We start from the raw sequence: 83,120 nt of genomic DNA, 5'->3' as shown, positions 1-83,120 counted from the left end.
ATCTGAGCCATGATCAAACTCTTCAGTTCAATACTGCTTGGGTTTTTAAGAAACCCTAAACTTGGCTCAGCAATCTCAAATGACTATGTGATTTCTCGCATGGTCACTTGTGATGCTGATAATCTTTGTGACTATCAGTCCGTACTCACAAGCACCCACACGAATTGCTTGATTCAATTTGTTAAAGAGCGTTTGGTTAAGAGCCTTTCGTCTCAACCGAGGCGCGCATTCTACGCTTTCCTCATTTGCTGTCAAGCGTTTATTTTGAAGTTTTTCGCGAGAAACTCGTTTAGCTTCAAACACTTGACTCGCTGCGATCTCTCGTAGCGGGAGGCGAATCATACAGCGTTTAGAAGCGCTGTCAACCACCATTTCAACCGCTGACGATCTTTCGATCGAAGCCCTTACAACACTACCTGAATCGATTAACTCGTTGATACTCAAGGAGTTTCTCGTTCCAATCACGCTGGAAGTGGGGCGCATTATAAGGGGATTCGAAACCCCGTCAACCTTTAATTCCAAGAAACCTTAATAAAGCTGAAAAACAAAGCGGGGAGGCCTGTCGGCCTCCCCGCTTCTATATAGCTACACCTACTAACGATCACTCAGCCTTTAGGGTGACCCGGGCAAACGCCTTCTTACCGGCCTGGCAAACGTGAGTGGCGCCCAGTGCAAAAACGAAGTCACGATCGACCACCGCACCATCTACCTTAACGGCACCGCCATTCAGCAGATCCCGCGCCATCGCCGAGTTCTTCACCAGCCCCGCCCGGTTCAGCACGGCAGCGATCGGCAGGTCTTCAGCCGCAGCAACTTCGATTTCTGGCAAGTCTTCTGGCAGCTCGCCTTCTTTCATTCGGTTGCCCGCCGCACGGTGAGCATTGGCAGCAGCCTCTTCACCATGGAAGCGCGCCACGATCTCTTCCGCCAGCTTGATCTTGATGTCGCGCGGGTTCGCGCCACTGGCAACATCAGCACGGAACTGCTCGATCTCTTCCATCGAGCGGAAGCTCAGCAGCTCGAAGTAACGCCACATCAGCGTGTCCGGGATCGACACCAGCTTGCTGTACATCACCCCTGGCGCTTCCTGGATGCCCACATAGTTGCCCAGCGACTTGGACATCTTCTTCACGCCGTCCAGCCCTTCGAGCAGCGGCATGGTCACGATGTTCTGCGCTTCCTGGCCATAGGCACGCTGCAGCTCACGCCCCATCAGCAGGTTGAACTTCTGGTCGGTACCGCCCAGTTCCACGTCAGCTTTCAGTGCCACGGAGTCATAGCCCTGCACCAGCGGGTAGAGGAACTCATGGATGGCGATCGGCTGATTGGTGGTGTAACGCTTGTCGAAGTCATCCCGCTCAAGCATGCGCGCAACGGTGTACTGCGATGCCAGGCGAATGAAGTCAGCTGGCGTCAGCGTGTCCATCCAGGTGGAGTTGAACGCAACCTCGGTCTTGGCCGGGTCGAGAATCTTGAACACCTGCTGTTTATAGGTCTCGGCGTTATCCAGTACCTGCTCGCGGGTCAGCGGCGGGCGCGTGGCGCTCTTGCCGCTCGGATCACCGATCATCCCGGTGAAATCACCAATCAGGAAGATGACCTGATGCCCCAGCTCCTGGAACTGGCGCAGCTTGTTGATCAGCACCGTGTGCCCAAGGTGCAGGTCAGGCGCAGTAGGGTCGAAGCCTGCCTTGATGCGCAGAGGTTGGCCGCGCTTGAGCTTCTCCACCAGTTCCGACTCGACCAATACTTCTTCCGCACCGCGCTTGATAAGCGCCAGCTGCTCTTCAACCGACTTCATAGACAGACCCGCAAGGCTCAGATTCAAGGGGAGCCAACCATACAAGATCGGCCATCAAATACAAGTTTCGCAACGGAATGTGACCTGACCGCAGGCTTGCGGCGTCTACGCGCCCTTGCGTGAAAATGGATTTGGTTATATTTTATACAGTTATTTCATCTTCATCATGTCATTCATCTTTTCCATATTCACTTTTCTTCAAAAAGTCACCTTACCTATGACCAACGAACCGCCTAAAGCGCCCCCGCTTTATCCGAAAAGCCATCTGTTGGCCGCCAGCGGCATCGCCGCCCTGCTCAGCCTGGCACTGCTGGTATTTCCCTCCAGCGAAGTCGAAGCCAAGAAAACCACCCTCAACCTCGAACTGGAAAGCCCGGTCGAGCAACTGAAAGAAGAATCCAAGGCCGCGCCGCTGGTGCAGGCTGACGCTGAGCAAAGCTCGCCGTTCGCCCAGATCGAAGAGGCCGATTCGGCCACCGAGAAAGCTGAACAGGAAAAGCCTGCAGCAGCACCGGTAGCCGAGGCTGCCAAGCAGCCCGGCCACCGCGAAGTCACCGTAGCGCGTGGCGACACTCTCTCCACCCTGTTCGCCAAGGTCGGCTTGCCGGCCAGCGCGGTCCATGAGGTGCTGGCCAGCAACAAGCAGGCGAAGCAGTTCAGCCAGCTCAAGCACGGCCAGGTGCTGCAGTTCGAGCTCGACAAGGACGGCCAGCTGACCAACCTGCACAGCAAGGTCAGCAACCTTGAAACCATTCGCCTGACCAAAAACGCCAAGGGCTACACCTTCAACCGCGAAATCAGCAAGCCCGTGGTCCGCACGGCCTATGCCCATGGCGTGATCAAGAGCTCATTGTCGGCCTCCGCCCAACGCGCCGGCCTTTCCCACAGCATGACCATGGACATGGCTCGCGTCCTTGGCTACGACATCGACTTCGCCCAGGACATCCGCCCAGGTGACGAATTCGACGTGGTGTACGAGCAGAAAGTCATGGATGGCAAGGTGGTGGGCACTGGCAACATCCTCTCTGCGCGCTTCACCAACCGCGGCAAAACCTACACTGCGGTGCGTTACACCAACAAACAAGGCAATACCAGCTACTACACCGCCGATGGTAACAGCCTGCGCAAAGCGTTCATCCGTACCCCGGTGGACTTCGCCCGCATCAGCTCACGCTTCTCCGCTGGCCGCAAACACCCGATTCTGAACAAGATCCGCGCCCACAAAGGCGTCGACTATGCCGCCCCCCGCGGCACACCGATCAAGGCAGCGGGTGATGGTCGTATCGAACTGGCCGGGCGCCGTGGCGGCTACGGCAATACCGTGATCATCCAGCACGGCAACCGCTACAAGACCCTTTACGGCCACATGCAAGGCTTCGCCAAAGGCATCAAGACCGGCGGCTCGGTCAAGCAAGGCCAGATCATCGGCTACATCGGCACCACCGGCCTCTCCACAGGCCCGCACCTGCATTACGAGTTCCAGGTCAACGGCGTTCACGTCGACCCGCTGAGCCAGAAAGTGCCGATGTCCGACCCAATCGCCAAGGCCGAACGCCAACGCTTCCTGCAGCAGAGCCAGCCACTGATCGCCCGCATGGATCAGGAAAAGGCCACCATGCTCGCAGCGAACAAGCGCTAAGCCATGGCGCTTTATCTGGGGGTCATGTCCGGTACCAGCTTAGATGGCCTGGACATCGCCCTGATCGAACAGCGCGAGCAGCCTCAACTGCTCGCCACTCACTATATTCCCATGCCTACCGACCTTCGCCAGGACTTGCTGAGCCTTTGCGCCAGCGGCCCTGACGAGATTGCCCGCGCTGCATTGGCCGAGAACCGCTGGGCCAGCCTGGCAGCCGAAGGCATCGGCCACCTGCTCGCGAGCCAGGGCTTGCAAGCCAACGCTGTCCGCGCCATCGGCAGCCATGGCCAGACAATCCGCCATGAACCCGCCCGCGGCTTCACGGTGCAAATCGGCAACCCGGCACTGCTTGCCGAGCTTACCCAGATCAGCGTGATCGGCGATTTCCGACGCCGGGATGTAGCCGCTGGCGGGCAAGGGGCTCCGCTGGTCCCGGCCTTTCACGAAACGCTGTTCGGCCACCTGGGCAAACGGCTCGCCGTGCTTAATGTCGGCGGCTTCAGCAACCTCAGCCTGATTGCCAACGACACGCCGGTGCATGGTTTCGACTGTGGGCCGGGCAACGTGCTGCTGGACGCCTGGATCGAGCACTCGCGCGGCCTGCATTACGATGCTGACGGCGCCTGGGCGGCGAGTGGCGTGGTGATCGAGGACTTGCTTGCGGCGCTGTTGCGCGACCCGTTCTTTGCAGGCGCCGGCCCCAAGAGCACAGGCCGCGAAGTGTTCAACCTGGCGTGGCTGCACAGCCATCTGAGCCAGCTGCCGCCCTATCGTGCCGAGGATGTGCAGGCGACCCTGCTGGAGCTGACCGCGCGCAGCATCATCGAATCACTGTGCACTGCGCAGCAAGGCACTGAGGCACTGCTGGTGTGCGGTGGCGGGGCCCGCAACGGCACACTGATGCGCCGGCTTGCCCAACTGTTGCCAGGTGCCCAGGTGGACAGCACCGCAGCGCATGGCGTCGACCCGGACTGGGTAGAGGCCATGGCCTTTGCCTGGCTTGCCCATTGCTGCCTGGAAGGCATTCCAGCCAACCGCCCCAGCGTGACAGCAGCCCGTGGGCTGCGCGTGCTTGGCGCCATCTACCCCGCTTAACACCCCGCCAGAATGCAAAACGCCGCGCAAATGCGCGGCGTTTTCGTACAGCCCGTGATCAGATCGAGAACGAAGAACCACAGCCGCAGGTGGTGGCGGCGTTCGGGTTCTTGATGATGAAGCGCGAGCCTTCCAGGCCTTCCTGATAGTCCACTTCGGCACCTGCCAGGTACTGGAAGCTCATCGGGTCGACCACCAGCGACACGCCTTCACGCTCGACGATGGTGTCATCTTCGGCCACATCTTCATCGAAGGTGAAACCATACTGGAAGCCCGAGCAGCCACCGCCGGTCACGAACACACGCAACTTCAGACGCTCATTGCCTTCCTCGTTGACCAGGGTCTTCACCTTTTGGGCTGCCCCTTGGGTGAATTCCAGACCGGTAGGGGTGAAGGTTTCGACGCTCATGCTGATTCTCCCGGCGCAGTTGCCGCCATAAAACTCGATGACGCGCATTATCCGCTTCTCCGAGAAAAATGGTCAAGAATTGTGCGGCTTTAGTCGCGCCCACAAAAAGGCCCGCACACGGCGGGCCTCTGTGCCAGCTTACCCTGTTAGGGGAGCAGGCCCGCGTGGGACAGGCCCATACGCTCATCCAGGCCGAACAGGATATTGAGGTTCTGCACCGCCTGGCCCGACGCGCCCTTGACCAGGTTGTCGATCACCGACAGCACCACCACCAGATCACCGCCCTGCGGACGATGGACAGCGATACGGCAGACGTTCGCACCGCGCACGCTGCGGGTTTCCGGGTGGCTGCCAGCTGGCATCACATCGACGAACGGTTCATCCGCATAACGCTTCTCGAACAGCGCCTGCAGATCGACCGACGTATCTGCCACGGTGGCGTACAGGGTGGCGTGGATACCCCGGATCATGGGCGTGAGGTGCGGCACGAAGGTCAGGCCAATGTCCTTGCCCGCCGCCAGGCGCAAGCCCTGGCTGATTTCTGGCAGGTGGCGATGGCCCTTGACCGCATAAGCCTTCATGCTCTCGCCAGCCTCACAGAACAGCGAGCCCACTGCAGCGCCACGCCCAGCACCACTGACACCCGACTTGCAGTCGGCAATCAGGCGCGACGGGTCGGCCAGGCCGGCCTCCAGCAGTGGCAAGAAGCCCAGCTGGGTGGCCGTCGGGTAGCAGCCCGGGACCGCAATCAGGCGTGCCTGGCGGATTTTTTCGCGGTTGACTTCAGGCAGGCCATAGACGGCGTCCTTGAGCAGCTCAGGCGCGCCATGAGGCTGGCCGTACCACTTGCCCCACTCGGTAGCATCCTGCAGACGGAAGTCGGCAGACAGGTCGATCACTTTGGTGCCAGCCGCCAGCAGTTCGCCTGCCAGGGCGTGGGCGACACCATGGGGCGTTGCGAAAAACACCACGTCGCACGCCGCCAGGGCCTTGCTGTCCGGCACGCTGAACGCCAGGCCATCATAGTGGCCGCGCAGGTTCGGGTACATGTCAGCTACCGCCACGCCCGCCTCGGAGCGCGAAGTGATGACCGCCACTTCGGCCTGTGGATGCTGCGCCAGCAGACGCAACAGTTCGACGCCGGTGTAACCCGTGCCGCCGACGATACCGACCTTGATCATAACGCTTGCCCCTTATCAACGAGCCCACTGGAAAGCGCACGATAATAGGGGCGCAAGCCGCCTGTAACAACTCTTCGGGTGACCCTTCGGGCGCTTGACCACTACTATCTGACGACCGTGAAAACCTGAAGGAACTCCCTCAATGCTTTACCTATGGATCAAAGCGCTGCATATCGTCAGCGTGGTCTGCTGGTTCGCCGGCCTGTTCTACCTGCCCCGGCTGTTCGTCTACCACGCCCAGAGCCAGGACAGCATCAGCCAGGACCGCTTCGTGACCATGGAGCGCAAGCTGTACCGCGGCATCATGAACCCGGCCATGATCGCCACCTATGTGTTCGGCGCCTGGATGCTCTACCTGACCCCGGGCTGGCTGAGCCAAGGCTGGCTGCACGCCAAGCTCACCCTGGTCATCCTGCTGACCGGCTACCATCACATGTGCGGCGCGCAGCGCAAACGCTTCGCCAGCGGCGCCAATACCCGCAGCCACGTCTACTACCGCTGGTTCAACGAAGTCCCGGTGCTGTTCCTGCTGGGTATCGTAATTCTCGTGGTGGTCAAACCGTTCTGACGGTAACCCCCTACAGGAGCCTTGCCATGTCATTGCCCGCCTCGCTCGAACAACGCCTGCGCCTGCCCGTGGTGGCAGCACCGATGTTCCTGATTTCCAACCCGAGCCTGGTTCTGGCCTGCTGCGCCAGTGGCGTGGTGGGCAGCTTCCCGGCGCTGAACCAGCGCGACAGTGCCGGGTTCAAGGCTTGGCTAGAAGAGATCGAGGCAGGCCTGGCACAGTTGCAAGCACCGGCCCCCTATGCGGTGAACCTGATCGTGCACCCGACCAACCCGCGCTTGCAGGCCGACCTGGCCCTGTGTGTAGCGCACAAGGTGCCGATCGTCATCACCAGCCTGGGCGCAGTGAAGGAAGTGGTCGATGCCGTGCACAGCTACGGCGGCCTGGTGTTCCACGATGTCACCACCCGCCGCCATGCCGAGAAAGCCGCCGAGGCCGGCGTCGATGGCTTGATCGCCGTCGCGGCGGGTGCCGGCGGTCATGCCGGTACCTGGAGCCCTTTCGCCCTGGTGGCCGAAATCCGGCAGTTCTTCGACAAGACCCTGCTGTTGGCGGGCTGCATCAACCATGGCCATGAAATTCTCGCGGCACAACTGCTCGGTGCGGACCTGGCATACATGGGCACCCGCTTCATTGCCACCGTGCAAAGCCAGGCCCAGGATGCCTACAAGCAGATGCTGCTCGATGCCCATGCCGTCGATATCGTCCACACCCCGGCGGTGTCCGGTGTGCCAGCGAGCTTCCTGCGCCCCAGCCTGGAGCAGGCGGGCTATGACATGAACGCACTCAAGAGTGGCCACGAACTGGGCAAGCTCAAGCCGATCGACGACGAAGCCAAGGCCTGGAAAACCGTATGGTCGGCAGGCCAGGGGGTGGGCGATATCCATGACCTGCCGGACGCCCGCGTGCTGATCGAACGCCTGCAAAGTGAGTACCGGGAAGCCCTGGATCGCTGCCAGGGTATTCGCGCTCAGGCCTTGTAGCAAAAGGCAACACCTTGCCCAGCCAAGCTGTACACTAGGCGCCCTCTTCAGCCCCCAGGAGCCTTTGCATGACCCGTTACGCCATGATCACTGGTGCTTCCAGCGGCCTGGGCCTGGCCCTGGCGGAAGCGCTGGCACGGCGCGGGCGCAATCTGATCCTGGTGGCACGTCAGCGCGAAACGGTGGAGCCGGTGGCCATCGAGCTGACCCAACGCTTCGGTGTCGAAGTGTTGTTCCGCGCCTGTGACCTCAGCCAGCCGCTTCGCCTTTCGGGCTTTGTGCTAGAGCTGGAAGAAGGTGAGCGGCGTATCGACCTGCTGGTCAACTGCGCGGGGCTGCGCACCTACGGGCCGTTCCTGGCCCACGAGTGGGCCGACGAGCAGGACCTGCTGGAGGTCAATATCCTGGCCATGAGCCGCCTCTGCCATGCCATCGGCAACCTGATGGCTGTACAGGGTGGCGGGCAGATCCTCAATGTCGCAGGCCTGGCCGGCGTCGCACCGGGCCCCTGGATGGCGGCCTACGCGGCCAGCAAAGCTTACGTGTTGAGTTTCTCCCAAGCATTGCGCGAGGAGCTCAAGCGCACCGGCATCAAGGTCTCGGTACTCTGCCCTGGCCCGGTACGCTCTTCGCGCCGGCGCATTCCGCGGCTCGAGGGCAGCACGCGCTGCCTCAGCCCCGAGGAAGTGGCGCTGTACACCGTGCGTGCCCTGGACAAAAACCGCACGCTGATCATCCCCGGTCGACGCAATCGCTGGCTGGCGTTCGCGCCACGCCTGCTACCGCGCTGGCTAGTGCGCAAGCTCGCCGGGGTAATCCATCGCCGTTACTGCCCGGTCGGAATGGAATAGCCACTGGGCGAGCGGCGCCCGGCTGAGTACACTCGGCCCGGACCCTCACCATGGAGCAAGTGCTGTGGACGATTTATTCACCAGGATCATCAACCGGGAAATCCCGGCGAAGATCATTTACGAGGACGACCAGGTTCTGGCGTTCCACGATATCGCCCCCCAGGCGCCCGTGCATTTTCTGGTCATCCCGAAAAAGCACATCCGCACCCTCAACGATTTGACCGAAGAGGATAAAGGCCTGGCCGGCCACATCCTGTTCACTGCTCAGCGCCTGGCCAAGGAACTGGGTTGCGATGACGGCTTCCGCGTGGTCATGAACTGCAACGAGCAAGGTGGGCAGACCGTCTACCACATCCATATGCACGTGCTTGGCCAACGCCAGATGCACTGGCCACCGGGCTGATCCAGGGCAAGCGACCCTGGCGCTATTGCGGTAAACTGTCGGGCACACTCTTGCGGAGGTGCCCGATGGCTACCGAACGTCACTACTCGCCGCTCGACCGCTTGTTGCTGCAGGCCGATACCGCCATGCGCACCTTGCTGCCCTTCAGCGGCCAACCGTCCCGCCCATCCCCGGCCATCGTCCAGCCGGATGCCGACCTGGACGACGCCCAGAGCCGCCACATTGCCGGCCTCATGCGCATCAACCATACCGGCGAAGTCTGCGCCCAGGCGCTGTACCAAGGCCAAGCCCTGACCGCCAAGCTGCCCCAGGTACGCAAAGCCATGGAGCACGCCGCCGAGGAAGAAATCGACCACTTGGCCTGGTGTGAACAGCGCATTCGTCAGCTGAACAGCCACCCGAGCGTGCTCAACCCGTTGTTCTACGGCATGTCGTTCGGTATTGGCGCCCTCGCCGGCCTGGTCAGCGACAAGGTCAGTCTGGGCTTCGTCGCAGCCACCGAGCATCAGGTGTGCAAACACTTGGACGAACACCTGGAGCAAATCCCGCACGAGGACGAAAAGTCCCGCGCGATCCTCGAGCAGATGCGCATCGATGAAGAGCAGCACGCCGAATCTGCCCTCGAAGCGGGCGGCTATCGCTTCCCTGCCCCTGTGCGTTTCGGCATGAGCCTGCTGGCCAAGGTCATGACCAAAAGCACTTACCGCATCTGAAGGCACCCCCATGACGGAACGTTTCAGCGCCAAGGACCTGGCGCGTGCCGTGCAAGCCGGCATCCTTCAGCCGGGCCAAGACCAGGCCCTGCTGCAGTTTCTGCGCCAGCAACCGGCAACACGTGGCAGCTTTCAGCTGGCGCACGTCGCCTTCTATTTCGGCGCCTTGCTCATCATGGGCGCCATGGGCTGGCTGCTGACCGAAGCCTGGATGTCGATCGGCGACTGGGCACTGCTGGCCATTGCCACCTTGTACATCGCCCTGCTAACCCTGTTTGCCCTTAATTTGCAACGGCGCGCTCAGCCGATTGCCGCCGGTGTACTGGCGGCGGTCGCGGTCAGCATCGTGCCGCTGGTGGTATTCGCCATCGAGCGCCTGGTGGGCTGGTGGCCGATGGATGACAGGCAAACCGCCTATCACCAGTACTACACCTATGTGCAGGGTGGCTGGCTGATGATGGAAGCGGCAACTGTGATTGCCGGGTTGCTCATGCTAAGGCTGATCCCCTTCCCGTTCATCATGATGCCGATTGCCGTGGCGCTGTGGTTCATGTCGATGGACCTCAGCGAATGGTTCTATGGCTCGCCGTTCAGCTGGAAACAACGACGCGAAGTGTCGCTGTGGTTCGGTTTGGGCATGCTGCTGGTGTTTCTGGTGGTGGACGGCCGCACGCGTGAGGACTATGCCCACTGGGGGTATCTGGCTGGGCTTGCGGCGTTCTGGGGCGGGTTGACCCTGGTGGACAGCGGTAGCGAACTGGGCAAGGCCCTCTACTGCCTGATCAATATCGGCCTGATGGGCATCGCCGTGCTGTTACGCAGGCCGGTGTTCATGGTGTTCGGGGCATTGGGCGTGGCGGCTTACCTGGGGTACCTGTCTTACGAGGTATTCGCCGAATCGCTGCTGTTCCCAGTGGTGGTGACGGTGATTGGGCTGGGGGTTATCTGGCTGGGTCTGGTTTACCAGAAGCGGCGGGAGCGGTTGAGCCAGGCCTTCAGAAACGGTTTACCGCAGTGGTTGCGGGTGGCCCTTCCGGCATTACGTGACTGAAGATAGCAGGGGCCGCTTCGCGGCCCATCGCAGGCAAGCCAGCTTCTACAGGTTAAACGCAAGCCTCCAAAACGGCGCGGGCCTGTAGGAGCTGGCTTGCCTGCGATGGGCTGCGAAGCAGCCCCAACAATCCAGCACTTAACCCAGCTCTACAATCTCGTAACCGTGGGTAATCTCGACACCTGCACGCTCCAGCATGATCGAAGCCGAGCAGTACTTCTCAGCCGACAGCTCCACGGCGCGTTTGACCTGGGCCTCTTTCAAGCCACGGCCCTTGACCACGAAGTTCATGTGGATCTTGGTAAACACCTTCGGGTCTTCACTGGCGCGCTCAGCCTCCAGAAACGCCTCGCAGCTTTCCACGGCCTGGCGCGACTTCTTCAAGATGCTCACCACATCGAAACTGCTGCAGCCACCCAGGCCCAGCAACAGCATTTCCATCGGGCGCACGCCCAGGTTTCGGCCACCGGCCTCGGGTGGGCCGTCCATCACGACGACATGCCCGCTCCCCGACTCGCCGAGGAACATCGCGTCACCGGCCCACTGGATACGTGCCTTCATCTACCCGGACTCCTAATATTCGGAAAAGGGTGTCAGCTTAGACCTTGTGTGGCTGTCGGAAAAGCTCGAGACGTGTCGGTTTAGTACCGAAACATCCTGTAGTGTCTGATAAGCTGGCGCCAAATGACTGGCGCGTTCTGCCAGACACTCTCTATAAGAAACCTATGCGTCGTATCGAACAGGATTTCGTGATGGTTGCCTCCGCCCTACCCGCCAAGATCAAGAACATCGACAAACTGCTGGTGCACTGCCAACGCCGCCGCTACACCGCTAAAAGCAACATCATCTGCGCCGGCGACAAGGCCGAAACACTGTCGTTCATCATCAAGGGTTCGGTGACCATCCTGATCGAGGACGACGATGGTCACGAAATGATCATTGCCTACCTCAACAATGGAGACTTCTTTGGCGAGCTGGGCCTTTTCGAGCCCGTAGAGGGCGAGCAGCAACGCAGCGCCTGGGTCCGCGCCAAGACTGAATGCGAAGTAGCAGAGATCAGTTACGACAAGTTTCGCGAACTTTCCCGCCAGGACCCCGACATCCTCTACGCCCTGGGCGGCCAGATGGCCCAGCGCCTGCGTAATACCACGCGCAAGGTTGGCGACCTGGCCTTCTTCGATGTCACCGGGCGTGTTGCCCGCTGCCTGCTCGAACTGTGCAAGCAACCCGATGCGATGACCCACCCGGACGGTATGCAGATCAAGATCACTCGGCAGGAGATTGGGCGTATCGTTGGTTGTTCGCGGGAGATGGTCGGCCGCGTCCTCAAAGACCTCGAGGAACGCAGCCTGGTGCAGGTCAAGGGCAAGACCATGGTGGTCTACGGTACCCGTTAGTCCTTGGGCAAATCGGCCAGCACCTTGGCATAAGCCTGTGACAGGCGCTCGAACCAGGGCGCTTGGGGCGCCACTTCGTGCAAGGCAATATGCGCATCGGCGCGGCAGCGCTGCTCCAGTTCGCAGCACTCGTTGAAGCGGTTGACTGCCGCGACCATCGATTCACGCTCGTTATCCAGCAGCAACGCGCCATGCACCAACACCACCGGGCGTTTGCCACCCAGCCCCTGGCGCCAGCGTTGGGCCGTGCCGACCAGTTTGCGGCCATTGAGGTTGACGTTATAGCGGCCGTCGCAAAACGCCCCGTCGATCTCGCCCACCGAAGCCACCCCGCCCCACTCGCGTAGCACCTCGCACAGCGGCAGGCACAGCCGCTCGTAGGCATTTTCGATGCGCCCATGGTCACCTTCAACGCGCGGCGCCACATAGACCAGCGCCACATTGACCGTGGCATGCGACTGCGGCACCGGTTCACCGCCGGTCTCGCGCAACAGCACCGGCCAGCCAGCGATCGCCAGCTCGGCACAGGCGGCTTCGAAGTTGTCCAGGCGGCTCATGCGCCGCGGCATGACCAGGGCATGGTCGGTCGGGCGCCAAAACAGCACACCGCTGTCGCGTTCGCCGCGGCAGACAGCGGCCAGCAGGTCCTGTTCGGCATGCAGGCCTTGTTCAACGGTCAGTGCCAGGGGTTGATCGGTCATTGATCCACCTTTGATGTTGTTATCGATCCCCGCAGGTTCAACACAGCCCCAAGGGTGCCGAAGTACCTGTGGGTGCGGGTTTACCCGCGAAAGGGCCATTACAGGCATACAAAAAAGCCGGCAGTCACGCCGGCTTCGTTTCGATCAGTCCAGTGGCTGACCAGTCTTCTTCACCTGCTCCGGGAAGAACAACCGCTGCAATTCCAGCCCAGGTTGATCAGCGCGCATGAACGCCTCACCCACCAGGAACGAGTAAACCTCGTTGATTGCCATCAGCTCTACATCGGCCCGGTTGAGGATACCGCTCTCGGTAATCGCCAGGCGATCACGCGGAATACGCGGCAGCAGGTCAAGGGTGGTTTCCAGGCTGACCTCGAAGGTGTGCAGGTTACGGTTGTTCACCCCCACCAGCGGCGTGTCGAGGGTTTTCAACGCGCGCTCCAGCTCATCGCCGTCATGCACTTCGACCAACACATCAAGGCCGACATCCTTGGCTGTGGCAGCCAGTTCGGCCATCTTCACGTCATCCAGCGCCGAGACGATCAGCAGCACGCAGTCAGCGCCCAGTGCACGGGCCTCGACGATCTGGTAGGGGTCGATCATGAAATCCTTGCGGATCACCGGCAGCGACACTGCCGCGCGCGCCTGCTGCAGGTACACATCCGCGCCTTGGAAGTAATCCACATCGGTCAACACCGACAGGCAGGTCGCCCCGCCCTTCTCGTAGCTGACGGCGATTTCCGCTGGCACGAAGTGCTCGCGGATCACGCCCTTGCTCGGCGACGCCTTCTTGATCTCGGCAATGACCGCCGGCTGCTTGCGCTTGGCCTGCTCGATCAGCGCATTGGCAAAGCCACGTGGCGCGTCGGCGGCCTTGGCCAGGCGCTCCAGCTCAGCCAGGCTGACCCGGGCACTGCGCTCGGCCACTTCCTCAACTTTGCGAGCGATGATCTTTTCCAGCACGGTCGGTACGCTCATGCTTCGTTCTCCAGCTTGAATACGGCGGTGAAGGCACCCAGCTCCTGCAGTTTTTCCCAGGCAAGGCCGGTGTGCAGCACGTCATGGGCAAGTTCAACGCCCTGTGCCAGGGTCATGGCATGATCCGCGGCGTACAGCGCGGCGCCCGCATTGAGCACGATCATTTCCGCGGCTTTCTGGCCGTTCTCGGTCTTGCGTCGGCCCAAGGCATCACGAATCAACTCGAAGGAGGCCTGTGGGCCTTCAACCGCCAGGCCATGCAGGCTCTGGCTCTTCATGCCGAGGTCTTCAGGCTCTACCCAATACTCGGTGATCCGGCCATTTTTCAGCTCGGCGACAAACGTCGGCGCCGCCAGGCTGAACTCGTCCAGGCCGTCCTTGGAATGCACCACCAGCACGTGCTTGCTGCCCAACCGCTGCAGCACTTCGGCCAGCGGGCGGCACAGGGCCTGGGTGAACACGCCGACCACCTGGTGCTTCACACCGGCCGGATTCGTAAGCGGGCCCAGCATGTTGAACAGGGTGCGCAGGCCCAACTCACGGCGCGGGCCAGCGGCGTACTTCATTGCCTTGTGATGGCTCTGGGCAAACATGAAGCCGATGCCCAGGCTGTCGATACAGCGGGCGACCTGCACCGGGGTCAGGTTCAGGTAGATGCCAGCGGCTTCCAGCAGGTCGGCGCTACCGCTCTTGCCCGAGACCGCACGGTTACCGTGCTTGGCCACCGGGCAACCGGCCGCGGCGAGCACAAACGAGGAGGCGGTGGAGACGTTGAAGATGTTGGCGCCATCGCCACCAGTGCCGACGATATCGACCACCCCATCGAGGCTCTTCAGCTCGACCTTGTCGGCCAGCTCACGCATCACCGACACCGCGCCGACGATCTCGTCGATGCTCTCGCTTTTCATGCGCATGCCCATCAGGAAGGCGCCGATCTGCGCCTCACTGCATTGACCGGTCATGATCTGACGCATGACGTCGCTCATTTCTTCGGTGGACAAGTCCAGATGACCGACGATGCGGCTCAGCGCGCTCTTGATATCCATGTTCGATCCTTAGCGGCGGCCGCCGGTCTGCTTGAGGAAGTTGGCGAACAGCTCGTGGCCCTGCTCGGTGAGGATGGACTCGGGGTGGAACTGCACCCCTTCGATATTCAGGGTCTTGTGGCGCAGGCCCATGATCTCGTCGACCGTACCGTCTGCATGGGCAGTCCAGGCAGTGACCTCCAGGCAATCGGGCAGGGTTTCACGCTTGACCACCAGGGAGTGGTAGCGAGTCACGGTCAGCGGGTTGTTGAGGCCGGCGAACACGCCCAGGTCGCGGTGCAGCACGGGGCTGGTCTTGCCGTGCATCACCTGGCGGGCACGCACGACGTCGCCGCCAAATGCCTGGCCGATGGACTGGTGGCCCAGGCAGACGCCCAGAATCGGCAGTTTGCCAGCAAAGTGCAGGATCGCCTCGATCGACACACCCGCCTCGCTCGGCGTGCAGGGGCCAGGGGAGACAACGATGCGCTCCGGGTTGAGGGCTTCGATTTCAGCGATGGTCATTTCGTCATTGCGAATGACCTTGACCTCGGCACCTAGCTCGCCGAGGTATTGGACGACGTTGTAAGTGAATGAGTCGTAGTTGTCGATCATCAGTAACATCGGGCTAAACCTCTTGAATCTACTGACTTCAGAATACGAACCTTCCTACACCGCCCGCAGCATGGCATTGCCACTAAGGGCATTCGGAAACGGATAAGAAGGCAAACAGAAACGGGCCGGGCTGGCCGGCAGGAGATAAAGTCAGGCGCGCCAACGCCAACGGGCGTGGGCCTTGATAACGCGCATCAAGAGTTTGCTGACGATCAACACAGGATAGGTCTCGCTCATACGTCCCGGCACAGTAGCCTACCGGGGCGATGGGCGCAATATGCCTGTAAACACGGGGAAACGAATGGACTTGGGAGACAAGCCCCGCGATTTGCTATGGTCGATCGGGTAGTCCTCATAAAAACAAAGAAAAGGATGTTCTCTGATGCGAAAAGCTCCCTTGTTGCGCTTTACCCTCGCCTCTTTGGCCCTGGCCTGCAGCCAGGCATTCGCTGCCCCTTCCCCTTATTCGACCTTGATCGTATTTGGCGACAGCCTGAGTGATGCCGGCCAATTTCCTGACCTGACCGGCGGTACGGCAGGCCAGCGTTTCACCAACCGCGATGCCGACGGTAACTTCGCGCCGGTTTCGCCGATGATTCTTGGCGGTCGGCTGGGCATCGGGCAAGACCAACTCAACCCCTCCACGTCGGTCGGCATCCGGCCTGATGGCAACAACTGGGCAGTGGGCGGCTACACGACACAGCAGATTCTCGATTCGATCACCGAGTCATCGAAAGTGATCGTCCCCCCCAATGGACCGGCGCCAGGCTTTGTCTTCCGTGAACGCCCCGGCTACCTGGCCAATGGCCTGCGCGCCGACCCCAACGCGCTCTATTACCTCACCGGTGGCGGTAACGACTTCCTCCAGGGCCTGGTGAACAGCCCCGCCGATGCCGCCGCTGCTGGAGGACGGCTGGCTGCCAGCGCCCAAGCCCTGCAACAAGGCGGCGCCCGCTACATCATGGTCTGGTTGCTGCCCGACCTGGGCCAAACGCCGAACTTCAGCGGCACCCCGCAGCAGAACCCGCTGTCGCTGCTGTCGGGCGTGTTCAACCAGTCACTGCTCAATCAACTCGGGCAGATCGACGCCGAGATCATCCCACTGAACATTCCGGTATTACTGGGTGAGGCCTTGGCCAGCCCGACCCAATTCGGCTTGGCCAGCGGCCAGAACCTGGTCGGCACCTGCTACAGCGGTCAAGGCTGCGTCGAGAACCCGGTCTACGGCATCAACGGCGCCACTCCGGACCCAACCAAACTGCTGTTCAACGACTCGGTACACCCGACCATTGCCGGCCAGCAGTTGATAGCCGACTACGCCTACTCGATCATCTCCGCCCCCTGGGAACTGACCCTGTTGCCGGAAATGGCCCACGCCACCCTGCGCGCCCACCAGGACGAGCTGCGCAACCAGTGGCAAACGCCCTGGCAAGCCGTGGGGCAATGGCAGGCCTTCGTCGCCACCGGCGCGCAGGACCTGGACTTTGACGGCCAGCGCAGCGCGGCCAGCGGCGACGGCCGCGGCTACAACCTGACCCTGGGTGGTAGCTACCGTTTGAACGATGCCTGGCGCCTGGGCCTGGCGGGTGGCGTATACCGGCAGAAACTGGAGGCGGGTGAACAGGACTCGGACTACAAGCTCGACAGCTACCTGGCCACGGCGTTCGCCCAATACCGCCAGGACCACTGGTGGGCCGATGCTGCACTGACGGCTGGGCACTTGGACTACAGCGACCTCAAACGCACCTTCGCCCTGGGCGTAAATGACCGCAGCGAAAAAGGCGATACCGATGGCGAAGCGTGGGCGGTGACGGGCCGGCTGGGTTACAACCTGGCCGCCGAGAGCAGCCCGTGGCAACTGGCGCCGTTCATCAGCGCCGACTATGCCCGGGTCAAGGTCGATGGTTATGACGAGAAGAGCGGGCGCTCGACAGCGCTGGGCTTCGATGACCAGGAACGGACCTCGCGGCGGCTGGGCATCGGGCTGTTAGGCAGTGTGCAGGTGGCAACGGGGACGCGGCTGTTTGCCGAGGTTGCCCAGGAGCACGAGTTCGAGGATGACCAACAGGACGTGACGATGCACCTGACGACGTTGGCGGCGCACGACTTCACCCTGACCGGGTATACGCCGCACAGTGACCTCACCCGGGCCAGCTTGGGCTTGAGCCATGAGCTGATGGCAGGGGTGCATGTGCGAGGGAATTACAACTGGCGCAAGAGTGATGAGTTGACGCAGCAGGGGGTGAGCCTGGCGGTCAGCTTGGACTTCTGAGTGATTTGGGCCCTGAGGAAATGGGTTCACCCGCTCCCTCATGCCGGCGAGGGGCTGCACAGCAGCCCCCAATTCCCAGCATTACTTGGCGGACGTCTGCTCAGCCAAGGCCACCGCGCGGAACATCGCGCGGCGCTTGTTGATGGTTTCTTCCCACTCCAGCGCCGGCACGGAGTCGGCCACGATGCCGCCACCCGCCTGCACATGCAGCTCGCCGTCCTTGATCACCGCGGTACGGATGGCAATCGCGGTGTCCATGTTGCCGTTCCAGGCAAAGTAGCCCACTGCACCGCCGTAAACGCCACGCTTGACCGGCTCCAGCTCGTCGATGATCTCCATGGCGCGGATTTTCGGTGCACCCGACAAGGTGCCGGCTGGCAGAATCGCCCGCAATGCATCCATGGCGGTAAGGCCTTCACGCAGTTGCCCGGTGACGTTGGACACGATGTGCATCACGTTGGAGTAACGCTCGATCACCATCTTCTCGGTCAGACGCACGCTGCCGGTCGAGGACACACGGCCCACGTCGTTGCGGCCCAGGTCGATCAGCATCAGGTGCTCGGCAATCTCTTTCTCGTCCGACAGCAAGTCGTCTTCCAGCGCACGGTCGGCTTCTTCCGTCGCACCCCGTGGGCGCGTACCGGCGATCGGGCGCACGGTGACCAGGTTGTCCTCGACACGCACCAGCACTTCAGGCGAACTGCCGACCACATGGAAGTCGCCGAAATTGAAGAAGTACATGTACGGCGTCGGGTTGAAGCAGCGCAACGCACGGTACAGGTCGATGGGCGCAGACTTGAAGTCGATCGACATGCGCTGGGACGGCACCACCTGCATGCAGTCACCGGCCAGGATGTACTCCTTGATGCGGCCAACCGCGTTCTCGTAATCCTCGCGGGTATAGCTGGAGCGGAATTCCGGCTCGGCGGCGAGCGGGCCGCTCAGGTCCAGGCCACGGCGCGGGGTAATCGGCTGGCGCAGGGTCTCCAGCAACCCGGCCAGGCGAGCCTTGCCCTGTTCGAAGGCTTGCTCTTCGGCCGGGTCGACCAGCACGATTGCATGCATCTTGCCCGCCAGGTTGTCGAACACCACCACGGCGTCAGACACCATCAGCAGGATATCCGGCACGCCCAGCGGGTCCGGGTTCGGGCTCGCGCCCAGACGCTTCTCCACATAGCGCACGCAGTCATAGCCGAAGTAGCCGACCAGCCCACCGTTGAAACGCGGCAGCCCGGGAATATCCGCGACCTTGTAGCGGTCCTTGAACGACTCGACGAAGGCCAGCGGGTCGTCGACGTCGTGGCGCTCTACCTCGACCCCATCCTGCAAGATACTGACGTGGTAGCCATGCACACGCATCACCGTGCGCGATGGCAGGCCGATCATCGAGTAACGCCCCCACTTCTCGCCGCCCTGTACGGACTCGAGCAAATAGGAGTTGGGCTGGTCGGCCAGTTTCAGGTAGATCGACAGCGGCGTGTCGAAGTCGGCCAGGGTTTCACAGGCCAGGGGGATGCGGTTGTAGCCGGCAGCGGCCAGGCGCAGGAATTCTTCGCGGGTCATGAGTAGCCTCGTGGCAAGCAGCAGTAAGGTCAGGCAAACGGACGGGCCGGCAGGGGCCGGCGAGCAGAAGTCAGGCGCGCCAACGCCAACGGGCCAGGGCCTTGATGACTTTCATCCAGAATTTGCCAGTAACCGCCACGGTGGACTCTCTGTCTTGTGAGGCTTGAAGGTCCGCCAACGTTATCCCAGTGGCCGGGTCTGCGCAACCGGGCAGCAGTGCACGCAGGTCGTCGATCACCAGGCTCGGCGATTCGTCGTTGATCGGCCGGCCGTGGTTGTAGCCGTAGGTCAGGCCCACGCACTGCACACCGGCGGCCTTGGCGGCCAGCACATCGCTGCGCGAATCGCCGACGAACAGCGACTGTTGCGGCGTGACACCGGCCATCTGCATGACGAACAGCAGTGCCGCGGGGTCGGGTTTCTTTTGTGGCAGGGTGTCTCCGCCGATGATCCAGCGGAAGTAGCGACCGATTTTCATCTGGTCCAGCAGCGGGGCGACGAAGCGCTCGGGCTTGTTGGTGATCAGCGCCATCTCCACGCCTTGCTTGCGCAGCCAGCGCAGGGTGTCGCGTACGCCGGGGTAGACCACGGTCAGTTCATGGCTTTCGGCATAAGCCTCCATGAACAGCGCCAGCGCCTGTTCGGCCAGCGCATTGTCCACCGAGGCATGCTCGATGCCCCCGGCCAGCGCCCGGCGCACCAGCACCTGGGCACCGTTGCCAACCCAGTGGCGTACGGCGTCCAAGCCCGCTGGCGGGCGCCCAAGTTCGAGCAGCATGCGGTCCACGGCGGCGGCCAGGTCTGGCACGGAGTCGATCAGGGTACCGTCCAGATCGAACATCACCAGCCTTGGCAGCGTCCCTGGGAACAGCTGCTCGAAGCCGCTCATGGGCGGGCCTGGGCCAGTTCGGCGCGCATTTTGGCGATGACTTCCTGATAGTCCGGGGCATTGAAGATGGCCGAACCGGCGACGAAGGTGTCAGCGCCAGCAGCGGCGATTTCGCGGATATTGTTGACGTTGACGCCACCGTCGATTTCCAGACGGATATCACGGCCACTGGCGTCGATCAGCGCGCGCGCCTCACGCAGCTTGTCGAGGGTGCCCGGGATGAACTTCTGCCCGCCAAAGCCTGGGTTGACGCTCATCAGCAGGACCATGTCGACTTTGTCCATCACATACTTGAGCACATCCAGGCTGGTCGCCGGGTTGAACACCAGGCCGGCCTTGCAACCACCGTCGCGGATCAGCTGCAGCGAGCGGTCGATGTGCTGGCTGGCTTCCGGGTGGAAGGTGATGTAAGTGGCGCCGGCATCGATGAAGTCGCCGATGATACGGTCGACCGGGCTGACCATCAGATGCACATCGATCGGGGCGGTCACGCCGTACTTGCGCAGGGCGGTGCACACCATCGGGCCGATGGTCAGGTTGGGGACGTAGTGGTTGTCCATCACATCGAAGTGAACGATGTCGGCACCCGCGGCCAGCACCTTGTCGACGTCCTCGCCCAAGCGGGCGAAATCGGCGGAGAGAATGGAGGGGGCAATAGCGTAGGGCTGCATGGCGCACCTGTAGGTCAGAATCACGGTGGCGCGCATTGTAACTCAGGCGAACGGGTAGAGGCTGATTGGTATCAATCCGTGTCGACCGGCTGTTTCAACCTGTGCCGGCCTCTTCGCGATCCGACTTGCCCCGCGAAGAGGCCGGCACTGGCAACCTCAATCAAGCAGGCTGCTGAGTTCTCAGCTTCTCGCTACGCCCACGCAACCACTCCAGGGTCAGCAGCAGCACCACCGAAAACGCGATCAGCAACGTGGCCGCCGCCGCAATGGTCGGGCTCAGGTTCTCGCGGATTCCGCTGAACATCTGCCGTGGCAAGGTCGCCTGCTCAGGCCCGGCGAGGAACAACGTCACCACCACCTCGTCGAACGACGTCGCAAAGGCAAACAGCGCACCCGAGATCACCCCCGGGGCGATCAACGGCAGCGTTACCCGGCGGAACGCCACCAGCGGCGAAGCGCCCAGGCTAGCCGCCGCGCGCACCAGGTTGTAGTTGAAGCCCTGCAACGTCGCCGACACGGTGATGATGACGAACGGCACACCCAACACCGCATGCACCAGGATCAACGAGGTAAAGCTGTTGCCCATCCCCAGTGGCGCGAAGAACAGGTAACTGGCCACACCGATGATCACCACCGGCACCACCATCGGCGAAATCACCAGCGCCATCACCAGCGACTTGCCCGGGAAGTCGCCGCGGGTCAGGCCAATCGCCGCCAACGTACCGAACACCATCGCCAGCACCGTGGCCGCCGGGGCGACGATGATGCTGTTCTTCAGCGCCCGCATCCACTCGGCAGAGCCGAAGAAGTCCTGGTACCACTGCAGTGAAAAGCCCTGCAACGGGTACACCAGAAAGCTGCCACTGTTGAACGACAGCGGCACGATCACCAGCACCGGCAAGATCAGAAACAGCAGGATCAAGCCGCAAAGAATGCGCAGGCTGTAGTACCAGACCCGCTCCACGGGTGACATGTAAGGGCTCAGCATGACAAGGCTCCTCAGCTCAGGCGCAGGCGGCTGGCGCCGACCAGCCAGCTATAGATCAGGTACAACAGCACGGTCGCCAGCAGCAGCAGGCCGCCCAGCGCGGTCGCCATGCCCCAGTTGATGCTGGTGTTGGTGTAGAAGGCCACGAAGTAGCTGACCATCTGGTCGTTCGGGCTGCCCAGCAATGCCGGGGTGATGTAGTAGCCGATCGCCAGGATGAACACCAGCAGGCAGCCCGCGCCAACACCGGCGTAGGTCTGCGGGAAGTACACCCGCCAGAAGCTGGCGAACGGGTGGCAACCCAGCGAGATGGCCGCACGCATGTAGCTGGGCGAAATGCCCTTCATCACGCTGTACAGCGGCAGGATCATGAACGGCAGCAGGATATGGACCATCGAGATGTACACACCGGTGCGGTTGAACACCAGCTCCAGCGGTTCATCGATGATGCCCATGGCCATCAGCGCACTGTTGATCAACCCGCCCGACTGCAGCAGCACGATCCACGCCGCCACCCGCACCAGGATCGAGGTCCAGAACGGCAGTAGCACCAGAATCATCAGCAGGTTGCTCTGCCGGGCCGGCAGATTGGCCAGCAAGTACGCCAGCGGGTAGGCCAGCACCAGGCAGATGGCGGTGATCACCACCCCCATCCACAGGGTGCGGGCAAAGATATCCAGGTAAATGGCTTGGTCAGGCGTGGCCTTGGCCAGCTCGCCAAGGTCATCGATACGGTGGTCGAGCGACGCCAGCAGGTAGAACGAGGTGACCGAGCTGGTATTGCGGCGGATCGCCTGCCAGTAGGCGGGGTCGCCCCAACGCTCATCGAGGGTTTGCAGTGCTTCTTTATAAGAGGCAGGTTCAGCCTTGAACGGCAACGCTCGTGCGGTCTTGGTCAACAGGCTGCGGTAGCCCGCCAGTTCCATGTTCAGGCGCTTGGAGAGGTCGCCCAGGGTCTGGTTCTTGCGCGACTCGGCCAGGTCCTGGCTCAGTGCCTTGTATACCGCCTCACCGGGCAAGCTCTTGCCATCCCACTGCGACACCGCTTCGACGGTACGCGGCAGGCCGGCGACCACCTCCGGGTTGCCGACGCTCTTGTACAACAGCGCGGCGATCGGCACCAGAAACACCAGCAGAAGGAACAGCGCCAGCGGCGCGATCAACGCCTGCGCCTTCCAGCGGTTGACCCGCTCGGCGTGCTTGAGGCGCTGCTTGAGACTTGGACCTGCGCCTTCGTTGAGGGGCACTGCAATGGCCATGGCGAACTCCGTAAAAACCGGCTGAAATCAGGGCTGCTGCGCAGCCATCGCCGGCAAGCCGGCTCCCACAGATACAGCGCTGGGCTCAGGCGCTACGCCTGGCCTGTGGGAGCCAGCTTGCCGGCGATGAGCCGCGTAGCGGCTCCTTGTCGTTTACTTCTTCGCCGCCCAGGCGTTGAAGCGTTGCTCCAGCTGCTCGCTGTTGTCAGCCCAGAAGCCCACGTCGATCTGCACCTGGTTGGCAATGTTTTCAGGCGTGGTCGGCATGTCTTTCTTCACCTCGTCCGACAGCAGGCTCACGGCCCTGGAGTTGGCCGGGCCGTAGGCGATGTTCTCGGAGTAGGTTTTCTGCTGCTCGGGCTGAACGCTGTAGGCGATGAACTTCTTCGCCTCTTCGACGTTCTTGGCGCCTTTTGGAATTGCCCAGGCATCGAAGTCGTAGATGCCGCCGTTCCACACCACCTTGAGGTTGCTCTCTTTCTGCACGGCGGCGATCCGGCCGTTATAGGCCGAGCTCATGACCACGTCGCCCGAGGCCAGGAACTGCGGCGGTTGGGCGCCGGCTTCCCACCACTGAATGCTGGGTTTGAGTTCATCGAGCTTCTTGAAGGCGCGGTCTTGGCCTTCCTTGGTTGCCAGCACCTTGTACACATCCTTGGGCGCAACGCCGTCGGCCATCAAGGCGAATTCCATCGTGTACTTGGCACCTTTGCGCAGGCCACGTTTGCCCGGGAACTGCTTGGTGTCCCAGAAATCGGCCCAGCTGGTAGGCGCAGTCTTGAGCTTGTCGGCGTTGTAGGCCAATACCGTCGACCAGACGAAGAAGCCCACGCCGCATTGCTGGATGGCACCCGGCACATAGTCGGCTGCATCGCCGAACAGCGCAGGGTCGAGTTCTTCGAACATGCCCTCGTCGCACCCGCGAGACAGCTCTGGCGACTCGACTTCCACCAGGTTCCAGGACACGCTCTTGGTGTCGACCATGGCCTTGACCTTGGCCATTTCACCGTTGTACTCACCGGCGACGATCTTACCGTTACCCGCCTTTTCCCAAGGCTCGTAGAACGCCTTGACCTGGGCGGCCTTGTTGGCGCCACCGAAAGAGATCACCGTCAGGTCGGCCGCCATGGCCTGGCCAGCGGCGAACAGCCCCAGGGCCAGGGCGGTCAGTTTCAACTGCTTGCGCATTATTATTCTCTCCACAGTACAGGGTTGGTGAAGCAATCCATCAATGGGCTTCGGCAATCGGATCGAGCGCGCGGGCGTGCTCCACCTCCCAGCCCAGCGGTACCACATCGCCCACGGCCAGCGCCGGGTCGAGCTCGGCGATCGGCTGCTTCACGAAGAAGTCGGCCTTGCCACAGACTTCCAGGCGTACCCGTACGTGGTCGCCCAGGTAAATGAACTCGGCCACACGGCCAGAGAAGCGGTTGACGCAATTTTCGCTGTGGCCATTGAGGCGCACCCGTTCCGGGCGGATCGACAAGGTCACCGGCTCGCCGGCCTGGCCGACATTCACCGCCAGCGCCTCGACCCGCTCGCCCCGCGCCAGCTGCACCTGGCAGCGATGGCCATCACTGGCCAGCAGGGTGCCGTTGATGCGGTTGTTCTCACCGATGAAGTTGGCGACGAAGGTGTTGCACGGCTTTTCATAGAGGGTGCGTGGGTCGGCGATCTGCTGGATTTCGCCCTGGTGGAACACCGCCACCCGGTCAGACATGGTCAGCGCCTCGCCCTGGTCGTGGGTCACATACACCACAGTCACCCCCAGGCGCTGGTGGATATGCTTGATCTCCATCTGCATGTGTTCACGCAGCTGCTTGTCGAGTGCGCCCAGGGGTTCGTCCATCAGCACCAGCTGTGGCTCGAACACCAGGGCCCGCGCCAGGGCCACCCGCTGCTGCTGGCCACCGGACAGCTGGCCGGGGTAGCGCTTGGCGAAGGCATTGAGCTGCACCATGTTGAGCACACGCTTGACCCGCTCGCTGATGTCGGTCTTGCTCAGGTTGCGCACGGTCAGCGGGAAGGCCAGGTTCTCGGCCACGGTCATGTGCGGGAACAGCGCGTAGTTCTGGAACACCATGCCGATGTCGCGCTTGTGCGGCGGCACGTTGTTGATCGAGCGCCCGGCCAGCTGGATCTCGCCGGCGGTGGGGGTTTCGAAACCGGCCAGCATCATCAGGCTGGTGGTCTTGCCCGAGCCGGACGGGCCGAGCAAGGTGAGGAACTCGCCCTTGCGGATGTCCAGGTTGAGGTCTTTGACGATCAGCGACTCGCCGTCGTAGCTCTTCTGCACACCACGGAAGCTGACCAGCGTTTCGCTGGTTGCAGCGTTCGAATTCGCCTCGCTCATGCCTGCACCTTCTTGTTGGATGACTGCGTAGGCAAAGACTAGACAAGACGCAAACGCCCGAAAATCGGGGGTACTGAGAGAATGCCATCATCCAGATGGAAGATTCTGTGTAGGGATTGCCCTACAAGAATGACGGGATTGGAATAGACCTCAGGCACACCACTTCACCTTGTGGGAGCGGGCTTGCCCCGCGAATGCGCCACCCCAGGCAATGAGGTTGAGCTTGCCGGCCCTTTCGCGGGGCAAGCCCGCTCCCACAGTACTCGCTCATTGCCAACCGTCAGGCCATGTCGCAACCAGAACACTCAGACCAGCTTGTGCTCCATGGCGTACTTCACCAGTTCCGCCAGCGAGTTCACCTTGAGCTTCTGCATCAACCGCGCCTTATGGGTACTGATAGTCTTGCTCGACAGCGCCAGTTGCTGGGCAATGTCGTTGACGTTGGCGCCCTGGGCCAGGCGCTCGAACACCGAAAATTCCCGCTCCGAGAGCAGGGTGTGCAACGGCCGGGACTCGGTCAGGCCCACCTCGAAGACCATGCGGTCGGCCAGCGCTGGGTCGATGTAGCGCCCGCCCCCGGCAACCCGCCGAATAGCGGTCAGCAACAAGGCAGGGTCACTGTCCTTGGTGGCATAACCTGCGGCACCGGCCTTGAGCGCCCGCGCCGCCATCTGCGCCTCGTCATGCATCGACAGCATCAGGATCGCCGGAGGGTCGTTCAGGGCGCGGATTCTGGGGATGGCCTCAAGGCCGCTGACGCCGGGCATCGAGATATCCAGCAACACCACTTCACACGGCATATGGCGCAAGGCTTCGAGCAACTGCTCGCCATTGCCGGCCTCGCCCACCACTTGCATGTCCTTGGCCAGGCCAATCAATTGCTTGATGCCTTCACGGACAATGGTGTGGTCTTCCGCCACCAGCACTCGAATCACGATCGGTCTCCTACTCCAACGGAATGGCCACGCTCAGGCTGGTGCCCTCGCCCGGTTCACTGTCCAGCGTCATGCTGCCACCCAGCATCAGCACGCGCTCGCGCACGCCCACCAGGCCGAACGAGGTGGGCCGGGTCTGATCGCGGCAAAAACCCGTGCCGTCGTCGCTGACGGTCATGCGCAATTGCCCCGCTTCACGCACCAGCTCGATCTCTACGCTGTGCGCCTGGGCATGGCGCATGACGTTGGTCAGCGCCTCCTGAAGGATACGAAACAGCCCGGTCGCCTTGGCATCACTCAATGCTGGCAGATTATCCGGTACCTGCACCAGGCAGGGAATCTGTGTACGCGCCTCGAAACGCCGTGCTTGCCACTCGATGGCCGAGGCGATACCGGCGTCGAGAATGGGCGGGCGCAATGCCGTGGCCACATCGCGCACCAGCTGGAACAGCTGCGCGATCAGGCGCTTCATGCTCGACAAACGCTCGTTAAGGCCCGGGTCCAGCTCGGCAAAGGCCAGCTCACACATCGAGACTTCGAGCTTGAGCACGGTCAGCATCTGCCCCAGCTCATCGTGCACTTCGCGGGCGATGCGGGCCTTTTCTTCTTCGCGCACGCTCTCCAGGTGCGCCGACAGTTCGCGCAGTTGCTCTTGGGAGCGCGCCAACGCCAGTTCTGCCCGCTTGCCCTGGGTGATGTCCCAGACAATACCGTCCCACACCACCCGGCCATCGGCCAGGCGCCGGGTACTGGCCTTGATGTCGGCCCAACGCTGTTCCCCCTGGCGCGTGAGGATGCGCCCTTGCCAGGACCAGTCCTGGTTGCTGGCCAGGGCCAGGTCCTGCACCCGGTGATAGTCGCTGCGGTCTTCGGGGTGCACCAGGTTGCGCAGGCCCATGTGGGGGTGCTGGATTTCGGCAGGTGCGTAGCCGACCAAGGCCTCGCTGCCTTCGCTAATGTAGGGGAACTCCAGGTCGCCTTCGGCCGGGTCACGTTCCAGCCGGAACACCAGCCCCGGCACGTTGCCGGCGATGCCTTTGAGGCGCGCTTCACTTTCGCGCAGCGCTGCCAGTGCGCGGTGGCGCTCGGTGACATCAGCGATGTACACCACCAGGTACTCGGCATCACGAAAACGCAGGAAGCTTAACGAAAGCTCCACCGGCAACACGCTGAGGTCGGCGCGCTGGCAGTGGGTCTCGAATTGCCCCACACCCCCTTCCCCCGCCCGCGCGCCGCGCCAAAGCTCCAACCAGCGGTCCATGTTCAGGTTTGGCTCGAAGTCGCTCAGCGGGCGCTCCAGCAACGCGCCCTCACCATAGCCCAGCATGCGCTCTGCGGCATGGTTGGCATAACGGACATGGCTGTCCCAATTGACCCACAAAATGCCCACGGTGCTCTGGTCGATGGCGAACTGGCTCAGCCGCAGCGCCTCTTCACGCACTTGGCGCTCAGCCAGGTTCTCACGGGTGGCCAGCAGGCTACGTTCCAGTTGGCGCTGCTGGCGGCGCTGCCAGATCAACGTGGCCAGCGCACACAGCAACAACATGCCAAACAGCATGGCGAGGTTTTGCCAGAAGCCTGCCGACTCGCTCAAGCGTGGGTACTTGGGTTGCAACCAGCGTTGGTGAAGTTGCTCCAAGGCCTTGGCCGGCATGGCCTGCAGGCCCCGTTCGAGCACGTCGGCCAGCAACGGCCAGTCGCGCCGCGAACCCACCCGCAGCAGCTGCGGCAGGCCAATATCGCCAACCACCGCCAGCTCGCCGAACTCGCTTTCACGCGACAGGCGGCTGAGCTGGGCTTCATCGAGCACCGCGTAGCTGGCCTGGCCACCGACGATCAACTGCAAGGCCTCGCGCTCGTTGGGCACGCCCTGCAAGTTGAGCGTGCCGTAGTTGCTGCGCAGGTAGTCCGCCAACGGGCTGGGCATGCGCACCGCGACGCGCTGATCGGGTTCGAGTTTTTCCAGCTCGACGGCCATGGCGCCTGTGCGTGGGCCGACCACCAACTGTGGCACGCGCATGTACGGGTCGCTGAACAGCCACAGGCGCAGGCTTGCCGGGGTTTGTGTCAGGCCGGGGGCGAAATCGATTTCACCGGCCTGCAACGCGTGCTCGAGGCTGGCCTGGTCGGCAAAGTTGCGCCAGGTGAGGTCCAGCCTCAGTGCCTGCGCCAACGCGTTCACCAACTCGACGTTGGCCCCGTACAGTTGCTGCAAGCGCCGGTCGAACTGCGCATAAGGCGCTTGCAGCACCAGGCCGACGCGCAGGCTGCGGTGGGTGTCCAACCACTGCTGTTGCGCGGGCTCAAGGGCAACGCTCGGCACGGTTTCAGGCCTTGCCAAGGCGATCAAGGGTAGCCACAAGCAGCCGATAACCAACAGGCGACGCATTCGCTTCATCTACACGCTCGTCTTGGCAAGGGCGGCCCTAACATGGCCGTCACGGGCAAATACTATTAGGCTGCCGGTATCATTCTGGCCTTGGGTTGACGCATGTCCACACTTTATCGCACGACGCTGGCAATGTGCTGCCTAGCCTCGATCCTTCCGCTCGGCGCCATGGCCGCCGACGCTGAAAAACCACCGACCACCGCCGAGGCCCCACCGGCCGAAGCCACCCGCCCGCCCCTGCTGGAACGCAGCCAGGAAGACGCCCTGGCCCTGGAACGCCTGGTACCCAAGGCCGAGCAGCAAACCCTGCAGGCAGGTGCCGAAAGCTTCCTGGCACTGTGGAAGCCGGCCAACAGCAACGACCCCAAAGGTGCGGTGATCCTCGTGCCCGGTGCCGGTGAAACGGCCGACTGGCCGAACGCCGTCGGCCCGTTGCGGCGCAAGTTCCCCGATGTGGGCTGGCACAGCCTCAGCGTCAGCCTGCCCGACCTGCTTACCGACAGCCCGCAGGCGCGTGTCGAAGCCAAGCCCGCAACGGCCCCTGCCAAGGACGAGGGCGAAACAGCCCCCGCCAAAGACACACCGACCGATGCCAATGCCAACGTCGCCCAGGCGACTGCCGCCGACCCCGACACGGCAGAAAGCACCGATGCCGCACAGGCCAGCGAGCAGAATGACCCGGCCGACGCCGAACGTATCTTCGCCCGCCTCGACGCGGCGGTGGCTTACGCGCAACAGCATGACTCACGCAGCATCGTGCTGATCGGCCATGGCAGTGGCGCGTACTGGGCAGCCCGCTACCTGAGCGAGAAACAACCCGCGCAGGTGCAAAAGCTGGTGATGATCGCCGCGCAGACGCCGGCCCGGGTGGAACATGACCTGGAAAGCCTCGCGCCGACCCTCAAGGTGCCGACCGCCGACGTGTATTACGCCACCCGCACGGGCGATCGCCGTGCAGCGGAACTGCGCTTGCAGGCCAGCAAACGGCAGAAGGACAGCCAGTACCGCCAGTTGTCGCTGATTGCCATGCCCGGTAACAAGGCCGCTGAACAGGAACAATTGTTCCGCCGGGTGCGCGGGTGGATGAACCCGCAAGAGTGAGCTGAAATCGATGGGGGTGCTTTGCACCCCTTTCGCGACACAAGGCCGCTCCCACAAGTTCGCGCAAAGCCCGAGGGATGCACAGCACTTGTGGGAGCGGCCTTGCGCCGCGAAAAGGGGCGCAAAGCGCCCCCGCTTTTCTACAAACCCCGCCGCTTGCGAATCAGCGCATACGCCTGATGCAACTCCCGGGTCCGCTCGGTCGCTGCACGCACCTGGGCATCCGTGGCACCGCTGCCCGCCAGCTTGTCCGGGTGATGGCGGCTAACCAGCCGGCGATAAGCCTGCTTGACCTTGTCGCCCTCGGTATCTGCCTCCACGGCCAGCAGGCGCATGGCTGCCGCGTAGGTCATGGTGCCGCCGTCCAGCCCGGACTTGCGCGGCTCGTACTCAAGCGACATGGCTTGCACCTGCCGCCGGCTCAAGCCCAGCGTCTGCCCCCAGTCCAACAGCAAGTCGCGCTCTTTGGCGCCGACCTTGCCGTCGGCCCAGACCATGCGCCAACAGGCGCGCAAGGTCCCTTCGGCGGCGTGCGGCTGCTCGCGGATACGACGCAGATGGCCGGCCAGTCGGTCCTTGCCGGCCTTGCCGCGGTTGAACGCGGCAATCGCCCGCAGCCGGGCCGCGTCGGCCAGGTCCAGGCGCACCATCTCTTGGCGTGCCTGCTGAATATGCTGCTCGGCAACCCGGCCATCGCACTTGGCCAGCCTGCCCAGCAGCACGAACAGCAATTCTTCGTCACGCAAGGCCGGGCGCCCGCCCAAGCGCTCGCGCAGGTCCTCCCAGCCGCGCACCTGCAGGCGCCGGTCCATGGCCTGCCCTACCAGGGCACCGAGCAGGGCGCCCGGGATGCTGGCGACGGCAAAACCGGCACCGGCACCTATTACCGTGCTTGGCCACCACATGTCAGGCGCGCTCGCCGATCAGGCGTTCAGCCTGCGCCAGGCGCTCGAGCGTACCGACGTCGACCCAATGGCCACGGTAGTGCTCACCACTGACCTTGCCCTGCGCCATGGCCTGACGCAGCAGGGGTGCCAGCTTGAAAGCACCCGGCTGGCAACCGGCGAACAACGCCGGGTCCAGCACCGACAGGCCACTGAAGGTCAGGGTACCCGGTGCGTCGTCGCCATCCACGACCTGCTGGGCTACCAGGCGGAAGTCGCCACGGCCGTGATGGCCAGGGTTGTCGACCAGCACCAGATGCGCCAGGCCCGCAAGCGGCGCTTTCAGGCGAGCGAAATCGTAGTCGGTCCAGACGTCACCATTGATCAGCAGAAACGGCGCCTCGCCCAGCAACGGCAGGGCCTTGAAGATCCCGCCACCGGTTTCCAGCGGCTCGCCCTCGGGTGAATAGCGGATGCTCAGGCCGAAGCGGCTGCCATCGCCCAGGTGGTCTTCGATCTGCTGGCCGAGCCAGGCATGGTTGATCACCACCTCGGTAACCCCCGCAGCCGCCAAGGCACGCAGGTGGTATTCGATCAGCGGCTGACCGGCGACGGGCAACAGGGGTTTGGGGGTATGCAAGGTCAAAGGGCGCATGCGCTCGCCCTTGCCTGCCGCCAGGATCATCGCCTTCATGCACGCGCTCCGGCCTGGAGTTCCGCGATCAGTTCACCCAGCTCCGCCAACTCGGGGCGGCGCTGGATCACTTCATCTATATAGGCGAAGAAGCGCGGGACGTCTGTCAGGTAGCGTGGCTTGCCGTCGCGGTGGCAGATGCGGGCGAAAATACCGATGACCTTGAGGTGGCGCTGCACGCCCATCAGGTCGCTGGCGCGGTGGAACGCCTCGAAGTCGGCCTGTACCGGAATGCCGGCCGCCTGCGCCTTTTGCCAGTAATCCCGCAGCCAGGCTTCGACACGGGCCTGTGGCCAGCTGAGGAAGGCATCCTTGAACAGGCAGGTGATGTCATAGGTGACCGGGCCGTAAACGGCGTCCTGGAAGTCCAGCACACCTGGGTTTGGCGTGCTCTGCATCAGGTTGCGCGGCATGTAGTCGCGGTGCACCAGCACCTTGGGCTGGGCCAGGGCACTGTCGATCAGCGCCTGGCTCACACGCTGCCAGGTGGCTTGCTGGGCTTCGGTGAGGGTCAGGCCAAGCGCCCGCCCGACGTACCACTCCGGGAACAGTTCGACTTCACGGCGCAGCAGGGCGTCGTCATAGCTCGGCAATGGCGCGTTCATCGGCAGGCGCTGGAACGCCAGCAGCGCATCAATGGCGTCACTGAACAGAGCATCGGCGTTGTCGGCATCAATGATGTCCAGGTATGTCTGATGGCCCAGGTCGTCCAGCAGCAGGAAGCCGCGCTCCAGGTCTTCGGCATGGATCACTGGCACATGCACACCGGCACTGGCCAGCAGGTGATCGATGGCGACGAACGGTCGGCAGTTCTCCTGCGGCGGCGGGGCGTCCATGATCACGAAACTGCGCCCAGCGCCCTGCCAGCGGAAGTAGCGACGGAAGCTCGCATCGCTACTGGCGGCCGTCAGGCTACCTGCTGGCACTTCGCCCCAGGCGTTTTTCAGAAAAAGATTGTTGAGCTGCTCATCGAGCCAGACAGTCAGTTGTTGCAAGCGTACATCGTGATCAGGCATTACAAGGGTCTCCGACGGCCCTAGCCGTCAAGCGGGTCATGCTTTATTATCCAGCATCTTTTTCAGACCATCGAGAGGCGTGCGGCCCCACACGCGGGCAGATGGCACGCAGGAAGCCCGGACTAATAAGATGGCATTGAAATCCCCCGCGTTTCGTAGAAAGTTTCCGTTGCTGGTCACCGGCGGTTTGCTGGCACTGCAACCTCTGGCCACGTCGTACGTCGTGGCAGCCGAACAGTTCGACTGCCAAGTGTCCGCCTCCGGCGGTTGGGACTGCAAGCCCAAGACTCCAGTCAACAACCTGCCGCCGCGTCCGGTGCACGAGGGTGCTGCCCTCAGTTCCGGCACCGAGGCCCAGGCGGCCGAGGCCGAAACCGCGGACAAACCGATGCTGGTCACCGAGGCCAAGGGCCGTGGCCTGAAGTCGCGCAGCGAAGACTACAGCCACCTGGACTGGGTCCCCCGTGACAAGCTCACCGCAGCCCAGCTGGCCGAAACCGGCCCGTACTGCGGTGGCGCGTACATCGAGCCGACCCGCCCAGGCATGGCCGACACCACGCCCAAGGACGAATCGCCGACCTACATCAATGCCAAGGTTTCCAAGTACCAGCAGGAGCAGCAGATCGCTACCCTCGCCGGTAACGTGGTCATGCGCCAAGGCAGCATGCAGGCCGAGGCCGACGAGGCCAACCTCTACCAGACCGAGAACCGTGGCGAGCTCAAGGGCAACGTCAAGATCCGTGACAACGGCTCGCTGGTAGTGGGTGACGAGGCGCAGATCCAGCTCGACACGGGTGAAGCCCAGGTCGACAACGCCGAATACGTGATGCACAAGTCGCACATTCGCGGCAACGCCCTGTACGCCAAGCGTGGCGAAAACGCCATCATCCGTCTAAAAGACGGTACGTACACCACCTGCGAACCGGGCAGCAACGCCTGGCAGCTGAAGGGCAACAACATCACCCTGAACCCGGCGACCGGCTTCGGTACCGCGACCAACGTTACCTTGCGGGTCAAGGATTTCCCGGTGTTCTACACACCGTACATCTACTTCCCGATCGACGACCGTCGCCAGTCCGGCTTCCTGCCGCCGTCGTTCAGCAGCAGCAGCGACACCGGCTTCATGCTGGTCACGCCGTACTACTTCAACCTGGCGCCCAACTATGACGCCACGTTGTACCCGCGCTACATGACCAAGCGCGGCCTGCTGATGGAAGGTGAGTTCCGTTACCTGACCCCATCCAGCGAAGGCCAGTTCGGCGGCGCGTACCTGAACGACAAGGACGACGACCGTAAAGACCAGACTGACTACAAAGATCAGCGCTGGATGGTCAACTGGCAGCACAAGGGCGGGCTGGACGAGCGCCTGATGACCGAGGTGGACTACACCGACATCAGCGACCCGTTCTACTTCCAGGACCTGGAGTCCGACCAGATCGGCGTCGAAAGCCGTGACCTGCTCAACCAGCAGGGTGCACTGACCTACCGTGGCGACAGCTATACCGCACGGTTGAACGTGCATGCCTACGAGATGGCGACCATCTCGCAAATCACGCCGTATGACCGTCTGCCGCAGATCACCCTCAATGGCGCACTGCCGTTCCAGCCGGGTGGTTTGAATTTTGGGTATGAGACTGAAGCGGTTCGCTTTGATCGTGACCTGAAAAACGACTTCGTACTCGACAAAGATGGCAACCCTGACGCAAGTGCCGGCGTTCCTGGCCGTCGACTGGACGAGAACATCTTCGGTGTTGCCCGCGCCAACGGCACGCGACTGAACGTTGCCCCGTCCATGAGCTTGCCTATGCAAGCCAGCTACGGCTACATCACGCCGAAGCTTAAGTACATGTACACCCACTATGACCTCGATCTGGATGGCAAGGGCAAGAGCGACATCGCCAACAACCCAGCCTCGGTCGCGCTCAACGGCGACTTCAACAGCAGCCTGAACCGCGATGTTCCGATTTTCAGCGTCGACAGCGGCCTGTACTTCGATCGCAACACGTCGATGTTCGGTACCAACTACCGCCAGACCCTCGAACCGCGCATGTTCTACCTCTACGTCCCTTACGAGGACCAGAAGGACATCCCGCTGTTCGACTCGGGCGAAACCCTGTTCAGCTACGACTCGCTGTTCCGCGACAACCGCTTCAGCGGTACCGACCGCATCGGCGACGAGAACAAGCTGTCGCTGGGCGTGACCACGCGCTGGATCGAAGACAACGGCTTCGAGCGTCAGAGCTTCAGCATCGGTCAGGCGCTGTACTTCAAGGACCGCAAGGTCCAACTGCCAGGCATCGACTACCGCACCCGCAAGGACTCGCAGTCTGACGTGTCGCCGTACGCACTGCTGTACAGCTACAACTTCAACCGCGACTGGCGCTTCAATTCGGACTTCAACTGGGACCCGGACAGCCGCAGCACCCGCTCGGGCAGCGCGATGTTCCACTACCAGCCTGAAGACAATCCGAACAAGATCGTCAACCTCGGCTACCGCTACCGCAACGACACCATTGCCTACGACTCGACCACGGGTACCTGGAAAGTGGGTGGCGGCGACTACGGCACGCCCGGTGATCCGAACTACATCAAGGATTACTACAAGATCCAACAGCATGACTTCTCGGTCATCTGGCCGATCGTTCCACAGTGGAGCGTGATCGCTCGCTGGCAGCATGACTACAACCGCAACCGCACCCTGGAAGCCATGGGCGGTTTCGAATACGACAACTGCTGCTGGAAGCTGCGCCTGGTCAACCGTTACTGGATCGACTACGACGACTTCAGCCAGGCACTCCCGCAGAACGAAAAAGGCGACCACGGTATCTTCCTGCAGATCGTGCTGAAAGGCCTCGGTGGTGTAGTAGGCAACAAGGTCGAATCTTTCCTCGACGAAGGCATTCAAGGTTACCGTACACGTGAAGACCAAGCTTATTGATCGTCTGCGCCCAGTGTTGCTGGGCGCTGCATTGCTGAGTGGCGCGGTGCATGCCGCGGTACAACCCCTGGACAAAGTGGTGGCCATCGTCGACAACGACGTGGTCATGCAGAGCCAACTGGACCAGCGCGTCCACGAAGTTCAGCAAACCATCGCCAAGCGTGGCGCCGGCGTGCCACCGACCAGCGCTCTGGAACAGCAGGTGCTCGAGCGCCTGATCGTCGAGAACCTGCAGCTGCAGATCGGCGAGCGCTCCGGTATCCGCATCACCGATGAGGAGCTGAACCAGGCCATTGGCACCATTGCCCAGCGCAACGGCATGTCGCTGGACCAGTTCCGCGCAGCCCTCGCCCATGATGGTCTGTCGTTCGACGACGCGCGCGAGCAGGTGAAGCGCGAAATGATCATCAGCCGCGTGCGTCAGCGCCGTGTGGCCGAGCGCATTCAGGTTTCCGAGCAGGAAGTGAAAAACTACCTGAACTCGGACCTGGGCAAGATGCAGCTCTCGGAAGAGTACCGCCTGGCCAACATCCTCATCCCGACCCCGGAAGCCGCCAATTCGGACGACATCCAGAAAGCGGCGCGCAAGGTCGGTGAGCTCTACCAGCAACTGCGCCAGGGCGCGGACTTCGGCCAGGTGGCGATTGCCAACTCGGCCAGCGAAAACGCCCTTGAGGGTGGTGAAATGGGCTGGCGTAAAGCCGGCCAGCTGCCACCTGACTTCGCCAAGATGCTCAGCAACATGTCGGTCGGCGACATCACCCAGCCAATCCGCATCCCCAACGGCTTCATCCTGCTCAAGCTCGAGGAGAAGCGTGGTGGCGGCGAGAACGTGCTGCGTGACGAAGTGCATGTCCGCCACATCCTGATCAAGCCGAGCGAAATCCGCAGCGAAGCGGCCACCAAGCAGCTGGCCGAGCGCCTGTACGACCGTATTCAGAACGGCGAAGACTTCGGCGAGCTGGCGAAGAGCTTCTCGGAAGACCCGGGCTCCGCACTCAACGGCGGCGACCTCAACTGGGTCGACCCGAACAGCCTGGTACCGGAGTTCCGCGAGCAGATGGCCACCGCCCAGCAAGGTGTGGTGACCAAGCCGTTCAAAACCCAGTACGGCTGGCATGTTCTGGAAGTGCTGGGCCGCCGCGCCACCGACAGCACCGAGCAGGCACGCGAGCAGCAGGCCATGAATGTGCTGCGCAACCGCAAGTACGACGAAGAGCTGCAGACCTGGCTGCGCCAGATCCGCGACGAAGCCTACGTTGAAATCAAGCTGCCTGGCGCCGACCAGGCCGCCCAGTGAAGCCCCTGCGCTTCGCCGTCACCCCCGGCGAGCCAGCTGGCATAGGTCCTGACCTGTGCTTGCTGCTCGCCGCAGACGCCCAGCCCCACCCCCTGATCGCCATCACCAGCCGTGACCTGCTCGCCGAGCGGGCCACGCAGCTGGGGCTGGCCGTCAACCTGCTGCCGGTAGCGCCGGGGCACTGGCCCGACCAGCCCGCGCCTGCGGGCAGCCTGTACGTGTGGGATACGCCCTTGGCCACCGCCGTGACGGCAGGGCAACTGGACAAGGCCAATGCTGGCTTCGTATTGGAAACCCTGACCCGCGCCGGCAACGGCTGCCTCGACGGGCATTTCGCCGGGATGATCACCGCCCCGGTGCACAAGGGTGTGATCAACGAAAGCGGCATTGCCTTCTCCGGGCATACCGAGTTTCTGGCCGAGCTGACCCACACCGCACAGGTGGTGATGATGCTGGCGACCCGTGGCCTGCGCGTGGCCCTGGTGACCACGCACTTGCCACTGCGCGACATTGCCGACGCCATCACGGCCGAACGCGTCGAGCGTGTCACCCGCATCCTGCATGCCGACATGCGCGACAAGTTCGGCATTGCCAACCCTCGCATCCTGGTGTGCGGCCTCAACCCGCACGCCGGAGAAGGCGGCCATCTGGGCCGCGAAGAAATCGACATCATCGAACCGACACTGGCCCGCCTGCGTGCCGAAGGCATGGACCTGCGCGGACCGCTGCCGGCCGATACCCTGTTTACCCCCAAATATCTGGAGCACTGCGACGCAGTGCTGGCGATGTACCACGACCAAGGCCTGCCTGTACTCAAGTACAAAGGTTTCGGCGCCGCAGTCAATGTGACCTTGGGCCTGCCGATCATCCGCACGTCGGTCGACCACGGCACCGCCCTGGACCTGGCCGGCACCGGCAAGGTCGACACCGGCAGCCTGCGGGTCGCGCTGGAAACCGCCTACCAGATGGCCGAGAACCGACCATGAACGAGCAATACCAACACCGGGCGCGCAAGCGCTTCGGCCAGAACTTCCTGCACGACGCCGGCATCATCGACCGCATCCTGCGCGCCATCAACGCCAAGGCAGGTGAACACCTGCTGGAAATCGGCCCGGGCCAGGGCGCCCTCACCGAGGGCCTGCTGGGCAGCGGCGCGCAATTGGACGTAGTGGAGCTGGACAAGGACCTGGTGCCGATCCTGCAGCACAAGTTTGCCGGGCGCGACAACTTCCGCCTGCACCAGGGCGACGCCCTGAAGTTCGACTTCAACCAGCTGGGTGTGCCACCGCGCAGCCTCAAGGTGGTCGGCAACCTGCCCTACAACATCTCCACCCCGCTGATCTTCCACCTGCTCAGCCATGCCGGCCTGATCCGCGACATGCACTTCATGCTGCAGAAGGAAGTGGTCGAGCGCATGGCCGCAGGCCCAGGTGGCGGTGATTGGGGCCGCCTGTCGATCATGGTGCAGTACCACTGCCGGGTCGAACACCTGTTCAACGTTGGCCCTGGCGCGTTCAACCCGCCGCCGAAGGTGGACTCGGCCATCGTGCGCCTGGTGCCACATGAAGTGCTGCCGTTCCCGGCCAAGGACCACCTGCTGCTGGAGCGTGTCGTTCGCGAAGCCTTCAACCAGCGCCGCAAGACACTGCGCAACACCCTTAAAGGCCTGCTCGACAGCCAGGCGATCGAAGCCGCTGGCGTAGATGGCAGCCTGCGGCCTGAACAGCTGGACCTGGCCGCCTTCGTGCGCCTGGCTGACCAGTTGGCCGATCAGCAAGCCTGATTAGCGCCTTTTACGGCCTCTTCGCGGTCCGACTTGCCCGCGAAGAGGCCGGCACTGCCACCCCACCCCGCCTGCACATACCTGCCCGCGACCACACCGCTGGCCCTCCCCCCCGCCAATGGCCTAGACTGCATTATTGCGTCAGTTCGCCCAAGGCCTTTGCATGTCCGATCCCCGTTACCAGATCGACGTCAGCGTCGTGACCCGTTACCTCAAAGAACAATCCGACCCCGAAAACAGTCGTTTCGCTTTCGCCTACACCATCACCGTGCAAAACAACGGTTCTGTCACAGCCAAGTTGCTGTCCCGGCACTGGCTGATCACCAACGGCGACGGTGAAGTCGAAGAAGTGCGCGGCGCCGGCGTGGTCGGCCAGCAACCTAACATCGACCCGGGCCAGAGCCACACCTACAGCAGCGGCGCGGTCATCAGCACCCGCGTGGGCACCATGCAGGGCAGCTACCAGATGTTCGCCGAAGACGGTAAACGCTTCGACGCCGAGATCGCGCCCTTCCGCCTGGCGGTACCTGGAGCCCTGCACTGATGGCAACGTACGCCGTCGGTGACCTGCAAGGCTGCCTGCAACCGCTCAAGTGCCTGCTCGAACGTGTTCGCTTCAACCCCGCCGTCGACCGCCTGTGGCTGGTCGGCGACCTGGTCAATCGTGGCCCCGAATCGCTGGAGACCCTGCGTTTCCTCTACTCGATCCGCCAGTCGCTGGTCTGCGTACTGGGCAACCATGACCTGCACCTGCTGGCCGCCTGGCACAACGTCGAACGCCTGAAAAAAAGCGACACCCTGCGCGAAATCATCGAAGCGCCGGATGCTGACCTGCTGTTCGACTGGCTGCGCCGGCAAAAACTGCTGCACTACGACGAGCCCCGCGGCATTGCCATGGTGCATGCCGGCATACCGCCACAATGGACCCTGGGCAGAGCCCTGGAGCTCGCCGCCGAAGTCGAGGAAGCACTGCGCGACGACGGCCGGCTCAAGCATTACCTCGACGGCATGTACGGCAACGAGCCCAACAAGTGGAGCAAGAACCTCACCGGCATCGAGCGCCTGCGGGTGATCACCAACTACCTCACGCGCATGCGCTTCTGCACGCCCGAGGGCAAGCTCGACCTCAAGAGCAAGGAAGGCCTGGGCACCGCCCCCAAAGGCTACAAGCCCTGGTATGCGCACAAGGACCGCCGTTCACGCCACGTGAAGATTATCTTCGGCCATTGGGCCGCCCTTGAAGGGCGCGTCGACGAACCCGGCATCATCGCCCTGGACACCGGTTGCGTGTGGGGCGGTGCCATGACCCTCTACAACGTCGACAGCGGTGAATACCATCGCTGTGACTGTTCCGACGACGGCACCGTACGCCCGCCGGCACAACCCACTAGAATCAACGATCAGCCCTGAAGGAAACCGTAGCCATGAGCGAATTCAAACGCATCCCTCCCGAGCAGGCTCTGGCCCTGCGCGCGCAAGGTGCGGTAGTGGTCGACATTCGCGACCCACAAGCCTTTGCCGCCGGCCACATCAGCGGCGCCACCCACCTGGACAACCATTCGGTCGCCGATTTCATCCGCAACGCCGACCTCGATGCACCGACCCTGGTGGTCTGCTACCACGGCAATTCCAGCCAGAGCGCTGCCGCCTACCTGGCGGGCCAGGGCTTTTCAGAGGTGTACAGCGTCGATGGCGGCTTTGAGCTGTGGCGCGCCACCTACCCGGCCGAGACCGCCCAAGGCGCTGCCGAATAATTTTTTCATTTTTACTGCAGCCCGCGCCCCATGCGGGCTCGCGGCTCACCTGACGAACGGTCGCGAGCAACTTCTCGGCCTCACGCCCTTGACCTTGCGTATTACCAACTATCCTTAAGCCCAGGCCATCCAAAAAAGGGGAGAGCCGGTACACCGGCGTGCGGGTCATCGGTAGCGTTTCAAGGGTGTTCTGGGGGGTATACAGCAATCGGCGAACCCGGTTGCATGCCAGCATCAGCTGACTGATCCGGCGTCGTCTCCACGTATCGAGCGAGGTGACGTCATGAGCATTTTTAGCCACTTCCAACAACGTTTCGAGTCCACCCGCCAGGAAGAACTTTCGCTGCAGGAGTACCTCGAGCTGTGCAAGCAGGATCGCAGCGCCTACGCATCGGCGGCAGAACGGCTGTTGCTGGCCATCGGCGAACCGGAGCTTGTCGACACCTCTAACAATTCCAGGCTATCGCGGATCTTCTCCAACAAGGTGATCAGGCGCTATCCGGCCTTTGAAGACTTCCATGGCATGGAAGAATGCATCGACCAGATCGTGTCGTACTTCCGCCATGCGGCGCAGGGCCTGGAAGAGAAGAAACAGATCCTTTACCTGCTGGGCCCGGTAGGTGGCGGCAAGTCGTCGCTGGCCGAAAAGCTCAAGCAACTGATGGAAAAGGTGCCCTTCTACGCCATCAAGGGCTCACCTGTATTCGAATCGCCACTGGGCTTGTTCAACGCCACCGAAGATGGGGCCATTCTCGAGGAAGAGTTTGGGATCCCACGGCGCTACCTGAACACCATCATGTCGCCCTGGGCCACCAAGCGCCTGCAGGAGTTCGGCGGCGACATCTCCAAGTTCAAAGTGGTCAAACTCTATCCGTCGATCCTCAACCAGATCGCTATTGCCAAGACCGAACCTGGCGATGAGAACAACCAGGACATCTCGGCCCTCGTCGGCAAGGTGGACATCCGCAAGCTCGAGGAATACCCACAGAACGACGCCGACGCCTACAGCTATTCGGGTGCGCTGTGCCGGGCCAACCAGGGCCTGATGGAATTCGTCGAGATGTTCAAGGCGCCGATCAAGGTCCTGCACCCACTGCTTACGGCGACCCAGGAAGGTAACTACAACAGTACCGAAGGGCTGGGGGCGATTCCCTACACCGGTATCCTGCTGGCCCACTCCAACGAATCGGAGTGGCACACGTTCCGTAACAACAAGAACAACGAAGCCTTCATCGACCGGATCTACATCGTCAAGGTGCCCTACTGCCTGCGTGTCAGTGACGAGATCAAGATTTACGACAAACTGCTGGTCAACAGCTCGCTGGCCAAGGCCCACTGTGCGCCCGACACCCTCAAGATGCTGGCCCAGTTCACCGTGCTCTCACGCCTCAAAGAGCCAGAGAACTCCAACATCTATTCGAAGATGCGCGTCTACGATGGCGAAAACCTCAAGGACACCGATCCGAAGGCCAAGTCGATCCAGGAATACCGCGACTCGGCAGGTGTCGACGAAGGCATGAACGGCCTGTCGACCCGCTTCGCGTTCAAGATCCTCTCCAAAGTCTTCAACTTCGACCCACACGAAATCGCAGCCAACCCGGTTCACCTGTTGTACGTGCTCGAACAGCAAATCGAACAGGAACAGTTCCCGGCCGAAGTGCGCGAACGCTACCTGCGCTACCTGAAGGAATACCTGGCGCCGCGCTACATCGAGTTCATCGGCAAAGAAATCCAGACCGCTTACCTGGAGTCCTACAGCGAATACGGCCAGAACATCTTCGACCGCTATGTGCTGTACGCCGACTTCTGGATCCAGGACCAGGAATACCGCGACCCGGAAACCGGCGAGATCCTCAACCGCATTGCCCTCAACGAAGAGCTGGAAAAGATCGAGAAGCCGGCCGGTATCAGCAACCCGAAAGACTTCCGCAACGAGATCGTCAACTTCGTACTGCGCGCACGCGCCAACAACAACGGCAAGAACCCGAGCTGGCTCAGCTATGAAAAGCTGCGGGTGGTGATCGAGAAGAAAATGTTCTCCAACACCGAAGACTTGCTGCCGGTCATCAGCTTCAATGCCAAGGCCAGCAAGGAAGACCAGAAGAAACACAACGACTTCGTCACCCGGATGGTGGAGCGTGGCTACACCGACAAGCAGGTTCGTCTGCTGTCGGAATGGTACCTGCGGGTCAGGAAATCGCAATAAAGCGGCAAGCTACACACCGCACGCCCAAGGCTGCAGTGCCAGCCTCGGGCGGCGGCAGCTGCTTTTACGTGCAGCTCGTAGCTTGAAGCGTGCAGCTGTTCCCAGCTACCGGAGGGACCATGAGCTACGTAATCGACCGACGCCTGAACGGCAAGAACAAGAGCACGGTCAACCGCCAGCGTTTTCTGCGGCGCTACCGTGACCACATCAAGAAGGCCGTCGAAGAGGCCGTGAGCCGCCGCTCCATCATGGACATGGAGCATGGCGAGCAAATCAGCATTCCGGGACGGGACATCGATGAACCGGTGTTGCACCACGGTCGTGGCGGCAAGCAGACCATCGTGCACCCTGGCAACAAGGAATTCACTGCCGGCGAACACATCCCCAGGCCTCAGGGGGGCGGTGGTGGCGGTGGCCGCGGCAAAGCCGGCAACTCCGGCGAGGGCATGGACGAATTCGTCTTCCAGATCACTCAGGAAGAGTTTCTCGAGTTCATGTTCGAAGACCTCGAACTGCCCAACCTGGTCAAACGTCACCTGACCGGTGCCGACACCTTCAAGACCGTACGCGCCGGTATCGCCAACGAAGGCAACCCCTCGCGCATCAACATCGTGCGCACCCTGCGTTCGGCCCATGCCCGGCGTATCGCCCTGACCGGCAGCAGCCGCGCCCTGTTGCGTGAAGCGCAGAAAGAACTCGACCGCCTGAAGGTCGAGGAACCCGACAATTTCACGGATATCCAGGAAGTCGAGCAAGAGATCGAACGCCTCAAGGCGCGCATCAACCGCCTGCCCTTCCTCGATACCTTCGACTTGAAGTACAACCTGCTGGTCAAGCAGCCCAACCCCAGTTCGAAAGCGGTGATGTTCTGCCTGATGGACGTGTCCGGCTCCATGACCCAGGCCACCAAAGACATCGCCAAGCGCTTTTTCATCCTGTTGTACCTGTTCCTCAAGCGCAATTACGACCGTATCGAAGTGGTCTTCATCCGCCACCACACCAGTGCGCGTGAAGTGGACGAAGAGGAGTTCTTCTACTCGCGGGAAACCGGCGGCACCATCGTCTCCAGCGCACTCAAGCTGATGCAGGAAATCATGGCCGAGCGCTACCCGGCCAGCGATTGGAACATTTACGCCGCGCAAGCCTCTGACGGTGACAACTGGAACGACGACTCGCCGATCTGCCGCGAGATCCTCTCCAAGCAGATCATGCCGCACGTGCAGTACTACACTTACGTTGAGATCACCCCCCGTGAGCATCAGGCGCTGTGGTACGAGTACGAGCGAATCGGCGAGGGCTTCCCCGACACGTTCGCCCAGCAGCAGTTGGTATCGGCCGGCGACATCTACCCGGTCTTCCGTGAACTCTTCCAGCGCAGGTTAGCCACATGACCGCCAGAGCTCAGAAACGCCAACCCATTTCCACCGGGTCCGAGTGGACGTTCGACCTGATCCAGACTTACGACCGGGAAATCAGTCGTCTGGCCGAGCGTTACGCCCTGGACACCTACCCCAATCAGATCGAAGTGATCACCGCCGAGCAGATGATGGATGCCTACGCCTCGGTCGGCATGCCGCTGGGTTACCACCACTGGTCCTATGGCAAACAGTTCCTCAGCACTGAAAAATCCTACAGTCGGGGCCAGATGGGCTTGGCCTACGAGATCGTGATCAACTCCGATCCGTGCATCGCCTACCTGATGGAAGAAAACACCATGTGCATGCAGGCGCTGGTGATTGCTCACGCCTGCTACGGCCATAACAGCTTCTTCAAAGGCAATTACCTGTTCCGCACCTGGACCGATGCCAGTTCGATCATCGACTACCTGGTGTTCGCCAAGCAGTACATCGCCCAATGTGAAGAGCGCCACGGCATCGATGCGGTCGAAGACCTCATCGACTCCTGCCACGCCCTGATGAACTACGGCGTCGACCGTTACAAGCGTCCCTACCCCATTTCCGCCGAAGAGGAACGGCGCCGGCAAAAAGAGCGCGAAGAGCACCTGCAGCGGCAGATCAACGACCTGTGGCGCACCATTCCCAAGGGCGCAGAAAAAGGCGGCGACCGCGATGATGCGCGTTTCCCCGCCGAACCTCAGGAAAACATCCTCTATTTCATCGAAAAACACGCCCCGCTGCTCGAGCCCTGGCAACGTGAAGTGGTGCGCATCGTGCGCAAGATCGCCCAGTATTTCTACCCGCAGCGCCAGACCCAGGTCATGAACGAAGGGTGGGCTACCTTCTGGCACTACACCCTGATGAACGACCTGTACGACGAAGGCCTGGTCACCGACGGTTTCATCATGGAGTTCCTGCAATCGCACACCAGCGTGGTGTTCCAGCCAGGCTTTGACAGCCCTTACTACAACGGCATCAACCCCTATGCGCTGGGCTTCGCGATGTACACCGACATCCGCCGGATCTGCGAAAACCCTACCGAGGAGGACCGACACTGGTTCCCCGACATTGCCGGCAGTGACTGGCTATCGACCATCAAGTTCGCGATGAGCAGCTTCAAGGACGAGAGCTTCATCCTGCAGTACCTGTCGCCCAAGGTGATCCGCGACCTCAAGCTGTTCAGCATTCTGGACGACGACCAGCGCGATGACCTGCTGGTGCCCGCCATCCATGATGAGACCGGTTATCGGGTCATCCGCGAGCAGCTGGCGGCGCAATACAACCTGGGCAACCGCGAACCGAACGTGCAGATCTGGAGCATCGACCGGCGCGGCGACCGCTCACTGACCCTGCGCCACCAACAGCACAACCGCAAACCCCTGGGCGACTCGACCGAGGAAGTGCTCAAGCACCTGCATCGCCTGTGGGGCTTCGACATCCACCTGGAGACCGTTCAGGGCGACCAGGTCATGAAGACCCACCACATGCCACCCCGCGGCGAGCACAGCGAAAGCGCCGACTACGGCCGCATGGACCTGGCCGTCATCCACCACCTCTAGCACCGCGCCCCTGCATGACTGCCAACAGGTTATCCTGTGGGCAGTTATGGAGGCTGTACATGCACATCTACAAAGTCGGCGGCGCCGTGCGCGACCGCTTGCTCGGGCGCCCCGTCAGCGATATCGACTGGCTGGTGGTTGGCGCGACCGTCGAACAGATGCAAGCCCTGGGCTATCGCCCGGTGGGGGCTGATTTTCCGGTTTTCATCCACCCCAAAAGCGGTGAGGAATATGCCCTGGCGCGCACCGAGCGCAAGAGCGGGCGGGGGTATGGGGGGTTTACCTTCCATGCAAGCCCCGACGTCACCCTCGAAGAAGACCTGATCCGCCGCGACCTGACCATCAATGCGATGGCGGAGGATGATGCGGGCACGCTGTACGACCCCTACCACGGCAAAGAAGATCTCGACAGGCGCCTGTTACGCCACGTTTCCCCGGCATTCGCCGAAGACCCGCTGCGGGTGCTGCGGGTTGCCCGCTTTGCCGCACGCTACGCCCCCCTCGGCTTCAAGGTCGCTGACGAGACGCTGGCGCTGATGCGCCAGATCAGCGCCTCCGGCGAGCTGCAAGCGCTCACCGCTGAGCGCAGCTGGAAAGAGATCGAGCGCGCGCTGATGGAGCCGCAACCCCAGGTGTTCTTCGAGGTCTTGCACGCGTGCGACGCCTTGCAGGAGTTGCTGCCTGAGCTCATCGACAGCCCCCACGCCCTGGCAGGCCTGGAGCAGGCTGCGCTGCACGGTCAACCGCTGCACGTGCGCTGGGCTTGCCTGCTGCGCGAGTTGCAGCCGGCTGTAATCAAGGCGGTCAGCCAGCGCTTCAAGGCACCGCGCGAGTGCCAGGAGCTGGCCATGCTGGTGGGTGATTGCCTGACACACTGCAATCAGGCATTTGCGCTGGATCCTGAGGCATTGCTGGGGCTGCTGCAGAAGTTCGATGTGTACCGCCGGCCACAGCGTTTTGACGACTTCCTCAGCGCCTGCGAGATGGATGCGCGTGCGCGTCAGGGCGAGCTGGCTTATCCACAGGCTGATTACCTGCGAGGCGCAGCGGTGGCGGCGAGGGCTGTGGATGTGAAGCCGCTGGTGCAGGCTGGGCTGACCGGGCAGGCGCTTGGGGAGGCGCTGAAAGGTGAGCGGCTGAAGGCGCTTGTTGCTTACAAAAGTGGTGCAGAAGGCTGATTTATCGATTGCCTGAGCCGGCCCTTTCGCGGGTAAACCCGCTCCCACAGGAATATCACTGGTCTCTAGACCTGTGCGGTCCCTGTGGGAGCGGGTTTACCCGCGAAGAGGCCCGCTCAGGCAACAAAAGAGTTCGGATCAGGCAGGTGTCAGTTGCAACCCGCGCCACTCAAAGGCAACCGGCGCCAACACCTGATCGATCCGCGCCTCCTGCCACACCTGCGCCATCGGCTTTCCCACCCCCGGGTGCACCAGCTCTGGCGCCAGCAGCGACAATGGCCACAGCACAAACGCGTTTTTCAAAATCTCGGCCCGCGGCAGCACCAACCCATCGAACGTGCCATGCAGGTCGTCATACAGCAGCACATCGATATCCAGCGGCAGCCCTTTACGCTCTGGCGCGTAACGGCCGTTGTCGGCTTCGATGAACTTGAGGCGGCGGTCCAGCTCCATCAACGGCAAATCGGTCTTACCGGTCACCACGAAGTTGATGAACGGCCCACTCTTGATCCCGACCGCCTGGCTTTCGAACGCTGGCGAACAGCGCATGTCGGTAAGAATGCCCGCCAAGGCATCGAGCCCGGCACACAAGTGCGCATGCCGGTCGATGTTACTGCCCAAGCCCAGGTAAACCGTGTTCAGAGACATCCGCGCTCAATCTCCACGCCAACACCGCCACGGGCAGCCGGAACCGCGCCTGGCTTGGTCAGCTTCAACCGCACCCACGGAATCTGGAATTCTTCCATCAGCACCGCGACCAGGCGCTCGGCGAAGGTTTCTACCAACTCGAAGCGTGCCTGCTCGGAAAATGCCTGGATACGCGCCGAAACACTGGCGTAGTCCAGCGCCAGGCTGAGATCGTCGCCGGCCGCTGCCGGGCGGTTGTCCCAGGCAAAACTCAGGTCCAGGCGCAAGCACTGGCGAATATCCCGCTCCCAGTCATAGGCACCGATGACGGTATCGACTTCCAGGCCTTCGATGAACACTCTGTCCAAGCACTTCTCTCCACAGCACGACAAGGGCGACTGGCGCCGTTAGAATCAGGGCGTCCTCGCCCGGAATAGTTAGCATGTTTTGGTTATTGGCGCTGCTCGCCTACCTGCTCGGCTCGCTGTCCTTCGCCATTGTCCTGAGCCGCCTTTTCGGCAGCCCGGACCCCCGTGCCAGCGGTTCAGGCAATGCCGGGGCCACCAACATGCTTCGCCTGGCAGGCCGCAAGCTGGCGATCCTGACCCTGCTTGGCGACCTGTGCAAGGGCTTGTTGCCCGTATTGCTTGCCCGCGCTGCCGGCCTCGACCTGCAGGAGCAGGCCTGGGTTGGCGTGTGCGCGGTGCTGGGCCACCTGTTCCCGCTGTACTTTCGCTTCCAGGGCGGCAAGGGCGTGGCAACCGCGGCCGGCATGCTCATGGGCCTGTACTTCCCGGCGGCATTGCTGGCCATCGCGGCCTGGTTGCTGACCTTCTACCTCACACGTACCAGCTCACTGGCGGCGCTTATTGCCACGCCGCTGACCTTGCCCCTGCTCGCCTGGCGCGAACCCGAGGCATTGCTGCCGATCAGCGTGCTCACGCTGATGATCGTCTGGGGCCACCGCAACAACCTACGCGACCTGTTCGCCGGGCGTGAACGCCACTTCTGACAACTTTCAGACCGGCGGCAACTGCTCCATCGGCCAGCGCGCCTGCACGCTGATCGCCAGGTCCTGCTGCTGCCCGGCCAACAGGCGCTGGCAGCCGGCATAGGCGATCATCGCGCCGTTGTCGGTGCAGAACTGCGGGCGGGCGTAGTACACGTTGCCCTTCATGCCAGCCAGCATTTCCTCGAGCGAGGCACGCAAGGCCTTGTTGGCGCTGACACCACCGGCGATCACCAGCCGCTTCAGGCCCGTCTGCTTCAGGGCCCGCTTGCACTTGATGGTCAAAGTCTCCACCACCGCCTGCTGGAATGCCAGCGACACGTCGCAACGGGTTTGCTCACCGTCGTCGCCAGCATCACGGCACTGCTGCCAGGTATTCAGGGCGAAGGTCTTGAGGCCACTGAAGCTGAATTCCAGCCCCGGGCGATCGGTCATCGGCCGTGGGAAAACAAAACGCCCTGGCACGCCCTGCTCGGCCAGCCGGGCGATTTCCGGGCCGCCGGGGTAGTTCAGGCCGATCAGCTTGGCGGTCTTGTCGAACGCCTCACCGGCTGCGTCGTCCAGGCTTTCGCCCAACAGCTCGTACTGGCCGATGCCATCGACCCTGACCAACTGGGTATGGCCACCCGACACCAACAAAGCGACGAACGGAAACTCGGGCGGGTTTTCTTCCAGCATGGGCGCCAGAAGATGGCCTTCCATGTGGTGCACGCCAATGGCCGGGATGTCCCAGGCAAACGCCAGGGCCTGGGCGCAGGACGCGCCGACCAGCAGTGCGCCGACCAGCCCAGGACCCGCGGTGTAGGCGATGGCATCGATCTCGGTGGCCACGCAGCCAGCCTCGTCCAATACCTGGCGAATCAACGGCAGCATGCGCTTGACGTGATCGCGCGAGGCAAGCTCCGGTACCACACCGCCGAACACGCGGTGCAGGTCGATCTGGCTGAACAGCGCGTCGGCCAACAAACCGCGTTCGCTGTCATATAATGCGACGCCAGTTTCGTCGCAGGATGTTTCCAATCCCAGTACTAGCATGGGCTCGTCCCTTGTGGGGGCTGAATTCGAAGCCGCGCATGATAGTCGCCGTGTCGGGTGCCGACCAGCGGTTTTCGATCAGAGGCTTTGCATTCCGGCCAGCTAAGGGTTAACATCCGCAACCCTTGAAAACCGACGTTCTCCAGCACACCTTTGTTTTGCCAGGAGCACGTCTACCCCGGTAATGAATTAAGGTAGCCCTGGATGCCAGCCGTCAAAGTTAAAGAGAACGAACCCTTCGACGTAGCTCTGCGTCGTTTCAAGCGCTCCTGCGAAAAAGCCGGTGTACTGGCTGAAGTTCGTAGCCGCGAGTTTTACGAGAAGCCGACCGCCGAGCGTAAGCGTAAAGCAGCTGCTGCTGTTAAGCGCCACGCCAAGAAAGTTCAGCGCGAACAGCGCCGCGCCGTTCGTCTGTACTAATACAGACGTTCTACGCAAAGCTTCTGCCCTGCCCGGCTCACCGCCGGGCCGATGGCAGCGGTTGCTTCACAACTGCTTCAAACTTGGGCAGCTAGCTCAAGGCCTTTTATGCACTCGCTTCATGCGAACTGCATGGGGGCAACCTGCCTGAAACGTCAGAGCTGGTCATTGACCAGATCGTGCACGTCCTGTCTGACGAGCCTTCATTGGCTGGCGACGAGCACATACTTCCCTCGCACTTCCCCTTGCAGCATTCGCCCCAACCGGCGCGTGAGCGATTAGACTTGCCAGTTGCCAGATGACGAGACTGCCATGGCCGGGCTGATTCCCCAGAGTTTCATTGACGACCTTATCAACCGCCTCGACATTGTCGACGTGGTGAGTTCGCGCGTCCAGCTGAAAAAAACCGGCAAAAACTACTCGGCCTGCTGCCCGTTCCACAAGGAAAAGACCCCGTCCTTCACGGTCAGCCCCGACAAGCAGTTCTATTACTGCTTCGGTTGCGGCGCCGGTGGCAACGCCCTCGGCTTTGTCATGGACCACGACAACCTGGACTTCCCCCAGGCGGTCGAGGAACTGGCCCGCGCCGCTGGCATGGAAGTACCCCGCGAGGAAGGCCGTCGCGCACAAAAGCCGCGCCAGCCAACCGATTCACCGCTGTATCCGCTACTGGATGCCGCCACCGAATTCTACCGCCAGGCCCTGCGCAACCACCCCACCCGCAAAGCGGCGGTGGACTACCTCAAAGGCCGCGGCCTGTCTGGGGAGATTGCCCGCGACTTCGGCCTGGGCTTCGCGCCACCCGGCTGGGACAACCTGCTCAAGCACCTGGGTGCCGACACCCTGCAGCAAAAGGTCATGATCGATGCCGGCCTGCTGATCGAGAACGCCGAAACCGGCAAGCGCTATGACCGCTTCCGCGACCGCGTGATGTTCCCGATCCGCGACAGCCGTGGCCGTGTGATCGCCTTCGGCGGCCGCGTACTGGGTGACGACAAACCCAAGTACCTCAACTCCCCGGAAACCCCGGTTTTTCATAAAGGCCAGGAACTCTACGGGCTTTACGAGGCGCGCAAGCACAACCGCAACCTCGACGAAATCATCGTCGTCGAAGGCTACATGGACGTCATCGCACTGGCCCAGCAGGGCCTGCGCAACGCTGTCGCCACCCTCGGCACCGCCACCAGCGAAGAGCACCTCAAGCGCCTGTTCCGCGTGGTGCCCAGCGTGCTGTTCTGTTTCGACGGCGACCAGGCCGGGCGCAAGGCGGCCTGGCGCGCGCTGGAGTCCGCCCTGTCGGCCCTGCAGGATGGCCGCCGCGCACGCTTTCTGTTCCTGCCCGAAGGCGAAGACCCGGACAGCCTGGTGCGCGCCGAAGGCACCGACGCCTTCATGGCACGCATCAACCAGCATGCCCAACCCCTGGCGGATTACTTTTTCGAGCAACTGAGTGCCGAAGCTGACCCGCGCTCGCTGGAAGGCAAGGCGCATTTGGCGACCCTGGCTGCACCGTTGATCGAAAAAATCCCTGGCGCCAACTTGCGTCAGCTGATGCGTAACCGCCTGAAGGAAATCACCGGCCTCGACCCTCAGCAAGTCGAGCAACTGGCCCAGCAGCCGGCAGCCAGTAGTAGCGTTCCGGACTATGATCCGGGCTATGACTACGATGCCATGGCCAGTTACACGCCAGACTACGGCGACATGCCGCAGCACGACTACGCGCCGGCGCAGCAAGAGCAACAATGGAAGCCGAACAAGGCGGGCGGCAAGAAGCCGTGGAGCGACAAGCCCTGGGACAAAAACCGCAAAGGCGGCAAGCCCTGGCAGCAACGCGACGAGGCCCCACCGCGCACCCCGGCCCCCGTGGAGCCCCCGACCCTGGCGGCCTTGCGCACGTTGCTGCACCACCCATTACTGGCCGGCAAGGTGGAAGATGCCAGCCACTTCGCCGACGAAGAGCACCTGTACAGCCAGTTGCTGGTGGCATTGATCGAAGCCGCTCAGAAGAATCCTGGGCTAAGCTCAATGCAGTTGATCGCACGTTGGCACGGCACCGAACAGGGCCGTTTGCTGCGGGCGCTGGCCGAGAAGGAATGGCTGATCGTAGCCGACAACCTTGAACAACAGTTTTTCGACACTATAACTAGCTTGTCCGCCCGCCAACGCGAGCGCAGCCTGGAACATCTGCTCAGGAAAGCACGTCAAAGCGAGTTGAGCAGTGAGGAAAAATCGCAGCTTCTCGCCCTGCTTAGCAGGAATGTTCCCGCACAAACGCCGACCTCATCTGGCGCGTGAGGCCCATGCTCGGGTATAATCCTCGGCTTGTTTTTTGCCCGCCAAGACCTTCAGTGGATAGGGTGTTATGTCCGGAAAAGCGCAACAGCAGTCTCGTATCAAAGAGTTGATCACCCGCGGTCGTGAGCAGGGCTACCTGACTTACGCGGAGGTCAACGACCACCTGCCTGAGGATATTTCAGATCCTGAACAGGTGGAAGACATCATCCGCATGATCAACGACATGGGGATCAACGTATTCGAGAGTGCTCCGGATGCGGATGCCCTTCTGTTGGCGGAAGCCGACACCGACGAAGCCGCGGCCGAAGAAGCCGCTGCTGCGTTGGCGGCAGTTGAAACCGATATCGGCCGCACGACCGACCCAGTGCGCATGTACATGCGTGAAATGGGTACTGTCGAGCTGCTGACCCGCGAAGGCGAGATCGAAATCGCCAAGCGTATCGAGGAAGGCATCCGTGAAGTCATGGGCGCCATCGCTCACTTCCCGGGTACTGTCGACTACATTCTCAGCGAATACGACCGCGTCACCACCGAAGGTGGCCGTTTGTCCGATGTGCTCAGCGGTTATATCGACCCTGATGACAACATCGCTGCCCCGACCGAAGAAGTGCCTGTTCCAGGTGCCAAGGTTGCGGCTGCCAAGGAAGAAACGGACGACGAAGAAGAAAGCGAAGAGAGCGACGATGAGGAAGAGGCCGAAAGTGGCCCGGACCCAGTCGTTGCCGCTCAGCGTTTCGGTGCGGTTTCCGATCAGCTTGCCGTCACCCTCAAGGTGCTGAAAAAGCATGGCCGTAGCCATGCCGAGAGCATCGGCGCCATGCAGGCGCTGGCCGATCTGTTCATGCCGATCAAGCTGGTACCCAAGCAGTTCGAGGTACTGGTAGAGCGCGTGCGTGATGCACTGAGCCGCCTGCGTCAGCAAGAACGCGCCATCATGCAACTGTGCGTCCGTGACGCTCGCATGCCGCGTGCCGACTTCCTGCGCATGTTCCCAAGCAACGAAACCGACCAGACCTGGAGCGGTGACCTGGCCAAGCGTAACACCAAGTGGGCTGCTGCCCTGGGTGAAAAAGACGCTGCCATCGTCGCCTGCCAACAGAAGCTGATCGACCTTGAGACCGAGACTGGCCTGACCGTCGCGGAGATCAAGGAAATCAACCGTCGCATGTCGATCGGTGAAGCCAAGGCCCGCCGCGCCAAGAAAGAAATGGTCGAGGCGAACCTGCGTCTGGTGATCTCCATCGCCAAGAAGTACACCAACCGTGGCCTGCAGTTCCTCGACCTGATCCAGGAAGGCAACATCGGCTTGATGAAAGCGGTGGACAAGTTCGAATACCGTCGCGGCTATAAGTTCTCGACCTATGCCACCTGGTGGATTCGCCAGGCGATCACCCGTTCGATCGCCGACCAGGCCCGCACCATCCGTATTCCGGTGCACATGATCGAGACGATCAACAAGCTCAACCGTATTTCCCGCCAGATGCTGCAGGAAATGGGCCGTGAACCGACCCCGGAAGAGCTGGGCGAGCGCATGGAAATGCCTGAGGACAAGATCCGCAAGGTACTGAAGATCGCCAAAGAGCCGATCTCCATGGAAACCCCGATTGGTGACGACGAAGATTCGCACCTGGGCGACTTCATCGAGGACTCGACCATGCAGTCCCCGATCGATGTAGCCACGGTCGAAAGCCTCAAGGAAGCCACCCGTGACGTGCTCTCGGGCCTGACCGCCCGCGAAGCCAAAGTGCTGCGTATGCGCTTCGGCATCGACATGAACACCGACCACACCCTCGAAGAGGTAGGTAAGCAGTTTGACGTGACCCGTGAACGGATCCGTCAGATCGAAGCGAAGGCGTTGCGCAAATTGCGCCACCCGACGCGCAGCGAGCATCTGCGTTCCTTCCTCGACGAGTGATGACAAACCCCGGCCCAGGCCGGGGTTTTTCTTTTGTGGGCAAAGCGGCGACACAATGCCTGATTTCTGCCCCACATCCCCCTGAATGCCCGTCTACACTCGACGTCAGACACTCTGATAGCGAGGCCGCTATGCCCCTAATGCCGGCCACTCTGTTGCTGCTCCTTATCCTGTGGACCACAACGGCCGGCGCCCTGACCCTGACAGACGAGGAAAAAGCCTGGCTGGCTGCCCACCCGCAGTTAAGCCTGGGCGTAGACGCCTCTTGGCCACCGTTCGAGTTTCGCGACCAGGAGGGCCGGTACCAGGGATTGGCCGCCGACTACATCGACACGATCCAGGAACGCCTGGGCGTGACGCTAAAACCGGTCGAGCCCAAGAGCTGGACCGAGGTATTGGCGCAGGCGCGCAATAACCAGCTCGACCTGCTACCCGGCATCATGTCGACTCCCGAGCGCCAGGGTTACCTGGCCTTTACGCGCCCCTACCTCGACTTCCCGATTGTCATCCTGGCCCACAAAGGCGGGGCGCAACCCCGCTCATTGAAGGACCTGTACGGCCTGAAGATCGCCGTGGTCCAGAACTACGCCCCGCACGAACTGCTGCGCACCCACCACCCCGACCTCAACCTGGTGGCCATGCCCAACGTCAGCTCGGCCCTGCAGGCACTGGCCACAGACGAAGTCGACGCCGTGGTCGGCGACCTCGCCTCGAGTATCTGGAGCCTTCGCCAGCTCAAGCTCGACGGCCTCTATGTCAGTGGCGAAACGCCCTACCGCTACCAACTGGCCATGGCCGCACCACGGGACAACAAAGTCCTGGTGGGCATTCTCGATAAAGTCATGGCCGACATGAGCAGCGCTGAGATCAACCGTATTCAACAGCGCTGGGTCGGTAACGTGGTGGACCAGCGACTGTTCTGGTCCGACATGCTGGTGTATGGCCTACCTGCGGTGCTGTTGCTGGTGGCGATTCTTGCCGTGGTGATCCGCATCAACCGCAGACTTAGCTCGGAAATTTCCCGCCGCATCGCCCTCGAACAAGAGCTGCGCAGCAGCGAATATCACTACCGCGGCCTGGTCGAGAGCCTGTCGGCCATCGCCTGGGAAGCCGACGCCAACGATTTCACCTACAACTATGTCTCGCCCCATGCCGAGGACCTGCTCGGCTACCCGTTGCATGACTGGCTCAAGCCCGGTTTCTGGCGCAGCATCCTGCACCCGGAGGACGCGCTCTGGGCCCAGGCTTATTGCGACAGTGAAACCGCAGCCGGCCGCGATCACAGCCTCGACTACCGGGTCATCCGCGCCGATGGCCAGCCCCTATGGATTCGCAACATCGTCAGCATGATCGAGCATGGCCACCGGCCGGTGATGCGCGGGCTGATGATCGACATCAGCGAGACCAAACGCACCGAAGACGCCCTGCGCCTGTCGGAGCAGAAGTTCGCCTCGGTGTTCCAACAGTGCCCGGATATCCTGCTGATCGCCCGCCATAGCGACGGCTGCCTGCTGGAGGTCAACGAAGCCTTCGAAGAGCAGATCGGCCTCACCACAGGTCAAGTGATCGGCCGCACCGCCACCGAGCTGAACCTGTGGGCCGTCGCCGGCACCGGGCCGCGGCTGCTCGAACGCCTGCACCAAGGCGGCATCCGCAACCTGGAAATGAGCTTCCGCCGCAGCAATGGCCAGTTGTTCACAGGCCTGACTTCGGCAGAAACATTCGAGCTCGATGGCACGCCGGCGCTAGTCGTGGCCGTGCGCGACATCAGCCAGCTCAAAGAAACCCAGGAGCAACTGCAAACCTCGGAAGAGAAGTTCGCCAAGGCATTCCACGCATCGCCCGACGGTCTGCTGCTGTCGCGCCAGAGCGACGGGCTGCTGATTGAGGTCAACGAAGGCTTCTGCCGCCTCACCGGCTACGACCTGAACCCGACCATCGACCAGACCTCCCTTGACCTGGGCATCTGGGTAGACCTCAACGAGCGCAAGCGGCTGGTCGACCAGCTCAAGCGTGATGGCTTCGTACGTGACTTCAGCTGCCACATCCGCCGCAGCGATGGGCAGATCCGCCTGTGCGAACTGTCCGCCCGGCCCCTGCCGATTGGCGGTGTCGACTGCATGCTGACCATTGCCCGCGACATCACCGAGCGCCACCTCATGCAGGAAAAACTGCAGCTGGCCGCCACCGTGTTCGAAAACACCGCCGAGGGCGTTCTGATCACCGACATCGACCAGCGCATCAGCGCGGTCAACCGCGCCTTCAGCGAAATTACCGGCTACGGCGAGATCGAGGCGCTCGGCCAAACCCCGCGCCTGCTTGCCTCAGGCCAGCACGACAGCGCCTTCTATGCCGCCATGTGGCATCAGCTGACCGACGAGGGCCACTGGCAGGGCGAGATCTACAACAAACGCAAGAATGGCGAGCTGTACCCCAGTTGGCTGACCATCAGCGCGGTGCGCAACAGCGAATACGAGATTACCCACTTCGTCGCCGTGTTCGCCGACATTTCCAGCCTTAAGCACGCCCAGGCCAAGCTGGATTACCAGGCTCACCACGACCCGCTCACCGGCCTGCCCAACCGTGCCCTGTTCGAGAATCGCCTGCAGGCCGTACTCACCTGTGCCCAAGTCTCGAACCGCCAGGGCGCGGTGTTGTTCCTCGACCTCGACCGCTTCAAGCACATCAACGACAGCCTCGGCCACCCGGTCGGCGACCTGTTGCTCAAAGGCATCGCCCAGCGCCTGAAAGAACAGGTGCGCGACGTCGACACCGTGGCGCGCCTGGGCGGTGACGAGTTCATCATCCTGTTGCCCGGCCTGCACAGGCCCAGCGACGCCAACAGCATCGCCGGCAAACTGCTGGCTTGCTTCAGCGCGCCCTTCCAGGCCGGCGAGCACGAGTTTTTCACCAGCGCCAGCATCGGTATCAGCCTTTATCCACAGGACGGCAGCGACGTCTCCACACTGATCCGCAATGCCGACGCCGCCATGTACCGCTCCAAAGCCAAAGGCCGCAACCGCGTAGAAGCCTACACCCGCGACCTCACCGCCCAGGCCAGCGAGCGCATCGCCCTCGAACATGAGCTGCGCCGCGCCGTCGAACGCAACGAAATGAGCCTGTGCTTTCAGCCCAAGCTTAGCCTTAAGACCCAGAGCCTGGTCGGCGCCGAAGCGCTGATCCGCTGGAGCCACCCGACCTTTGGCGAAGTGCCGCCAGAGCACTTCATTCACCTGGCGGAAGAGAACGGCACCATTTTGCAGCTCGGTGACTGGGTGCTTGAAAAGGCGTGCCAGCAGATGCACATCTGGAAGATGCACTACGAAGACTTTGGCCCACTGTCGATCAACCTGGCCGGCGCCCAACTGCGCCACCCCCACCTGGCACGGCGCATCGAACAGTTGTTAAAGACCTACCAGCTCAAGGCCGGCGACCTGCAGTTGGAGATCACCGAAAACTTCATCATGAGCCAGGCAGAAGAAGCCCTGGCCGTGCTGCACCAGTTGAAAAAACTGGGCGTGCAGCTGGCCATCGACGACTTCGGCACGGGTTATTCGTCCCTCAGCTACCTTAAACGCTTGCCGTTGGACATCCTTAAGATCGACAAGTCGTTCATCCGCGGCCTACCTGACGACCCCCACGACGCCGCCATCGCGAGGGCGATCATCGCACTGGGCCGCAGCATGCAGTTCACGATCATTGCCGAAGGTGTGGAGAACCAGGCCCAGCAGCGCTTCCTGGCAGCCGAGGGCTGTGAACAGATCCAAGGCTACATCGTCAGCCTGCCCCTACCCCCGGAGGAGTTCGCCGCGACGTTTCTTCGTATAGCACTATCCGATCTTTCGGATGGCACCCTTTCAAAACCCTCGTTATAATCCGGCCACTTACTGAGGGCCTATAGCTCAGTTGGTTAGAGCAGAGGACTCATAATCCTTTGGTCCACGGTTCGAGTCCGTGTGGGCCCACCAAATACGACAAAGCCGCGCAATCGCGCGGCTTTTTTGTGCCTGTTGTCCCGTCCTGATTAAGGACATGCCGCTTAGGCCCGCTTCTTGGATGCCTGGCCTGCATTCGCAAACCCGTTGGCGCCCTTGTTGAGTGACACCTTCCGGCGCCTAGAAGCCTCTTGAGCTTCCTCTTGCCTAGTACAAAGCGCATCCCAGCCCTTCATCGCTAAAGCGACCGTCCTCGGCACAGGTTTTTCGCCACTGCGATAGTAAGCCAGCATACGCCTGCTAAGGCCCAATTCCTGCGCGGCACGGTCCAACGTAAGCCCGTTTTTGGCCATCCAATTCCAAACCAGCTCATGCGAACAATCACCGCTTTGCTCCACTGCTCTGGCGCGGAGGTTGTCGGCAGCAAGCTCCAATTCGTCGTCATCGGCCCAAATAACGGTATCGCTCCACTCGCCAATTGCAGCGGTCGCAAAAACCTCGGGGTCAGATAGCCGGCGCAACGTTGGGTGTTTCGCGATGATAGCGTCCAGCCTCACTGGGTATTGCTTTCCATCGGCGAAGGTCAGCAGTAACTCGTTGGGGGCAGTGACAGCGAGCTCTGTCAGCCGGAAGTGTTTGTTGGTCATGGATTCAATCCATCCGAGCGGCAGCGATACCCCTTGGATGTCGCTGCCTCAAAAACCTCATTGTCCGCTCAGCAATGGCGATCATGACAACAGTTAATCGTTAGATTTTGTGATCACCCGAGGCTTCATCTCAACCTGCCGCGTATTGTAAAACGTGGTCCTCGCCGGAATGTCCTGCATCACCAGCGACATGGCACCAATCACCACGTTATCGCCAATGCTGATCCGGTCCGCCACGATGCAGCTGTTGGCGCCCACGCTGACGTTATCTCCAATGCGCAACGCATACGCCTCCAGCCCTAGGGTCTTGATGCCGATCGAGCAATTCTGGCGGATGAAAAAGTTACGCCCGATGCTCACGTGGCGGGTAATCACCACGCCAGGCAGGTGGGCGATGCGCAGCCCGGGGGCGATCTGGGCGCCGATGTCGATGTCCACGGCGTACTTAAGATTGAGCCGTTGCTGCATACGCATGGCGTGACGCTGGGCCAGGCCGCCTCGTGCGTCGAGGTACTGGGCCAGGCGGAAGGCAAAGAGAAAGCGCAGCTTGTTGTCCTTGCGGGCGCGGCGCAGCACGTTGAACAGCAGGCTGATGCGGCGGCCGGGCTTTTTCTTGTTGGAGACTTCCAGTCGCCAGCATTCGAGCAGGTTTGCGAAGTTCACGGCGTGGGTCCAGTACGGTCGGCCTGCCATGATGCCGAAAGAAAGCCAGTGACGCAGCCTTGCCCTGGTTGCCATTGGCTGGCTAGGCTAGCGGGCCCACTGTAGAGACTTGCCATGTCGGATGCCCGCCCCATTACGCTGGACGAAATCGACCGCCAGCTGATCGCCCTGCTGCAAATCAATGCCCGCGAAAGCGTTGCCACCCTCGCCCGCCTGCTGGGTATCGCGCGCACCACGGTCAACTCACGCTTGGAGCGGCTGGAAAAGAACAAGGTGATCTCAGGCTACGGTGTGCGCCTGGGCCAACACGTGATGGGCGGTGGCTTGCAGGCGTATGTCGGGATCAAGGTGCAGCCCCGTTCCGGCAAGGAGGTGGTGCGGCGTCTGGGTGCCATGGGGCAGGTGCAGCAACTGTGCGCGGTGAGTGGTGAGTTCGATTATGTGGCCTGGCTGCGGACCGATTCGCCGGAGCAACTGGACCAGTTGCTTGACCAGATTGGCAGTGTCGATGGGGTGGAGAAAACCACCACGTCGATCATTTTGAGCAGCAAGGTGGACCGGGGGCAGTTGCTGTGATGTGAGGGGCACGAGGTGCCTGGCTTGCGATTGGCGGCGCGCATGAGATCGAGCGCCGCCCGCGCGGCGCTTCGCAGCACAAGGCTGCTCCTACATCTGTTTCGGGCCAATTATTCCTGTGACATGGGCGCGCGGCACCTTTGCGCCCAACTCAATATCGAGTTGGACCAACAAGGCGGTCGCGCGCCTCTCTCATAGGCTTTACTGGCCGGAAACAGATGTAGGAGCAGCCTTGTGCTGCGAAGCGCCGCGCGGGCGGCGCTCGATCTCATAGGCGCTGCAAATCTCCAGACAAACCCTTAACCGTCACCATGGATCTCGTCAAAAACAACCAATTAATGCTCATTTCGACGACAAAACATACATTCAGACAACACTCTGCATCTTAATTACGAACCCCCCACGCCCTAAAATGACCCCCAGGCATCTCCTATACTCAGGCTCCGCTCTCTGCGCAGCCCCTCTGGCAAGGTCACTTCATGAACAACAAGAACCGCCACCCCGCCGACGGCAAAAAGCCCATCACCATCTTCGGCCCGGACTTCCCCTTCGCCTTCGATGACTGGCTGGAACACCCGGCCGGCCTGGGCAGCATCCCGGCCGAGCGCCAGGGCGAGGAAGTGGCGATTGTCGGGGCCGGGATCGCTGGCCTGGTAGCGGCTTACGAGTTGATGAAGCTGGGCCTCAAGCCTGTTGTCTATGAAGCGTCGAAACTGGGTGGCCGGCTGCGCTCGCAAGCCTTCAACGGCACCGACGGGATCATCGCCGAGTTGGGTGGCATGCGCTTTCCGGTCTCTTCGACGGCCTTCTACCACTATGTGGACAAGTTGGGCCTGGAGACCAAGCCATTCCCCAACCCGCTGACCCCCGCCTCGGGCAGCACGGTGATCGACCTGGAAGGCCAGACCTACTACGCCGAAAAGGCCGCGGACCTGCCCGACCTGTTCCACGAGGTGGCCGACGCCTGGGCCGACGCCCTGGAAAGCGGCGCGCAGTTTGCCGATATCCAGCAGGCGATCCGTGACCGTGATGTACCGCGCCTGAAAGCGCTGTGGAACACGCTGGTGCCCCTGTGGGACGACCGCACGTTCTACGACTTCGTCGCCACCTCACGCTCATTCGCCAAGCTGAGCTTCCAGCACCGGGAGGTGTTCGGCCAGGTCGGCTTCGGTACCGGAGGCTGGGACTCGGACTTCCCCAACTCGATGCTGGAAATCTTCCGCGTGGTGATGACCAATTGCGACGACCACCAACACTTGGTCGTGGGCGGCGTCGAGCAGGTGCCGCAAGGCATCTGGCGCCATGTGCCGGAACGCTGCGCCCATTGGCCGCAAGGCACCAGCCTCAGCTCGCTGCACGGCGGTGCGCCGCGTACTGGGGTCAAGCGCATTGCCCGCGCCGCCGATGGCCAGTTGGCGGTGACCGACAACTGGGGCGATACCCGCCATTACGCCGCCGTGCTTGCAACGTGCCAGACCTGGCTGCTGACCACGCAGATCGACTGCGAAGAGTCGCTGTTCTCGCAGAAGATGTGGATGGCCCTGGACCGTACCCGCTACATGCAATCGTCGAAAACCTTCGTGATGGTCGACCGCCCGTTCTGGAAGGACAAAGACCCGCAAACCGGCCGCGACCTGATGAGCATGACGCTCACTGACCGCCTCACCCGCGGGACCTACCTGTTCGACAACGGTGACGACAAGCCGGGGGTGATCTGCCTGTCCTACGCGTGGATGAGCGATGCCCTGAAGATGCTCCCGCACCCGGTGGAAAAACGCGTGCAGCTGGCCCTCGACGCACTGAAGAAAATCTACCCGAAGACCGATATCGCCGGGCACATCATCGGCGACCCGATCACCATATCGTGGGAGGCCGACCCGCACTTCCTCGGTGCCTTCAAGGGCGCGCTGCCGGGCCATTACCGCTACAACCAGCGCATGTACGCGCACTTCATGCAGCAGGACATGCCCGCCGAACAGCGCGGCATGTTCATCGCCGGCGACGACGTGTCGTGGACGCCGGCGTGGGTGGAAGGCGCGGTGCAGACGTCGCTCAATGCCGTGTGGGGTATCATGAATCACTTCGGTGGCCAGACCCACCCGGACAACCCAGGCCCAGGCGATGTGTTCGATGAAATCGGCCCGATCGCCCTGGCCGACTGAGACAAGGAGGCGCCATGCGCATCGCTCTGTTCCAAGACGCGCCCAACCCACTGGACGTGCCCGGCAATCTGCAACGGCTGCAGCACCAGGCGCAACGGGCGGCTGAACGCGGCGCCCAGCTGCTGGTGTGCCCGGAGATGTTCCTCACCGGCTACAACATCGGCCTGGCCCAGGTCGAGCGCCTGGCCGAGGCCAGTGATGGCCCCGCGGCCATGGACGTGGTGGAGATCGCCCAGGCGCATCACATCGCCATCGTCTATGGCTACCCGGAGCGCGGCGATGATGGCGCGTTCTACAACAGCGTGCAGTTGATCGATGCCCACGGTCGCAGCCTGTGCAACTACCGTAAGACGCACCTGTTCGGTGAGCTGGACCGCTCGATGTTCAGCGCAGGCCCGGACCATTTCCCGGTTGTGGAACTGGAAGGCTGGAAGGTCGGCATGCTGATCTGCTACGACATCGAGTTTCCGGAGAACGCCCGGCGCCTGGCGCTGGACGGCGCCGAACTGATCCTGGTACCGACGGCGAACATGGCGCCTTACGATTTCATCTGCCAGGTGACGGTGCGAGCGCGGGCACAGGAGAACCAGTGTTACCTGGTGTATGCCAACTATTGTGGGGCCGAGGGCGACATCCAGTATTGCGGGCAGAGCAGCATCATCGGCCCGGATGGCAGCCTGCTGGCCATGGCCGGGCGGGACGAGTGCCAGTTGCTGGCCGAGCTTGCGCGTGAGCAGGTGGTAGAAGGGCGCAAGGCGTTTCCTTACCTGACCGACTTGCGCCAGGAACTGCATGTGCGCGAGGGTTTGTAGGAGCGGCAAGGGTTACGACAGTGCGTTAGCATTAACGCCTACCTGGAGCCCTCATGCCTGACGCCACGCAGCACCTCACTCTCGCCAACGGCCTGCAGCTGACCCTGCGCCATGCCCCGCGCCTCAAGCGTGCGGCGGCCGCGTTGCGGGTGCAGGCAGGCAGCCACGATGCCCCGGCAAAATGGCCGGGTATGGCGCACTTTCTCGAACACCTGTTCTTCCTGGGCACAGCGCGCTTCCCGTTGGAAGACGGCCTGATGCGGTATGTGCAGGCCCTCGGTGGCCAGGTCAACGCCAGCACCCGTGAGCGCACCACCGACTTTTTCTTCGAGGTCCCCCCCGCGGCTTTGGCCGGCGGGCTGGAGCGCCTGTGCCAGATGCTGGCCGAACCCGACCTTGGCATCGAGCGCCAGCGCCGGGAGCGTGAGGTCATTCATGCCGAGTTCATCGCCTGGTCGCGTAACCCGCAGGCTCAGCAGCAATTCGCCCTGCTGCAGTCGGTTTCGCCCCAGCATCCGCTGAGCAGTTTTCAGGCGGGCAATCGTTACACCCTCGCCCTGCAAGATCCTGCATTTCAACGCGCCCTTGGCCTGTTTCACCAACGCTTCTACCAAGGTGGGCAGATCACACTGAGCCTGTGCGGCCCACAACCGCTGGAAGCACTGGAACGCCTGGGCCGGGAATTTGGCAGCCTGCTCCCGGCCGGTAGCCGTGCCACGCAGGCATCGCCGCCGCCACTGCGCAGGGCCGGGCAGCCACTGACGCTCGCCCACGAAAGCCTGCCAGAAGGTGCCGAGCGCGCACTGGGGTTGCTGATCGACCTGCTCGACGACAGCCGACCAGGCGGATGGCTGAGTGCGCTTCGCCAGCGCGGTTGGCTCCAAGGCTTCAAAGCCGAAACGCTGTATGCGTTCGCCGGGCAGTTGCTTTGGCACATCGACCTGCAGCTCGGGGCTGATGCCTGCAAGGATGAGGCGATCGCATTGCTGCATAGCTGGTTCGATTTTATCCGTCAGGCCGATCCGCAGCGGCTGAACGCCGCGTTCAGTCAATTGCAGCGCAGCCGTGAGTGGGCCGCCAGCCCGCTGGAGCTGGCACGACGGGACAGCTCAGGCCAACCCTTCGCCGCACTCGACGAACAAGGCCTGAGTGCGCTGAAGGCACTGCTTGCCAGCCTTCCCAGCAGCGAGCATGGCCAATGGCAGATACCCGCCGCAGACCCTCTGCTGACCGCCGCACCGCCCCCCGCGACCGCGCCGTTACCCAACGCACTGGCCATCAGCAACATGCTCCCGGCATCACGCCAATACGCCGCCCTTTATCTGCGCTGGCACCTGCCCTCAAGCCTGCGTCATGGCGTGTTCCCGATCCTTTGCCAGGCGCTGCGCCCTTTGCAGGAGCGCGCCGAACGCGCCGGGCTGCACCTACAGTTCAGCGAAGCTGGCGAATATTGGCAGCTACAGTGCGCCGGCCAACCGTCGGCAGTGATGAACGCCGTCACCGAAGCCCTCGCGCTGCTGAACGCGCCCTCACCTGCCGATTGGCAGACCCCGCCGCCCGCGCCCGCCCTGATCCCGATCAGAGCCCTGCTCAAGCGACTGCCTGATGCCATGCATACCCACAAGGCCGAACCGCTACCCGCGGGCTCGCTCGAACCGAGGCAGCTTGCGCAGGCGTGGGAACAGGCCCGCTGGCATGGCCTGGCGCTGGGCTTTGAAGACACGGGCCCTCTCGGCACCGTGCTGACCCACTGCCCCGGGCAAGGCGCCACGGCCACAGCGCCGCCCCAGTGGCAGGCCCGTCGATGGGTAGACGCTGCACTGGCCGGCAGCGAAAACGCAGTGTTGCTGTTCTGCCCAGTGCCCGCTGACCAGCAAGCCATCGGCCGCCTGCTCGCGCAGCTGTTGCAGGGGCCGGTGTATCAACGCCTACGGGTAGAGCTGCAACTGGGCTACGCGGTGTTCAGCGCCTTCCGTCAGATTGAAGGCTGCGCTGGCCTGCTGTTTGGCGTGCAATCGCCCCATGCCACCCCTGCTCAAATTCTCGCTCACCTGCAGCCGGTCCTAAGCAAAGGCGTGGTGCTCGACAGCGCAGCACAGCAGGCGCTGGCCGAGCAGTTCGCCGAGCCTGCGATGGCCAATGCCGAGGTGGCCGAATGGGCGTGGCAGACACACCTGGCGACACGACCCGACAGGCTGAATGACCTACAGTGGTCTATCCTCATGGCTCGGCAAGCGGACCTTGAAGCGCTGCTTGGCAGCCTTCTGGCCCCTCATGCCCCTTGGCTCTGCCTGGCCAACAGCGCAGCGCCAGACCCATCCTGGCAATAGCAAAAACGAGGATTGTTACGTTAACTGCAAGGGCGCTTTTCGAAGAATTAACCTTTCGGTACATATTTTTCTTGTAAGATAGCGCAATCTCAGTCAAGGGAACCTCCGGCGTACGGCGGTACCCAATAAGTAGCTGACCAACCCAACCCCGTTCGGAAGGAGTCATCCCATGTGGACCAAACCTGCATACACTGATCTGCGTATCGGCTTCGAAGTCACCATGTACTTCGCCAACCGCTAAGCCCTGCTTACGGTTCGACGCCTCGGCCCGCCGGGGCGTTTGTGTTTTTTGGAAACGGTTTTCCGGTAGAGAGTGGCCATGTACATCCAGATTCTCGGTTCTGCCGCCGGCGGCGGCTTCCCCCAGTGGAACTGCAACTGCGTCAACTGCAAGGGCTACCGCGACGGCAGCCTGCGGGCCACGGCGCGCACGCAATCGTCCATCGCGCTGTCCGACGATGGCGAGCACTGGGTCTTGTGCAATGCCTCGCCCGACATCCGCGCCCAACTGCAGGCCTTCGCGCCGATGCAGCCGGCCCGCGCCCTGCGCGATACCGGCATCAATGCCATCGTCCTGCTCGACAGCCAGATCGACCACACCACCGGCCTGCTCAGCCTGCGCGAAGGCTGCCCGCACCAGGTGTGGTGCACAGACATGGTCCACCAAGACCTGACCACCGGCTTTCCGCTGTTCAACATGCTCAGCCACTGGAACGGCGGCCTGCAATGGAACCGCATTGAGCTCGAAGGCAGCTTCGTTATCGACGCCTGCCCCAACCTCAGGTTCACGCCCTTCCCCCTGCGCAGCGCCGCGCCCCCCTATTCGCCGCACCGCTTCGACCCGCACCCGGGTGACAACCTGGGCTTGCTGGTCGAAGACACCCGCACCGGTGGCAAGCTGTTCTACGCCCCGGGCCTGGGCCAGGTCGACGACAAGCTGCTGGCGATGATGCACGGCGCCGACTGCCTGCTGGTCGACGGCACCCTGTGGGAAGACGATGAAATGCAGCGCCGTGGTGTCGGCACCCGCACCGGTCGCGAGATGGGCCACCTGGCGCAAAACGGCCCCGGCGGTATGCTCGAGGTGCTCGATGGTTTCCCGCGCCAGCGCAAGGTACTTATCCACATCAACAACACCAACCCAATTCTCGATGAAGACTCGCCAGAACGGGCCGAGGTCCAGCGTCGAGGCGTTGAAGTCGCCTTCGATGGCATGAGCATCGAGCTTTAAGGAGGCCTGATGAGCGACCCATTGCCGATGTCCCCTGCCGAATTCGAGCAGGCCCTGCGCGCCAAAGGTGCCTACTACCATATTCATCACCCGTATCACGTGGCGATGTACCAGGGCCGCGCCAGCCGCGAGCAGATCCAGGGCTGGGTAGCCAACCGCTTCTACTACCAGGTCAACATCCCGATGAAGGATGCCGCGATCCTGGCCAACTGCCCGGACCGCGAAGTACGCCGTGAGTGGATCCAGCGCCTGCTCGACCATGACGGCGCGCCTGGCGAAGACGGCGGTATTGAGGCCTGGCTGCGCCTTGGCCAGGCCGTGGGCCTGGACCCTGATCAACTGCGCTCCCAGGAGCTGGTACTGCCCGGCGTGCGCTTTGCCGTCGACGCCTACGTCAACTTCGCCCGCCGCGCCAGTTGGCAAGAGGCGGCCAGCAGCTCGCTGACCGAGCTGTTCGCCCCGCAGATCCACCAGTCGCGCCTGGACAGCTGGCCACAGCACTACCCCTGGATCGACCCCGCCGGCTACGAATACTTCCGCACGCGCCTGGGCCAGGCGCGGCGTGATGTCGAGCACGGCTTGGCAATCACCTTGCAGCACTACACCACCCGTGCGGGCCAGGAGCGTATGCTGGAGATCCTGCAGTTCAAGCTGGATATTCTTTGGAGCATGCTCGATGCCATGAGCATGGCCTACGAGCTGAACCGCCCGCCTTATCATTCGGTCACCCAGGAACGGGTCTGGCACAAGGGGATCGCCCTATGAGTTTCGATCGCAAGCAAGTGCCCAACTGGCGCCCCGGCTACCGCTTCCAGTACGAGCCGGCACAGAAAGGCCATGTGTTGCTGTACCCCGAGGGCATGATCAAGCTCAACGAAAGCGCTGCGCTGATCGGTGGCCTGATCGATGGCCAGCGCGACGTCGCGGCAATCATTGCCGAACTTGCACGGCAGTTCCCCGATGTGCCGGAAGTTGCCGACGACATCGAGCAGTTCATGGAGGTGGCCCGTGGCGAACACTGGATCGTCCTCGACTGAGTTGCCGGCCACGCCTGAGGTCGGCTTGCCGCTGTGGCTGCTGGCCGAGCTCACTTACCGTTGCCCGCTGCAATGCCCGTACTGCTCCAACCCGCTGGACTTCGCTGCCCAAGGCCAGGAATTAAGCACCGCGCAGTGGTTCAAGGTGATGGCCGAAGCGCGAGAAATGGGCGCCGCGCAGATTGGCTTCTCCGGCGGCGAACCGCTGGTGCGCCAGGACCTCGCCGAGCTGATCGGTGAGGCCCGTCGGCTGGGCTACTACACCAACCTGATCACCTCCGGCATCGGCCTGACCGAAGCCCGCATCGCCGACTTCAAAAAAGCCGGCCTGGACCATATCCAGATCAGCTTCCAGGCCAGCGACGAGCAGGTGAACAACCTGCTGGCCGGCTCGAAAAAGGCCTTCGCGCAGAAGCTGGAGATGGCCCGTGCCGTGAAGGCACACGGCTACCCGATGGTGCTCAACTTCGTTACCCATCGGCACAACATCGACAAGATCGACCGCATCATCGAGCTGTGCATCGCCCTCGAAGCCGACTTCGTCGAGCTCGCCACCTGCCAGTTCTATGGCTGGGCGCACCTCAATCGCCTGGGCCTGCTGCCGACCCGCGCGCAATTGGAGCGCGCCGAGCGCATCACCAACCAATACCGTGACAAGCTCAAGGCCGAGGGCAACCCCTGCAAGCTGATCTTCGTCACCCCGGACTATTACGAAGAGCGCCCCAAGGCCTGCATGAATGGCTGGGGCAGCCTGTTCCTGACCATCACCCCGGACGGCACCGCCCTGCCCTGCCACGGCGCCCGCCAACTGCCGGTGCAGTTCCCCAACGTGCGTGACCACGACCTGCGTCATATCTGGTACGACTCGTTCGGCTTCAACCGTTACCGCGGTTACCAATGGATGCCTGAGCCCTGCCGCTCCTGCGATGAGAAGGAAAAGGACTTCGGCGGTTGCCGTTGCCAGGCCTTCATGCTCACCGGCGATGCCAGTAACGCCGACCCGGTGTGCGCAAAATCGGCTGATCACGGCATCATCCTCAAGGCCCGCGAGGAGGCAGAAACCGCCCAACTCGCGATTGAAGAGATGACCTTCCGCAATGAACGAAACTCCCGTGTCATCGCTCGCGGCTGAATTCAGCGCAGCACATGCCGTTGCTGCAGGCACCGACTTCGCCGAGCTCAAGGTCAGCCCGGCCGGGCTGTTCTGGAACGAATTTCGCCCGGCCGACGGCGCCTGCCGAATCTGGCACTGGCACCAGTACCAAGCCCAGTGCCTGACACCGGATGGCTTCAGTGTGCGCAGCCGGGTGTACGAATACGGCGGCGGCAGTTTCTGCGTCGGCGGTGACGGGCTGGTCTTCGTCAACGAAACGGATCAACAGGTGTATACCCAAGGGCTGGACGGCGAAGTGCCGCGCCCGCTGACCCAGGCAGACGATTGCCGTTACGGCGATGTGCACTGGCATGACGGCCAGGTGCTGGCAGTCGAGGAACACCATGGGCCAACCGTGGAGCATCGCCTGGTTGCCCTGCGCGAAGGCGCCCGCGAGGTGCTGGCTGAAGGTGCCGACTTCTACGCGTCACCCACCTTGAGCGGCGACGGGCAGCGCTTGGCCTGGGTCGAATGGGACCGCCCGGCGCAACCCTGGACACAGACGCGCTTGCTGCTGCGCGAGCGTGACAGCAGCGGCGCCTGGGGGCCTGCGCGTTGCGTGGCGGGCCTGGACGAATCCCTGCAACAACCGCGTTTCGATGCGCAAGGCCGCTTGTATTGCCTGTCGGACCGCAATGGCTTCTGGCAGCCCTGGGGGGAGATCGCCGGGCACTGGCAGGCCCTGCCCGCCGAACCCGCCGACCATGCCGGCGCGCCCTGGCAACTGGGTACCAGCACCTGGCTCGCGCTGGGGCCGCAACGCTATGTAGCCAGTTGGTTCGAGGATGGCTTTGCGCAGTTAGGGCTGATAACCGCGAACCAGCAAGTGGAGCGTTTTGCCAGCGCCTACACCCGCTTTCGCAGCCTGGCGATGGATGCCGGGCAGCTCTATGCCATCGCCGCCTCGCCCGTCAGCCCACCCGCCGTCATTGCCATCGACCTGAGCAATCATGAGGTGCGGGTACTGGCCGGTGGTGCCGAGGTGCTGCCCGCCGAATGCATCAGCAAGCCGCAGGCCATGCGCTACGCCAGCGGCAACGGTATCGCCCATGGTTTCTTCTACCCGGCCATGAACGCCAAAGCGCCCGCGCCCTTGGTGGTGTTTATCCATGGCGGGCCGACCTCGGCGTGCTACCCAGCGCTCGACCCACGCATCCAGTATTGGACCCAGCGCGGCTTCGCCGTCGCCGACCTCAATTACCGCGGCAGCACGGGTTATGGCCGGGCCTATCGCCAGGCGCTGCACCTGCGCTGGGGCGAGAGCGATGTCGAGGATGCCTGCGCGGCGGTTGCGCACTTGGCGGGGCTGGGGCTGATCGACCCGAGCAAGGCCTTCATTCGCGGCGGCAGCGCGGGCGGCTACACCACGCTATGTGCCCTGGCGTTCCATGAAGTGTTCCGGGCCGGTGCCAGCCTGTATGGCGTCAGTGACCCTGTCGCACTGGGCCGCGCCACGCACAAGTTCGAAGGGGACTACCTGGACTGGTTGATCGGCGACCCGCTGCAGGACGCCGAACGTTATCGCGCACGCACGCCCCTGCTGCATGCAGCGCAGATCAAAGTGCCGGTGATTTTCTTCCAGGGTGAGCTGGATGCGGTGGTGGTGCCAGAGCAGACGCGCCTGATGCTGGACGCCCTGAAGGCAAATGGCATTGCAGCCGAGGGGCACTTCTATGCGGGAGAGCGGCACGGGTTCCGTAATGCACAGAACCTGGCGCATGCGTTGGAAGAGGAATGGGCGTTTTATTGCCGGGTGTTGGGCCAGTAAAGCCAAGGGGGCCGCACTGCGGCCCCGCGTTTCTTAGCGCTTGGCGATGATATACACCGCGTGCACGATCCCCGGAATGTACCCACACAGCGTCAGCAGAATATTCAGCCAGAACGCCCCGGCAAAGCCCACCTGCAGAAATACCCCAAGCGGCGGCAGCAAGATGGCGATGATGATGCGAATGAAGTCCATGCACGTCTCTCCTGAAGGGTTACAACAGAGACTAGCCGCGCGTCGTAGAGGTTCCACGTTGGGCGCCAGGTAAAAAGGTAAAGATAGGGTGAAGGCTGCCAAGTGCTTGTCTTGGTTTTTGAGGTGGTGCGCAAATCGAGCGCCGCCCGCGCGGCGCTTCGCAGCACAAGGCTGCTCCTACATCTGTTTCGGGCCAGTTACGCCTGTACCTACGCGCGCGACCGCCTTGTTTGTTCCGCACGATATCGAGGTGGACGCCAAAGGGCCGCGCGCCTCTGCCTCAGGACTCATTGGCCGGAAACAGATGTAGGAGCAGCCTTGTGCTGCGAAGCGCCGCGCGGGCGGCGCTCGATCTTCCAGGCGCAGAAGATCCAGCGACAAGCACCCCAAAAAAAACGCCCCGGGCCAAATGAAACAGGCCAGGGGCGATGCGCAGGAACGCCAGACGGTTCGTTGAATTCGGTTACGCCGGCATTTCGCGGCGGGCTTGCTGCTGTGCATGCAGGCGGGCAAAGGCGCGGGCCAGGCGCAGGAGCATTTCGTCGATGTTGCCCTTGCTCACGGTCAACGCCGGCGAGAAACGCACCACATCCGCCTGCGGTGCATTGAGCAGCAGGCCTTCATGCAGGGCGGCCGTTACCAGGTTCTGGGCGACACCTTCGTGCAGTTGCAGGGCCCACAGCAGCCCCTGGCCACGCACCTCGCCCTGGCCATAACGGCCAGCCAGGCGGCTCAGGCCTTCGCGCAGGTGGCGGCCGCTGTCCTGCACATGCTCGAAAAAGCCAGGCTCCAGCACGCTGTCCAGCACTGCCAGGCCTGCCGCGCTCATCAGCGCGTTGCCATGGTGGCTGCCTTCCAGCTCACCCGGCTCGGCGCAGCAAGCGGTGCCGCGTGCCAGCAAGGCGGCCAGCGGTACCCCACCGCCCAAGCCCTTGCCCAGGGTGATGATGTCGGCACGTACCCCGTAAGTCTGCTCGGCGAGCAGCGCACCACACCGGCCGATACCGGTCTGGACTTCATCCAGAATCAGCAGGATGCCCAGCTCGCGGCACAGCGTTTCGACGCCTTTGAGGTACGCCTGTGTGGCGGGAATGACCCCCGCCTCGCCCTGGATCGGCTCAAGCATGATCGCCACGGTGCGCGAGTTCACTTCCGCATGCAGTGCCGCCAGGTCATTGAAAGGCACCTTGCTGAAGCCCGGCAGCCCAGGCTCGCAGCGATTGCACGGCAGCGGGTCGGAGGCTGACAGCGCGCCCAGGCTGCGGCCGTGGCAAGCCTGGCTGGCGGTGATGATGTGATAGGCGCCATTGCGGTGCAGCTGGCCCCATTTGCGCGCCAGCTTGATCGCCCCTTCGCACGCTTCGGCGCCGCTGTTCAGCAGGTAGGCCTGGTCGCTGCCGGTGCTCTGGCACAGGCGGTTGACCAGCGCCAGCCGGCCGCGGCTGTGAAACCCCGAACCCGGGTTGATCAGCGCCTGGGCCTGATTGCCCAGCGCCTTGACCAGTACGCTGGGGCTGTGGCCGAGGCTGTTCACCGCGCCGCCCTGGGTGAAGTCCAAGAAGGCATGCCCTTCGCTGTCCCACAACCACGAGCCCTGGCCGCGCACGAAAACCTGCGGGGCACGTTCGGTACTCGGCATCAGGCGCTCACGGGACAACTGCGGCGCATCCGCCACGGTCACCGGCGCACGCTCGGGCTCAGCGACGGCGGCGGCAGCCGAGCGACGCAGGTTGAACAGGTTCATCAGGGCTCCAACCAATCACGGTAAAGGGCGGCCAATGTGCGGTCTTGATGCCGGCACTTGATATTCAGCCTTGCCTATCAAAAGTGTTTTTCATCCGGGGTAACAATCCGGCTCGATGACCGCTGTAACCCATTGGAATACGGCGATAGACTAGGCGCCACGACGGGTTTCGACCATTTCGTTTTTCCAGCATTTTCGATAAGTGTTACTTATGGATTTCCGCCAACTGCGTTATTTCGTCGCGGTGTACGAAGAAGGCCATGTCGGCCGCGCCGCCGAGCGCCTGTCTTTGTCCCAACCCGCGCTTTCCCAGCAGATCCGCCAACTGGAGCACAGCCTCGACCTGAGCCTGTTCGAGCGCAGCAACAAGCGCCTGCTGCCGACCTTGGCCGCCCACACCCTGTACAACCATGCCCTGCCGCTGCTCGATGGCCTGCAACGGGCCCAGGAGGCCATGCGCAACTTCAAGGGCCAGTCTTTGCGTACCCTGGCCATCGGCGTACTGCAGACCGTGCGACCCAGCCTGGTGCCGCAGTTGCTCGAACGCTTGCGCAAGGCCCAGCCGCACCTTGTGGTGCAAATCTACGAGCTGTCGGGGCTGGAAATCGAACGGCGCCTGCTCAATGGCAGCCTGGACATCGGCATCAGTTACCTGCCACCGCGCCAACCCGGGCTGCATGGCCTGTTGCTGTACGAAGATGAACTGCAGTTGGTCATCCCCGACACCCATCCCTTGAAGGACTTCAAGAAGGTGTCGATCCGCCAGGCCGCTGAACTGCCCATGCTGATGCTGGGCGAAGAGTTTCAGATTCGACAGATCTGGCAGGCGCAACTGGCCAGCCAGGGCCGTCGGCCGCAGGTGCAGGCAGAGATGAACAACATGGCGGGGATTCTCGACAGCCTGGCCCATACGGCGCTGGCTACCATCTTGCCGGGGCGGGCCAAGGACGCGGCCGAGGATGACCAGGGGCTGCTGTGGAAGCCATTGAGCGAGCCGCGGGTGCCGCTCAAGGTCGGGCTGGTGTTCCGCGATGCGCAGCGCCAGCAAGCCTCGGTGGAGCTGCTGCGTACGTTACTGGAAGAAGAGACAGACGCGCGCCAGCTGGGAGGCTCGCCTTTGGATGTGCTGGGCTGACAAAAAAACGCGCACAAAGAAAACCCCGCCGAAGCGGGGTTTTCCAGACTGTTTCCCTGTGACATCCGTATCGCCCCGCCATCCTGGCAGGTGGTCCTTCGTCGTCTTCCTTGATCTGTCCTTTGCGCTTCCTGCGCAACGTCCATGTGGTAAAGATTACCTGTGGATCCAATCTGAGAACAGTGGTGAAAAGTCACCACGTCGTGTAGGAAAAAGCTTACAAAGGGGATTCATTCCCAGACATGCCAATACTGGGGGCCGCTTTGCGGCCCCACAATCTATCAAAACTGCTCAGCGTCCAGCAGGTACAGCGACTCACTCCCCGCCTTCACCGACGCCACCAGCGAATCGACCCGTGGCAGCAACCGTGCAAAGTAAAACCGCGCCGTACCCAGCTTGCCCGAGTAGAACGCCTCATCCCCCTCACCCGCCTGCGCCGCACGCGCCATCAGCGCCCACATGTAGCCATACGCCACATAACCAAAGGCATGCAGGTACTCGACCGAGGCCGCGCCAATTTCATTGGGGTTGCCCTTGGCCTGCTCCAGCACCCACTCGGTCAGCCCGTCCAGCTGGTCGAGGTACGCGCCCAGCGGCTTGGCGAACTCGTCCAGCGCGCTGTCGGCACCGGCGATGAAGCGGCGGATCTCGTCCGAGAAGAGCTTGTAGTACGCGCCACCACTGGCAACCACCTTGCGCCCCATCAGGTCGAGGGCCTGGATGCCGTTGGTGCCTTCGTAGATCTGCGTAATCCGCACATCACGCACCAGTTGCTCCTGGCCCCACTCACGAATGTAACCATGCCCGCCAAACACCTGCTGGCCGTGCACCGTGCACTCCAGGCCCAGGTCGGTCAGGAAGGCCTTGGCCACCGGCGTCAACAAGGCCACCAGCTCTTCACTGCGCTTGCGCGTGGTGGCGTCTTCGCTGTACTTGGCACTGTCGAGTTGCAGCGCCACGTAGCTCGAGAAGGCGCGCCCGCCTTCGATCAAGGCTTTCATGGTTAGCAGCATGCGCCGCACATCAGGGTGCACGATGATCGGGTCGGCAACCTTGTCCTTGGCGTGTGGGCCGGTCGGGGCACGGCTCTGCAGGCGGTCACGGGCGTACTCAACGGCGTTCTGGTAGGAACGCTCAGCCGATGCCAGGCCCTGAATGCCGACGCCCAGGCGCTCGTAGTTCATCATGGTGAACATGGCCGCCAAGCCCTTGTTGGGCTCACCGACCAGGTAACCGACCGCTTCGTCGAAGTTCATCACACAAGTGGCGGAGGCTTGAATGCCCATTTTGTGTTCGATCGAGCCGCAAGTGGCCGGGTTGCGCGCGCCCAGGCTGCCGTCTTCGTTAACCAGGAACTTGGGCACCAGGAACAACGAAATGCCTTTCGGCCCGGCGGGCGCGTCCGGCAGCTTGGCCAACACCAAGTGGATGATGTTCTCGGTCAGGTCGTGCTCACCACCGGTGATGAAGATCTTGGTGCCACTGACCTTGTAGCTGCCGTCGGCCTGGGGTTCGGCCTTGGTGCGGATGATGCCCAGGTCGGTGCCGGCATGGGGCTCGGTCAGGCACATGGAGCCAGCCCAGACGCCGGCGTACATGTTGGGCAGGTACTGTTGCTTGAGCGCTTCACTGGCGTGGGCATTGATCGACAGGCAGGCACCGGCAGTCAGCATCGGGTACAGGCCGAAGGCCAGGCTCGACGCGTTGACCATTTCCTCGACCTGGGCCGAGATAACCTTGGGCATGCCCATGCCGCCGAACAAGGGATCGCCACCAACGCCCACCCAGCCACCCTCGGCGTAGGTGTTGTAGGCCTCAATGAAGCCGGCCGGCGTGCTGACCGCGCCGTTGTCCCAGTGGCAGCCCTCTTCGTCGGCGGCGCGGCTGAGTGGGGCGATGGTCCTGGCCGTCACCTTGCCGGCCTCTTCCAGCACAGCGAGGGCGGTCTCGGCATCCACCACTTCGGCCAGCGCGGGCAACTGCGCCCATTGCTCGGTCACGTTGAAGACTTCATTCAAAACGAAGCGCATGTCGCGCAGGGGCGCTTTATAGTCGGCCATGACAACCTCTCACTAGTAGGGTCGGGGCGGTCTCGGGGAACCGCGACACTGGGTTGCAGGCAGTGTAACCGAACAACTTTTACGAGACATAGGGTCATCAGCTGACCGTATAGTCTTGCTTGGTCACGCCATGCGGACCGCCCCACGCTGCGATTGTTGCCCATGCACCATGACACAATTGCGCCCGGCCTCTTTGGCGCTGTACAGCGCCTGGTCGGCCGACTTGAGCACCGCCTCCGGGTTGCGATGATCGGCCTGGCGCTCGGCCACACCGATGCTGATGGTCACCGACACCGTACCCGCGCCGCTGCCAGCACGGCGCTGTCGCCCAGCCGAGTCGTCCTGCGGTCGGCTGTTCTGGTCGCGCAGCTGCATCGCATAGTTAGCAATCACCCCGCGCACAGCTTCCACATGCGGCACGCATTCTTCAGCCGTCTTGCCCGCAAAGACCAGGGCAAATTCCTCGCCACCATAACGGTAGGCGCGGCCGCCACCGGTGACCTTGGACAACCGGCTGGCAACCAGGCGCAACACTTGGTCGCCGACATCGTGGCCGTGGGTATCGTTGAATTTCTTGAAGTGGTCGACGTCGGTCATGGCGATCACATAGTTGCGCCCCAGCCGCTGCATGCGCTCGTTCAAAGCACGGCGCCCCGGCAAGCCCGTCAGCTCGTCGCGGAAGGCCATCTGATAGGCCTCGTGCGCCACGGCCGCGGCAATCATCAACATCACCTGGCTGCACATGATGTTCAGGGTAAACGGCAGGATGAACGTCTGCGGCAGCATCCAGAACAGGCCGATCAGGCCAATGACCTGCGCCGCATGCAACGGCCTGGGCGCACGCAGGTACTGCACCACCAGCAGGATGAACACGCCGAGGAACAGCGGGTAGACCATCTGGATCAGGCTCATCCACTGGCCATGCAAGGCCGGCCAGCGGATCTCTGCCAGCCAGGCCAGCAGCGCGTCGGGGTAGCTTTGCTCCAGTGCCACCGCAACGCTCGCAACAGCGAACAACACGGCGAAGCGGGCGACCAGGTCCTGCAGCAGGTGGGTGCGCTCCTGCCAGGCGCCATACAGCCCGAACAGGGCCGGCAGCAGCAGGCACACCAAGTGGAAGATGACCGCGGCGTCCGCACGCACGTGGCCGTTGTCGCGGTAGAAGTCGGTCTGGGTGTCGAGCAGGAAGTAGGCGATATACACCGTGACCATCAGAAACAGCTCACGCTGGCGCCGGTAGACGGCGCAGTAGGCACCGCCCAATAGCAGGACCAAGGTGGGCAAGACATTGAACAGCGATGTGAAAAAGACACTGAGGTCTCTTACGTAAGCCGCCGCAAGGCCTGCCAGCAAGAGAAACAGCGAAGGCAGGAAGTGGGTTACGCGTACAGCATCAAGACGAAACAAGGGTAATCTCCAACCCGGCAGATCAATAGTGGCATTGTGCCCTTATTTCATCGGCAGCGCGCGTGAACAGTTGAATACAGTCTGATGCCGCCCCTGTGTAGGAGCAGCCTTGTGCTGCGAAGAGGCCGGTATGACAAACGATTTTCTGTGGCCGTTATGGCCTCTTCGCAGCACAAGGCTGCTCCTACACAGGCATCTGGCTGCAGAATAAAAAAACCCGCCTGCCGGTGAGGGCAGGCGGGTTTTTGTGCACGCGGTGGATCAGTAAGAGAGGCCGAAGTGCTCTTCGTCCATCGCCATCAGGTTTCCAGCACCCGACAGCATGGTCGCCACATGGGTACGGGTGCGCGGCAGGATGCGCTGGAAGTAGAAGCGCGCGGTCTGCAGCTTGGCGGTGTAGAACGCCACTTCTTCAGTACCGGCAGCCAGCTTCTCAGCAGCCAGGCGAGCAATGTCGGCCCAGAAGTAAGCCAGGCAGGCGTAACCGGAATACATCAGGTAATCGACCGAAGCGGCACCCACTTCTTCGCGATCCTTCATGGCGGCCATACCCACTTTCATGGTCAGCTCGCCCCATTCCTTGTTGATGGCCGCCAACGGCTCAACGAACTCTTTGACCGCCTCGTTGCCTTCCTGCGCCTGGCAGAACTTGTGCACGATCTTGGTAAAGCCCTTCAGCGCTTCGCCTTGGGTCATCAGCACTTTACGGCCAAGCAGGTCCAGCGCCTGGATACCGGTGGTGCCTTCGTACAGCATGGAGATACGGCTGTCGCGCACGTTCTGCTCCATGCCCCACTCGGCGATGAAGCCATGGCCACCGTAGATCTGCACGCCGTGGTTGGCAGCCTCGAAACCGACTTCGGTCATGAAGGCCTTGGCGATCGGGGTCATGAAGGCCAGCAGGGCGTCGGCTTTTTTGCGCTCTTCCTCGTCCTGGCTGTACTTGACGATATCCACCTGCTTGGCGGTGAAGTAGACCATGGCGCGGTTGCCTTCGGCGAAGGCCTTCATGGTCAGCAGCATGCGGCGCACGTCCGGGTGGACGATGATCGGGTCAGCCGCCTTTTCAGGGGCTTTAGGGCCGGTCAGCGAACGCATCTGCAGGCGCTCACGGGCGTATTTCAGGCCACCCTGGAACGCCACTTCGGCGTGGGCCAGGCCTTGCAGCGCGGTGCCCAGGCGAGCAGTGTTCATGAAGGTGAACATGCAGTTCAGGCCTTTGTTGGCCGGGCCGATCAGGTAGCCGGTAGCGCCGTCGAAGTTCATCACGCAGGTGGCGTTACCGTGGATGCCCATCTTGTGCTCGATCGAGCCACAGGTCACCGCGTTGCGCTCACCGATAGCGCCTTCGGCGTTGGGCAGGAACTTGGGCACGATGAACAGCGAGATGCCTTTGGTGCCGGCCGGTGCATCGGGCAGGCGGGCCAGGACGATATGGACGATGTTATCGGCCATGTCGTGCTCACCGGCGGAGATGAAGATCTTGGTGCCGGACACTTTGTACGACCCGTCGGCCTGTGGCTCGGCCTTGGTGCGCAGCATGCCCAGGTCGGTACCGCAATGCGGCTCGGTCAGGCACATGGTGCCGGTCCACTCGCCGCTGACCAGCTTGGTCAGGTAGGTGTGCTGTTGCTCTTCGGTGCCGTGCTCGGAAATGGTGTTCATCGCGCCATGGGACAGGCCTGGGTACATGCCCCACGACCAGTTCGACTCACCGACCATCTCGCTCAGGGCCAGGCCCAGCGACTCTGGCAGGCCTTGGCCGCCGTGGGCCACGTCATGGGCCAGGCTCGGCCAGCCACCTTCGACGAATTGCTCGTAGGCCGCTTTGAAACCGGTCGGCGTCTTCACGCCCGACTCGCTCCAGGTGCAGCCTTCCTGATCGCCAACGCGGTTCAGCGGGGCCAGTACCTGCTCACAGAACTTCGCGCCTTCTTCGAGGATCGCGTCGACCATGTCGGGCGTGGCGTCCTGGCAACCCGGCAGGCTCTGATAATGCGCTTCGTAGCCGAGCAGTTCATCGCGAACGAAACGGATATCACGCAAGGGGGCTTTGTAGTCAGGCATTGCGATGAACCTCTGTGATGAGTTCGGGGGTGATCGGAACTGCCGGCAAGGCTTGGCGGCCGTCGATCAAACAGTTGTTTGAAACTTACGTTTAGCGCGAGCGGATGTCAAGAAGGGACGATAGTGCCATTTGCGCCACGAAAAATGGCGTTTACGCCACCCCACGCCTTAAATCAACACAACCCCTTGTAGGAGCAGCCTTGTGCTGCGAAGAGGCCAGCAATAAAAATGAACATTCCCAGGGTGTTTAGCGGCCTCTTCGCAGCACAAGGCTGCTCCTACAGAGGGCGCGCAGGGGCGCAATGAGGCGCAAGGGAAGCCCGCACCCACAAGGAAGAGTCGCTAAGTTGAGTGCCGCGAGGGATCAGGCGTAGGTGTCGATGATCCGGCCGAGCATTTCGTCGGATGCCTTGACGACTTTCGCGCCAAGCTCCACTTCATGTTTGCCCAGTGCCAATTGCACGGTACTGGTGGCCAAGTCCATCTGCTGGCTGCGATCAACAGCGCGCAGACGCTCAGCCTGGAAGTCGCTCGACTGGCTGGTGGCGGTGCGTTCGGCGGTATTGTTGGCGATCTGGCTGGCGGCTTGATCGACGCGGTTCTGGCCGCTTTGGATTGCGCTGAGGCCCGCGTAATAGGCGGAGCTGCCGGTGATTTCCATGTCAGGACTCCATTGACGCTGGATGACGAACAGGCCTCATTAAAGCAGCAGATGGCAGAAAAGGCCCGTTTAAATCGTCAATGGCCCAGTGCCAGTCGATAGGCAGCGGCCGTTAATCCAGCAAATCCAGCTGCAAATGCTCAGCCACCATATCGGCACTCGCCAGCTTCAACTTCGGTACCCGCCCCAGGCAAGGCGCCGGCAAGCGCTCGGCGAGGCTGGCCAGGTTTTCTTCCAGGCGCGATGTGCGCGGTTCGATGATATTCGCCACCCAGCCCGCCAGTTGCAGCCCATCGCGGGCAATCGCTTCGGCGCTGAGCAAGGCATGGCTGATACAGCCCAGGCGCACCCCAACCACCAGGATCACTGGCAGTTGCAGGGCAATGGCCAGGTCAGACAGGTTGGCCTGGCCCGACAGCGGCACACGCCAGCCACCGGCGCCTTCGATCAAGGTGAAGTCGGCGTTTTGCTGCAGCACGTTGCGCATCGCCGCCAGCAGCTCGGGTACACCCAGCGTGACGCCCGCCTCGCGCGCGGCGACATGGGGTGCGATCGCAGGCTCGAAGGCGAATGGGTTGACCTGTTCGTACGGCAATTTGATCGTGCTTTCATCGATCAGCGCCTGTGCGTCGCTGTTGCGCAGCCCCTTTGCGGTTACCGTGCAACCCGACGCCACCGGCTTGGCGCCCAATGTGCTCATGCCCTGCAACCGCGCTGCATGCAGCAGGCCGGCAGCAATCGTGGTCTTGCCGACATCGGTATCGGTACCGGCAATGAAATAGGCCTGGCTCATCTGACTCCCCTTACGCCTGTGGCTTGCGCAACACACCATAGACCACTTGGTAAGTGGCGGGCAGCCCCTGAGGCTGGCGAAATGCCTCGTACGCCTGCAACAAGCCCTGCATGCGAGCACGGCCGGTGAGGCCCGAAGGCCGGCCCGGGTTGATATTGTGCGCGCCAAGCGCCTTCAGCTCGTGGGTCAGGCTGCGTACATCGGGGTAGTGCAGCACGTGCGAGCGCTGCTGCAGCGCTACCTGCTCGAAGCCACTGCCCGCGCACAGGCGCTGATAATCGTCAAAGCGGCGGAAGCGGTTGACATGCACCAGGCCATCCACAGCCTGCCAGCTGGCACGCAGCTCATCGAGCGTGCCGACGCACAGGCTGCTGAATGCCAGCACCCCGCCTGGGCGTAACACCCGGCGCGCCTCGCCCAGCACACTGGCGAACTGCCCGCACCACTGCACCGCCAGGCTGGAGAACACCAAATCGACGCTGGCATCGCGCAGCGGCAACCGCTCGGCATCGCCGGCCACGTGGTACTGCGCGCCGCGCTGTTCGTTGCGGGCATGGCGCAGCATGCCTTCGGCGATATCCACCGCCACGCCACTGGCCTGCGCGAAGCGCTCGGCCAGCACCCGGCTGAAGTGGCCGGTGCCGCTGCCCAGGTCCAGCCAGCGCGACGGTGCCAAGCCCTCTGGCAACTGGCCCAGCAGGTTCAGGCCGACGTCGCGCTGCAACGCCGCGACGCTGTCGTAGCTGGCCGCCGCGCGGGAAAACGAGGCCGCCACCTGGCGCTTGTCCGGCAGCGCGCCGGGCAGGGTCGGACGGGAAAGGTCAGTCATCGCCACTCTCATGCAGAAAACTCTTGATACCCGCCGCCAGCTCCTGTGGATACTCCAGCAAGAACGCGTGGGAACTCTCTTCCACCAGGCCCACTTCCACGTCTGGCAACAGTTCGCTCAGGGCCTTGGCAGCTTCCGCCGGCACCAGTGCGTCGCTGCCGGCAAACAAGTGCAGTTGCGGACCGCCATAGGCCTGCAGTGCCTCGCGGGTATCCAGCTGGGCCAGTACTTCCAGCCCGGTGGCGAGGTACAGCGGGTCGGTATCCGGCACACCGACGCCCAGCTGGCGCAGCAGGGTACGAGGCTGTTGGGCGCCGTCGCTGCACAAGCTGCGGAAACGCTTGAGGGTTACGGAGGTATGGCTGCGGCACCCATCAAGGAAGGTCCCGAAGGTGTCATCGGCCATGCCGTGGGGCCAATCGGCACGGGCCACGAAGCTTGGATTGCTGGCCAAAGTCAGCAGTCCGCAACAGTGGTCGCCGCGCTTGCGCGCAAGTTCGCTGGCGAGCATGCCGCCCAGCGACCAACCGCCCAGCCAGGTATTACTGGGCAACTTGCGGTCAAGGTGGTCGACCCACGCCTGTACGTCGGCGTCGGCCAGCTCCGGCAGGGGCATCAGTTCGACCTGCAGTCGGGCATCCTGGGCGCGCAGGCTGGCCGCCAACGGCTCCAGCGCAGCAGTACCCAGGCCCCATCCGGGGAGAAGGATCAGTCGGTTACGCATCGGCGGCCTCCAGCTGTGGATAACACTCGGCCAATGCATTCAACAATAGCTGCACCTGCGCCTCGCTGTGCGCGGCGCTCAAGGTAACCCGCAAGCGTGCACTGCCGGCAGGCACGGTGGGCGGGCGAATTGCCGTCACCAGCAAGCCACGTTCGCGCAACATCTGCGACAGGCGCAGCGCTTGTGCGCTGTCGCCAATCAGGATCGGCTGGATCGGCGTCGGGCTGTCCATCAGCTGCAGGCCGATCTGTTCGGCACCTAGGCGGAACTGGCGAATCAACGCAGCCAGGTGCTCACGGCGCCAGGTTTCGCGGCGCAGCAGCTCCAGGCTCTTGAGTGTCGCGCAGGCCAGCGCCGGGGGTTGGCTAGTGGTGTAGATATAGGGCCGGGCAAACTGCACCAGCGCTTCGATCAACGCTTCGCTGCCGGCGACAAAGGCACCCGCCGTACCGCAGGCCTTGCCCAGCGTGCCGATCAGCACAGGCACATCATCGAGGCCCAGGCCGAAGTGCTCGACGATACCGCCACCTTGCGCACCCAACGTGCCCAGGCCATGGGCATCATCGACCATCAGCCAGGCGCCGCGGGCGCGGGCAACCTTGGCCAACGCCGGCAAATCGGCAAGGTCGCCATCCATGCTGAACACCCCGTCGGTCACCACCAGGGTATTGCCGACGGCCTTGTCCAAGCGGCTTGCCAGGCTGGCCGGGTCGTTGTGCAGATAGCGGTTGAAACGGGCGCCGCTCAGCAGCCCGCCGTCGAGCAAGGACGCGTGGTTAAGGCGGTCCTGCAACACCGTGTCGCCCTGCCCCACCAGCGCGGTGATTGCACCCAGGTTGGCCATGTAGCCGGTGGAGAACAACAGCGCGCGCGGGCGCCCAGTGAGTTCTGCCAGGGCCTCCTCGACCTGGTGGTGCGGCGTGCTGTGGCCAACCACCAGGTGCGACGCCCCGCCACCGACACCCCACCGCTCGGCGCCCGCCTGCCACGCAGCAATCACCTCGGGGTGGTTGGCAAGGCCCAGGTAATCATTGCTGCAAAACGCCAACAGCGGCTGGCCATCGACCACCACCTCAGGCCCTTGCGGGCTCTCCAGCAGGGGCCGTTGCCGATACAGGTCTGCGGCGCGCCGTTCGGCCAGGCGCGCCGCCAGGTCAAAGGCCATCTCAGGCCGATGCTGCGTTGTAGAACATCTCGCTGCTGCGCTGTTCGACCAGCGCCTGCTCGATGGCCGCCTGGTGCACTTCATCGGCATGCTCTTCGCGGGCCTCAGGCTTGATGCCGAGGCGGGCGAACAGCTGCATGTCTTTATCAGCCTGCGGGTTGGCGGTGGTCAGCAGTTTTTCGCCATAGA

The 83,120-nt window shown here is 62.5% G+C and carries 75 protein-coding genes and 1 tRNA gene (1 of these 76 only partly in view); 39 read left to right on the top strand and 37 right to left on the bottom strand.

The annotated features are described in order from the left end of the window. Positions 1-75: 75 nt before the first annotated feature. Together OO306_RS08715 and tyrS are read right to left on the bottom strand one after the other, a co-directional pair. Positions 76-444 (bottom strand): hypothetical protein, encoded by a 369-nt coding sequence (locus OO306_RS08715; RefSeq protein WP_265968380.1) that lies wholly within the window; start codon positions 442-444, stop codon positions 76-78. A gap of 157 nt (positions 445-601) precedes the next feature. Then, the gene (gene tyrS, locus OO306_RS08710) at positions 602-1,801 is read right to left on the bottom strand and encodes a tyrosine--tRNA ligase (protein ID WP_085274082.1); all 1,200 of its coding nucleotides are present in this window, start codon (positions 1,799-1,801) and stop codon (positions 602-604) included. Between the two features lie 217 nt (positions 1,802-2,018). Between tyrS and OO306_RS08705 the strand changes: the two genes are divergently transcribed. Continuing rightward, the gene (locus tag OO306_RS08705) at positions 2,019-3,440 is read left to right on the top strand and encodes a peptidoglycan DD-metalloendopeptidase family protein (RefSeq protein ID WP_099428193.1); all 1,422 of its coding nucleotides are present in this window, start codon (positions 2,019-2,021) and stop codon (positions 3,438-3,440) included. Between the two features lie 3 nt (positions 3,441-3,443). Beyond that, positions 3,444-4,535, top strand: a complete 1,092-nt coding sequence (locus tag OO306_RS08700; protein WP_027594417.1) for an anhydro-N-acetylmuramic acid kinase — start codon at positions 3,444-3,446, stop codon at positions 4,533-4,535. 58 nt (positions 4,536-4,593) lie between these two features. On the opposite strand, the gene erpA is transcribed toward OO306_RS08700, so the two are convergent. Beyond that, on the bottom strand, positions 4,594-4,944 hold the full coding sequence (erpA, locus tag OO306_RS08695; protein WP_027594416.1) for an iron-sulfur cluster insertion protein ErpA: 351 nt from the start codon (positions 4,942-4,944) through the stop codon (positions 4,594-4,596). Positions 4,945-5,090: 146 nt separating this feature from the next. Next, a complete protein-coding gene (gene argC, locus OO306_RS08690) occupies positions 5,091-6,125 on the bottom strand; it encodes an N-acetyl-gamma-glutamyl-phosphate reductase (protein WP_008089527.1) in 1,035 nt (344 codons plus the stop codon). Between the two features lie 142 nt (positions 6,126-6,267). On the opposite strand from argC, the gene hemJ reads away from it, so the two are divergent. From hemJ to OO306_RS08660, 6 genes are all read left to right on the top strand, one after another. Continuing rightward, positions 6,268-6,693: a protoporphyrinogen oxidase HemJ gene (gene hemJ, locus OO306_RS08685; RefSeq protein ID WP_027594415.1), complete on the top strand. Its 426-nt coding sequence runs from the start codon at positions 6,268-6,270 to the stop codon at positions 6,691-6,693. Positions 6,694-6,719: 26 nt separating this feature from the next. Further along, positions 6,720-7,676, top strand: coding sequence for a nitronate monooxygenase family protein (locus OO306_RS08680; protein WP_099452735.1), 957 nt, complete (start codon positions 6,720-6,722; stop codon positions 7,674-7,676). Positions 7,677-7,744: 68 nt separating this feature from the next. Then, entirely contained in the window at positions 7,745-8,527 is a 783-nt protein-coding gene (locus OO306_RS08675) for an SDR family oxidoreductase (RefSeq protein WP_265968376.1), read from the top strand. Between the two features lie 64 nt (positions 8,528-8,591). Beyond that, a complete protein-coding gene (locus OO306_RS08670) occupies positions 8,592-8,930 on the top strand; it encodes a histidine triad nucleotide-binding protein (RefSeq protein WP_027594412.1) in 339 nt (112 codons plus the stop codon). 65 nt (positions 8,931-8,995) lie between these two features. Next, positions 8,996-9,643: a 2-polyprenyl-3-methyl-6-methoxy-1,4-benzoquinone monooxygenase gene (gene coq7, locus OO306_RS08665; RefSeq protein ID WP_027594411.1), complete on the top strand. Its 648-nt coding sequence runs from the start codon at positions 8,996-8,998 to the stop codon at positions 9,641-9,643. A gap of 10 nt (positions 9,644-9,653) precedes the next feature. Then, the gene (locus OO306_RS08660) at positions 9,654-10,694 is read left to right on the top strand and encodes a DUF2157 domain-containing protein (RefSeq protein ID WP_265968373.1); all 1,041 of its coding nucleotides are present in this window, start codon (positions 9,654-9,656) and stop codon (positions 10,692-10,694) included. Between the two features lie 138 nt (positions 10,695-10,832). Here the strand turns inward: OO306_RS08660 and OO306_RS08655 are convergent, their stop codons facing one another. Continuing rightward, positions 10,833-11,255: an OsmC family protein gene (locus OO306_RS08655; RefSeq protein WP_027594409.1), complete on the bottom strand. Its 423-nt coding sequence runs from the start codon at positions 11,253-11,255 to the stop codon at positions 10,833-10,835. A 191-nt stretch (positions 11,256-11,446) separates the two neighbouring features. On the opposite strand from OO306_RS08655, the gene crp reads away from it, so the two are divergent. Then, a complete protein-coding gene (gene crp / locus OO306_RS08650; protein ID WP_027594408.1) occupies positions 11,447-12,091 on the top strand; it encodes a cAMP-activated global transcriptional regulator CRP in 645 nt (214 codons plus the stop codon). Here the strand turns inward: crp and OO306_RS08645 are convergent. The 4 genes from OO306_RS08645 to OO306_RS08630 form a co-directional block, all read right to left on the bottom strand. Further along, positions 12,088-12,792 carry a lipoate--protein ligase family protein gene (locus OO306_RS08645; RefSeq protein WP_027594407.1) on the bottom strand — a complete coding sequence of 235 codons (705 nt, stop codon included), beginning with the start codon at positions 12,790-12,792 and terminating at the stop codon, positions 12,088-12,090. The genes crp and OO306_RS08645 overlap by 4 nt on opposite strands. Positions 12,793-12,936: 144 nt before the next feature. Further along, positions 12,937-13,770: an indole-3-glycerol phosphate synthase TrpC gene (gene trpC, locus OO306_RS08640; RefSeq protein WP_265968369.1), complete on the bottom strand. Its 834-nt coding sequence runs from the start codon at positions 13,768-13,770 to the stop codon at positions 12,937-12,939. Then, positions 13,767-14,816 (bottom strand): anthranilate phosphoribosyltransferase, encoded by a 1,050-nt coding sequence (gene trpD / locus OO306_RS08635; protein ID WP_265968368.1) that lies wholly within the window; start codon positions 14,814-14,816, stop codon positions 13,767-13,769. The genes trpC and trpD overlap by 4 nt, the downstream gene beginning before the upstream one ends. A 9-nt stretch (positions 14,817-14,825) precedes the next feature. Further along, positions 14,826-15,419 (bottom strand): aminodeoxychorismate/anthranilate synthase component II, encoded by a 594-nt coding sequence (locus tag OO306_RS08630; RefSeq protein ID WP_027594404.1) that lies wholly within the window; start codon positions 15,417-15,419, stop codon positions 14,826-14,828. A gap of 373 nt (positions 15,420-15,792) precedes the next feature. Between OO306_RS08630 and estP the strand changes: the two genes are divergently transcribed. Further along, entirely contained in the window at positions 15,793-17,682 is a 1,890-nt protein-coding gene (gene estP / locus OO306_RS08625; RefSeq protein ID WP_265968366.1) for an esterase EstP, read from the top strand. Between the two features lie 81 nt (positions 17,683-17,763). Here estP and trpE read toward each other — a convergent pair whose 3' ends face one another. The 9 genes from trpE to OO306_RS08580 form a co-directional block, all read right to left on the bottom strand. Further along, positions 17,764-19,245, bottom strand: coding sequence for an anthranilate synthase component I (gene trpE / locus OO306_RS08620; protein ID WP_027594402.1), 1,482 nt, complete (start codon positions 19,243-19,245; stop codon positions 17,764-17,766). 70 nt (positions 19,246-19,315) lie between these two features. Continuing rightward, positions 19,316-20,134 (bottom strand): phosphoglycolate phosphatase, encoded by an 819-nt coding sequence (locus OO306_RS08615; RefSeq protein WP_099428184.1) that lies wholly within the window; start codon positions 20,132-20,134, stop codon positions 19,316-19,318. Further along, positions 20,131-20,805, bottom strand: coding sequence for a ribulose-phosphate 3-epimerase (gene rpe / locus OO306_RS08610; RefSeq protein ID WP_099430855.1), 675 nt, complete (start codon positions 20,803-20,805; stop codon positions 20,131-20,133). Before rpe ends, OO306_RS08615 begins: the two co-directional genes overlap by 4 nt. 160 nt (positions 20,806-20,965) lie before the next feature. Then, positions 20,966-21,793 (bottom strand): ABC transporter permease, encoded by an 828-nt coding sequence (locus OO306_RS08605; RefSeq protein WP_099428183.1) that lies wholly within the window; start codon positions 21,791-21,793, stop codon positions 20,966-20,968. A gap of 11 nt (positions 21,794-21,804) precedes the next feature. Beyond that, positions 21,805-23,052, bottom strand: a complete 1,248-nt coding sequence (locus OO306_RS08600; protein ID WP_027594398.1) for an ABC transporter permease — start codon at positions 23,050-23,052, stop codon at positions 21,805-21,807. A 153-nt stretch (positions 23,053-23,205) separates the two neighbouring features. After that, positions 23,206-24,240, bottom strand: a complete 1,035-nt coding sequence (locus tag OO306_RS08595; RefSeq protein WP_265968361.1) for an ABC transporter substrate-binding protein — start codon at positions 24,238-24,240, stop codon at positions 23,206-23,208. Between the two features lie 40 nt (positions 24,241-24,280). After that, a complete protein-coding gene (locus tag OO306_RS08590; RefSeq protein WP_027594396.1) occupies positions 24,281-25,405 on the bottom strand; it encodes an ABC transporter ATP-binding protein in 1,125 nt (374 codons plus the stop codon). Positions 25,406-25,710: 305 nt separating this feature from the next. Further along, the gene (locus OO306_RS08585) at positions 25,711-26,343 is read right to left on the bottom strand and encodes a response regulator transcription factor (RefSeq protein ID WP_172960400.1); all 633 of its coding nucleotides are present in this window, start codon (positions 26,341-26,343) and stop codon (positions 25,711-25,713) included. Positions 26,344-26,350: 7 nt separating this feature from the next. Continuing rightward, complete coding sequence (locus tag OO306_RS08580; protein ID WP_265968360.1) at positions 26,351-28,738, bottom strand: transporter substrate-binding domain-containing protein; 2,388 nt, start codon at positions 28,736-28,738, stop codon at positions 26,351-26,353. 93 nt (positions 28,739-28,831) lie between these two features. On the opposite strand from OO306_RS08580, the gene OO306_RS08575 reads away from it, so the two are divergent. Continuing rightward, a complete protein-coding gene (locus OO306_RS08575; RefSeq protein ID WP_265968359.1) occupies positions 28,832-29,830 on the top strand; it encodes an alpha/beta hydrolase family protein in 999 nt (332 codons plus the stop codon). 140 nt (positions 29,831-29,970) lie between these two features. Here the strand turns inward: OO306_RS08575 and OO306_RS08570 are convergent, their stop codons facing one another. The 3 genes from OO306_RS08570 to OO306_RS08560 are packed head-to-tail and all read right to left on the bottom strand — an operon-like array spanning position 29,971 to position 32,424. After that, positions 29,971-30,735: a TerB family tellurite resistance protein gene (locus OO306_RS08570; protein ID WP_027594392.1), complete on the bottom strand. Its 765-nt coding sequence runs from the start codon at positions 30,733-30,735 to the stop codon at positions 29,971-29,973. A gap of 1 nt (position 30,736) precedes the next feature. Further along, on the bottom strand, positions 30,737-31,408 hold the full coding sequence (gene murU, locus OO306_RS08565) for an N-acetylmuramate alpha-1-phosphate uridylyltransferase MurU (protein ID WP_265968358.1): 672 nt from the start codon (positions 31,406-31,408) through the stop codon (positions 30,737-30,739). Next, complete coding sequence (locus OO306_RS08560) at positions 31,405-32,424, bottom strand: aminoglycoside phosphotransferase family protein (protein WP_265968357.1); 1,020 nt, start codon at positions 32,422-32,424, stop codon at positions 31,405-31,407. Before OO306_RS08560 ends, murU begins: the two co-directional genes overlap by 4 nt. A gap of 130 nt (positions 32,425-32,554) precedes the next feature. Between OO306_RS08560 and OO306_RS08555 the strand changes: the two genes are divergently transcribed. The 11 genes from OO306_RS08555 to OO306_RS08505 all read left to right on the top strand — a co-directional run bounded on the left by OO306_RS08555 (position 32,555) and on the right by OO306_RS08505 (position 46,539). Further along, positions 32,555-35,362: an LPS-assembly protein LptD gene (locus OO306_RS08555; protein WP_027594389.1), complete on the top strand. Its 2,808-nt coding sequence runs from the start codon at positions 32,555-32,557 to the stop codon at positions 35,360-35,362. Beyond that, on the top strand, positions 35,343-36,662 hold the full coding sequence (gene surA / locus OO306_RS08550) for a peptidylprolyl isomerase SurA (protein ID WP_027594388.1): 1,320 nt from the start codon (positions 35,343-35,345) through the stop codon (positions 36,660-36,662). The genes OO306_RS08555 and surA overlap by 20 nt, the downstream gene beginning before the upstream one ends. Then, positions 36,659-37,648: a 4-hydroxythreonine-4-phosphate dehydrogenase PdxA gene (pdxA, locus tag OO306_RS08545; protein WP_099428175.1), complete on the top strand. Its 990-nt coding sequence runs from the start codon at positions 36,659-36,661 to the stop codon at positions 37,646-37,648. Before surA ends, pdxA begins: the two co-directional genes overlap by 4 nt. Beyond that, entirely contained in the window at positions 37,645-38,445 is an 801-nt protein-coding gene (gene rsmA, locus OO306_RS08540; RefSeq protein WP_027594386.1) for a 16S rRNA (adenine(1518)-N(6)/adenine(1519)-N(6))-dimethyltransferase RsmA, read from the top strand. Before pdxA ends, rsmA begins: the two co-directional genes overlap by 4 nt. A gap of 163 nt (positions 38,446-38,608) precedes the next feature. Further along, complete coding sequence (gene apaG, locus OO306_RS08535) at positions 38,609-38,989, top strand: Co2+/Mg2+ efflux protein ApaG (RefSeq protein WP_027594385.1); 381 nt, start codon at positions 38,609-38,611, stop codon at positions 38,987-38,989. Continuing rightward, positions 38,989-39,855 (top strand): symmetrical bis(5'-nucleosyl)-tetraphosphatase, encoded by an 867-nt coding sequence (locus OO306_RS08530; protein WP_265968356.1) that lies wholly within the window; start codon positions 38,989-38,991, stop codon positions 39,853-39,855. Before apaG ends, OO306_RS08530 begins: the two co-directional genes overlap by 1 nt. A gap of 14 nt (positions 39,856-39,869) precedes the next feature. Then, a complete protein-coding gene (glpE, locus tag OO306_RS08525; RefSeq protein ID WP_027594383.1) occupies positions 39,870-40,199 on the top strand; it encodes a thiosulfate sulfurtransferase GlpE in 330 nt (109 codons plus the stop codon). A gap of 283 nt (positions 40,200-40,482) precedes the next feature. Next, positions 40,483-42,405 carry a PrkA family serine protein kinase gene (locus OO306_RS08520; protein WP_027594382.1) on the top strand — a complete coding sequence of 641 codons (1,923 nt, stop codon included), beginning with the start codon at positions 40,483-40,485 and terminating at the stop codon, positions 42,403-42,405. A gap of 119 nt (positions 42,406-42,524) precedes the next feature. Next, on the top strand, positions 42,525-43,796 hold the full coding sequence (locus tag OO306_RS08515; RefSeq protein ID WP_027594381.1) for a YeaH/YhbH family protein: 1,272 nt from the start codon (positions 42,525-42,527) through the stop codon (positions 43,794-43,796). Further along, entirely contained in the window at positions 43,793-45,361 is a 1,569-nt protein-coding gene (locus tag OO306_RS08510; protein ID WP_027594380.1) for a SpoVR family protein, read from the top strand. Before OO306_RS08515 ends, OO306_RS08510 begins: the two co-directional genes overlap by 4 nt. Positions 45,362-45,420: 59 nt before the next feature. Further along, a complete protein-coding gene (locus OO306_RS08505) occupies positions 45,421-46,539 on the top strand; it encodes a multifunctional CCA addition/repair protein (RefSeq protein ID WP_265968355.1) in 1,119 nt (372 codons plus the stop codon). A 138-nt stretch (positions 46,540-46,677) separates the two neighbouring features. On the opposite strand, the gene folK is transcribed toward OO306_RS08505, so the two are convergent. Then, complete coding sequence (gene folK, locus OO306_RS08500; protein ID WP_027594378.1) at positions 46,678-47,187, bottom strand: 2-amino-4-hydroxy-6-hydroxymethyldihydropteridine diphosphokinase; 510 nt, start codon at positions 47,185-47,187, stop codon at positions 46,678-46,680. Next, a complete protein-coding gene (gene folB / locus OO306_RS08495; RefSeq protein ID WP_033703061.1) occupies positions 47,178-47,534 on the bottom strand; it encodes a dihydroneopterin aldolase in 357 nt (118 codons plus the stop codon). Before folB ends, folK begins: the two co-directional genes overlap by 10 nt. Positions 47,535-47,608: 74 nt before the next feature. On the opposite strand from folB, the gene plsY reads away from it, so the two are divergent. Continuing rightward, complete coding sequence (plsY, locus tag OO306_RS08490; protein ID WP_027594376.1) at positions 47,609-48,178, top strand: glycerol-3-phosphate 1-O-acyltransferase PlsY; 570 nt, start codon at positions 47,609-47,611, stop codon at positions 48,176-48,178. A 6-nt stretch (positions 48,179-48,184) separates the two neighbouring features. On the opposite strand, the gene tsaD is transcribed toward plsY, so the two are convergent. Further along, positions 48,185-49,210: a tRNA (adenosine(37)-N6)-threonylcarbamoyltransferase complex transferase subunit TsaD gene (gene tsaD, locus OO306_RS08485; protein ID WP_099452716.1), complete on the bottom strand. Its 1,026-nt coding sequence runs from the start codon at positions 49,208-49,210 to the stop codon at positions 48,185-48,187. A 204-nt stretch (positions 49,211-49,414) separates the two neighbouring features. Between tsaD and rpsU the strand changes: the two genes are divergently transcribed. The 5 genes from rpsU (at position 49,415) to OO306_RS08460 (ending at position 57,808) form a co-directional block, all read left to right on the top strand. After that, complete coding sequence (gene rpsU / locus OO306_RS08480; RefSeq protein WP_003255575.1) at positions 49,415-49,630, top strand: 30S ribosomal protein S21; 216 nt, start codon at positions 49,415-49,417, stop codon at positions 49,628-49,630. Between the two features lie 312 nt (positions 49,631-49,942). Beyond that, positions 49,943-51,925 carry a DNA primase gene (gene dnaG / locus OO306_RS08475; RefSeq protein ID WP_085274069.1) on the top strand — a complete coding sequence of 661 codons (1,983 nt, stop codon included), beginning with the start codon at positions 49,943-49,945 and terminating at the stop codon, positions 51,923-51,925. Between the two features lie 67 nt (positions 51,926-51,992). Next, complete coding sequence (gene rpoD, locus OO306_RS08470; protein ID WP_085274068.1) at positions 51,993-53,840, top strand: RNA polymerase sigma factor RpoD; 1,848 nt, start codon at positions 51,993-51,995, stop codon at positions 53,838-53,840. Between the two features lie 131 nt (positions 53,841-53,971). Next, positions 53,972-57,715 (top strand): bifunctional diguanylate cyclase/phosphodiesterase, encoded by a 3,744-nt coding sequence (locus OO306_RS08465; RefSeq protein ID WP_265968353.1) that lies wholly within the window; start codon positions 53,972-53,974, stop codon positions 57,713-57,715. Between the two features lie 16 nt (positions 57,716-57,731). Next, positions 57,732-57,808, top strand: a tRNA-Ile gene (locus OO306_RS08460). A 71-nt stretch (positions 57,809-57,879) separates the two neighbouring features. Here the strand turns inward: OO306_RS08460 and OO306_RS08455 are convergent. After that, positions 57,880-58,422 (bottom strand): DUF2442 domain-containing protein, encoded by a 543-nt coding sequence (locus OO306_RS08455; RefSeq protein WP_265968352.1) that lies wholly within the window; start codon positions 58,420-58,422, stop codon positions 57,880-57,882. Between the two features lie 93 nt (positions 58,423-58,515). After that, a complete protein-coding gene (locus tag OO306_RS08450; protein WP_265968351.1) occupies positions 58,516-59,085 on the bottom strand; it encodes a serine acetyltransferase in 570 nt (189 codons plus the stop codon). Positions 59,086-59,199: 114 nt separating this feature from the next. On the opposite strand from OO306_RS08450, the gene OO306_RS08445 reads away from it, so the two are divergent. The 10 genes from OO306_RS08445 (at position 59,200) to OO306_RS08400 (ending at position 70,154) form a co-directional block, all read left to right on the top strand. Next, positions 59,200-59,661, top strand: coding sequence for an Lrp/AsnC family transcriptional regulator (locus OO306_RS08445; protein ID WP_265968350.1), 462 nt, complete (start codon positions 59,200-59,202; stop codon positions 59,659-59,661). 479 nt (positions 59,662-60,140) lie between these two features. Beyond that, entirely contained in the window at positions 60,141-61,823 is a 1,683-nt protein-coding gene (locus OO306_RS08440) for an NAD(P)/FAD-dependent oxidoreductase (protein WP_027594366.1), read from the top strand. Between the two features lie 14 nt (positions 61,824-61,837). Next, positions 61,838-62,635, top strand: coding sequence for a carbon-nitrogen hydrolase family protein (locus tag OO306_RS08435; protein ID WP_265968349.1), 798 nt, complete (start codon positions 61,838-61,840; stop codon positions 62,633-62,635). A 53-nt stretch (positions 62,636-62,688) separates the two neighbouring features. Further along, positions 62,689-64,965, top strand: a complete 2,277-nt coding sequence (pqqF, locus tag OO306_RS08430; protein ID WP_265968347.1) for a pyrroloquinoline quinone biosynthesis protein PqqF — start codon at positions 62,689-62,691, stop codon at positions 64,963-64,965. 169 nt (positions 64,966-65,134) lie between these two features. Then, positions 65,135-65,206 carry a pyrroloquinoline quinone precursor peptide PqqA gene (pqqA, locus tag OO306_RS08425; protein WP_003243383.1) on the top strand — a complete coding sequence of 24 codons (72 nt, stop codon included), beginning with the start codon at positions 65,135-65,137 and terminating at the stop codon, positions 65,204-65,206. Between the two features lie 78 nt (positions 65,207-65,284). Next, entirely contained in the window at positions 65,285-66,196 is a 912-nt protein-coding gene (gene pqqB, locus OO306_RS08420) for a pyrroloquinoline quinone biosynthesis protein PqqB (RefSeq protein WP_099428159.1), read from the top strand. A 9-nt stretch (positions 66,197-66,205) separates the two neighbouring features. Next, positions 66,206-66,961, top strand: a complete 756-nt coding sequence (pqqC, locus tag OO306_RS08415; protein ID WP_027594362.1) for a pyrroloquinoline-quinone synthase PqqC — start codon at positions 66,206-66,208, stop codon at positions 66,959-66,961. Further along, the gene (gene pqqD / locus OO306_RS08410; RefSeq protein WP_265968345.1) at positions 66,958-67,233 is read left to right on the top strand and encodes a pyrroloquinoline quinone biosynthesis peptide chaperone PqqD; all 276 of its coding nucleotides are present in this window, start codon (positions 66,958-66,960) and stop codon (positions 67,231-67,233) included. The genes pqqC and pqqD overlap by 4 nt, the downstream gene beginning before the upstream one ends. After that, complete coding sequence (pqqE, locus tag OO306_RS08405; protein ID WP_265968343.1) at positions 67,205-68,365, top strand: pyrroloquinoline quinone biosynthesis protein PqqE; 1,161 nt, start codon at positions 67,205-67,207, stop codon at positions 68,363-68,365. Before pqqD ends, pqqE begins: the two co-directional genes overlap by 29 nt. Then, positions 68,331-70,154, top strand: coding sequence for a S9 family peptidase (locus OO306_RS08400; RefSeq protein ID WP_265968342.1), 1,824 nt, complete (start codon positions 68,331-68,333; stop codon positions 70,152-70,154). Before pqqE ends, OO306_RS08400 begins: the two co-directional genes overlap by 35 nt. 33 nt (positions 70,155-70,187) lie before the next feature. Here OO306_RS08400 and OO306_RS08395 read toward each other — a convergent pair whose 3' ends face one another. Continuing rightward, positions 70,188-70,346, bottom strand: a complete 159-nt coding sequence (locus OO306_RS08395) for a YqaE/Pmp3 family membrane protein (RefSeq protein WP_007904205.1) — start codon at positions 70,344-70,346, stop codon at positions 70,188-70,190. A 463-nt stretch (positions 70,347-70,809) separates the two neighbouring features. Next, positions 70,810-72,090: an aspartate aminotransferase family protein gene (locus OO306_RS08390; RefSeq protein WP_265968339.1), complete on the bottom strand. Its 1,281-nt coding sequence runs from the start codon at positions 72,088-72,090 to the stop codon at positions 70,810-70,812. Between the two features lie 211 nt (positions 72,091-72,301). Here OO306_RS08390 and OO306_RS08385 point away from each other — a divergent pair, with 211 nt between their 5' ends. After that, entirely contained in the window at positions 72,302-73,225 is a 924-nt protein-coding gene (locus tag OO306_RS08385) for a LysR family transcriptional regulator (protein ID WP_085274061.1), read from the top strand. 281 nt (positions 73,226-73,506) lie between these two features. On the opposite strand, the gene OO306_RS08380 is transcribed toward OO306_RS08385, so the two are convergent. The 9 genes from OO306_RS08380 to bioB all read right to left on the bottom strand — a co-directional run. Next, positions 73,507-75,285, bottom strand: a complete 1,779-nt coding sequence (locus OO306_RS08380) for an acyl-CoA dehydrogenase C-terminal domain-containing protein (RefSeq protein ID WP_085274060.1) — start codon at positions 75,283-75,285, stop codon at positions 73,507-73,509. A 123-nt stretch (positions 75,286-75,408) separates the two neighbouring features. Next, a complete protein-coding gene (locus tag OO306_RS08375) occupies positions 75,409-76,692 on the bottom strand; it encodes a diguanylate cyclase (protein ID WP_265968338.1) in 1,284 nt (427 codons plus the stop codon). A 261-nt stretch (positions 76,693-76,953) separates the two neighbouring features. After that, positions 76,954-78,759: a phenylacyl-CoA dehydrogenase gene (locus tag OO306_RS08370; RefSeq protein ID WP_027594354.1), complete on the bottom strand. Its 1,806-nt coding sequence runs from the start codon at positions 78,757-78,759 to the stop codon at positions 76,954-76,956. Between the two features lie 364 nt (positions 78,760-79,123). Further along, entirely contained in the window at positions 79,124-79,420 is a 297-nt protein-coding gene (locus tag OO306_RS08365) for a pyrroloquinoline quinone biosynthesis protein PqqE (protein ID WP_099428155.1), read from the bottom strand. A 112-nt stretch (positions 79,421-79,532) separates the two neighbouring features. After that, complete coding sequence (gene bioD, locus OO306_RS08360; RefSeq protein WP_027594352.1) at positions 79,533-80,213, bottom strand: dethiobiotin synthase; 681 nt, start codon at positions 80,211-80,213, stop codon at positions 79,533-79,535. A gap of 10 nt (positions 80,214-80,223) precedes the next feature. Continuing rightward, entirely contained in the window at positions 80,224-81,042 is an 819-nt protein-coding gene (bioC, locus tag OO306_RS08355) for a malonyl-ACP O-methyltransferase BioC (protein ID WP_265968335.1), read from the bottom strand. Then, positions 81,035-81,766 carry an alpha/beta fold hydrolase gene (locus OO306_RS08350; RefSeq protein WP_265968333.1) on the bottom strand — a complete coding sequence of 244 codons (732 nt, stop codon included), beginning with the start codon at positions 81,764-81,766 and terminating at the stop codon, positions 81,035-81,037. The genes bioC and OO306_RS08350 overlap by 8 nt, the downstream gene beginning before the upstream one ends. Beyond that, the gene (bioF, locus tag OO306_RS08345) at positions 81,759-82,931 is read right to left on the bottom strand and encodes an 8-amino-7-oxononanoate synthase (protein ID WP_265968332.1); all 1,173 of its coding nucleotides are present in this window, start codon (positions 82,929-82,931) and stop codon (positions 81,759-81,761) included. Before bioF ends, OO306_RS08350 begins: the two co-directional genes overlap by 8 nt. Position 82,932: 1 nt before the next feature. Beyond that, positions 82,933-83,120 carry the final stretch of a biotin synthase BioB gene (gene bioB / locus OO306_RS08340; protein ID WP_027594348.1) on the bottom strand. The gene runs 871 nt beyond the window's last position, so 188 of the gene's 1,059 nt are visible here — the last part of the coding sequence; its start codon lies beyond the right edge, outside the window; the stop codon is at positions 82,933-82,935.

It is taken from the genome of Pseudomonas sp. DCB_AW, from assembly GCF_026240895.1.
Classification (GTDB): Bacteria; Pseudomonadota; Gammaproteobacteria; order Pseudomonadales; family Pseudomonadaceae; genus Aquipseudomonas; species Aquipseudomonas kermanshahensis.
Note: the sequence above shows the minus strand (reverse complement) of the source record. Positions and strands in the feature narration are given on the sequence as shown.

What these genes read in the sequence shown, in the direction of transcription:
- tyrS (WP_085274082.1), bottom strand. Translation starts at nt 1,801, where the DNA reads ATGAAGTCGGTTGAAGAGCAGCTGGCGCTTATCAAGCGCGGTGCGGAA.
- OO306_RS08705 (WP_099428193.1), top strand. Translation starts at nt 2,019, where the DNA reads ATGACCAACGAACCGCCTAAAGCGCCCCCGCTTTATCCGAAAAGCCAT.
- OO306_RS08700 (WP_027594417.1), top strand. Translation starts at nt 3,444, where the DNA reads ATGGCGCTTTATCTGGGGGTCATGTCCGGTACCAGCTTAGATGGCCTG.
- erpA (WP_027594416.1), bottom strand. Translation starts at nt 4,944, where the DNA reads ATGAGCGTCGAAACCTTCACCCCTACCGGTCTGGAATTCACCCAAGGG.
- argC (WP_008089527.1), bottom strand. Translation starts at nt 6,125, where the DNA reads ATGATCAAGGTCGGTATCGTCGGCGGCACGGGTTACACCGGCGTCGAA.
- hemJ (WP_027594415.1), top strand. Translation starts at nt 6,268, where the DNA reads ATGCTTTACCTATGGATCAAAGCGCTGCATATCGTCAGCGTGGTCTGC.
- OO306_RS08680 (WP_099452735.1), top strand. Translation starts at nt 6,720, where the DNA reads ATGTCATTGCCCGCCTCGCTCGAACAACGCCTGCGCCTGCCCGTGGTG.
- OO306_RS08675 (WP_265968376.1), top strand. Translation starts at nt 7,745, where the DNA reads ATGACCCGTTACGCCATGATCACTGGTGCTTCCAGCGGCCTGGGCCTG.
- coq7 (WP_027594411.1), top strand. Translation starts at nt 8,996, where the DNA reads ATGGCTACCGAACGTCACTACTCGCCGCTCGACCGCTTGTTGCTGCAG.
- OO306_RS08660 (WP_265968373.1), top strand. Translation starts at nt 9,654, where the DNA reads ATGACGGAACGTTTCAGCGCCAAGGACCTGGCGCGTGCCGTGCAAGCC.
- OO306_RS08655 (WP_027594409.1), bottom strand. Translation starts at nt 11,255, where the DNA reads ATGAAGGCACGTATCCAGTGGGCCGGTGACGCGATGTTCCTCGGCGAG.
- crp (WP_027594408.1), top strand. Translation starts at nt 11,447, where the DNA reads ATGGTTGCCTCCGCCCTACCCGCCAAGATCAAGAACATCGACAAACTG.
- OO306_RS08645 (WP_027594407.1), bottom strand. Translation starts at nt 12,792, where the DNA reads ATGACCGATCAACCCCTGGCACTGACCGTTGAACAAGGCCTGCATGCC.
- trpC (WP_265968369.1), bottom strand. Translation starts at nt 13,770, where the DNA reads ATGAGCGTACCGACCGTGCTGGAAAAGATCATCGCTCGCAAAGTTGAG.
- trpD (WP_265968368.1), bottom strand. Translation starts at nt 14,816, where the DNA reads ATGGATATCAAGAGCGCGCTGAGCCGCATCGTCGGTCATCTGGACTTG.
- OO306_RS08630 (WP_027594404.1), bottom strand. Translation starts at nt 15,419, where the DNA reads ATGTTACTGATGATCGACAACTACGACTCATTCACTTACAACGTCGTC.
- estP (WP_265968366.1), top strand. Translation starts at nt 15,793, where the DNA reads ATGCGAAAAGCTCCCTTGTTGCGCTTTACCCTCGCCTCTTTGGCCCTG.
- trpE (WP_027594402.1), bottom strand. Translation starts at nt 19,245, where the DNA reads ATGACCCGCGAAGAATTCCTGCGCCTGGCCGCTGCCGGCTACAACCGC.
- OO306_RS08615 (WP_099428184.1), bottom strand. Translation starts at nt 20,134, where the DNA reads ATGAGCGGCTTCGAGCAGCTGTTCCCAGGGACGCTGCCAAGGCTGGTG.
- rpe (WP_099430855.1), bottom strand. Translation starts at nt 20,805, where the DNA reads ATGCAGCCCTACGCTATTGCCCCCTCCATTCTCTCCGCCGATTTCGCC.
- OO306_RS08605 (WP_099428183.1), bottom strand. Translation starts at nt 21,793, where the DNA reads ATGCTGAGCCCTTACATGTCACCCGTGGAGCGGGTCTGGTACTACAGC.
- OO306_RS08600 (WP_027594398.1), bottom strand. Translation starts at nt 23,052, where the DNA reads ATGGCCATTGCAGTGCCCCTCAACGAAGGCGCAGGTCCAAGTCTCAAG.
- OO306_RS08595 (WP_265968361.1), bottom strand. Translation starts at nt 24,240, where the DNA reads ATGCGCAAGCAGTTGAAACTGACCGCCCTGGCCCTGGGGCTGTTCGCC.
- OO306_RS08590 (WP_027594396.1), bottom strand. Translation starts at nt 25,405, where the DNA reads ATGAGCGAGGCGAATTCGAACGCTGCAACCAGCGAAACGCTGGTCAGC.
- OO306_RS08580 (WP_265968360.1), bottom strand. Translation starts at nt 28,738, where the DNA reads ATGAAGCGAATGCGTCGCCTGTTGGTTATCGGCTGCTTGTGGCTACCC.
- OO306_RS08575 (WP_265968359.1), top strand. Translation starts at nt 28,832, where the DNA reads ATGTCCACACTTTATCGCACGACGCTGGCAATGTGCTGCCTAGCCTCG.
- OO306_RS08570 (WP_027594392.1), bottom strand. Translation starts at nt 30,735, where the DNA reads ATGTGGTGGCCAAGCACGGTAATAGGTGCCGGTGCCGGTTTTGCCGTC.
- murU (WP_265968358.1), bottom strand. Translation starts at nt 31,408, where the DNA reads ATGAAGGCGATGATCCTGGCGGCAGGCAAGGGCGAGCGCATGCGCCCT.
- OO306_RS08560 (WP_265968357.1), bottom strand. Translation starts at nt 32,424, where the DNA reads ATGCCTGATCACGATGTACGCTTGCAACAACTGACTGTCTGGCTCGAT.
- OO306_RS08555 (WP_027594389.1), top strand. Translation starts at nt 32,555, where the DNA reads ATGGCATTGAAATCCCCCGCGTTTCGTAGAAAGTTTCCGTTGCTGGTC.
- rsmA (WP_027594386.1), top strand. Translation starts at nt 37,645, where the DNA reads ATGAACGAGCAATACCAACACCGGGCGCGCAAGCGCTTCGGCCAGAAC.
- apaG (WP_027594385.1), top strand. Translation starts at nt 38,609, where the DNA reads ATGTCCGATCCCCGTTACCAGATCGACGTCAGCGTCGTGACCCGTTAC.
- OO306_RS08530 (WP_265968356.1), top strand. Translation starts at nt 38,989, where the DNA reads ATGGCAACGTACGCCGTCGGTGACCTGCAAGGCTGCCTGCAACCGCTC.
- glpE (WP_027594383.1), top strand. Translation starts at nt 39,870, where the DNA reads ATGAGCGAATTCAAACGCATCCCTCCCGAGCAGGCTCTGGCCCTGCGC.
- OO306_RS08520 (WP_027594382.1), top strand. Translation starts at nt 40,483, where the DNA reads ATGAGCATTTTTAGCCACTTCCAACAACGTTTCGAGTCCACCCGCCAG.
- OO306_RS08515 (WP_027594381.1), top strand. Translation starts at nt 42,525, where the DNA reads ATGAGCTACGTAATCGACCGACGCCTGAACGGCAAGAACAAGAGCACG.
- OO306_RS08510 (WP_027594380.1), top strand. Translation starts at nt 43,793, where the DNA reads ATGACCGCCAGAGCTCAGAAACGCCAACCCATTTCCACCGGGTCCGAG.
- OO306_RS08505 (WP_265968355.1), top strand. Translation starts at nt 45,421, where the DNA reads ATGCACATCTACAAAGTCGGCGGCGCCGTGCGCGACCGCTTGCTCGGG.
- folK (WP_027594378.1), bottom strand. Translation starts at nt 47,187, where the DNA reads ATGTCTCTGAACACGGTTTACCTGGGCTTGGGCAGTAACATCGACCGG.
- plsY (WP_027594376.1), top strand. Translation starts at nt 47,609, where the DNA reads ATGTTTTGGTTATTGGCGCTGCTCGCCTACCTGCTCGGCTCGCTGTCC.
- tsaD (WP_099452716.1), bottom strand. Translation starts at nt 49,210, where the DNA reads ATGCTAGTACTGGGATTGGAAACATCCTGCGACGAAACTGGCGTCGCA.
- rpsU (WP_003255575.1), top strand. Translation starts at nt 49,415, where the DNA reads ATGCCAGCCGTCAAAGTTAAAGAGAACGAACCCTTCGACGTAGCTCTG.
- dnaG (WP_085274069.1), top strand. Translation starts at nt 49,943, where the DNA reads ATGGCCGGGCTGATTCCCCAGAGTTTCATTGACGACCTTATCAACCGC.
- rpoD (WP_085274068.1), top strand. Translation starts at nt 51,993, where the DNA reads ATGTCCGGAAAAGCGCAACAGCAGTCTCGTATCAAAGAGTTGATCACC.
- OO306_RS08465 (WP_265968353.1), top strand. Translation starts at nt 53,972, where the DNA reads ATGCCCCTAATGCCGGCCACTCTGTTGCTGCTCCTTATCCTGTGGACC.
- OO306_RS08455 (WP_265968352.1), bottom strand. Translation starts at nt 58,422, where the DNA reads ATGACCAACAAACACTTCCGGCTGACAGAGCTCGCTGTCACTGCCCCC.
- OO306_RS08445 (WP_265968350.1), top strand. Translation starts at nt 59,200, where the DNA reads ATGTCGGATGCCCGCCCCATTACGCTGGACGAAATCGACCGCCAGCTG.
- OO306_RS08440 (WP_027594366.1), top strand. Translation starts at nt 60,141, where the DNA reads ATGAACAACAAGAACCGCCACCCCGCCGACGGCAAAAAGCCCATCACC.
- OO306_RS08435 (WP_265968349.1), top strand. Translation starts at nt 61,838, where the DNA reads ATGCGCATCGCTCTGTTCCAAGACGCGCCCAACCCACTGGACGTGCCC.
- pqqF (WP_265968347.1), top strand. Translation starts at nt 62,689, where the DNA reads ATGCCTGACGCCACGCAGCACCTCACTCTCGCCAACGGCCTGCAGCTG.
- pqqB (WP_099428159.1), top strand. Translation starts at nt 65,285, where the DNA reads ATGTACATCCAGATTCTCGGTTCTGCCGCCGGCGGCGGCTTCCCCCAG.
- pqqC (WP_027594362.1), top strand. Translation starts at nt 66,206, where the DNA reads ATGAGCGACCCATTGCCGATGTCCCCTGCCGAATTCGAGCAGGCCCTG.
- pqqD (WP_265968345.1), top strand. Translation starts at nt 66,958, where the DNA reads ATGAGTTTCGATCGCAAGCAAGTGCCCAACTGGCGCCCCGGCTACCGC.
- OO306_RS08400 (WP_265968342.1), top strand. Translation starts at nt 68,331, where the DNA reads ATGAACGAAACTCCCGTGTCATCGCTCGCGGCTGAATTCAGCGCAGCA.
- OO306_RS08395 (WP_007904205.1), bottom strand. Translation starts at nt 70,346, where the DNA reads ATGGACTTCATTCGCATCATCATCGCCATCTTGCTGCCGCCGCTTGGG.
- OO306_RS08390 (WP_265968339.1), bottom strand. Translation starts at nt 72,090, where the DNA reads ATGAACCTGTTCAACCTGCGTCGCTCGGCTGCCGCCGCCGTCGCTGAG.
- OO306_RS08385 (WP_085274061.1), top strand. Translation starts at nt 72,302, where the DNA reads ATGGATTTCCGCCAACTGCGTTATTTCGTCGCGGTGTACGAAGAAGGC.
- OO306_RS08380 (WP_085274060.1), bottom strand. Translation starts at nt 75,285, where the DNA reads ATGGCCGACTATAAAGCGCCCCTGCGCGACATGCGCTTCGTTTTGAAT.
- OO306_RS08370 (WP_027594354.1), bottom strand. Translation starts at nt 78,759, where the DNA reads ATGCCTGACTACAAAGCCCCCTTGCGTGATATCCGTTTCGTTCGCGAT.
- OO306_RS08365 (WP_099428155.1), bottom strand. Translation starts at nt 79,420, where the DNA reads ATGGAAATCACCGGCAGCTCCGCCTATTACGCGGGCCTCAGCGCAATC.
- bioD (WP_027594352.1), bottom strand. Translation starts at nt 80,213, where the DNA reads ATGAGCCAGGCCTATTTCATTGCCGGTACCGATACCGATGTCGGCAAG.
- bioC (WP_265968335.1), bottom strand. Translation starts at nt 81,042, where the DNA reads ATGACTGACCTTTCCCGTCCGACCCTGCCCGGCGCGCTGCCGGACAAG.
- OO306_RS08350 (WP_265968333.1), bottom strand. Translation starts at nt 81,766, where the DNA reads ATGCGTAACCGACTGATCCTTCTCCCCGGATGGGGCCTGGGTACTGCT.
- bioF (WP_265968332.1), bottom strand. Translation starts at nt 82,931, where the DNA reads ATGGCCTTTGACCTGGCGGCGCGCCTGGCCGAACGGCGCGCCGCAGAC.